At 34.9% G+C, this 115,343-nt stretch carries 105 protein-coding genes, 5 tRNA genes, 1 rRNA gene and 5 pseudogenes (2 of these 116 running past the window's edge); 47 read left to right on the forward strand and 69 right to left on the reverse strand.

Going from position 1 to position 115,343, the window contains the following annotated elements:
- The 3 genes from recF to ABWU73_RS07175 form a co-directional block, all read right to left on the reverse strand.
- A protein-coding gene (gene recF / locus ABWU73_RS07165) for a DNA replication/repair protein RecF (RefSeq protein WP_264329605.1) crosses the window boundary here: on the reverse strand, window positions 1–148 show its start. The gene continues 950 nt to the left of window position 1, outside the view; 148 of the gene's 1,098 nt are visible here — the first part of the coding sequence; the start codon lies at window positions 146–148; the stop codon falls past the left edge of the window.
- A 16-nt stretch (window positions 149–164) separates the two neighbouring features.
- Window positions 165–632, reverse strand: coding sequence for a thioredoxin-dependent thiol peroxidase (gene bcp, locus ABWU73_RS07170; protein ID WP_010963157.1), 468 nt, complete (start codon window positions 630–632; stop codon window positions 165–167).
- A gap of 189 nt (window positions 633–821) precedes the next feature.
- Window positions 822–2,249 carry a sensor histidine kinase gene (locus ABWU73_RS07175; protein WP_209473279.1) on the reverse strand — a complete coding sequence of 476 codons (1,428 nt, stop codon included), beginning with the start codon at window positions 2,247–2,249 and terminating at the stop codon, window positions 822–824.
- A 65-nt stretch (window positions 2,250–2,314) separates the two neighbouring features.
- Between ABWU73_RS07175 and ABWU73_RS07180 the strand changes: the two genes are divergently transcribed.
- The 4 genes from ABWU73_RS07180 to ABWU73_RS07195 all read left to right on the forward strand — a co-directional run bounded on the left by ABWU73_RS07180 (window position 2,315) and on the right by ABWU73_RS07195 (window position 5,344).
- On the forward strand, window positions 2,315–3,490 hold the full coding sequence (locus ABWU73_RS07180; protein WP_010963155.1) for an aspartate aminotransferase family protein: 1,176 nt from the start codon (window positions 2,315–2,317) through the stop codon (window positions 3,488–3,490).
- Window positions 3,491–3,504: 14 nt separating this feature from the next.
- The gene (gene rimM, locus ABWU73_RS07185; RefSeq protein WP_006279718.1) at window positions 3,505–4,011 is read left to right on the forward strand and encodes a ribosome maturation factor RimM; all 507 of its coding nucleotides are present in this window, start codon (window positions 3,505–3,507) and stop codon (window positions 4,009–4,011) included.
- Window positions 4,012–4,073: 62 nt separating this feature from the next.
- A complete protein-coding gene (efp, locus tag ABWU73_RS07190; protein ID WP_006279719.1) occupies window positions 4,074–4,640 on the forward strand; it encodes an elongation factor P in 567 nt (188 codons plus the stop codon).
- A gap of 8 nt (window positions 4,641–4,648) precedes the next feature.
- Window positions 4,649–5,344: an inositol monophosphatase family protein gene (locus ABWU73_RS07195; protein ID WP_006279720.1), complete on the forward strand. Its 696-nt coding sequence runs from the start codon at window positions 4,649–4,651 to the stop codon at window positions 5,342–5,344.
- 118 nt (window positions 5,345–5,462) lie between these two features.
- Here ABWU73_RS07195 and hemA read toward each other — a convergent pair whose 3' ends face one another.
- From hemA to ispH, 5 genes are all read right to left on the reverse strand, one after another.
- Window positions 5,463–6,671 (reverse strand): 5-aminolevulinate synthase, encoded by a 1,209-nt coding sequence (gene hemA, locus ABWU73_RS07200; protein WP_209473281.1) that lies wholly within the window; start codon window positions 6,669–6,671, stop codon window positions 5,463–5,465.
- 64 nt (window positions 6,672–6,735) lie between these two features.
- Complete coding sequence (locus ABWU73_RS07205) at window positions 6,736–9,501, reverse strand: hypothetical protein (protein ID WP_265017824.1); 2,766 nt, start codon at window positions 9,499–9,501, stop codon at window positions 6,736–6,738.
- 38 nt (window positions 9,502–9,539) lie between these two features.
- Window positions 9,540–11,435, reverse strand: coding sequence for a molecular chaperone HtpG (gene htpG / locus ABWU73_RS07210; protein ID WP_182309722.1), 1,896 nt, complete (start codon window positions 11,433–11,435; stop codon window positions 9,540–9,542).
- A 608-nt stretch (window positions 11,436–12,043) separates the two neighbouring features.
- Window positions 12,044–12,313 (reverse strand): hypothetical protein, encoded by a 270-nt coding sequence (locus ABWU73_RS08155; RefSeq protein ID WP_244663114.1) that lies wholly within the window; start codon window positions 12,311–12,313, stop codon window positions 12,044–12,046.
- 661 nt (window positions 12,314–12,974) lie between these two features.
- The gene (gene ispH / locus ABWU73_RS07220; protein ID WP_264329845.1) at window positions 12,975–13,904 is read right to left on the reverse strand and encodes a 4-hydroxy-3-methylbut-2-enyl diphosphate reductase; all 930 of its coding nucleotides are present in this window, start codon (window positions 13,902–13,904) and stop codon (window positions 12,975–12,977) included.
- A 2-nt stretch (window positions 13,905–13,906) separates the two neighbouring features.
- Between ispH and ABWU73_RS07225 the strand changes: the two genes are divergently transcribed.
- Window positions 13,907–15,472, forward strand: a complete 1,566-nt coding sequence (locus tag ABWU73_RS07225; protein ID WP_353285486.1) for a peptidoglycan D,D-transpeptidase FtsI family protein — start codon at window positions 13,907–13,909, stop codon at window positions 15,470–15,472.
- A 2-nt stretch (window positions 15,473–15,474) separates the two neighbouring features.
- Here ABWU73_RS07225 and ABWU73_RS07230 read toward each other — a convergent pair whose 3' ends face one another.
- On the reverse strand, window positions 15,475–15,783 hold the full coding sequence (locus tag ABWU73_RS07230; protein WP_265038612.1) for a hypothetical protein: 309 nt from the start codon (window positions 15,781–15,783) through the stop codon (window positions 15,475–15,477).
- A 175-nt stretch (window positions 15,784–15,958) separates the two neighbouring features.
- Window positions 15,959–16,666, reverse strand: coding sequence for an isoprenoid biosynthesis glyoxalase ElbB (gene elbB, locus ABWU73_RS07235; RefSeq protein WP_209473289.1), 708 nt, complete (start codon window positions 16,664–16,666; stop codon window positions 15,959–15,961).
- Window positions 16,667–16,802: 136 nt separating this feature from the next.
- Here elbB and ABWU73_RS07240 point away from each other — a divergent pair, with 136 nt between their 5' ends.
- The gene (locus ABWU73_RS07240; RefSeq protein WP_264329599.1) at window positions 16,803–17,837 is read left to right on the forward strand and encodes a hypothetical protein; all 1,035 of its coding nucleotides are present in this window, start codon (window positions 16,803–16,805) and stop codon (window positions 17,835–17,837) included.
- 44 nt (window positions 17,838–17,881) lie between these two features.
- Here the strand turns inward: ABWU73_RS07240 and ABWU73_RS07245 are convergent, their stop codons facing one another.
- The 9 genes from ABWU73_RS07245 to ABWU73_RS07285 form a co-directional block, all read right to left on the reverse strand.
- A complete protein-coding gene (locus ABWU73_RS07245) occupies window positions 17,882–18,433 on the reverse strand; it encodes a 5-formyltetrahydrofolate cyclo-ligase (RefSeq protein ID WP_264329598.1) in 552 nt (183 codons plus the stop codon).
- A complete protein-coding gene (locus ABWU73_RS07250; RefSeq protein ID WP_182309699.1) occupies window positions 18,417–19,037 on the reverse strand; it encodes an oxidoreductase in 621 nt (206 codons plus the stop codon). Before ABWU73_RS07250 ends, ABWU73_RS07245 begins: the two co-directional genes overlap by 17 nt.
- 97 nt (window positions 19,038–19,134) lie before the next feature.
- Entirely contained in the window at window positions 19,135–20,280 is a 1,146-nt protein-coding gene (locus ABWU73_RS07255; protein ID WP_264329597.1) for a SurA N-terminal domain-containing protein, read from the reverse strand.
- Window positions 20,281–20,456: 176 nt separating this feature from the next.
- A tRNA-Ser gene (locus ABWU73_RS07260) sits at window positions 20,457–20,547 on the reverse strand.
- Between the two features lie 399 nt (window positions 20,548–20,946).
- A complete protein-coding gene (ppa, locus tag ABWU73_RS07265) occupies window positions 20,947–21,453 on the reverse strand; it encodes an inorganic diphosphatase (RefSeq protein ID WP_151807542.1) in 507 nt (168 codons plus the stop codon).
- 59 nt (window positions 21,454–21,512) lie between these two features.
- Window positions 21,513–22,178, reverse strand: coding sequence for a hypothetical protein (locus ABWU73_RS07270; protein ID WP_010963139.1), 666 nt, complete (start codon window positions 22,176–22,178; stop codon window positions 21,513–21,515).
- A 1,487-nt stretch (window positions 22,179–23,665) separates the two neighbouring features.
- Window positions 23,666–24,778: a tRNA 2-thiouridine(34) synthase MnmA gene (mnmA, locus tag ABWU73_RS07275; protein WP_209473297.1), complete on the reverse strand. Its 1,113-nt coding sequence runs from the start codon at window positions 24,776–24,778 to the stop codon at window positions 23,666–23,668.
- A 202-nt stretch (window positions 24,779–24,980) separates the two neighbouring features.
- Window positions 24,981–26,057 (reverse strand): rod shape-determining protein, encoded by a 1,077-nt coding sequence (locus tag ABWU73_RS07280; RefSeq protein WP_209473299.1) that lies wholly within the window; start codon window positions 26,055–26,057, stop codon window positions 24,981–24,983.
- A gap of 23 nt (window positions 26,058–26,080) precedes the next feature.
- On the reverse strand, window positions 26,081–27,508 hold the full coding sequence (locus tag ABWU73_RS07285) for a carboxypeptidase (RefSeq protein WP_264329596.1): 1,428 nt from the start codon (window positions 27,506–27,508) through the stop codon (window positions 26,081–26,083).
- 275 nt (window positions 27,509–27,783) lie between these two features.
- Here ABWU73_RS07285 and ABWU73_RS07290 point away from each other — a divergent pair, with 275 nt between their 5' ends.
- From ABWU73_RS07290 to ABWU73_RS07305, 4 genes are all read left to right on the forward strand, one after another.
- A complete protein-coding gene (locus tag ABWU73_RS07290; RefSeq protein ID WP_010081889.1) occupies window positions 27,784–28,263 on the forward strand; it encodes an OmpA family protein in 480 nt (159 codons plus the stop codon).
- A 184-nt stretch (window positions 28,264–28,447) separates the two neighbouring features.
- Window positions 28,448–29,743 carry a tRNA lysidine(34) synthetase TilS gene (gene tilS, locus ABWU73_RS07295; RefSeq protein WP_208571594.1) on the forward strand — a complete coding sequence of 432 codons (1,296 nt, stop codon included), beginning with the start codon at window positions 28,448–28,450 and terminating at the stop codon, window positions 29,741–29,743.
- A gap of 12 nt (window positions 29,744–29,755) precedes the next feature.
- Window positions 29,756–31,597 (forward strand): ATP-dependent zinc metalloprotease FtsH, encoded by a 1,842-nt coding sequence (gene ftsH / locus ABWU73_RS07300; RefSeq protein WP_209473305.1) that lies wholly within the window; start codon window positions 29,756–29,758, stop codon window positions 31,595–31,597.
- Window positions 31,598–31,751: 154 nt separating this feature from the next.
- Complete coding sequence (locus tag ABWU73_RS07305) at window positions 31,752–32,420, forward strand: hypothetical protein (protein ID WP_010081999.1); 669 nt, start codon at window positions 31,752–31,754, stop codon at window positions 32,418–32,420.
- Here ABWU73_RS07305 and tmk read toward each other — a convergent pair.
- Window positions 32,413–33,003, reverse strand: a complete 591-nt coding sequence (tmk, locus tag ABWU73_RS07310; protein ID WP_010081998.1) for a dTMP kinase — start codon at window positions 33,001–33,003, stop codon at window positions 32,413–32,415. The genes ABWU73_RS07305 and tmk overlap by 8 nt on opposite strands.
- A 108-nt stretch (window positions 33,004–33,111) precedes the next feature.
- Between tmk and ABWU73_RS07315 the strand changes: the two genes are divergently transcribed.
- Together ABWU73_RS07315 and ABWU73_RS07320 are read left to right on the forward strand one after the other, a co-directional pair.
- Window positions 33,112–33,684 carry a thioredoxin family protein gene (locus tag ABWU73_RS07315; RefSeq protein ID WP_010081997.1) on the forward strand — a complete coding sequence of 191 codons (573 nt, stop codon included), beginning with the start codon at window positions 33,112–33,114 and terminating at the stop codon, window positions 33,682–33,684.
- Window positions 33,685–33,689: 5 nt separating this feature from the next.
- Window positions 33,690–35,408: a monovalent cation:proton antiporter-2 (CPA2) family protein gene (locus tag ABWU73_RS07320; RefSeq protein ID WP_010963130.1), complete on the forward strand. Its 1,719-nt coding sequence runs from the start codon at window positions 33,690–33,692 to the stop codon at window positions 35,406–35,408.
- Window positions 35,409–35,438: 30 nt separating this feature from the next.
- Here ABWU73_RS07320 and ABWU73_RS07325 read toward each other — a convergent pair whose 3' ends face one another.
- The 4 genes from ABWU73_RS07325 to ABWU73_RS07340 are packed head-to-tail and all read right to left on the reverse strand — an operon-like array spanning window position 35,439 to window position 37,726.
- Entirely contained in the window at window positions 35,439–36,056 is a 618-nt protein-coding gene (locus tag ABWU73_RS07325; protein WP_264329594.1) for an SURF1 family protein, read from the reverse strand.
- A gap of 1 nt (window position 36,057) precedes the next feature.
- Window positions 36,058–36,534: a bacterioferritin gene (bfr, locus tag ABWU73_RS07330; protein WP_007549093.1), complete on the reverse strand. Its 477-nt coding sequence runs from the start codon at window positions 36,532–36,534 to the stop codon at window positions 36,058–36,060.
- Between the two features lie 59 nt (window positions 36,535–36,593).
- The gene (locus ABWU73_RS07335; RefSeq protein WP_264329593.1) at window positions 36,594–37,088 is read right to left on the reverse strand and encodes an RDD family protein; all 495 of its coding nucleotides are present in this window, start codon (window positions 37,086–37,088) and stop codon (window positions 36,594–36,596) included.
- A complete protein-coding gene (locus tag ABWU73_RS07340) occupies window positions 37,088–37,726 on the reverse strand; it encodes an HAD family hydrolase (RefSeq protein WP_264329592.1) in 639 nt (212 codons plus the stop codon). Before ABWU73_RS07340 ends, ABWU73_RS07335 begins: the two co-directional genes overlap by 1 nt.
- A 167-nt stretch (window positions 37,727–37,893) precedes the next feature.
- Between ABWU73_RS07340 and ABWU73_RS07345 the strand changes: the two genes are divergently transcribed.
- The 4 genes from ABWU73_RS07345 (at window position 37,894) to ABWU73_RS07365 (ending at window position 41,119) form a co-directional block, all read left to right on the forward strand.
- Window positions 37,894–38,655: a hypothetical protein gene (locus ABWU73_RS07345; protein WP_265017821.1), complete on the forward strand. Its 762-nt coding sequence runs from the start codon at window positions 37,894–37,896 to the stop codon at window positions 38,653–38,655.
- 87 nt (window positions 38,656–38,742) lie between these two features.
- On the forward strand, window positions 38,743–38,886 hold the full coding sequence (locus ABWU73_RS07350) for a hypothetical protein (protein ID WP_153801319.1): 144 nt from the start codon (window positions 38,743–38,745) through the stop codon (window positions 38,884–38,886).
- 1,050 nt (window positions 38,887–39,936) lie between these two features.
- Window positions 39,937–40,467, forward strand: coding sequence for a phospholipase D family protein (locus ABWU73_RS07360; RefSeq protein WP_010963125.1), 531 nt, complete (start codon window positions 39,937–39,939; stop codon window positions 40,465–40,467).
- Between the two features lie 109 nt (window positions 40,468–40,576).
- The gene (locus ABWU73_RS07365; protein ID WP_006279913.1) at window positions 40,577–41,119 is read left to right on the forward strand and encodes a hypothetical protein; all 543 of its coding nucleotides are present in this window, start codon (window positions 40,577–40,579) and stop codon (window positions 41,117–41,119) included.
- 338 nt (window positions 41,120–41,457) lie between these two features.
- On the opposite strand, the gene rnc is transcribed toward ABWU73_RS07365, so the two are convergent.
- The 5 genes and pseudogenes from rnc to ABWU73_RS07395 all read right to left on the reverse strand — a co-directional run.
- Window positions 41,458–42,156 carry a ribonuclease III gene (gene rnc / locus ABWU73_RS07375; RefSeq protein ID WP_006279914.1) on the reverse strand — a complete coding sequence of 233 codons (699 nt, stop codon included), beginning with the start codon at window positions 42,154–42,156 and terminating at the stop codon, window positions 41,458–41,460.
- Between the two features lie 90 nt (window positions 42,157–42,246).
- The gene (locus tag ABWU73_RS07380) at window positions 42,247–43,314 is read right to left on the reverse strand and encodes a quinone-dependent dihydroorotate dehydrogenase (protein WP_007548704.1); all 1,068 of its coding nucleotides are present in this window, start codon (window positions 43,312–43,314) and stop codon (window positions 42,247–42,249) included.
- 121 nt (window positions 43,315–43,435) lie between these two features.
- Window positions 43,436–43,507, reverse strand: a tRNA-Cys gene (locus tag ABWU73_RS07385).
- Between the two features lie 5 nt (window positions 43,508–43,512).
- On the reverse strand, window positions 43,513–44,409 hold the full coding sequence (locus ABWU73_RS07390) for a class I fructose-bisphosphate aldolase (RefSeq protein WP_209473361.1): 897 nt from the start codon (window positions 44,407–44,409) through the stop codon (window positions 43,513–43,515).
- Between the two features lie 64 nt (window positions 44,410–44,473).
- Window positions 44,474–45,067: pseudogene (locus ABWU73_RS07395) on the reverse strand (AAA family ATPase); the annotation flags it as partial.
- A gap of 76 nt (window positions 45,068–45,143) precedes the next feature.
- On the opposite strand from ABWU73_RS07395, the gene ABWU73_RS07400 reads away from it, so the two are divergent.
- Complete coding sequence (locus tag ABWU73_RS07400; protein ID WP_264329420.1) at window positions 45,144–46,232, forward strand: IS481 family transposase; 1,089 nt, start codon at window positions 45,144–45,146, stop codon at window positions 46,230–46,232.
- Window positions 46,233–46,266: 34 nt separating this feature from the next.
- Here ABWU73_RS07400 and ABWU73_RS07405 read toward each other — a convergent pair.
- The 14 genes and pseudogenes from ABWU73_RS07405 to ABWU73_RS07470 all read right to left on the reverse strand — a co-directional run.
- A pseudogene (locus ABWU73_RS07405) lies at window positions 46,267–47,916 on the reverse strand (AAA family ATPase); the annotation flags it as partial.
- A gap of 203 nt (window positions 47,917–48,119) precedes the next feature.
- Window positions 48,120–49,346: a DEAD/DEAH box helicase gene (locus tag ABWU73_RS07410; RefSeq protein ID WP_038199603.1), complete on the reverse strand. Its 1,227-nt coding sequence runs from the start codon at window positions 49,344–49,346 to the stop codon at window positions 48,120–48,122.
- Window positions 49,347–49,381: 35 nt separating this feature from the next.
- On the reverse strand, window positions 49,382–49,633 hold the full coding sequence (locus ABWU73_RS07415) for a cold-shock protein (protein ID WP_006279919.1): 252 nt from the start codon (window positions 49,631–49,633) through the stop codon (window positions 49,382–49,384).
- Between the two features lie 174 nt (window positions 49,634–49,807).
- Complete coding sequence (locus tag ABWU73_RS07420; protein ID WP_010081974.1) at window positions 49,808–51,142, reverse strand: TldD/PmbA family protein; 1,335 nt, start codon at window positions 51,140–51,142, stop codon at window positions 49,808–49,810.
- A gap of 18 nt (window positions 51,143–51,160) precedes the next feature.
- Window positions 51,161–52,033: an ATP synthase F1 subunit gamma gene (gene atpG, locus ABWU73_RS07425; protein WP_010081973.1), complete on the reverse strand. Its 873-nt coding sequence runs from the start codon at window positions 52,031–52,033 to the stop codon at window positions 51,161–51,163.
- 198 nt (window positions 52,034–52,231) lie between these two features.
- On the reverse strand, window positions 52,232–53,452 hold the full coding sequence (locus tag ABWU73_RS07430; protein WP_007548692.1) for a hypothetical protein: 1,221 nt from the start codon (window positions 53,450–53,452) through the stop codon (window positions 52,232–52,234).
- Window positions 53,449–54,180: a hypothetical protein gene (locus ABWU73_RS07435; protein ID WP_038250643.1), complete on the reverse strand. Its 732-nt coding sequence runs from the start codon at window positions 54,178–54,180 to the stop codon at window positions 53,449–53,451. Before ABWU73_RS07435 ends, ABWU73_RS07430 begins: the two co-directional genes overlap by 4 nt.
- Window positions 54,173–55,402: a lipoprotein-releasing ABC transporter permease subunit gene (locus ABWU73_RS07440; protein ID WP_070357005.1), complete on the reverse strand. Its 1,230-nt coding sequence runs from the start codon at window positions 55,400–55,402 to the stop codon at window positions 54,173–54,175. The genes ABWU73_RS07435 and ABWU73_RS07440 overlap by 8 nt, the downstream gene beginning before the upstream one ends.
- 280 nt (window positions 55,403–55,682) lie before the next feature.
- Entirely contained in the window at window positions 55,683–56,891 is a 1,209-nt protein-coding gene (locus ABWU73_RS07445; protein ID WP_070357004.1) for a hypothetical protein, read from the reverse strand.
- Between the two features lie 128 nt (window positions 56,892–57,019).
- Complete coding sequence (locus ABWU73_RS07450) at window positions 57,020–58,312, reverse strand: sugar phosphate nucleotidyltransferase (RefSeq protein ID WP_341811053.1); 1,293 nt, start codon at window positions 58,310–58,312, stop codon at window positions 57,020–57,022.
- Between the two features lie 112 nt (window positions 58,313–58,424).
- Window positions 58,425–59,663, reverse strand: coding sequence for a hypothetical protein (locus tag ABWU73_RS07455; protein WP_010082038.1), 1,239 nt, complete (start codon window positions 59,661–59,663; stop codon window positions 58,425–58,427).
- 84 nt (window positions 59,664–59,747) lie between these two features.
- Entirely contained in the window at window positions 59,748–60,104 is a 357-nt protein-coding gene (gene sdhD, locus ABWU73_RS07460; RefSeq protein WP_010963113.1) for a succinate dehydrogenase, hydrophobic membrane anchor protein, read from the reverse strand.
- The gene (gene sdhC / locus ABWU73_RS07465) at window positions 60,101–60,478 is read right to left on the reverse strand and encodes a succinate dehydrogenase, cytochrome b556 subunit (RefSeq protein WP_010963112.1); all 378 of its coding nucleotides are present in this window, start codon (window positions 60,476–60,478) and stop codon (window positions 60,101–60,103) included. Before sdhC ends, sdhD begins: the two co-directional genes overlap by 4 nt.
- 100 nt (window positions 60,479–60,578) lie before the next feature.
- Window positions 60,579–62,083 (reverse strand): 16S ribosomal RNA (locus ABWU73_RS07470).
- 153 nt (window positions 62,084–62,236) lie between these two features.
- On the opposite strand from ABWU73_RS07470, the gene ABWU73_RS07475 reads away from it, so the two are divergent.
- Together ABWU73_RS07475 and ABWU73_RS08160 are read left to right on the forward strand one after the other, a co-directional pair.
- Complete coding sequence (locus ABWU73_RS07475; RefSeq protein WP_264329417.1) at window positions 62,237–62,851, forward strand: hypothetical protein; 615 nt, start codon at window positions 62,237–62,239, stop codon at window positions 62,849–62,851.
- 511 nt (window positions 62,852–63,362) lie between these two features.
- The gene (locus ABWU73_RS08160; protein WP_410176927.1) at window positions 63,363–63,539 is read left to right on the forward strand and encodes a hypothetical protein; all 177 of its coding nucleotides are present in this window, start codon (window positions 63,363–63,365) and stop codon (window positions 63,537–63,539) included.
- Between the two features lie 191 nt (window positions 63,540–63,730).
- Here the strand turns inward: ABWU73_RS08160 and ABWU73_RS07485 are convergent, their stop codons facing one another.
- The 3 genes from ABWU73_RS07485 to ABWU73_RS07495 all read right to left on the reverse strand — a co-directional run bounded on the left by ABWU73_RS07485 (window position 63,731) and on the right by ABWU73_RS07495 (window position 67,992).
- On the reverse strand, window positions 63,731–64,582 hold the full coding sequence (locus tag ABWU73_RS07485) for a ParB/RepB/Spo0J family partition protein (RefSeq protein ID WP_264329416.1): 852 nt from the start codon (window positions 64,580–64,582) through the stop codon (window positions 63,731–63,733).
- Complete coding sequence (locus tag ABWU73_RS07490; protein ID WP_006280226.1) at window positions 64,579–65,421, reverse strand: ParA family protein; 843 nt, start codon at window positions 65,419–65,421, stop codon at window positions 64,579–64,581. The genes ABWU73_RS07485 and ABWU73_RS07490 overlap by 4 nt, the downstream gene beginning before the upstream one ends.
- Window positions 65,422–65,511: 90 nt before the next feature.
- On the reverse strand, window positions 65,512–67,992 hold the full coding sequence (locus ABWU73_RS07495; protein ID WP_264329415.1) for an ATP-binding protein: 2,481 nt from the start codon (window positions 67,990–67,992) through the stop codon (window positions 65,512–65,514).
- A 160-nt stretch (window positions 67,993–68,152) separates the two neighbouring features.
- On the opposite strand from ABWU73_RS07495, the gene hemF reads away from it, so the two are divergent.
- From hemF to sucD, 9 genes are all read left to right on the forward strand, one after another.
- On the forward strand, window positions 68,153–68,977 hold the full coding sequence (hemF, locus tag ABWU73_RS07500) for an oxygen-dependent coproporphyrinogen oxidase (protein WP_236514518.1): 825 nt from the start codon (window positions 68,153–68,155) through the stop codon (window positions 68,975–68,977).
- A gap of 81 nt (window positions 68,978–69,058) precedes the next feature.
- Window positions 69,059–69,856, forward strand: coding sequence for a hypothetical protein (locus tag ABWU73_RS07505; RefSeq protein ID WP_244663027.1), 798 nt, complete (start codon window positions 69,059–69,061; stop codon window positions 69,854–69,856).
- A 50-nt stretch (window positions 69,857–69,906) separates the two neighbouring features.
- Window positions 69,907–70,269 carry a hypothetical protein gene (locus ABWU73_RS07510; protein WP_223823129.1) on the forward strand — a complete coding sequence of 121 codons (363 nt, stop codon included), beginning with the start codon at window positions 69,907–69,909 and terminating at the stop codon, window positions 70,267–70,269.
- 68 nt (window positions 70,270–70,337) lie between these two features.
- Window positions 70,338–70,409 (forward strand) — tRNA-Glu (locus ABWU73_RS07515).
- Window positions 70,410–70,437: 28 nt separating this feature from the next.
- The gene (locus ABWU73_RS07520) at window positions 70,438–71,124 is read left to right on the forward strand and encodes a 16S rRNA (uracil(1498)-N(3))-methyltransferase (RefSeq protein WP_006279818.1); all 687 of its coding nucleotides are present in this window, start codon (window positions 70,438–70,440) and stop codon (window positions 71,122–71,124) included.
- 218 nt (window positions 71,125–71,342) lie between these two features.
- Window positions 71,343–71,416 (forward strand) — tRNA-Pro (locus tag ABWU73_RS07525).
- A gap of 199 nt (window positions 71,417–71,615) precedes the next feature.
- Window positions 71,616–71,816, forward strand: coding sequence for a 30S ribosomal protein S21 (rpsU, locus tag ABWU73_RS07530; RefSeq protein ID WP_006279819.1), 201 nt, complete (start codon window positions 71,616–71,618; stop codon window positions 71,814–71,816).
- A 37-nt stretch (window positions 71,817–71,853) separates the two neighbouring features.
- A complete protein-coding gene (sucC, locus tag ABWU73_RS07535) occupies window positions 71,854–73,005 on the forward strand; it encodes an ADP-forming succinate--CoA ligase subunit beta (protein ID WP_006279820.1) in 1,152 nt (383 codons plus the stop codon).
- Between the two features lie 3 nt (window positions 73,006–73,008).
- A complete protein-coding gene (gene sucD / locus ABWU73_RS07540; RefSeq protein WP_010963102.1) occupies window positions 73,009–73,884 on the forward strand; it encodes a succinate--CoA ligase subunit alpha in 876 nt (291 codons plus the stop codon).
- A gap of 8 nt (window positions 73,885–73,892) precedes the next feature.
- Here sucD and dapF read toward each other — a convergent pair whose 3' ends face one another.
- Window positions 73,893–74,681, reverse strand: a complete 789-nt coding sequence (gene dapF / locus ABWU73_RS07545; RefSeq protein ID WP_264329826.1) for a diaminopimelate epimerase — start codon at window positions 74,679–74,681, stop codon at window positions 73,893–73,895.
- Complete coding sequence (locus ABWU73_RS07550) at window positions 74,662–75,249, reverse strand: nitroreductase family protein (protein WP_264329414.1); 588 nt, start codon at window positions 75,247–75,249, stop codon at window positions 74,662–74,664. Before ABWU73_RS07550 ends, dapF begins: the two co-directional genes overlap by 20 nt.
- Before the next feature lie 85 nt (window positions 75,250–75,334).
- Here ABWU73_RS07550 and ABWU73_RS07555 point away from each other — a divergent pair, with 85 nt between their 5' ends.
- The 6 genes from ABWU73_RS07555 (at window position 75,335) to petA (ending at window position 80,893) form a co-directional block, all read left to right on the forward strand.
- Window positions 75,335–75,862 (forward strand): biotin transporter BioY, encoded by a 528-nt coding sequence (locus ABWU73_RS07555; RefSeq protein WP_151807512.1) that lies wholly within the window; start codon window positions 75,335–75,337, stop codon window positions 75,860–75,862.
- Window positions 75,859–76,248, forward strand: coding sequence for a DUF1284 domain-containing protein (locus tag ABWU73_RS07560; RefSeq protein WP_151807511.1), 390 nt, complete (start codon window positions 75,859–75,861; stop codon window positions 76,246–76,248). The genes ABWU73_RS07555 and ABWU73_RS07560 overlap by 4 nt, the downstream gene beginning before the upstream one ends.
- Window positions 76,249–76,416: 168 nt before the next feature.
- Window positions 76,417–77,292 (forward strand): tetratricopeptide repeat protein, encoded by an 876-nt coding sequence (locus ABWU73_RS07565; RefSeq protein WP_264329413.1) that lies wholly within the window; start codon window positions 76,417–76,419, stop codon window positions 77,290–77,292.
- 81 nt (window positions 77,293–77,373) lie between these two features.
- Window positions 77,374–77,446: transfer RNA gene (locus ABWU73_RS07570), tRNA-Val, on the forward strand.
- Window positions 77,447–77,498: 52 nt separating this feature from the next.
- Entirely contained in the window at window positions 77,499–80,201 is a 2,703-nt protein-coding gene (gene gyrA / locus ABWU73_RS07575) for a DNA topoisomerase (ATP-hydrolyzing) subunit A (protein ID WP_264329412.1), read from the forward strand.
- A 92-nt stretch (window positions 80,202–80,293) separates the two neighbouring features.
- Entirely contained in the window at window positions 80,294–80,893 is a 600-nt protein-coding gene (gene petA, locus ABWU73_RS07580) for a ubiquinol-cytochrome c reductase iron-sulfur subunit (protein ID WP_010963095.1), read from the forward strand.
- Window positions 80,894–80,911: 18 nt separating this feature from the next.
- Here petA and priA read toward each other — a convergent pair whose 3' ends face one another.
- A complete protein-coding gene (gene priA / locus ABWU73_RS07585; protein WP_209472365.1) occupies window positions 80,912–83,254 on the reverse strand; it encodes a primosomal protein N' in 2,343 nt (780 codons plus the stop codon).
- Between the two features lie 144 nt (window positions 83,255–83,398).
- On the opposite strand from priA, the gene ABWU73_RS07590 reads away from it, so the two are divergent.
- From ABWU73_RS07590 to ABWU73_RS07610, 5 genes and pseudogenes are all read left to right on the forward strand, one after another.
- Window positions 83,399–84,823, forward strand: coding sequence for a hypothetical protein (locus ABWU73_RS07590; protein ID WP_353285487.1), 1,425 nt, complete (start codon window positions 83,399–83,401; stop codon window positions 84,821–84,823).
- 65 nt (window positions 84,824–84,888) lie between these two features.
- Window positions 84,889–86,025, forward strand: a pseudogene (locus tag ABWU73_RS07595) (IS4-like element ISWen1 family transposase); the annotation flags it as partial.
- 77 nt (window positions 86,026–86,102) lie between these two features.
- Window positions 86,103–87,191 (forward strand): IS481 family transposase, encoded by a 1,089-nt coding sequence (locus ABWU73_RS07600; RefSeq protein ID WP_264329420.1) that lies wholly within the window; start codon window positions 86,103–86,105, stop codon window positions 87,189–87,191.
- Between the two features lie 32 nt (window positions 87,192–87,223).
- A pseudogene (locus ABWU73_RS07605) lies at window positions 87,224–87,421 on the forward strand (IS4 family transposase); the annotation flags it as partial.
- A gap of 13 nt (window positions 87,422–87,434) precedes the next feature.
- A pseudogene (locus ABWU73_RS07610) lies at window positions 87,435–87,830 on the forward strand (hypothetical protein); the annotation flags it as partial.
- 72 nt (window positions 87,831–87,902) lie between these two features.
- Here ABWU73_RS07610 and thyX read toward each other — a convergent pair.
- The 3 genes from thyX to ABWU73_RS07625 all read right to left on the reverse strand — a co-directional run bounded on the left by thyX (window position 87,903) and on the right by ABWU73_RS07625 (window position 90,700).
- Window positions 87,903–88,757, reverse strand: a complete 855-nt coding sequence (gene thyX / locus ABWU73_RS07615; protein ID WP_010082033.1) for an FAD-dependent thymidylate synthase — start codon at window positions 88,755–88,757, stop codon at window positions 87,903–87,905.
- A gap of 9 nt (window positions 88,758–88,766) precedes the next feature.
- Window positions 88,767–90,044 carry a UDP-N-acetylglucosamine 1-carboxyvinyltransferase gene (gene murA, locus ABWU73_RS07620; protein ID WP_006279833.1) on the reverse strand — a complete coding sequence of 426 codons (1,278 nt, stop codon included), beginning with the start codon at window positions 90,042–90,044 and terminating at the stop codon, window positions 88,767–88,769.
- A gap of 155 nt (window positions 90,045–90,199) precedes the next feature.
- Window positions 90,200–90,700: a CPBP family intramembrane glutamic endopeptidase gene (locus ABWU73_RS07625; protein ID WP_264329410.1), complete on the reverse strand. Its 501-nt coding sequence runs from the start codon at window positions 90,698–90,700 to the stop codon at window positions 90,200–90,202.
- Window positions 90,701–90,881: 181 nt separating this feature from the next.
- Between ABWU73_RS07625 and ABWU73_RS07630 the strand changes: the two genes are divergently transcribed.
- The gene (locus ABWU73_RS07630) at window positions 90,882–91,106 is read left to right on the forward strand and encodes a hypothetical protein (protein ID WP_010082031.1); all 225 of its coding nucleotides are present in this window, start codon (window positions 90,882–90,884) and stop codon (window positions 91,104–91,106) included.
- 40 nt (window positions 91,107–91,146) lie between these two features.
- On the opposite strand, the gene ABWU73_RS07635 is transcribed toward ABWU73_RS07630, so the two are convergent.
- The 3 genes from ABWU73_RS07635 to acpP are packed head-to-tail and all read right to left on the reverse strand — an operon-like array spanning window position 91,147 to window position 92,821.
- On the reverse strand, window positions 91,147–91,272 hold the full coding sequence (locus ABWU73_RS07635; RefSeq protein WP_255322260.1) for a hypothetical protein: 126 nt from the start codon (window positions 91,270–91,272) through the stop codon (window positions 91,147–91,149).
- Window positions 91,273–91,275: 3 nt separating this feature from the next.
- Window positions 91,276–92,547, reverse strand: coding sequence for a beta-ketoacyl-ACP synthase II (fabF, locus tag ABWU73_RS07640; protein WP_265017794.1), 1,272 nt, complete (start codon window positions 92,545–92,547; stop codon window positions 91,276–91,278).
- Between the two features lie 13 nt (window positions 92,548–92,560).
- Window positions 92,561–92,821 (reverse strand): acyl carrier protein, encoded by a 261-nt coding sequence (gene acpP / locus ABWU73_RS07645; RefSeq protein WP_006279836.1) that lies wholly within the window; start codon window positions 92,819–92,821, stop codon window positions 92,561–92,563.
- A 145-nt stretch (window positions 92,822–92,966) separates the two neighbouring features.
- Here acpP and ABWU73_RS07650 point away from each other — a divergent pair, with 145 nt between their 5' ends.
- Both ABWU73_RS07650 and ABWU73_RS07655 read left to right on the forward strand, forming a co-directional pair.
- Window positions 92,967–93,974: a polyprenyl synthetase family protein gene (locus ABWU73_RS07650; protein WP_010082029.1), complete on the forward strand. Its 1,008-nt coding sequence runs from the start codon at window positions 92,967–92,969 to the stop codon at window positions 93,972–93,974.
- A complete protein-coding gene (locus ABWU73_RS07655; protein WP_010963087.1) occupies window positions 93,967–94,908 on the forward strand; it encodes an FKBP-type peptidyl-prolyl cis-trans isomerase in 942 nt (313 codons plus the stop codon). The genes ABWU73_RS07650 and ABWU73_RS07655 overlap by 8 nt, the downstream gene beginning before the upstream one ends.
- A gap of 68 nt (window positions 94,909–94,976) precedes the next feature.
- On the opposite strand, the gene hslU is transcribed toward ABWU73_RS07655, so the two are convergent.
- Together hslU and hslV are read right to left on the reverse strand one after the other, a co-directional pair.
- On the reverse strand, window positions 94,977–96,467 hold the full coding sequence (gene hslU, locus ABWU73_RS07660) for an ATP-dependent protease ATPase subunit HslU (RefSeq protein WP_006280200.1): 1,491 nt from the start codon (window positions 96,465–96,467) through the stop codon (window positions 94,977–94,979).
- 1 nt (window position 96,468) lies between these two features.
- The gene (gene hslV, locus ABWU73_RS07665; RefSeq protein WP_006280198.1) at window positions 96,469–97,023 is read right to left on the reverse strand and encodes an ATP-dependent protease subunit HslV; all 555 of its coding nucleotides are present in this window, start codon (window positions 97,021–97,023) and stop codon (window positions 96,469–96,471) included.
- Between the two features lie 115 nt (window positions 97,024–97,138).
- On the opposite strand from hslV, the gene gshA reads away from it, so the two are divergent.
- Window positions 97,139–98,299: a glutamate--cysteine ligase gene (gshA, locus tag ABWU73_RS07670; RefSeq protein WP_265017795.1), complete on the forward strand. Its 1,161-nt coding sequence runs from the start codon at window positions 97,139–97,141 to the stop codon at window positions 98,297–98,299.
- Between the two features lie 3 nt (window positions 98,300–98,302).
- Here the strand turns inward: gshA and ABWU73_RS07675 are convergent, their stop codons facing one another.
- From ABWU73_RS07675 to ABWU73_RS07685, 3 genes are all read right to left on the reverse strand, one after another.
- On the reverse strand, window positions 98,303–99,100 hold the full coding sequence (locus ABWU73_RS07675) for a hypothetical protein (RefSeq protein WP_264329874.1): 798 nt from the start codon (window positions 99,098–99,100) through the stop codon (window positions 98,303–98,305).
- Between the two features lie 78 nt (window positions 99,101–99,178).
- A complete protein-coding gene (gene hemH / locus ABWU73_RS07680) occupies window positions 99,179–100,126 on the reverse strand; it encodes a ferrochelatase (protein ID WP_265017796.1) in 948 nt (315 codons plus the stop codon).
- Window positions 100,127–100,948 (reverse strand): hypothetical protein, encoded by an 822-nt coding sequence (locus ABWU73_RS07685; RefSeq protein WP_264329873.1) that lies wholly within the window; start codon window positions 100,946–100,948, stop codon window positions 100,127–100,129.
- Window positions 100,949–101,061: 113 nt separating this feature from the next.
- Between ABWU73_RS07685 and ndk the strand changes: the two genes are divergently transcribed.
- Window positions 101,062–101,481, forward strand: a complete 420-nt coding sequence (gene ndk / locus ABWU73_RS07690) for a nucleoside-diphosphate kinase (RefSeq protein WP_264329872.1) — start codon at window positions 101,062–101,064, stop codon at window positions 101,479–101,481.
- A 599-nt stretch (window positions 101,482–102,080) separates the two neighbouring features.
- On the opposite strand, the gene ABWU73_RS07695 is transcribed toward ndk, so the two are convergent.
- The gene (locus ABWU73_RS07695) at window positions 102,081–102,191 is read right to left on the reverse strand and encodes a WPE palindromic element domain-containing protein (RefSeq protein ID WP_080717651.1); all 111 of its coding nucleotides are present in this window, start codon (window positions 102,189–102,191) and stop codon (window positions 102,081–102,083) included.
- A 396-nt stretch (window positions 102,192–102,587) separates the two neighbouring features.
- On the opposite strand from ABWU73_RS07695, the gene recR reads away from it, so the two are divergent.
- Both recR and ABWU73_RS07705 read left to right on the forward strand, forming a co-directional pair.
- A complete protein-coding gene (gene recR / locus ABWU73_RS07700; RefSeq protein ID WP_010963080.1) occupies window positions 102,588–103,193 on the forward strand; it encodes a recombination mediator RecR in 606 nt (201 codons plus the stop codon).
- Window positions 103,194–103,196: 3 nt separating this feature from the next.
- The gene (locus tag ABWU73_RS07705) at window positions 103,197–104,417 is read left to right on the forward strand and encodes a P-loop NTPase fold protein (protein WP_010082095.1); all 1,221 of its coding nucleotides are present in this window, start codon (window positions 103,197–103,199) and stop codon (window positions 104,415–104,417) included.
- Between the two features lie 45 nt (window positions 104,418–104,462).
- Here ABWU73_RS07705 and ABWU73_RS07710 read toward each other — a convergent pair whose 3' ends face one another.
- Together ABWU73_RS07710 and ABWU73_RS07715 are read right to left on the reverse strand one after the other, a co-directional pair.
- Window positions 104,463–105,287, reverse strand: a complete 825-nt coding sequence (locus ABWU73_RS07710; protein WP_007550761.1) for a hypothetical protein — start codon at window positions 105,285–105,287, stop codon at window positions 104,463–104,465.
- Window positions 105,288–105,356: 69 nt separating this feature from the next.
- Complete coding sequence (locus ABWU73_RS07715; RefSeq protein WP_010963079.1) at window positions 105,357–106,721, reverse strand: pyruvate dehydrogenase complex dihydrolipoamide acetyltransferase; 1,365 nt, start codon at window positions 106,719–106,721, stop codon at window positions 105,357–105,359.
- Window positions 106,722–106,791: 70 nt separating this feature from the next.
- On the opposite strand from ABWU73_RS07715, the gene ABWU73_RS07720 reads away from it, so the two are divergent.
- On the forward strand, window positions 106,792–107,283 hold the full coding sequence (locus tag ABWU73_RS07720) for an SH3 domain-containing protein (protein ID WP_007551030.1): 492 nt from the start codon (window positions 106,792–106,794) through the stop codon (window positions 107,281–107,283).
- Here the strand turns inward: ABWU73_RS07720 and ABWU73_RS07725 are convergent.
- The 6 genes from ABWU73_RS07725 to ABWU73_RS07750 form a co-directional block, all read right to left on the reverse strand.
- Window positions 107,280–107,774, reverse strand: a complete 495-nt coding sequence (locus ABWU73_RS07725) for a hypothetical protein (protein ID WP_264329824.1) — start codon at window positions 107,772–107,774, stop codon at window positions 107,280–107,282. The two genes, ABWU73_RS07720 and ABWU73_RS07725, sit on opposite strands and share 4 nt — an antisense overlap.
- A gap of 120 nt (window positions 107,775–107,894) precedes the next feature.
- A complete protein-coding gene (locus ABWU73_RS07730; RefSeq protein WP_265017797.1) occupies window positions 107,895–110,756 on the reverse strand; it encodes a hypothetical protein in 2,862 nt (953 codons plus the stop codon).
- Complete coding sequence (locus ABWU73_RS07735; RefSeq protein ID WP_264329822.1) at window positions 110,737–113,091, reverse strand: type VI secretion protein; 2,355 nt, start codon at window positions 113,089–113,091, stop codon at window positions 110,737–110,739. Before ABWU73_RS07735 ends, ABWU73_RS07730 begins: the two co-directional genes overlap by 20 nt.
- A 44-nt stretch (window positions 113,092–113,135) precedes the next feature.
- A complete protein-coding gene (locus ABWU73_RS07740) occupies window positions 113,136–113,510 on the reverse strand; it encodes a hypothetical protein (protein ID WP_022626145.1) in 375 nt (124 codons plus the stop codon).
- A gap of 94 nt (window positions 113,511–113,604) precedes the next feature.
- The gene (locus ABWU73_RS07745; RefSeq protein ID WP_264329821.1) at window positions 113,605–114,828 is read right to left on the reverse strand and encodes a hypothetical protein; all 1,224 of its coding nucleotides are present in this window, start codon (window positions 114,826–114,828) and stop codon (window positions 113,605–113,607) included.
- Window positions 114,829–114,950: 122 nt separating this feature from the next.
- A protein-coding gene (locus tag ABWU73_RS07750) for an NAD(P)H-dependent flavin oxidoreductase (RefSeq protein ID WP_264329820.1) crosses the window boundary here: on the reverse strand, window positions 114,951–115,343 show its end. It continues 636 nt past the right edge of the window; the window shows 393 of its 1,029 coding nt (coding positions 637–1,029); the start codon falls outside the window, past its right edge — the gene reads right to left on this strand; it ends in the stop codon at window positions 114,951–114,953.

The raw sequence follows: 115,343 nt of genomic DNA on the forward strand, positions 1-115,343 counted from the left end.
GCAACGAGATTGCTTCAAGTATATTAGTTTTACCAATACCGTTTTTGCCAGTTATTACAACTGAGCTATCATCTGAATCCAGTTCAAAGTTTGAGTGGCTACGAAAATTATGTAATTTCAGCTTTTTTATGTAGCAATGGGTAGCCATTAACCTATTCTTTAGTTTATATTCTCTTTACTTCTTCCAGAACCTCATCAACATGTCCACTAACTTTTACATTTTTCCAGATCTTCACTATTTTACCTTTTTTATCTATTAAAAAAGTAGTGCGTTCTATTCCCATATACTTTTTGCCAAACATACTTTTCTCTACCCAAACACCATATTTTCCCAACATTTCAGCATTCTCATCAGAAACTAAAGAAAACGGCAGAGAATATTTTGCTTTGAAGTTAGTGTGACACTTAACACTATCTTTTGATACACCAATTATCACTGTGTCAAGGAAAGAAAAATCATCTATTTTATCTCTAAAGCCTTTTGCCTCCATTGTACAACCCGGAGTATCGTCTTTAGGATAAAAATAAAGAACTACATTTTTTTTATCAAAAAATTCACTCAGTGATAAATTTTCACCAGAATCTGCTGGCAAGCTAAAATCGGGTGCATTATTTCCTACTGCTAATTCCATACCTTGCTCCATTAATAACACTTCCATCTATAGTAGTATATTGTAGTCAGAGTATCAAATTTTATATATAGCTAACAGATAAGATTCTTGATGGGGGCTTATTGATGAATTTCTGCCTACCTTCTCGGCTTGCCGCTTTTGATAAAGTGTGGTTTTCGTCTGATGTAAGGCCATATCAAATAGATCCTATTAAAAATCAATCGAATCTTCACATGTTTGTTCTTCATAAAAGAAGTTCAATGTTATCGTAGTACCAAGTTTTGCTTCACTTTTAATGTCAAAAGTTCCACCCATTAACTCTACTAATTTCTTGCTTAGCGGCAATCCGATGCCCGTACCTTCGTTTCTATACCCCGAATCTGCTTGGCCAAAAACAGACATAACTTTATATATGTCCTGCTGCATTATTCCTATTCCATTGTCATGAAACTCAATAGTTAATAAGTTTTTTTCTATATTTTCTTTTATCACCATTCTTATTAAACCATCTTTGGGAGTAAACTTGATTGAGTTTGATAATAAATTTATTATAACTTGTTTCATTCTCTTGGGATCTGCAATGACTAATAATTGTTTATTAGTCATCTCTTTTTTTAAATTAATCCCGGCTTCTTTTAATTTAGGTAATAGCATATTTACGCATGAATCCATTATTTTGTTCAGGTTAAACTTCACTTTTTCTACTGTTAAACTACTTGATTCAGCTTTAGAAAAATCGAGCACATCATTAATTAAGGTAAGTAAGTGTGTTCCTGCATTATATATATCGTCTGCATACTCCTTGTATTGAGAATTATCCATTGAACCTAAAGTTTTATTTTTGATCAACTCCGCAAATCCAATAATAGCATTAAGAGGTGTGCGTAATTCATGTGTAACGCTTGCAAAAAACTTTAGCTTGTTTGCATTTTCTTGCTCTAATGTTTCTTTTATCTGCTGTAATTCAATGTTAGTTTTATGTTGCTTGGCTAGCATTTGGGTATTAGAAAAGTGCAAATAGAACATTATTAATATTAAGATTATTAATAATAGGCCCAAAAATGTTAAAAACAGGCCATATGCTATAACATAAGAATTATTGTAGTTTCGAAGAATCTTCAAAAAAAACGACGGTTTAACGCTATTTTCATGGAATATAGGGAAAATAGAAGTTAATGTATTTCCTGTAGTATAAAATATTTCTTGGTTACTTAATAGTTTATCAATTTCATCGTTTGTAAGTAACTGTTCATAATCATAATCTTGAGTGTTAAAATTACTGAATATTATTCTGCCGTTTTGATCATACAGTATTAAGCTGAAATCCTTTACTTTGCTCACTGATTGTAATAATTCAGCACGTAGTTTTACTAGTTGGTTTATGTAGTCAAAATTTTTGTATTTAATGTGATGCTTTTCTATTAGTAAATAATGGTATTTTTTTATTATGCCATTTTCCAGTACGCTTTTTAAGTTTACACTTGAATCACGGTAAGAAGAAAGGAAATTACTCCTTAGTAAATGATTACAATATATCACACTGAATAAAATCATAAAGATCGATGAGAGTAATACAATAACTTTTGTGTATTTGTTTTTCTTCAACGCAGAAAACATCAATTTACCTAGCTTATACATATCCTTCTTATTGTGAAACAACGGTTTTTATGTTATTAATAATAAAATTTAGCATATAATATTTTATGACAATTTCTCCTATTTTGCCAGTTTATTCTCCTGTTAATATAAATTTTTCTCATGGCAAAGGTATCTACCTATATGATGTTGATGGTGAGCGCTACGTAGATTTTCACTCCGGAATAGCCGTTAGTAGCTTAGGTCACACTAATTCGCGATTAATTAGTGCTCTTAAATTGCAAGGAGAAAAATTATGGCATATATCAAATACCTATAATATACCTGCTGCCAATAATTTTGCAGAAAAATTAATAAACAATAGTTTCGCTGACACTGTATTTTTCTCAAATTCTGGATCAGAGGCAGTAGAATGTGGACTTAAGATTGCTAGGATCTATCAAAATGGAAAAGGCAATAAAAATCGTCACAGAATTTTAACATTTCATGGTGCATTTCATGGAAGAACCTTTTTAACTTGTGCTACAAACGATAAACAGAAATTTTCTGAATTACTAAATCCCTACATTGATTGGTGTGATAACATCGAGCCCAATATTGAGAGCGTAAAGAAAGCAATTTCAAGTGGTATAGGCGTTATATTAATAGAACCAATACAAGGGCAAGGTGGTATCAAAGTAATGAATGAAGTCTTTATGAAAGAACTAAGAAGGCTGTGTGATGAAAATGACATATTGTTATTTTTTGATTGCGTACAATGCGGTGCTGGTAGGACAGGAAAATTATTCGCATACGAACATATAGGAGTGGAACCTGATATATGTGCTCTTGCAAAGGGAATAGGCGGGGGGTTTCCGCTGGGGGCTTGTCTTGCAACTGAAAATGCTGCTAAATATATGGCGGTCGGTATGCACGGTTCCACTTTTGGTGGCAATCCGCTTGCAACCTCAGTAGGTAATGCTGTGCTCGAAGAATTGCTCAGCCCCGGCTTTTTGAAAAATGTTGAAATTAGAGGTAAATACTTAAAAAATAAACTAGAAGACTTAGCAAGTAAATTTCCAATAATAGAGGAAGTAAGAGGGAAAGGGTTAATGCTTGGAATAAAAGTGAAAGCAGACAATCAAAAGTTTGCAGAAGAGTTAAGTCATCGCGGCTTGCTTACTGTTGGGGTAACATCAGATAACGTTGTGAGAATTTTACCTCCACTCATTATCACTGAAAAAGAGATTGATGAAGGCATCGAGATTTTGACTCAATATTTATCTGAGAAATCTTCTGATTAGATACTTGCATTAATATGAACGACAATCTGGTATGCTTAGGAATTATTACCTCTCCTCACGGAATTAAAGGAGCTGTTAAAGTAAAAACCTTTACTGAAAAGCCTGAAAATATCTCCTTATATGGTAAGCTAATAAGTGGTGATGAGAATTATAAAATAGACTCAGTATCCGTCATAGGTGATAATTTAGTAATAGCTACAATAAGCGGAGTAAATTCCCGTAATGAAGCAGAGCTTTTAAGGAATAAGAAGCTATATATAGAAAGAAGCAAGTTACCAGAGCTAAATGATGAGGATGAATTTTACCAAAGTGACCTTGTAGATATGGAAGTAAGGCTGAAAAGTAATGAATTATATGGCTATGTAAAATCTGTGTATAATTTCGGCTCAGGGGATATATTAGAAATTTTAGTTATCAGCACAAAAAAACGTATTATGCTGTCTTTCACTAAAGAGATATTTCCACATATAAATATAAAGGGGAGGTATATAGTATTAAATATACCAGAATTTATTGACTAATAAAGACTTTGATATTTATATAAAGCTATTTATAATTATAAGATCAAATTGAAAATGTAATTATGGCAGAAAGAGCTAACGATATCAGACCAGGTCAGGTGTTGGAACATAACGGCGGATTATTTTTGGTTGTAGGTATTATGCATACTCAACCTGGTAAAGGTGGTGCATACATACAAGCCGAAATGAAAAACATCAAAACCGGAGCAAAACACTATGAAAGATTTCGTTCTGATGCAACAATCAGAAGGGCAATTTTAGATGAAGAGGAATATGTTTACCTTTTCACTGAAGGAAACATTGTAAATCTTATGCATCCAAGTAATTACGAGCAAATCACTATAAATTTGGACTTATTGGGAGAAAAAAAAATTTATTTACAGGATAACATGAAAATTAAAGTTGTAGCTTATCAAGACAAAATAATTTCTGCGCATGTGCCTGATTATGTTACACTTGCTGTGAAAGAAACAGAGTCTGTTATTAAAGGACAAACTGCTACTGCTTCTTATAAGCCTGCAATTTTGGAAAACGGAATGCGCGTTAACGTGCCTCAATTTATAAAAGAAGAGGATAAAATTGTAGTATATACTCCAGGTGACAGCTATTATGAAAGAGTGAAAGAGTAAAAGGAAGAATGTCCCTCTCATCACCACGAATTAATGTGATGCTTGATTCTGTGCGTAATGCTTCCAAGCAGCTTATGCGCGATTTTAATGAATTGCAAATTTCTAATGTTAAATCAGCAGACTTTATTAATAAAACTTATTCAAAATCCAAGCAAACCATATACGATTGCTTGCACGACTACAAACGAGACTATGGTTTTATTTTTGAAGATGATACTGATCAAGAAGTAAAAGATAACACTTATACCTGGTTTATTATGCCTATAGAGGGCAGGGAGAACTTTTCTAGTTGCATGGTTTATTTTGCAGTATCAGTCTGTCTCATTCATAAAAATAAAGTTGTGGCAGCTGTAATTGATGCTCCGGCTCTTAGAGAAACTTTTTGGGCAGAAGAAAAGAAAGGTGCTTTTCTTGAGGATTTTAGATCTCGTCATGTAAAAATGCGAGTGAAAAGCCGTGAAGGGGGTCTAATAGATGTAAGTGGTAATTTGTTAAATAAATTGCTGCCTGGCAATAGTAATGTACGCTCCATAGGTTCAACAATTTTAGGCTTTGCATACCTTGCGGCAGGAAGGCACAGTGGAATAATTTACTCTGGAGTTAACAAATATAAAGCCTTGCTCGGTAGACTTTTTCTGCAAGAAAGCGGTGGAAGGCTAACGGAAGACAACGGGCTAATCATTGCTGGAGATATAAAACTATAGCTAAAGTAATTTATGTTTACCTACAATTTGATAAGCGTAAAACTCGTCATTCCGCTACTTGTTAGCGGAATCCATGCTGAGATACCGCGAATAAATCGCGGTATGACGTAGGGCTGTACTAGCTATAGCATAAACAGGCTACAGAGATAGACAACTTTTCGAAAACTTTTACAAGAGATTCTGTTAAATGCTCTATCATTTCATCGGTATGATAAGGTGTAGGGGTAATACGGAAACGCTCAGTTCCTCTTGGAACTGTCGGGTAATTTATATGTTGAACATATATTCCATACTCATCAAATAATAATTTTGATGCTTTTTTGGATAACTCTGAGTTGCCAATTATTATTGGAATTATATGAGTTTCTGTTGGAATGAAGTTAATTCCTGCATTTCTCAGTGAGTTTTTTACTTTTTCAACGACTTGCTTTTGCTTTTCCCTTTCAATGTTGCTCGATTTTAGGTGCTCAACGCTTGCCTTTGCTGCCGCTGCTAAAACAGGCGACATAGCAGTGGTAAAAATAAATCCTGGAGCGGAACTTCTTATTACATCTACCAAGCTCTTTGAAGACGCTATATACCCACCCATCACTCCAAAAGCCTTTGATAGTGTACCTTGAATAACGGTTATTCTATCCATCAGACCTTCTCTTTCTGCAATTCCGCCACCATGTGAACCATACATGCCAACTGCGTGCACCTCATCCAAATAGGTAATTGCATTATGTTGATCTGCAAGATCACATATCGCTTCAAGCGGCGCTATATCGCCATCCATTGAATATACGGATTCAAGTGCTATTATTTTTGGTGTCTTTTTGTCTATAGACTTGAGTAACTGCTCTAGATGATTAACATCATTGTGTTTAAATATATGTTTTGGCCTTTTTCCTGATTTTATGCCTTCTATCATCGAAGAATGGTTCTTCTCGTCTGAAAAAATTACTACGCCCGGAATAACAGACGATAAAGTGCTAAGTGTTGTCTGGTTAGCGAGGTAGCCACAAGCAAAAGTTAAAGCAGCCTCTTTTTTATGCAAACAAGCTAAGGATTTTTCAAGTTCAACAACCTCTTTTGTTGTACCAGATATATTTCTTGTTCCTCCAGCACCAACAGATGAATTTTGGATAGCGGCAATTACACTCTCATTTTGTGACATTCCCAAATAGTTATTACTGCACCAGACTATTACTTCCCTATTTCTTTCATAGTCCATAATGTGGGGGAGCCTACCTGGTAATGACGCAAAGTGCGTAAATTCACGGTAGCGCCCCTCATCTTTTATATCTTTTATTTTATTCAAGAATATTTCTTCGTAGTTTACCAAGTCCTTATTTACCGATAATTAACATAATTATAATAAATTATTAAATGGTAAACTACTATATTTATTATACATGTACGGCAGTAGGTACTTTCCCCGTGTTGAAAGATTTTTCAACCTCGTTGTTTTCAACTTGGCTTTTAGGTGTACAGTAGTATATAATTGCAGCGGCAACCAGACAACAAGCTCCAACTGCTATTCCTGCAGCTAGCATTTCCAAATAAACTGCAATAGCTACTCCTGAAACAACTCCAGCTACTGCTAACGTCCATGTAGCTATGGTAGGCCACTTACTCTTTTGCGTATTTTGTGTTGCAGTAATAGAGGTTGATTGATTGTTTATAGCACTAGTTTTTTCTACTGCTGCAGGCTTTTCCTTACTGTTAATAACACCTCCAATTGTAGACACATTGTCAGCATTCGAAGAAACTTCACTTACCCCCAACTTCTTTTCACAACCCGTAATTTCTGGAGTTGTGGTAAGTGTACTATTGCTTCCGGTATTATTAGAACTTGTAGATTGGTCTCCTGAATTTGGCAAATCGTTGTTCAGTGAAATATTAACATTACCTTGTTTTGTATTATGGTTTTTAATTTCTTTTTTAATTTCTTCTACTTTACCCTTAAAGGGACCTTCTTTATTTTTTACATATTGTAGTACAAGAGTAGGAGAGTTACTTTTTAGAATATTTTCGAGTTCTTCTCTTGAGTTAGTACTGGTTTTGCTTATAAGTCCATCAATCTTTTTCTTAACAGGACTGGCAAGTTGCTTAACACCTTTTTTTCCGCTGCCTTTTTTGATTTCACCCTCCTCAAAATTATTAATTAAAGGCTCCTGCGTTGAAACCCCTGTGTTATTTAAGATAGCATTTTCTTCCTCCCCTGCAAGAACATTTTTTTCTGTCTGTTGACTGCCAGCACTTTTGGATTTTGGGTTTCTTTGACTGCTTGGTTGATTGTTATTCTCTTCATTTACTACAGCCGTATCGCCTTTTATAACAGGTGATACTGCATTATCACTGCTGCTTCTTTTATTAACTTGTGTATTCGCTTGTGTCTGTATATTTGCTTTACTGGAAGTATTGATTAATTTACTACTTTCTAACAAATTTCTAATTAGATATAGATGACTCAAAGTATCTCTATTTTTTTGATACTCATTACGAGTCATACTTGGAGAAAGTTCCATACTTATTTTTTCAAGCTGTTCTGCAATTACTGGTAAAGCTTTCTCAAATTCTTCCTTGCATATTGCCTGAAGAGCTGCGAATTTTAGGTCAACATGCTGACATAAGGGTACAACAACTCCATAACTAGCTTCTTTTATTGCATTTCTCAGTATATTTTGTATGGTTTGCCTGACTACTTGCTGTTTATTATTGAGTATGCTTTGATAAATTTGAACATGAGCTAGAACACTGACTATAATGTCTTGACTTTCAGTATTAGACAATGCAATCAGAATTGATTCATATATTTCATCAAACTCGTTGTTTTTAGATTTATGATCAAGATAATTAATAACATCATTGCTGCATTTAGCACATTTTTCACACAAGTGCTCGATAAATGCAATATTACCAGCATCCAATGCAGTTTTCAGAATTAAATCATAAATTTCTTTTCTGCCACGAGCTCCTATGTTTTTCAGGATTTGTTGCCCTAGTATTGTAATAACTTTATCATCTGCAAATGCTTGTTCATATACATCGTAAATGGCACGATCTGCACTATTAGTGTATCGTTTGCACAGGTATTCAATGACAGATGTGTGTTCCTGGCTTATCGCAGTTTCTAACAAGGTAGCAAAGCTCTTTTTTAATAACTCTTCTGTTGAGGCTTTTTTAGTTAGCTCATTAATATATCTTTCAAATGCATCTAGCACTATCGTGATGAATTCTTCATTTTTGATCAGAGACGCTGTTTCAAGCACACCATACAAAGGATCAGGTTTACTTGTTTTTAACACCTGTCCAAAATCTCTTAAAACGTATTCGACAAAAACTGCATTTAATAATTCTTGCTCTTTTCTTAATGCTATAACTGAGAAAAAGCCAATCTTATTGGATTGGCCAAGTTGTATGGATTGATCTTTTAATTTATCATAAATCCCATCAGTATCATGGAATCTTCCTATAAAAGCTTTAACGTATTCTTGACCACCAACAAGTACAGGTAAAAGACTTAAATTTCCTTCAGCAAAAAGAAAATCCTGATATTGCTCTACTAGCTTGTCATTAGCTGCAATTGCCAATAGTACCAATTCTTTTACTGAATAATCATACTTGAAACCCTCTTGATCAAATTTATATTGTGATAGTACATTTGAATATATATGTTGATGGTTGCTTCCGTTTTGTAACTCCAAATTAAGTTGATTTGAACAGAAATCTTTGAGATTTTCATTATCCAGCGTAATAGACCTGCCTTCATAATCTTCAATATTTTGTACAACCTTGTCTAATTCTTCACAATTATCTTCTTGTATAGCTTGATTTAAGATATTTATAATCTCAGCAAAAGTTAAGTTTTTAGGAATGATACCATATGAATCTTCATCTTTTAACTCTACAGTAAACGACCTATCACAACCATCAGGAAAGTTTGCAAGTATTGCATTCTCTAAACTTAGATCTTCAGGGGGTGTGCTACATGGAGTAGCTGGTATCTCTTGACTTTCGCTATCTAAAACTTCAAACTCTTCTTCAATACCTGAATCTTCAGAATCTGGTTTTTCAAAACCATGCCAACTTTTGATTAATCTTTCAGAATTTGATTGGCCCTGTGAAGTTGTATCTTGTGATACAAAGTCTCTAAAATTGGAACCAAACATGTTTTACCTCCTAACTAGCAGCTAAGCTAAGTATAGCATTAAACAGAAATCTTGCCAAGCAAATTATTCAGTCTCTTAGCAAAGCTGCTCGCGTCATCCATCTCTTCGCCTTCCACGATGCAAGCTTGGTAAAACAATAAGTGAACCATGTCCTCCAATGTTGGGTTTTCACCACTTTCAGCATAAGATTTCATTATACTCTTTATTACAGGATGCTTAGTGTTAATTTCAAGCACCTTTGGCGTGCGGTAATTTAGCTGCTTTTGTTCACGCAAAAAACGCTCCATGCGAAGATCCATAGCACCTTCATCAACCGCTAGGCATACGGGACTATCAGTCAATTTTTTGGAAATTTTTACGCTTTTTACTGAATCTCCAAGCACTGTGGTAAAATATTGCAATATAGTTTCCTCAGTTTTTTCTTCATTCGATTTGTTTTCTTCATTTTTCTTATCTTCTTCTGAAGAGAATTTTTCCAAATCAACATCAGCGCGAGTCACAGACTTAAACTTTTGATCTTTATATTCATGAATTACACTAGTCCAGAAATCATCCACTGGATCAACGAACAGAAGAACCTCCAGCCCTTTACTGACGAACCCCTCAAGTTGCGGACTGTTTTTCACTGAATCGAGGCTATTTCCGGTGAGATAATAGATATGTTCCTGCTCAGGCTTCATTCTGCTTATATAGTCATCAATGCTGACTAATTTCTCATCACCAGTACTATGAAATCTGCAAATTGAGAGTAGTGCTTCTCTCTCATCAGTTGGCATAGCTTCACAAAGACCTTCCTTTAAAACTGCACCAAAATTGGTCCAGAATTTTGTATATTCCTCTAAATTCTCTTTTGCTTTTTTACCGAGCTCTGATATCACACGCTTAGTGAGAGATTTTCTGATCTGCTCAACAACACGATTATTCTGCAGCGTTTCTCTGCTGATATTAAGAGGCAAGTCCGGTGAATCAACCACGCCTTTCAGAAAACGCAAGTATTGTGGTATAATCTGTACGTTATCTTCAGTGATAAATACTTTATTTACATATAACTTCACAGAGCAACGTCTATCTGGATGGAATAAATCAAAAGGTTTTATAGAAGGAACATAAAGCAAATTCGTATATTCTATTGCACCTTCATTTTTATTATGCAATATCATCCAGGGCTCCCCGCCAACGTGAGCAACACTGCGGAAAAAATCGTTGTGCTCCTCTTGAGTAACGTCATTTTTTGGCTTAGTCCAAATTGCAGCCTTACTGTTTAACTTTTCACTTTTTCCTTCTTCGTCTATAAATTCAACAGGAAAATTTATGTGATCAGAGTAAGTAGTGACAATATTTTCAACACGAAATTTATCTAAAAACTCGTTTTCTTCAGGATGCATAATGAGCGTAATTTTGGTTCCGCGAGGGACTTGATTATCTGACTTGCTGATTGAATATTCCCCATCTCCTTTGGATTGCCAGATCCAAGACTCCTCTTCTCCAGCTTTTCTCGATTCTACTATTACTTCTGATGCAACCATAAAGCTTGAGTAAAAACCAACACCAAACTTCCCAATCAGCTCCACAGTTTGGCTTGAATCCTTGCTATTCTTAATCGCATCCAAGAACTTTTGCGTACCAGAGCTTGCAATTGTACCAAGATTGTCTATTAAATCCTGTCTATTCATTCCAATGCCATTATCAGTGATATATAGCTCGTTCTTATCTTTATTGGAGCTGATAGTGATTTTTAATTCGTCACTCAAATCTAGCAAATTAGGGTTTAGTTGAGATTCATAGCGCAACTTATCACATGCATCTGATGCATTTGATATTAATTCACGCAGAAAAATGTCTTTATTGGTGTAAAGTGAATGAATCACTATATTCAGTACTTTCCCTACCTCAGCGTCAAATTTTAAATTTTCAGTTTCTTGTACATTATGCATTTTGAGCTCCATTATTTGCCTACTACCCTAATAATTTAAGTATTGAATCACGATCTTTCAAGGTCACGTACACCAAAATTAATGTGGGTGTAGTTATTATGACACCCAATTTATGGGATCTCTTGCATAACAAACTTTTGGCAGCGCATTGGATGAAACGAAAAACTTCCTTGACACCCTTCGCCAGCCCCCTTATCATGAAACTGAAGCTATTTATTTATCTTCGCAATCTCTGCAGTGGATTAATGACAAAAAAACTTAATGTATTTGGCGTAAATCATGCTTAATTTTTTGCACTATGTGCACCTCATGTCTTTATCAAATTTCTAGCTACACAAGCTGAAATACGCTATTTAAAACATCAAAAAACGCCAACTTAAAAAATGGATAGTGAATAATTAGCTACCCTAGGGTTTCTTTGCCTTTTTTTCTGTTTAGTAAATTTCTTAACGTTTATAATTTAGATTAGTTGCGGCTTAAAAGCGGCTGAGTCACGGTTATTAAGCGTTTAGAATAAAAAAACGCCATACTTGAAAGTATAATGTAAGTAACTAGCCAACCATCGGGCTTTTTTTGCCTTTTTTTTCGCTTGGTAAATTTTTTAATACTTAGATTAGTTGCAATTTAAGAGACCAGAAATGGTCAGTGCTTGGCACTGGAATAACGTCCTCCTTTGTTATCCCAGTGCCCAGACACTGGGATCCAGGAAACTTAATTGCAAGTAATGCATTGGATTTGGTGAGTATGGGTTTTATGTTATAGAATGAAACACTTTTGGTGAATTTGTAAAGAAAACTGGATCCCAGTGTTTGGGCACTGGGATGACAAGGTATAAACCTTATCGTCATGCCGCCGCGAACCGTCATACCGCGATTCATTCGCGGTATCTCAGCCGCTAACAAGAGATCCCGCTAACAAGTAGCGGGATGACGGTTGTCGTTCAGCCACAAACATTAAGAAATTTACCAAACGAAAAAAAAGGCAAAAGAAGCCCTGGGGTTATTATCCGCTTTAAAATATTGGCGTTTTTTATGTTTTAAACGCTTGACAAGCGAGATTCAGCCGCTTTTAATTGCAACTAACCTACGCTGCAAATGTTTAAGAAATTTACTAAGCAGAAAAAAAGACAAAGAATCCCCGAGTTAGCTAGTCTTTTACTATCTCTGTCGAGTATTGGCATTTTTTGATGTCTTGTAACGCTTTATAAGCGCGTTCAGCTTATTTAGATAAAAATCTAGATGTAGATGAAGTTTTGTAAAGACATACAGTATCTATATACTGCAAAAAATTGAACATAAGACGCCGATACATTAAGTAATCCTTACCTTTTAATCTGCAGATTGGCGAAAGCAAATACAATAGCTTCAGTTTCATGATAAGAGGGCTGGCGGAGTTTGTCAAGCAAGTTTTTTCGTTTCTATTCCCAATAAAAGTTTGTTATATTGTTATGCAAGAAGTCTAATGAATCGCGGTATGACGTCTTAGCTATAGATGCTGGTTTGTGTGATTTCAAGAGAAGTTTAGTAGATAAGTTGTGTTTTAAACCAGATTCGGTATTTTAAACTGAACATTTTCAATAATACCACCTGGCATAACTGAAATTTTTACACTCAGGTTTACTTTTAGGTAGTCCATTAATTCATCAACCAATATGTCAGGAGCGGAAGCACCTGCAGTGATTCCTATCTTTTCTACGCCCTGAAACCAGCTTTTATTTACACATCTGTAATTATCAATCAAGTAGGCTCTTTTTCCTCTAGCAGTGCACAGATCTAATAAGCGGTTTGAATTTGAGCTATTTTTACTTCCTACAACTAATACCATGTCTACAATTTCAGCTAGCTTTTTAACAGCATTTTGTCTGTTTTGCGTTGCATAGCATATGTCCTTTAAATCTGGACCTGTTATGCCTGGAAACCTTAATTTCAAGGCAGCAATAATGTCACGGGTATCGTCGATGCTTAACGTAGTTTGTGTAACATAAGACAAATTATCTGGATCTTTAACCTTTAAATCATATACATCCTGCAAAGTTTGCACTAAAGTGATAGGATTGTTTACTCTTCCCCTAATTCCCTTAACTTCTGGATGGTTTTCATGCCCAATGAGAATTAATTCTTTACCACTGTTTTCATACCTTTTTGCTTCTTTATGCACTTTGTTGACTAAAGGACATGTTGCATCAATCACTTGAATACCCTTTCTTTTTGCCTCATCTTCTATATTTTTTGATACTCCGTGCGCGCTGAAGATCAGTATTCCTTCATTATCTTCAATTTCCTCGATACTGCTTACAAAAACCACTCCTTGTTTCTTAAAGTCCTCTACTATATATTTATTGTGAACAATTTCGTGTAGCACATAAACTTGGCGCTCGTTTTTGTATTTTTCTAAAGTAATAGCTAATATGTCCACAGCTCTTTTTACCCCGGCACAAAAACCTCGTGGTTCAGCTAAGATGATTTCCATTTTTGTCAAATCAAGTAAATATGCAAGCATTACTTAAAAATAAGCTCCGCTCACTGTGTTTTATAGTACCATTATTTATATTTTATATAATAATTATTTTTCGCATATTCTCTTTAACATTTGATCAACCTACTACTTCAGAAAATTTTAGAAAAGATAATATAGTACATAAACAACCTGATATTTTAGATAGAAATGGAGTGGTAATAGCAACAAATGTGCCCACAACATCACTATATATAGATGCAACCAAAGTAAAGAATCCGGAAAGTATAGCAGCACAACTGTGTTCTACTTTGCATGACCTCGAATACAAGAACTTATATAGAGTACTTACTTCAGAAAAGAAATTTGCTTGGATAAAGCGGCACTTGACTCCAAAAGAATTACTAGCGATCAAAAACGCTGGTGTACCAGGAGTAAATTTTTATGACGACATAAAGCGTATATATCCTCACAGTAATTTATTTTCACACGTGCTTGGTTACACTGACATAGATGGCAATGGTATTGCAGGAGTTGAGGCGTATATAAGTAAAAACAATGAGCAAGAAAAGCCCATAATACTATCCTTAGATACACGAGTGCAAAGCATAGTGCATGAAGAGCTAACTAAAGCTGTAAGCAGATATCAGGCACTTGGCGGAGTAGGAATTGTTTTAAATGTGAGAAATAGTGAAGTCATCTCGATGGTCAGCCTACCTGATTTTAATCCCAACTTACAGAATAAGGCAGAAGACGTACAAAAGTTTAATCGCGCCAGTCTTGGGGTATATGAGATGGGGTCGGTATTAAAATACTTTACAATAGCCGCAGCGCTTGATGCGAACGCTACAAAAACTAGCGATTTATATGACGTATCAACACCAATCACCATTGGAAAGTATAAAATTCAGGATTTTCATAAATCTAAAATTCCAAAAATTACTGTGCAAGATATATTTGTAAAATCATCCAACATTGGTGCAGCAAAAATTGCAGTCAAACTAGGTATTGAAAAACAGGTAGAATACTTTAAAGCTATGAAGCTATTTTCTCCTTTGAAAATAGAAATACCAGAAAAATCCACACCGATAATCCCGGATAAATGGAGTGAAAACACTTTAATAACAGCATCTTATGGTTATGGCATAGCTGTAACTCCTATACATCTTGCACAAACTGCAGCAGCATTAATCAACAATGGGATATTTCATAACGCAACCTTGATGTTGAATAAAAGAAGTATAGGAGAGCAAATTATCTCAAGAAGAACTTCCAGGGAAATGAGAAAATTATTACGTGCAGCAGTAACAGATGGCACTGGCAGAAAAGCAAAAATAAAGGCATATTCAATAGGAGGAAAAACTGGATCGGCGGAAAAAGTTGTAGATGGTAAATATAGCAAAGATGCAAACATAGCATCATTTATAGGAGTGCTAACTATGCTTGACCCAAGGTACATAGTGCTAATTGCTATTGATGAGCCTCAAGGGATGCACCATACCGGGGGAATAATTGCTGCGCCTATAGTAAAGAACATTATAAATAGAATAGCGCCTATACTAAATGTTACACCTGAGATGTAAAATTATGATTGCTTTACTACAACTTCAAATTTATCATCACCAAAATCCTTATTAATATACCAAGAACCATCATCTTTAGTTACAAATTCAAGACCTTTAAGGTCTTTTTTTATTGTCTTTCCATTTTGACCATCAACAGCGATATTAATATCGAATGTAATAATGTCTAGATTTATCATAGCTTCTTTCCCGCTGCACGAATTTAGACTGAACTTGCCTAACATGACATCATTAAAACTCACTTCCCCTGTATAGACATCACACTGACCGTCCACACAACACGTAGTTTCAATATAGAAAAGATCTGACATACAAAATACCTTAAAAAAAAGAACTAAACATATATGGCCACTACACCACACCGCTAACAAGTAGTAAAGCGTCGATAAACCTAAGTTACTTTAGTTACGTAGCCATAATACAGCTAGAAATGTAAAATTCAACAGTTAATTGTGTGATTAATAGAGAAGTCTTATTTAGTACACCTTATAGGAATGGCTGTTTAGTTTTTTTGTTAATCTTTTTTACCATGCTGTCAATCATATGCTTTATCCCTTGATATACAGAGTATGTACTTTCGTCGCTACGCATATAAGCAGAACAGGAAAATACATTATGTTCTTCGTCTTCTATTGATAACTCTGTATCGCACTTTATGTGTTCGCCGCCAAGCTTTTCTATCAACTGTTCTTTGTCATCTCCTATAGTTACCTTAACCTTACTTTCTTCTTTACCTATCTTGCTACTTAAAATTGAAACAATGATGGCTGGAGATATGCATATCGCTCCTATTGGCTTTTTTGTAACAAAAAATTCTGAAACTAATCTTTCAAATTCAGGCATTACTGTCACCATGTCTTTACTTTCAGCTAAGTCAGATAAATTTTTCGCAACCCCGTATCCACCAGGTACAACTAGCATGTCAAAATTTTCAGCTTTGGCTTCTTTTAAGTCATATATTTCGCCTCTTGCGATTCTTGCTGCTTCCACAAGTACATTCCTTTTTTCTTTTGTTGCCTCTTTTGTTCTATGATTCATAACTTGTGTGATATTGATATCAGGTGCAAAGCATTTAACATCCACTTCCTGCTGATCAAGCACAAGCAAACTTAAAACCGCTTCTCTTACCTCTGCACCGTCAAGGTGACCACACCCTGATAAGACCACAGCAGCTTTTAATTTTTTTTCACCCATAAAGTACCTTGATTTCATATAATCTAGATATTTTAATACAAATTCTATATTTGGAAAGGGGTATGTTATATCAATTATAATATAATTAATGATTAGTATGTATAATTAGGCATATTTATAATCAACGAAGCTGAATATGGAATCTAGCAATAGTATGTTTTTTGACACTGACTATCCAGAACTAAGAAAAGCTATTTCAGATATAATAGAAAGTATTGCACAATCCTCACAAGAGGGGAAAAAAGAGTTATTTACAACCCTATCAGAACAAGTTAAAGGGATGAACCTCAAAGATTTAGGTTTAGCGATTAATGACCAAGGCTTGCAAAAGGAGGTCAACAAAGAATTATTTATAAAATTCATTGAAGAAGCGCTTGAAGGTTTAACTTCTGAAAATGTTGACTCAAAAATAATAGAAGAGGCGTTAAAATCTGTTAATCAGCAAGCAATAAGTAATGTTATAAATAATAATAAAGGTCCACTGGACAATCTAGTCAATTATTTTAAATCAGCATCTGCAAATAAAAAAATTGGAATAGCTTCTGCCGTAATGGTATTAGGAGCAGCATTTTCTCCACTTATTGTGCTTGCTACATTAATAGCACTTGTAGGTATTGGAGCACGTTATGCAGGAATAGGTATAGTAAAGGCAGGGGAAAAAATAAAAGAAGGTGCGATTGATGCAGGAAAAGCAGTGAAAAGTTTATCTAAAAATTTAGGGGATAAATTGCCTGAGGTTGGGCCAAAAAAAGATAACTTTAGTAAATTATACAACAGTTTGGCTCAAGAGATTATAGGCTATAATATGTCCGAAGAAGGTGAAAAAATAAAAAACGCCCAGAGTAAAGCAAAGGTCATAGGCATGCTTCAAAATGAAGGGCAGCGATCTGCTATACAAGAGTTAGTAAAGAATGGAACTATTCAAAATTTTTCAGAAGATGATATGAAAAAGCTTAGAGAAAAAGGTACTAGTACTTATGAAAGTGATAAGGAAGCACTTGAGGAACTTATGGAGAAATTTCAATCTAAAATTATGGCCATTGGTGAGGGTAAAATAGAGGAGGTAGAAAAAATTGTTGATGAGAAAGTTGCAGCAATGAAGCCATCTTCTCACTTAGGTATTTCAAGTGCTGCACGAGTGAGTGAAGGAGGAATCACAGGACCAAGTTGATGCATTTTTTTACGCAAAAATTACTATCAGAAAGTGGGGTTACGCTACTCCTTTTTATCCACTTTTTTGAGCAATCCACTTCTACACCTAACACACATTTCAGTGATTATAATATCCAATTTTTGATCATGTTTTTCTACAGGTAAATCTTTACAATATTGTTTCTCATAGGCTACACCTATAAATATTTTTCCAAGCGGCCGTAATTTTTTCATCATTGTGTCATACCAACCACCGCCAAAACCCAATCTATTAAAATGATCATCAAAAGCAATAACAGGAGTAATGATTGTGTCGGGAATTACATCTTCATTTGTTTCGTTCCATTCCTCAAATTTTAGTAACTTATTTTTATTAGGAATTGCTATTTTATAATCTAAATCGAGCAAACGACACATCAAAGGGACAACATCTATTTCCCCGTCCATTGGAATGTAAGCTGCTATTGTTTTGCCTTTAACGTAGCTTAAGTTCTGATTAAAGAGATTAATAAGGGAATTTGCTGCATAACTGGAATAACTTTCATCAATATCTTTTCTTATAGTTCTATATTGCTCTCTTATTTCCTTTTTGTGCTGTTTAATATCTTTGAACATGATCTATCCATTTCGCAGTAAGTTTTTCTTGTAAACTATTTTGCTTCAAACGCTCACTTAAAAAGTCAAAGTCAATAAACTCCATATCCTGGTCTTGATTACTGCAACTATAAACAAAACTCCTTTCTCCTGTTTTCGCATTTATATGCTGCTGCACACACTGAGCGCAGATTTCTTTCATCATACACTGCATAGGAGAATTAACTGATGATATTGCTATGTGGCCTGATTTTAGATATGGCTTTAAAATTGTTTTTCTAGCTTCATTCACAGCTTTCATCATTTTGTCAGAACCAATAGTGATAATTTTATCTATAACGTTCAAATTAATACCTAATCTTCCTTGTTGATAAGAGACTATTGCATCAACTATATTACCATGAAAGGATTTATCTTGATCTCTGCTTGTTTCTATCAATCCTTCTTCACATGCCCAAACTACTGCATTTGATGCACGCTCTATCAGTGCTCGTTTAAATACATCACTTAACTTCTTATAGCCAGCAAAGTACAAAACCTTGTTATTATTTTCAAGACATGCCTTCCCTATCGAAAATAACACTGCATTTCCAACTCCACCACCAATTAGCATTATATTCTTCATGTGCTATTTTAACTGCATTTGTTCAAATTTTTTGAAATTTTATAGAACAAAGTAATTTATATAGTTCTATACACAAAGACAAGAACACTCTCTGACTTCAACTATACCGATAACTGATAGCTGCATTTTTACGCATATCATCTAATAACAAGTTGCTTTGTATCATAATCTTTTGTTGGTACATTTTCTGTTTGATTGCTTCTATACCCGCTACATTACTCTTGATATCACACAACATCATCAACTTTGCAGTGCCATTTTCTCTCAATTCTACTATTTCATTCACACTTGTTTTACTAAATAAAATCTGTAAATCAGGATTTAAATCTCGCATTTTTATTTCAAATTCTTTTGCGTTTGGCAGCTTAAAATTATCTGCCAATTTATCAAAATTTAAACAACTGACCTTTTGCTCTTTAAAATTATTCAATAAACTTTCTGAACCTTCAACCACAATCTGTTTTAATTTTAAAGTGCTTTCCAGCAGTGCATGATTAAGTTGTACTTTATCTATTACTTTTATAACGGAGTAACCTTCACTGAAACTGAATGGACCTGCTATGTCGCTGGTTTCTAATCCTTCTAAAACGCTCTTGAGTTTTCCTTTTAGCTGACTTAAATTAACTGTTGCTTTACGCATCTTTATTGGAGATTCTGGGTTATTACTGTTGCGTAATTTTTTTACTAAATCTTCAGCTATACCATAAACGTCCTTGTCTTTTTGATCAGGAATTATAAACTCTTGGAACGTGATAAGATAATCCGGCTTTTCTGTTTGCCTTTTTACATCATCTACTTCTTTATCGCTTATATTAATAAATGGCACAATTCTTACTTCAATAATTTTGCTCCACAGTAACTGACATTTTATTTGTTTTCTTAAAATACCAAGATCTATATTATGCTTCTCTATGTATTGATCAACTTCATTAGCATTAAGTTTAAAACTTTGGGTTAAAAATAACATGACAGCATTATCTAACTCCTCGTTGCTCAATTTTATATTCAGCCTCTGTGCTTCATTGATAATGATAATTTCGTCTATTAGCTCCCTAAGAATTTGAGGTTTTGCTTCTTTTTGATTAACACTTTGAGTGCCAAACAATGAATTTATAAAGTTGATGCGTTTTTCGATATCTAAATTTGAAATTGGCTCGCCATTTACATCTGCAATAATTTCAATCTCGGTTGCAAGCAACCTAAGTGGCAACACTATCAACAGTAAAATTAGTATTTTATACATACAAGTAAAGTTAATAACCAATTCTATAATAAATACTGAGTCAATGCTAGCCAACTTTTTAATAGTGATCTCAGTGACAATGGAAATAAAAACCATTGCAACAAAATCAGGTACGCTGGTAAATAGGCTAAAAACATGCTAATATAGCGAATTTAAACCGTGCTAAAAACAGTATACGGAAGGAGAGGGATTCGAACCCTCGATACGACTTTTGGGTCGTATAACGGTTTAGCAAACCGCCGCCTTCAGCCGCTCGGCCACCCTTCCAAATTTAGAACCTAAAGATTATATAATACCAAGACCTCTACCGCCTGTCTAATGCTTTTAATTGCAATATTTGTATCTGTTCAGATGCATGGCTAATGCTGAAACAAAAATTCCAGTGCTCCCTTTCTTGTCATCCCAGTGCCCAGACACTGGGATCCAGGATTTTGATTAGCACTAAGTTGGTGAGCATATAAGTGTTATGTTAAAATATAACGTTTTTACGGAAAGTCTGGATCCCAGTGTCACGCACTGGAATGACATCGTTTACTATGTGCCATATTGCAATGTTCGTACAGTTGTGCGCGGTATAGATTCCGCTAACAAGTAGCGGAATGACGAATTTGTTGTTTTTCAAATTGTGGGCAAACCTAAGCCACTTTAGCTATAAATCAATAAAAACTAATTTCTGCTTTTTTCAATGATTTTCTTTGCTTCTTCCACACCAACCCATTCTCCAACTGCTACCGTTTTTCCCTTTTCCAGATCTTTATAATGAGAAAAGAAATGAGTAATTTTATCTAGTAGGCTTTTAGATAAGTCAGAATAGTCCTTTATATTGTCATAATAGCTATCAACACTGGAAACAGGCACTGCTAATATTTTCTCATCTTCTCCTTTTTCATCTTTAGTGAGTAATGCGCCTATTGGACGCACCGATATTAAAACACTAGATGCTAAGGGAAATTGAGTTAGCACCAAAACATCCACAGGATCACCATCACCTGCACAGGTATTTGGTATAAACCCATAATTGCAAGGATAAGTCATTGAGGTAGACAAAAATCTGTCAACTTGTAACAACCCAAGCTCTTTATTAAATTCATACTTTACAGGCTCAGCATTCGCACTTATTTCAATTACCACATTCACCGCATTTGGTCCTGCTGTTATTTTACTTAAATCCATAAATTACCTCTTAACTTAAGAATAAGCATTATACAATATATGCTTTTAAGTTGCTACATTTATGTAATTCTAAACTTATTTTGCACGGGCTGTCCTAAATTTTCATTCGTCATCTTATTGACTGTTGAAAGTGGTGGTTCCTGTGATAATTGAAATAAAGCATATACTATTACGATAGTAAGCACTGCAGCAATTACTAGATTAGCAAAATTATCCTGTGGTAGGACACCTTTTATTGGATTAAATAATTTTTGCTCCATAAAGAAATAATCAGCAACATATAACCCAACAGATAATACAAACATACCTAAAATAAGTTTACAGACTGTGTTTTTATGGTCTTTTTCTTTTTTCTTGCTGGTGATAGGATTTGGCCTACATTCATTCTCTTCTTGCAGCACTGAGTAGTATATATTATCAGGGCTCGTTATTAATTGTTCAAATTCATCACTATTTTGGTTTTTTAACAGTTGCTCTAGGGTGTTTTTTGTATTTATAGGATATATTAATCCATCCATTTTCAATGCTTTCTCTTGCCGATCCACATTCTCATGGTCGATTGTATATTTATCTCTACTTGATAATCCGATCATGTGTAGTTTGCCAGCTAAGAACATTATATAGCTCTCTATTAACTGATTCTCACATATCTCTAATACTTCTCTTTTTACTGTTTTGTTAGATGACGAAAGTTCTTTATAGTGACCACCCAAAGAAAAGAACAATGCTATATCTTTATCTGCTTTTATGTCATGAATGGAATAATAGCTGCTGATAACGCACTTATTTAATGCAAATTCTCTGTCATATTTGTTTAATGTATTTCCTTCACTTAGTAACTTTCTAAGACCAATGAGTACTTTATTTTCAAAATCTTCTTCTGTTTTAAATATTGGTTCTCTCTTTGGATTTGCTAAGATGTTAAGTAAATCTAATTTTCTTCCATCTACTACTTCATTTATATATTCATTTAACTCAGATCCTTTAATAACTTCATATATTTTATCTATGACATCTTTAGTATTCAGGTTATTGTTTTCACTTAGAATTTGATAAGCTTGAGCATAAATTAAAAACAGCCCTTGTAGACTAAATTTTAAGTTAAAATATTTATCTAATGGTTCCTCTTTTTTCTAATGAATTCAGACAAACCAAAATGATTTCTGTGATCCATAAAACGACCTAAGTCAGCATGTTGAAAGCTACCTAAAAAAATAAATAACGTCTCTAATAAATTACCCTTACCAACAATTTTTATTAGTTCTTCAATTTCTTTTATCATTGCTGAAACCTATAATGTTCTACTTTATAGTATAAGGGATACATGGCAAAATAGCAATAAATGTTATTAGACTTCTTGCATAACCCAAACTAAGTAGAAAAAGGTATAGCTATACCGCCGCGGCACTAACAAGAGATCCCGCTAACACGCAGCGGGATACTATCTACACCGTCATACCGCGATTCATTCGCGGTATCTCTCAACATAGATCCCGCTAACACGTAGCGGGATGACAAGGCTTATCGTCATGCCACCGCGAACCGTCATACCGCCGCAGCGCTAACAAGAGATTCCGCTAACACGCAGCGGGATGACGAGACTTATCTTTATGCCGCCGCGAACCGTCATACCGCGATTCATTCGCGGTATCTCTAGATCCCGCTGGGATGACGGTTGTCGTTTAGCTACAAACATTAAGAAATTTACCAAACAAAAAAAGGCAAAAGAAGCCCCGTGGTTGGCTAATTACTTACATTATACTTTCAAGTATGGCGTTTTTTTATTCTAAACACTTAATAACCGCGATTTAGCTGCTTTTAAGCCGCAACTAATCTAAATTATAAACGTTAAGAAATTTACTAAACAGAAAAAAAGGCAAAAGAAACCCTAGGGTAGCTAGTTATTCACTATCCATTTTTTAAGTTGGCGTTTTTTAATGTTTTAAATGCTTTATAAGCGTATTTCAGCTTGTGTAGGTAAAAACCCAGAAATTTGATAAAGACATAGAGTGCACATAGTGCAAAAAATTAAACATGAGACGCCAGATACGTGAGTTTTTTTGTCATTTAATCTGTACAGAGAAGATAAATAAATAGCTTCAGTTTCATGATAAGGGGGCTGGCGAGGTTTGTCAAGGAAGTTTTTTCGTTTCTGTTATATGGTTATGCAAGAAGTCTATTGTATGTTTACACTCTGCATTAAAGCTTTTAGTTAAGAGCATATCCATCCACCGCCGATAACTTGCTCATCTTTATACGCTACACAGGCTTGACCTGGACTGATGCCAAAGTAATCGTCGTTTAAAATGACACAGGCTTTATTTTTTTCGTCAGTTGAATGTATTGTTGCTAAACTTCCCGCATGTGATGATCTCAGCTTCACAGTTACTTCCATACCTTCCTTTGGTTGTTCTAACCAATTTAACTCCTTGATCAATATTTTTTTTTGCATTAATACGTTGATCGGACCTACTATAACCTCATTATTTTCTGTATTAATTTTTATCACATAAAGAGGTTCATTGTGTGCGATACCCAAGCCCTTTCTTTGCCCCACTGTAAAATTTACTATGCCACTGTGCTCGCCTAGCACTTTTCCATTAACATCCACTATTTTACCTTTCTGTACAGATTGTGGAGCTAATTTAGCTATTGTTTTACTATAGCTTTCGGAAACAAAGCATATATCTTGACTGTCCGGCTTTTCAGAAATTTGTAAGCTGAAATACTTTGCTAATTTTCTTATATCACTTTTATAGAACCCACCTAGTGGAAATCGCAAAAGCTTCAATTGCTCTTGAGTTGTAGCAAACAAAAAATAACTTTGATCTTTACTTTTATCAATGCTTCTGCACAACTTTACCTCACCATTTTTTTCTAACCTTCTCACGTAATGTCCTGTTACGAGCACATCCGCACCAAGATTTTTTGTAACTTGCAATAGATCACGAAATTTTACCGTTTGGTTACATCTCACGCATGGTATGGGAGTTTCCCCACGCATATAGGTACTCGCAAAATCCTCTATTACTTCCTTTTTGAATATTTCCTCATAGTTTAAAATATAGTGAGGAAAGCCAACACTTTCAGCTACACGCTTAGCGTCATAAATATCCTGTCCAGCGCAGCATGCGCCCTTTCTTGCGTTAGCATTACCGTCGGTGCCATAGAGTTGAAGAGTCACACCTACCACTTTGTACCCAAGGTTATGTAGCAGTGCTGCAGCAACGGAGCTATCAACTCCCCCGGACATTGCAACAACAGCCTTGGTCTGGTGCGGAGCTTTATCTTTTAGCAGAGGTTCTATTTCAAATTCTTTTAGCATAATCGCCTTAATTTATAAACACAAACTTGGTGTCATGCAAGTAGCTGACACTGGAATCTAGTTTCTATTACACAATTTCATCGAAACAGCATACTTGTTTATAGTCAATTTTTCTGGATCCCAGTGTTGGCTACTTGGATGACATCTTTATGCTTGAGGTAAAATTTGCTATAAAATTCGATGAACTACCTTTAAAAATAATTTAATCCTGCTTAAATAAAACATGGCCAAAATAATCCATGTTTTCAAGCACTTTTCCGCTACCCAGAGCAACACAACAAAGTGGGTCATCTGCAACACGAACTGGTAGTTTTGTTGTTTCACTGATAACTTTGCCCAAGTTACGCAATAATCCGCCGCCACCGGATAAAATTATTCCTTTATCGACTATATCAGAAGAAAGTTCAGGTGGAGTGCTCTCCAGTGCAGTCCTAATAGCAGAAATTATCTGATGTACAGGCTCTATTAAACTCTCTGCAACTTGGTATTCTGATAAAAGCATTTCTTTTGGCATGCCACTCACTAAATCCCTGCCTTTAATTATCATTCCCTCTTTGTTATTTTCACCTGGCAGACTGGCTGAACCTATGCTTTTCTTAATTTTCTCAGCGGTTGTTTCACCGATTAATAACTTATGATTTTCACGAATATATGATTTTATTGCTTCATCCATAATATCGCCACCTACTCTGGCAGAACGTGAATAAACAATTCCGCCTAAAGAAATAATTGCAACTTCAGTTGTACCGCCTCCTATATCAACAATCATAGAACCCTCAGGTTCAGTAACCGGGAGCCCAGCTCCGATTGCTGCAGCCATTGGTTCTTCAATTAAAAATACTTCATTTGCACCAGCACTTTCTGCTGCATCTTGTATAGCACGCCTTTCAACTGGCGTGGATCCAGATGGAACGCATATGATAATATTAGGTTTATTAACAGTGAATTTTGTGTTTGCACTGCGTATGAAATATTTTAGCATTTCTTCCGCACTTTTAAAATCAGCAATAACTCCATCCTTTAAGGGCCTTATCGCCTCTATTTCTCCAGGCGTTTTCCCAAGCATCATTTTAGCTTTTTTACCAAAAGCATAAGGAACGTAACTTCCTTTTTCTTTTATTCTTGCTACAACTGAAGGCTCATCAAGCACTATTCCCTGATTTTTCTGATAAACTAAAGTGTTTGCAGTACCAAGGTCTATAGCAATATCGCTAGCAAACAAACCTTTGAAAGTAAAAAGGCTATAAAACTTTCCGGTTAATTTTCGAACAAAATTCATACATAACTCAAGAAAACCATTTATTAAGACAAATTATACTTTTCAGATAAGTAGTAAGTAACACACTCAACGTCTAAACCCTTACCTGTTACTTTTTTTAGCAGTTCCAGGCCACACTTTGCACTGTATATATTTTGAGATAACCAACTGATAAGTAAACTAAAATCTCCTTTTATTATAGCACTTAATGATTCGTAATGATTCTTTTTAACGCAAGAGAAAATCTGCACAGCAGCAATTAAAGCAATAATTTTTATAGGAAAGTAGCCCATAACACCGCTTGCCCAATATTCATCTTGAAAATAAGTGTTTAGCTCATTTTCAGCTTTTACTGGAATTTTATAGTGCTTCATACCTTCCAGCCACGCATCATGCAGGTCTTTGACTTCCAATGTACCATTTATTATATCTTGTTCTAACCTAGTTCTCAACATAATATGAGCTAACAGACTAAATTCATCTGCATTTTTTAAAAAAGAAGAAAGGTTTATTTCATTGAAAATCAAGTACAAATTTTCAACACTGCTAACTTTCTCGTTAGTTTTGCCTTTTATAGCAAATTTCTCTTTTATGTGTGGTTGAATAAACTCAATAAATTCTCTGGATGTTCCAATCATCCTTTCCATGAATAACCCTTGAGTTTCATACATAACATGTCTCGTAATTGGACTACTTATAGAATTTTGCGCTAAACATTTTTGATAAATTGCATAACCACTATGCCGTAAAAGTGAAAATAAACCATAACAAAAATCAGATTCATCATAATCTATAGGGTAGTAATAAGAAGTACGAATCTCATTTAGTGCAATACCCATTTGCTGTAAACATAATGAGCCAAGTTCAATCTGTTTCTGAGTAGCAACTTTTTGTATATTAGTAACCTTATCCTTATCCTTTTTCTGCTTTTCAATTATTTTATCTACATTTTCGCTAAAAAATTTGCCTACCTTGGGGAATACTTCCCTTATATTCTTTTCTGTGATATCAGAGTCATAGTCAGCAAGCAGTGAGTCGTATTTTGAGCATTTTAATTGCTGCGATTTTATAGAAGCTACTTCGCGAATGAGTGTGATTAAATCAGTAAAACGTTCTTTTAGTTTTTCTAAGTTACTGGTTTCAGAATGAGATAGCTTCCATAAATTTTGGCATTCAACCTTAGCTTTGGATAAAGACTTTACTAAATCAATAGGAACAGCACTGTTGCTTTTATGTATTCTCTCTATTAACTTTAGCTGCTGAGTACTTGCACTTTTTTTGTTACCAAGAGCATCTGCTAATGATTCCTTTATTGCGTCATGAGAGATAATTTCATGTCTGATTTCTTCTAGAAGACTCATTTGTTCAACTTTGTCCTCTATATTCAATTGGCTTTGGTTTAGTACTTTTAGCGTATTTTCGATATTCTTTACCCTATATAATACTTCCTCTAAAAACTTATAAGATTGCATATTTGTTCATTATTTTAGAAAACATCTGTTTAATACCGTAATAGATTAATAATAAAGTTAAAAGTATATTTGCTTAAAGTACAATAAAAAATTGTACTTTTTATTCTTTTATTGGATTTTTCTATTCAGAGTCCAGCATATTATAGGAAAATTAATTGTAAGGTTGTAGAAAAAGTATTTAGTATTTTATTTCTCTTGACTATATTACAATATGGAGAGATATTAGCTACTGAAATTAAAGTTACGCACTATTTAAAATTTATGGAGGTTTAGTAATGTGGAGTAGACTGGTTATAATGTGCTGTTTTTGTTTATTACTTACTGGTGTAAGTTCTTGCCCAAAAAAAGGAGCAAATACAACAAATAAAATAAATTCTGTTGTTAAGCAGATAGGTGATAAAAGAGTTTTCTTTGGTTATGATGAATCTAGTATTGCTGAAGTAAGTGCAGATGCATTACTTGACGTAATGGAGGTGTTACAAGATAACCCTGACGCGAAGGTTACTTTAACTGGTCACACTGACAACCGTGGTTCTCATGAATATAATCTTGCGCTAGGCGCTAGAAGGGCTGATGCAGCTAAAAAATTTATGGTTAGTTGTACACCCTACATAGAAAACAGAATAAAAACTGCTTCTAAAGGTGAAACTGAGCCTTTGGTTAATGTAAAAGATGATTCTAGAAATTCTAAATATGAAAAAGAGCATGCTAAAAATCGTAGAGTGGAATTTTCATTTTCTGGAATAAAGAAATAGTTTCTTGCATTAAAACCTGGATCCCAGTGTCAAACACTGGGATGACATAAAGAAAGGGCACTGGGGTAGACAAAAAAGGACAAACTTGTCATATTTCGTTGCTTGTTAGCGGGATCTATATATACCACAAATAAGTCGCGGTATGACGTAAGAGATCTGACCTGTCTGGCCATCAAGAGACATAATGGAATTAGAGTTATTATTTCAAAATGTGGTTAATAGTTTTGCTTTCTATAACAATCAAGTTGCAGTTGCAGTATCAGGTGGTGTAGATAGTATAGTCTTACTGCACTTAATGACTAACTGGGCAAAAAAAAACAAGCTTTCACTTCCTATAGCATTAACAGTAAATCATGGATTACGTCCAGAGTCTCAAAAAGAAGCTGATTTTGTTGTAAGTTATGCAAAGGAACTTGGAGCAAAGGAATCGTTCATATTAAATTGGGAGAAGCAAAATATTAAAGGCAATATTCAGTTACAGGCACGAAAAGCACGGTATAAGTTACTAGCAGAGTGGTGTAAAAATAATAATGTTAAATATTTACTTGTTGCTCATCACAAAGATGATCAAGCAGAAACGTTCTTGTTAAGATTAGAGCGAGGTAGTGGCGTAGATGGATTATCATCAATGGACTACAAGTCTTTCCTAAATGGTATTTATATATTTAGGCCATTGTTAAATTTTAGTCGTAGTGAAATAGAAAAGTACGCTAAGCTTCATCGGTTAAAATGGATCGAAGATAGAAGCAATCATGACTTAAAATACAGACGAACTTTATACCGTAACTTACTTAAAGCAAGTGATAATCAAGAGATTTTAACAGAGCGAATATGCCTCACAGCCCTTCATATGAAAAGAGCTGCAAAAGCGTTGATGCACTACACACGCCTTGCGTTTAATGACTGCGTTAATGTGCATGATCTTGGTTATATTGAAATTAAACTAAGTGAATTTTATCAATTGCCAGAGGAAATAGCCTTGAGGCTTCTTCTTTACTCTATAATGGCAATTGCCAGTAAACATTATAAACCAAGGTACAGCAGCCTCATTGCAATATTTAATAGAATATTGCAAAAGGATAGTAATGTTAACTGTACACTTTCTGGGTGTAAAATAAGAAAGTATGGAGAAAATATCTTAATAATTAGAGAATCGTCAAGGATACAAGAAATTACCGTAAACCTACCTTTAAATGAACCTACCCAATGGGATAACAGATTTAGCTGCACAATACTCGGAAATCAAGGGTGTTCAGTTATCATCGCTCCATTAAAAAAAACACAAAAAGTTCCTGAATTTCTGAAGGATTACAACTGCTGCCCTGAAGTTTTCTACTCTTTGCCTACAGTACAAAAAGATAGCAAGGTGCTTGCTTATCCTGATGTAAATTATAACGGAAAAAATACCAATGACGATAAGGTTCAATGCATTATTAATAGCACGATAAAACAAAATTTGGTAAGCTTGATTAGTATTTAGTTAGAAATAGAAATGAAAAAATTTTTAGAAGGCTTATTGATCTGGTTAGTAATTATTGTTCTTATTTCAGTTGCTTATATTCAATTCAGCGGAAATGTAGGTAAAAGTAAAACAATTATACCTTTTTCGGAATTTTTAACTAGACTAGAAGACAATGATGTAGAAAATATTGTCATAAAAAACCAGAGCATTGAAGGCAAGTTCAGGGACGGTTCAAGTTTCAATTCAAGCGGTGTCATATATAGCGACCTAATAAAAAATTTACATGATAGAAAAGTGAGATTCTCCTTTTCAACTGGAGATTCTGCCATGAACGTAATTGGTGGATTACTTATCTCATGGGTCCCAACATTTATCTTTATTGGCTTTTTGCTATTCTTTCTTAAACAAACACAAGCGGGAGGCAACAGAACTATAAGCTTTGGCAAGTCAAGGGCTAGACTCATGACTAGTGGAAAAAAAGTAACATTTGATGATGTTGCTGGAATTGATGAAGCAAAAGAAGAGCTAGTAGAGATCGTTGATTTCCTTAAACAAAGGCAAAAATTTCAAATATTAGGTGGAAAAATACCAAAAGGGTGCCTTTTAATTGGCTCTCCTGGAACTGGTAAAACTTTACTTGCTCGTGCAATTGCAGGAGAAGCTAATGTGCCATTCTTTAGCATTTCTGGATCTGATTTTGTTGAAATGTTTGTTGGTGTTGGTGCGAGCCGTGTTCGTGATATGTTTGATCAAGGCAAGAAAAATGCTCCTTGTATAATTTTTATAGATGAGATAGATGCGGTGGGTAGACATCGTGGCATTGGTCTTGGTGGCGGCAATGATGAAAGAGAACAAACATTAAATCAGTTATTAGTTGAGATGGATGGCTTTGAGTCTAATGAAGGTGTAATAATAATTGCTGCGACTAACCGTCCGGATGTCTTAGATCCAGCACTGCTTAGACCTGGTCGTTTTGACCGACAGATTACTATTTCTTTACCCGATATAAATGGGCGTGAAAAGATATTAAATACTCATATAAAGAAAATATCAATAGCACCAGATGTAAACGTGAAAACAGTTGCAAGAGGAACACCAGGTTTTTCAGGGGCTGATCTAGCAAATTTGGTGAATGAATCTGCACTTATCGCTGCAAGAAGAAACAAGAAAATTGTTACCATGGATGATTTTGAATATGCACGTGATAAAGTAATGATGGGCGTAGAAAGACGATCCCTAATTATGACAGAAGAGGAAAAGAGACTGACTGCATACCATGAAGCTGGTCATGCGATAATTGCGGTTAATATGCCTGCTTCTGATCCTATACACAAGGCAACAATCATTCCAAGAGGTATGGCCTTAGGTTTAGTTATGAGACTACCGGAAACAGATAGAGTGTCCCACACAAGAGAAAAGCTGATAGCAGATATAACTGTTGCCATGGGTGGCAGGGCAGCAGAAGAGTTAATTTTTGGCTACGATAAAGTTACAAGTGGCGCGTCTTCTGATATACGACAAGCATCTAACATAGCACGTGCTATGGTAAAAAAATGTGGAATGAATGATGAGATAGGGCTAGTGTATCACAATCGTGAGCAGCAAGATCCACAACATCCTCATATGACATCTGAAGATACGCTAAAGCTCATAGATGAAGAAGTGAAAAAAATCATATCTTCTTGCTATGAAAAAGCAAAAGACATTTTGACCAAGCATAAGAAAGGCTTAGAGCTTATTGCTGAAAATCTACTGGAGTTTGAAACTTTAACAGGAGATGAAATAAAGGATATACTAAACGGAAAAAAAATTGTTAGAGAAGAAAATGAGAAGAATGAGAAAGTAAAAAAATCCTCTCTCTATGAGAGTTGACCTCATCTTAAAAATGCTAATCAGCTAACGCTGCAATAAAACATTCAGAATTGTAACTGTCAATATAAATTGTATTAAAATATTCATAATATTGCATTTTCATCACAATAATGCTATCATTCAGTTAGTATTAATGTTTAATGAGGTGTGAGTAATGATTGATATAGCTTCTATTGGTGTAAGTACAGTTATTGATCAGAATTATAGAAGAAAAGCACAATTATGTTTATCAGGATTATTTGTAACTGTGTCAATAGCAACTGTTACCTGGTTTATTTTCCCTGCGTCACAAAATGTATTAGCTCCGTTTTTACTTCCGGCTATGTTCTTGCTCTTCACTTTATCGATGGGTTATTACATGTTCATATTTAGTTGTGAAGAAAAATCTTTGGTAAAGAATGTTCTTGGTATGGTTGAACCGGCTGAATCGGTAAAGAGAGTGCATTGCCAAGAAAATATTAAGTCCTTATTAGCAGAAGTGAGAAGTACTACGAAAGATAGGTTTCGTAACGTGCTTGTTAATCTTTGTTTTGAAGATCGTAGTAAAGCACACAAACTTGCATTATATGTGAAAGAAATTGACGATATTGTGTCTTCAATAAAAAATAAAGACCTCTTAGACCATTTTGATCAATTTTTTACTATTACTGAAGTAAGCAATAAAAAAAATAGAAGTGAATTAATGAACCTCGCAAGGGCATATAAGATGATAAGTGAAGAAGATCCAGACAAAATACAGGATTTTTTAGCTACTCAAACAAAAAGTTATTCATATGAAATAATGTTACCTGAAATTGATAATTTTCTATCACAAGCTAGGTGATTTTATCAATAATTTCATTGTGTACGTGATTATCATTTTTTGTTTCAATTCCAGTGATAACACTGCACCTAACGGGCTCTTTTATGGCTATTTCCTGAAATCCTTTTCTGACCTTATTGTAAAAATTAACATCCATTTCTTCATATTTATTCTTGTCTTTTGCTCTATTTAACCCAACTTTAACATCAATATCTAGAATGAATGTAATATCTGGATATTTAATTTCCACTAGCTTATGTAAGTCCCTTATTAGCCCTAAGTCAACTCCAAACCCATATCCTTGATATGCAATAGTTGAATCAATAAACCGATCACAAATCACTATTTTTCCTTCTGCAAGAGCTGGTAATATTAATTTTTTCATATGTTCGCGCCTCATCGAGATAAGTAGCAAGAGTTCAGAAATAGAATCAATATTATTCGTTAACAATACTCCTCTTACCTTCTCTGCAAAGTTAGTGCCACCTGGTTCTCGAGTCAATACCACATTATTTTCGCCGCGAATTTGCTTAAAATGATTTGCAAGTAGCTTAGATTGTGTTGTTTTACCAGAGCCGTCTATTCCTTCGAAAGTTATGAACATAAGTTTTATAATTATAATACTAAAAAAGAATATGCAAACAGTATACATAGAAACCGTTTGACATTTAAATAATAAGACCGTAAATTACATGTGGTATAATAATAGTCTATGGTTGCTCTGAATACTCCTAAAGTCGATTTTAGTTTTACTGCAAAAGATTTTAATCTTTTGGGAGTAGACAATAAATATTATGCATTAAGTGACTGTTGTGGAAAAAATGGTCTTATTATAATGTTTATATGCAATCACTGTCCTTACGTTCAGTCAATTATTAGCAATCTGGTAAGCGATGTTGATCAATTGAAAAAAGATTATCAGGTAAACACCATTGCAATAATGCCAAATGATGTAAATGAATATCCAGAAGATTCCTTTGAAAATATGATTAATTTTGCCAAGGAAAATAAGTTTATATTTCCATATTTAATTGATAGTACACAGAAAATAGCTAAAGAATACGGGGCTGTTTGCACTCCTGACTTTTTCGGCTTTAATTCCAATTTAAACCTTTGCTATCGTGGACGTTTTAACGACACAAAAAAAGAAAAGGTTCAAAGCTATGAAGTAGGAAGTAGTGACTTATTTCAAGCTATGAAATTTATTGCAGAAACTGGTAATTCTCCAATTGACCAAAAATCAAGTATTGGCTGCTCAATTAAATGGTCTAATTCTACAGGTTAAATATCATGCACAGTGGCTCTCAGCATTTGTTTGATATTATAATTTTGCTTTCTGCTGCTGTGTTTATAGTCATAGCATTTTGGAAAATGAATATTAGTCCAGTGCTTGGTTACTTCGTTGCAGGTGCAGTTATTGGTTCTCACGGATTTAATCTGATACACTCAGCTGAAGCAATGGATAATCTTGCAGAATTTGGTGTAGTTTTTCTATTATTCATTATAGGCCTTGAATTGACATTTGAACGCCTGATCGCTATGCGTATTCATGTATTTGGGTTCGGTTCTCTTCAAGTTATAGTTACCATGGTAGCAATATGGTGCATCGCTCTTGCTTTCGGAGTGAATACGAATATAGCAACAGTTATTGGTGGTGGGCTTGCGCTATCCTCAACAGCAATAGTGTTGCAGGTTCTGCAAGAAAAAGGTTCTCAAGCAAGTCAGGTTGGTAGGTTGTCGATAGCAGTGCTATTAATGCAAGATTTTGCAGTGGTACCATTAATAGTATTGGTACCTTTACTTACTGGCAATTCTGAGCACAGCCTGATAAGCTCATTGGCAGGTTCATTGGTGCAAGCAGCTATTGCATTAGTGCTGATATTTATAACTGGTAGATTATTGCTTAGACCTTTATTTTCGGTTATTGCTAAAATGGAAAGTAATGAGATCTTTATATCAACAACGCTTTTAATAGTATTAGGAGCAGCATTTATTACTGAGCAATTCCATTTATCGTTAGCATTAGGTGCATTTGTTGCTGGATTGTTAGTTGCAGAAACAGAATATAGACACTCAGTAGAACACGCAGTATTGCCATTTAAAGATTTGTTTCTTGGCTTATTTTTCATGACTGTTGGTATGTCCATCAATACCGAACTTTTACTCAATAAGTTACCACTAATTACTTTATTATCGATTATCCTTATCGTTTTAAAAACATCTATCATATATATATTGTGTAGATTTTTTGGGTTTAAGAGTGCACCTGCTATACAAGCTGGGTTACTGCTTTCACAAGGCGGTGAATTTGCATTTATTTTATTTCGCTTAGCAGATGAGCTAAATGTGCTACCAAGTGAAATCGCTCAAGTACTTATGATGGTAACTACAGTAACCATGGCTTTCACTCCTCTTTTATCGGGGCTTGGAGATTGGATAGCAAACTCATTTAGCACTGAGAAAACAATATTAGATGATGAAGCTGTTGAAACAGATACACAAGATCTTTATAACCATGTGATAGTTGCTGGATTTGGTAGAGTGGGATATATGGTAACAAAAATGCTTACGGCAGAGCATTTAAGTTACGTTGTTGTAGATATTCAATCGAAAATAGTCAAAGAAGGAAAAAGTGATAGTTTTCCTATATATCTTGGAGATGTTACAAGATGTGAAATTTTAAAATCGGTAGGAATAGAAAGAGCTCAAGCTCTCGTTATTTCAATAAAGAATGAAGTTACTATAAAAAAAGTTGTTTCTTTAGTTGCAGCAAATTTTCCGCATGTAAATATTGTAATACGCTTACCAGATCTGAGTAATGTGGAGGTTTATAGAGATCTAGGAGCTAGTAAAATTATTCCTGAAACATCTGAGATAGGATTGCAGCTAGGTGGAGCTGCACTGAGCCTTAGTGGTATTAGCGAAAGTGGAGTTACGTCTTTAAAAAGTAGATTCAGAAAAGGCAATTACAGTATGTTAAAAGACCTTGGTAGTGATAAAGATGAATAACTACTTCTCTAATTTTATGTACAGAAAGCTTCAAGCTTTATTGAGGTTTTGCCTATAGTAAATTACGCACATAATCAACCAAATTAAGGAAAGTGCAAACCAAGTGATTGCATATTCCAAATGCTTCATTGGCTGTATAGCTACTTTGCTGCCAAAATTGTTCGGCCACAATACACACTTCTCTAGCTTAATACCTAACTCATTGGAAATTTCTTCTGTACTCAGGGTAAACCATGTATTCGAAGTAGTATCGTTCTTGATAAACCAATTTTTGCTTTTACTGCTATTGCAATATAAAACTCCACCTGCAGCTACTTTTTCAATTTTTGCTCTTTCCTCTTTTTTTTCTTTAACTATTCCTTTGTTCACTAGCATATAATTTCCAGTAGTAAGTAGCATAGGAGATAACACATGATATCCATATTGCCCTGCAAAAACATATAGTTCTATGTCACTTAGAATCCCATCGATCTTGACATGCCTATAGTTAAATTTTTCAAGGTCGTTATTGGGCAATAGATGAACAACTGGAAGACTCATATTTTTGATAATATTATTCTTCCAGTTCAATCTGAATACTTGCCATAATCCTAATAAAAAAAGGAGCAAGCAAGGTACAATTAAAATAAATACTATTTTTTTTAACACTCTATATTTGTGTTCTTAAATAGTTTTCAACACCCATTAGTTCAATAAGGTCAATCTGTTTCTCAATCCAATGGAAGTGCTCTTCTTCATTTTTTAACATCTCTTCTAATAACATTACACTAACAAAATCTTTTTCTTTCTCAGCGATAGAAATCGTTTCTTTGATATCCTTAATACCTTTTCCCTCTAATTTCAAATTAGCTTCTAAGATTTTCCGTATTGTGTCTTTTGTAAACTTTCCATCATGCTTTGATATTTCGTTTGTATCCTGAAAATTTGGAACTCCTTTAAATAACAAAATTCTTTCTGCCAACTTGTTTGCATGTTCAAGTTCTTCGTTAAGCTCATTTTTTACCTTTTCTGCAAGTCTATTAATTCCATTATTTTTGAGAATCGCAAAATGCAAAAGATACTGGCGTACAGAAGTCAGCTCATTGGTCAATAATTTATTCAAATGTTTTACTATCTCTTCATTCATAATCTTCCCTTAGTTCAATTCATCAGCATAATTTATATGATAACGATAGTTATAGCAACTCATTTAATAGTTCCTTTGATAACAACCGTATTAAATAGCATGTCGTGGTATGTCTGTTTCTTTTTAGAAAAACAAGCAACTAGATACCAGCAGAGAGTGAGTAGCACTATAATTACTTTCAATGCACTCAAGACATTCATTAATACTTCCTGATCTTGCAAAAATTCAGTAAGGATAACTGCTACACTGTTTAACAAAGGAAGAAAAAACTGGGAAGTGCTTCTGTCAAACGCTAAATTCAAGTCTATTTTAGAATTATCTAAATTGATAGTATATATATTCAGTAACTGTTGGCCGGGAGTTGCTTGGGCCTTTGAAGATATAAAATATGTGAAGTAACTACAATTTACACACATGTATGATAGATGTAAGATCAACGGAGAATCCTCTAATAGCAGTATAATTAATAAAGTTGGAATTAATAAAATTGCTACATCTATTAAATATGCGCAAAAGCGCCTTTGTATACTGGCAATCTCTGTAACAGCGGTCATTACCTATCTTTCAAATATTTTATTATGAAATCTGTAAGTTTATCAAAATGCTGAAAACATAACAAATCTTCGTATCCACTTATTGATTGGCCATATATAATAGGTAAACAATTGGCATTTTGTGCACACAAAATATCCGTGATGCTATCACCAACAAAAAACACATTTTCTCTATTTATAGGCAATGCACTCTCTTCTAGTGCAAATAGCAGTGGAGTTGCGGAGGGTTTATCTTCTGCAGTATCGCATGACCCAACCACTCTTTCAAAGTAGGAATCTAGTTTAAAATAGGCAACTTCTTTACGTAAATTAGTATTTTTCTTATTACTTACTATTGCTAGATAAATATTGTGGCTTTTCAGTGTCTGCAACATTTTCTCTACTCCTTGATTCAGAGCGATGTTTTGCAATAGCGCATCATCTAAATATTGTTGATATATCTGATTTGCTTTTTTCCACTGATCGCCAAACAAATTGACCATATAGCTCTTTCTCGATTCGTGGGAATTTCTATCAGCAGCTTTATTACTATACCCCATTGAGTTTATGGTATGCTTAATAGCATTAAAAATATTATCTTGAGTGTCAACTAAGGTATTATCCCAATCGAATACTACTGCTAATGAGCTATCTTTCATCTCTTATATAATTATACATTTTAACTTAATAAGTAAATAGCATTTTAATGAAAAAGATATAAATAGGACGCCCTTGATAAACACTCTTTACCACAAGTTATGTTAACTGTTTTTTATATAATTAGCTAATATACTGGTTATATGATATGTTTTAATAGGTAATAGGTATGGCCCAGACATCTCAAGAAAGTGTTGAAAAAAAGTTTAAAGACGTCTTTGAACGTTCTCCAGGTGCTTTTCCAGAAGGTACCTCATTAGAAGAGAAGGTTAATTATATCGCAAAAGGAACAGAGGCTCTAAAAGCTGTGAAAAATAAGGAGCTTGAGAACAAAATGGAGAATATTGCAAAGTTAAACAAAGAACTTGAAAAACGACAAAAACAGAACGACGAAGAAATAGATAAACTTAGACGATCAACACAGGAGTTAAGGAAAGAGTTTGGTACAAGTAAAAGAAGTAGATTAGGTGTAATACCGCAAGAAGTTAGGCAAGGCACGCAAACTACTGAAGCTTCTGTGCAAACAGCATCAGAGCACGATTCACAAACCGTTAATCCCTCAGTGAGCAAGAGTTCTGTAAAAGAGAAGCTCAACACTGAGCTGGACAAAAAAGATAATACACCTCAACCACAAGAAAATCAAAAAGAAGAAGGATTTTTGAGTCTTCTGAAGCGCTTTGTTAAGAAAATATTAGAAAAACTTTTAGGTGAAGGTGAAAAGGATGTAGAGAATGCTCGTGGCATGAAAGAAGATGCTCAAAGAGATACGTCAAATAACGAAGAGCAACAAAAGAGTAAGCAGCTTGATGAAATTTTAAAGGACAAAAGTGTAAGCGAGGGTTTGAAGCAGGCAACAAAGCTTGAGAACCCGGCAATAACGCCTGTTAATACTCCTAAAGTGAATGAAGTAAACACGGGTCGTGAAAGGTGATCCGTTTTCAAGCTTCATTATACCGCCACGAACCGTCATACCGCGATTTATTCGCGGTATCTCTAGATCCCGCTAACACGTAGCGGGATGACGGTTGTCAGGCTAGCTGTCATCCAAGTAGCTCGACTACTTGGATCCAGGAAAAAGAATGGTGTCATGAAAGTAGCTGACACTGATTCCTTTATGATGGTGTCATCCCAGTGCCCAGACACTGGGATCCAGGAAACTTAATTGCAAGTAATGCATTGGATTTGGTGAGTATGGGTTTTGCGTTATAGAATGAAGCACTTTTGGTGAATTTATAAAGAAAGCTGGATCCCAGTGTCAAGCACTGGGATGACAAGGTATAAACCTTATCGTCATGCCCGTCATACCGCGATTCATTCGCAGTATCCCTTCGCGGTATCTCTAGATCCCGCTAACACGTAGCGGGATGACGGTTGTCACTCCAGCGCCCCTATGATGTCATCCGAGTAGCCGACACTGGTTTCCATCCAAGACGGTGTCATTCCAGTGCTTGACACTGGAATCCAGACTTTAATTGTTATACTTGTAAATAATCTGGTGAAAATAAACGTTCATCTCAAAATGCAGTATTTTTGTTGAAATAGCTCAACTGGATCCCAGTGTCTGGGCACTGGGATGACACCATAGGAGGCTACTTGGATGACAAAAAAAGGAGCACTGGAATGACACCTCTCTTGGGCTCTTTTAGCTACAAACATTAAGAAATTTACCAAATGGAAAAAAAGGCAAAAGAAGCCCTGGGGTTATTATCCGCTTTAAAATATTGGCGTTTTTTATGTTTTAAACGCTTGACAAGCGAAATTCAGCTGCTTTTAATTGCAACTAACCTACGCTGCAAATGTTTAAGAAATTTACTAAGCAGAAAAAAAGACAAAGAATCCCCGAGTTAGCTAGTCTTTTACTATCTCTGTCGAGTATTGGCATTTTTTGATGTCTTGTAACGCTTTATAAGCGCGTTCAGCTTATTTAGATAAAAATCTAGATGTAGATGAAGTTTTGTAAAGACATACAGTATCTATATACTGCAAAAAATTGAACATAAGACGCCGATACATTAAGTAATCCTTACCTTTTAATCTGCAGATTGGCGAAAGCAAATACAATAGCTTCACTATCATGATAAGGGAGCTGGCGAAGGGTGTCAAGTAAGTTTTTCGTTTCTAACGGTTGTTGCCAAAAACTATACAAGAAGTCTATTGACAGGTGATTAAATTATGATGTAGCCTATCGCCGTATATCCGGGGGTGGGTTGTTGTGAGGCTTTTTCACTTTTTATTCTTATTAATGTGTTTTTCTCTGTATTACTATGCGGGTTTTATATTTTCGCCCTGCCCAAAAGCTACGGTTTGCTTTTCACCTGGAGAAGATTGTGCTGTACCGATAATCAACGTAATAGATCAGTCTAAAAAATCTATCTTAGTTCAAGAATATACATTTACTCTTGGAACAGTTGCAAAATCTTTGATTAATGCTAAAGAACGCGGTGTTGATGTTAAAGTCATCTTAGATAAATCGCAACTCTACTCAAAATATAGTGTTATAAATGAATTATTTTCAGGTGGAGTACCAATTTGGATCGATGATAAGCCAAAGATTGCTCATAATAAGATAATGATTGCTGACAATCAAAAAGTCATCACAGGGTCATTTAACCTTAGTAAGACAGCTAAAAAAGGAAATGCTGAAAATTTATTAATTATTACAGATTATCCTGAATTGATTCAGCAGTATGTGAAAAACTGGGAGGCACGAATGTCACAATCTTACAAATACGCTCCCAACTAATCGAGAGCGCTTGCTCAAAATCAGTTTTAAAAACAGCAAGGGAGAGCTTTTTTGATTGATTGGCATAATGATTATGATATAATGAACTAAAAATTTAAGGAATAAAGTAATGGATTATATAAATGATGCTGCCGGTAGCTACACTGCTATTCATGATTTTTTTCAAAACAACGGTGTTGGAGATTACAAAGTTCAATGCAATTATGGTGGGGTGCCGTATGCTACTGATGAGTACGTGCATTCTGGCGATAAATTTTGGAGTAATAATTTCATAGACTCACATTTTGGCAGGGAAATAAAAATGTATCCTCAAAGTGAACTTTTAGCTAAAGAATATGCTGGAAATACGTTGCCAGTTTCAATATCACTAGATAAGGATTTAATAAAAATGAAGGAATGTCAGAAAAAAACGAAATTTGTGGAACTAGAAAGGGAGTCAGGTGATTTAGTGCATGATAAGCAAAAGTATGTAAAGTGTTACACAACAAAGCTATCATATGATGATGTACATATTTACAATAACGATAAAGTTTCAACATTTAGCATAAAATACGACGTGCCAAATGATCCGAAATACAGTTTAAATATAACATTTACAAAGGTTAATGATAATAAACCAGGATTTTGGCAGAAATTTAAAAATATGTTTTAACGTGACCATTCACTGGTTTTTACTCAATCAACCAACAACAGTTAATATCAAATTTTTATAATTAAAAAATATGCTATTTTTTAAAACTTTCATTCTCCTTGACTCTGTCAACTTCACAAAACAACTCTTGGACCAAATGTATCTGGCATAACACCTTTTGGTAACTTGCTACTTCTTTTTTTCCGCATCTCCGACAACAGCCATTGATATTCCACTACATAAGGCTTGATTTTTGGTAAATCAACTTTTTTATGAATAATACTATGCTTCTCCTTAAATTGACCATTTACCCTAAACGCTATTAGCTTCCTTAAAATTTACATTAATGCCTATTTTGCCTAAACTGAAGCGTCTTTTCCAATTTTTTCTAGCATCAACTCAGCAGCTTTTTGTTCAGCAATCTTTTTACTAGAAGCGCATGCAGAAACTTTACCATAATCTTCTATGCAAACTGATATAGTAAATTCAGGATTGTGCGCTGGTCCAGTTTGTTTTACAAGCTCATACTCTGGTAAAGGCAATTTGTTTTTCTGAGTCCACTCTTGCAGTGAGGTTTTAGGATCTTGAGGGGGGTCAAGCATGCCTTTAGCTAGCTTTTCCCAATATTGGATAATAAATTTTTCAACATTTTCAAGCCCGCCATCAATATAAATTGCACCTATTAGTGCTTCAAGCGAGTTTTCTAAATTTTTTAAGTTACATCTCCCTCCATTGCAGCGTTCACTATTATTCATGATGATAAAGCTGCCTAATTTTATTTCTTTAGCAACATTAGCAATGGTGTTGCCACAAACTAAATCCGTCTTTCTTTTTGCCAATGCTCCTTCTTTTTCTTCAGGAAATAGTTTAAACAGTGTGGCAGATACAACCATATTCAAAACACTATCGCCCAAAAACTCTAGTCTTTCGTAGCTTACAATCTGGTTTTTGCTATTCCTTTTATTTACGCTTGGGTGAGTTAGTGCCTCTTCTAATATTGCATAATTTGTAAATTTATAATCAATGATCTTAGATATTGCATCATTCAAACTCTTCATACCAATTATTTAAAAGAAAAGCACTTTCTACCACCTTTATACCAGAGAATTAGTTTTATTTTATTAAAATAATACCACCAACTTCCAAAATTAATGTATACAACCCACCACCTCACTAATGTTACTAAATCCATCTCTCCTTATTAGTTCTGCAAGTTCTAGATTAATTTTGTTTACAACTTGAGGTCCGTGGTATATGAGAGCAGTGTACAACTGCACCAAAGAAGCTCCTGCCTTTATTTTTTTATATGCATCAGCACCACTTGAGATTCCTCCGCACCCTATCAATAATATTTTGCCCTTAGTAAATTTGTACATATCGCCCAATAACTCGGTTGAAAGTTTAAACAGCGGTTTGCCACTCAACCCACCACTCTCATTATGGTGAGAATGCAGATTATCTCTACTTACCGTAGTGTTGCTTACTGTTAATCCGTCAATCTTATATTCCAACGCAAGCTCAGCGATATTTTCTTTCGTTTGCTGATCTACATCTGGTGAGATTTTTAATATTATTGGTATGGATTTAGAATTATCAATTGATTTTCGGGTTAGAGTTACGGATTTCAACAATTCCGATAATTCTTGCTTATTGTGCAGATTGCGTAAATTAGGCGTGTTTGGGGATGAGATGTTCAGCACTATATAATTGCTCTTTCCATATACTATCTTTATTAAGTCAACATAATCGCTGATTTGGTCCTTTGATGTACTGTTTTTTCCTATGTTGATGCCAAAAATGCAGTCATCAAGCTTAGTTTCACCTATTTGTTTAAGAAAATAGTCTATTCCTTTATTGTTAAATCCCAATCTGTTAATTACCCCTTGATCTTTAATTAACCGAAAAATTCTTGGCTTTTTGTTTCCATATTGTGGATTACGAGTTACAGTACCAGTTTCAATAAACCCAAAACCAAATGAGAGCATAGGCCTTATAACTTCTGCATTCTTGTCAAAACCTGCAGCCAGACCTATGGGGCTTCTGAGCTTATTACCAAAAAAATTCACACTCAAAGATTCTGGTAGCTCTATAGGATTCTTATAAGGCATTTTCTTTAATGCCATAATTGCCAAAGAGTGAGCAACTTCGGGCGGTAGTAAAAATAGTAAATTACGTTTGTAAAACACTTTGCTTATTTTTAGTTTATTTTTTACCATGAAACGCTATAAGAGTATAACCATAACTTGAAAAGAAATTGATTTTACTATGGACAAGCTTTCTCTATAGGTTACACACTTAAAGCTACTGTTAACTTTTACAAGATATAGAGAATGAAAGAGGCCGGGACCGGAATTGAACCGGTATAAAAGGATTTGCAGTCCTCCGCATAAGCCATTCTGCCACCCAGCCGTTTTTTATGTGTAGATATCCATTATATCTTTTAGCATAGATAAAGCCTCCTCCCTTTTGCGTTGAAAAGTGTTACGTCCAATGATTGAACCATTACCGCCACCCTGCTTAATTTCTTTCGCTTCATTGTATATGTTATCTACTTCCTTCGATTCACCACCAGAAAAAACTACTATTCTTTTCCCTGCAAAACAAGACCTTTTAACATATTCAATTCTTTTAGATAATGATTCAATATTTTCTGTTTCTATTTTCTCCCTTTCCAAATATTTAGTTGGAAGTTTTACTTTTATTATATTAGCGCCAAGCAAAGCTGCTATGTGTGCAGCATAGGCAATAACATCAACTGCTGTTTCACCTTCTTTGGAAATCCCTTCACCGCGTGGATAAGACCATAGCACTACTGCAAGCCCGTAAGATTTGGCTTCAGCTATGATTCCACGGGCTTCCTCCATCATATCGAAACACTTAGCAGAACCAGGATATATAGTAAATCCGACAGCTAAGCAGCCCAAACGCAGCGCATCTTTCACAGAAGAGGTTATTGCCTGATCAGAGGTTAGATCCTTTGAATGTAAAGAGTTGGAACTATTAAGTTTCAAAATAAGTGGGAGCATTCCAGCATAAGTTGCAGCACCAGCTTCAATCATACCAAGTGGAGCAGCATATGCACTTACTCCCGAATCAACCGCAAGCTGAAAATGATAATGTGGGTCATAAGCATCAGGGTTAACTTCAAAACTTTTAATTGGACCATGCTCAAATCCTTGATCTACTGGCAGAATCACTAACTTGCCAGTGCCGCCAAGCTTTCCATGCATGAGAATACGAGTAAGATTTGCTTTTACCCCAGGGTTTTCACTTTCGTAGTAGCTTAGGACTTGTTTTACTTTATCACTTATCACTATAATTCAAATTGAATTTAAGTTATAGATTGTAACAAAGATGAAGTTCAATACAAGGATTTTAAACTATATCAAAAGCAATTTTATTTTCTACTTTATTCATATAGATTCTTAATTTCTTTCCTTTTATTAATTTACGATTCAGTATTTCTTCCGCTAAGTAACTTTTTATCTCTTTTTCAATAAGTCTCTCTATCGGACGTGCTCCCATTTCCTTACTATAACCTGTTTGTGCAAGATAAGATTTCACTTCATCTTCTACCAAGCAGTTTATGCCTTTTTGCGTCAGCTGCTTTTTCAGTTCCTGAATAAATTTATCTACAATATGCAGAATTATATCCGCATTTAAGTCAGAAAAAGAAATAATCGCATCAAGACGATTACGAAATTCAGGGCTAAAAACCTGTTCTATCGCTTTTTCACTATCACCAGTGTTAAATTTTTTATGCCCAAAGCCAACAAAACTTTTGCTGCGTTCAGCTGCTCCTGCATTAGTTGTCATAATTAAGATTATATTGGAAAAGTTAACTTTACGTCCGTAAGTGTCTGTAACGCAACCATAATCCATAATTTGTAGCAATATATTATAGATATCGCTATGAGCCTTTTCAATTTCATCAAGCAGCACAACACTATATTGATTATTAGATACAGTGTAATAGTTCAGACTTGATCTGACAGGCGAACAAAGTAAGATAAAAATATGAATAAATTTTAAAGGAGTGTCAGATATGAGTACAACACAAGAAAAAATACTAAAACCAAAGTTGGGATTGCTAGAACTTGCAAAGCAATTAGGAAATGTATCACAGGCGTGTAAGGTAATGGGATATTCAAGGGATACATTTTACCGCTTCAAAGAACTGTATGAAAAAGGAGGAGAAGAGGCTTTACACGAGATAAGCAAAAGCAAGCCATTATATGCAAATAGGGTATCGGAGGATATAGAAAAAGCAGTAATTGAAATAGCAATAGAATTTCCAGCGTATGGACAAGAAAGAGCAGCAAACGAACTGAAAAAGAGAGGAATTCTCATCTCTGCAAGTGGAATAAGATCAGTGTGGCAAAGAAACGATCTTGAGAATTTCAAAAAGAGGTTAAAGGCATTAGAAGCAAAAGTAGCTCAAGATGGCATTATCTTAACAGAAGAGCAGATAACAGCTCTAGAGAAGGCTAAGGAAGAAAAAGAGGCCCATGGAGAAATTGAAACAGAACATCCAGGATACTTGGGTAGCCAAGATAGCTATTATGTGGGTAATATCAAAGGTATTGGACGAATTTACCAACAAACCTTTGTTGATACCTACTCTAGAGTTGCTTTTGCTAAGCTTTATACAGAAAGGACTGCTATTACAGCTGCAGACCTTCTCAATGATAGGGTGATACCGTTTTTTGATGAACAGAAAGTATCATTGCTACGCATTTTGACGGATCGTGGTACAGAGTACTGTGGCAGACCTGAAAATCACGCTTACCAGCTGTATTTGGGGGTAGAAAATATTGATCATTCTCGAACCAAAGCTCGTTCTCCACAAACTAATGGCATCTGTGAAAGGTTCCACAGAACTATGCAAGATGAATGCTACAATATTATCTTCAGAAAGAAAATTTACACCTCTTTGGCAGAGCTTCAGCTAGATGTAGACCATTGGGTGCATTCTTACAATAGATCTCGACCGCATTCAGGTAAATATTGCTATGGTAAGACACCTATGCAAACCTTTTTTGATAGTATGCATATTGCTTATCAGAAAAATATTGATAGCATTAAACAGGATGCTGATTTTGGTTTTGACTTTGTCAATTCTTCTGTCAGTTAATTCACGCCTGTCAGATCAAGTCTGAACTATTACATATCGTATGAGACTCAATATATTCGGACATATCAAAGCGTATAAGATTCATGCCCATGCTTTCTGCTAATTGTTTTGCTAGCTCGGTTTTACCAACACCGGTTGGCCCTGCAAAAAGATAATTTGCTAAAGGCTTATTGTAATTTCTCAACTCAGATTTAGCAATTTTAATAGAATTAACAAGAGATTCTATTGCCTGCTCTTGGCCAAAAATCACCTTCTCTAGATTAGCTTTTAAAGACTTTACTTTCTGCAAATCATCAGATTCAGATCCGCAAGGCACATTTGTAATTCTAGTAATGGTATTCTTAATATCTCTACTATTTACAATTTTACCCCTGTTTCTTAGCAATTTACAATATGCCCCTGCCTCATCAATAACATCAACCGCTTTATCAGGTAATATTCGCCCAGTAATATACTTATGCGAAAGTTCAGCCGCAGACCTAATGGCATTCTTTGTATAATATACTCCATGATACCCTTCATAGTAGTGCTTTATACCATCTAGTATCTTTATCGTTTCGTTAACAGAAGATTCCTTAACATTAATTTTTTGAAACCTCCTCGCTAATGCTTTATCTTTTTCAAAACTATTGCTGTATTCTCTATATGTAGTTGCACCTATACAACGCAGTGTACCTCTTGCAAGCGCAGGTTTGAGTAGGTTACCTGCATCAAGAAAGCTACCACTTGTAGAACCTGCTCCAATGATAGTGTGTATTTCGTCAATAAAAAGGATAGCACCTGGTTTTGCCTCAATCGCTTTTATTATAGATTTTATTCTCTCTTCAAAATCACCTCTATAGCGTGTCCCTGCAAGGAGTGACCCTAAATCCAAAGCATAAATTATACTGGACCTGAGCGCACTTGGAACACTGTTTTCAATGATTTTGAGTACCAAACCCTCAACTATTGTGGTTTTGCCAACACCTGGATCTCCAACATATAAAGGGTTGTTTTTTCTACGCCTCAATAATATTTCTATAGTGCGATTTAATTCATAATCACGACCAATAACATAATCTATTTTTTTGCTTCTTGCATAGTCATTTAAATTTTTACAATAACTTTGTAGAATTTCCTCATCTTTTAGTAGCTCACCTTTATTTACTGTAGTAGGAGCATCATTATTTTTATCAAGTTTTACTTTATGATTAGTGGTGTATTCATCTATATCGTTAGAGTATTTCATGTTAGATATGTGGTAAATCAAATTGGAATCTTTCGCACTTTGTTTCTGCAATAGATCTTCAACGTATAAATCTTGCCCAGACAAAATTTCTACTAGAACACTTGCTCCATTTATTTCTTTTTTCCCCAAGCTATGAGCCCGTATTATTGCTCTGTGTATTATGCATTGAAACATTGAGCTAGGTTTAACTCCACTGATAATCAATTCAGAACTGCTTTGTAAAAACCCTTTTATATTATTATTATAATCATTAGCCTTAATATTGCATCTTGATAGAATGTTATCCATACTGATGATTTCATCGGCTCTGATATTACATCTTGATAAAACGTAATTTACATCCACGTCTTTAGTTAACGCCAGCAATAAATGTTCTACTTTCGCATATTTAAGATTAAAATTAGAAGCAATGAATAGTGCTCTATTCAAACTTGCCTCTAAGTTTTTGGAAATCATCTCCTATTCTCTTTAAAAGTGGGAACTCATATATAATGAATAGCACACAATTATTAAAAAAATTGAAATCCAGCAGTTCGCTGTAGCCAATTTGAATCCCACTCTGGATCTACGTCATAGCACCGCAATATCTCAGCATAGATTCCGCTAATGAGTAGCGGAATGACGAGTTTTACGCTTATCAAATTGTAGGTAAATCCTATTTAATACGCTTTTTCTAGTACTCTGCTTTTCTTCTTAAATGCATTGATCTTTTTTCTACCGTATTTAGTCTTTAACGTACTTGGCCTTTTAAAGACCTTTTTGCTGTTACGTTTTTTAAATTGCACACTACAATCAAAATTTAGCTCTCCTTCTTTGTCTGCCAGTGCAGGCAGTCTTCTCTTATCTTGAGGTGTAACAAAAGATAGCGCATACCCTTCAGCTCCAGCGCGTGCAGTTCTACCTATACGATGAATATAGTCAGCTTGCGATTGTGGTGCATCATAATTGATAACATGTTGAATGTGGGGAATATCAAGGCCGCGAGAAGCAACATCTGTTGCAACCATGATTTGATTACGGCCACGACGAAAAGAATTAATGACCCTTTCGCGCTTGTGCTGCCTTAAATCACCATGAATTGCTAAAGCGCTATAGTCATCTTTGTGCAATCTGTTAGCTAGCTGATCCGCTCCTCGCTTTGTTTTGACAAAGATAATGATTGATCCTTCGCGCTGACATAGTTGTGTAACAAGCTTTTCATATTTTTCTGATTCTGATGCATAAACAATTTCTTGCTTAATTTTTACAGAAGTTGTAACCTCACAATCAACAGAAATACGTTCTGGTCGATTAAGGTACTTCTCAGCAAGTTTTACTATATCTCCAGGAAGAGTTGCAGAAAACATAAGAGTTTGCCTTATTTTAGGCAAATGCTTCATAATTTCTTCAATCTGAACTCCAAAGCCCATATCAAACATACGATCCGTTTCATCAAGCACAAGAACGCTAACATTGCGAGTAATCAAAGTTTTACGCTCAATATGGTCTATAATACGACCAGGAGTACCTATTACAATTTGTGGTTTTTTCTGAAGCTGATTTAGCTGCCTAAAAATAGGCTCACCACCAATCAACAAAGCGACCCTTAGTGCAGAATTTTGAGATAAGAGTTTTCTTATCTCATTTGTTACCTGATGCGCAAGCTCTCTGGTTGGCACGATGACTAAAGCTGAACCAGTGTTAGGCTCATTCAGCAACTTAGCAACCAACGGAATAGCAAATGCTAAAGTTTTTCCAGTCCCCGTTTGAGCAGATCCGAGAATATCTTTACCTTGTAGCGCTAAGGGAATCGCTTGTATTTGAATCGGAGTTGGGACGAAAAGATTATTTTTATCTAGAGCTTGTCTAAGCGAAGCTGGGAGACCCATCTCATGAAAATTATTCACAATACGTTAATCCTGTTAAAAGACTTCATAATAGATTAATCTTCCAATCTTAAATTTATTGCAGATTTTTTATCTTCTCCGTTTCTACCGCGCTCCTCTTTAACCTCATAACTCACCCTTTCTCCTTTTATTCCCTTCTCTTTATTCTCTCCTTTAAGTGCCTCAGGTCTTATTCCCGAACGTTCCAATGTGCTAATATGTACAAAAACGTCACCCCCTTTACCTTCTGGCTTGATGAAACCATAGCCTTTTTCGGCATTAAACCATTTTACATTACCAAATTCCATTTAAACAACTCCTAAATTATTAACTAACATTACTAATGTGATGAAAAACTTTGAAATTACGATTGAGAATGCTTTAAGCTTAGCTATTGAAACTAAACCTTTATACTCCATAGTCTATTCTTAACATTACATGACAATAATACACAATTGTTGTACTTGATGCAAATAAATTTTTTAATCGTTAAGCGAACCTGCAACCGTCATTTCGCTAACTTTAATCGTTGGTGAATTAAATTGCCCACAAAAAGTTAGATCATCTGCAACGACTAAATTGCTAAACATATCCTTCAAATTGCTAGCAATGGTAATCTCATGTATTGGATACGTTATTTTTCCATTTTCTATAAAAAATCCGGAAGCGCCTTGGCTGTAATCGCCATTGATTAAATTGACACCAAAACCAAATAAATCAGTTACATATATTCCCTCTTTCACTTCCTGAATTAATTCTTCAAACGATACATCACCATTCTCAATGTAGAGGTTACTAGCTGCAGGAATAACTGCAGCATTACTTGCACGAGTTGCACTTCCGGTTGTTTCTGAGTCTAATTTTCTAGCCGAGTATAAGTCTAAAATCCAATTTTGTAATATTCCGTTTTTTACAAATATATTTTTCTTGCTAGTTATCCCTTCTCCATCAAATGGTCTCGATGCTATGCCTCTTGGCAACAATGGATCATCGATAATATTAATTCTATCGTTGAAAATCTGAGCGTTTAAACTACCCCTCAAGAAAGAACTGTTGCTTATAATACTGCTCCCATTTATAGCAGAAGCAAAACTTTTTACTAGCCCTTTTGCTGCTCTTTTTTCAAAAATAACTGGAAATTTACCAGTTTTCATTGTACGTGAATTCAATTGATCAACTGCTCTTTTTGCTGCTTCTTTTCCCATTAACTCTGGCAACTTTAAATCACTAAAATTACATGCTATATCATAATCGTAACCAACCTTCATTTCACTTTCTCTTCCAGCAACAACAGAGACCTGATTAGCAAAGGTTGATTTACTAAACGAGCCAATAAAACCAGAAACAGTCGATAATACTGTATTCACTAAAGCGTATGAAGAAGAGGCTCCTTCAGAATTAGTGATACTCTTATGTGCAAGGGCTGAATTTTCTGCAGCTTCAGCAATTTCTTTTAGGTTATCAACGGTTACAACATTATTATCTGAGATACTTAAATCTGCAGAAGAGATATAATTACTACCATTTACAGCAAAATTAATGCAAGGATCTTCTGGCGCATTCTTTGCCATTTCTACCACTTGGCTTACTGTATCACTCAGATTATTCAAATCGTTTGTAGAAATATACGCAGCTTTGTTTTTACCTGCTATAGCTCTGATTCCTACAGTGCAATTTTTAGATTGTGATATTTGCTCAATTTTTGATAGACGCTGAGAAACTGAAGTCTTATTAGTTTCATATATTGTAACTTCCGCATCTTGATTTTGCTTTTTTATTAGTTTAGTAATATCTGCTGCAATATTTAATATATTCATTTTCTATTCCTTAGATTTCTATAAAGATTCTGCACCACCTATAACTTCAATTAAATCAGTCGTAATCGCTGCTTGACGAGAACGATTATAAAGCAATGCTAATTTGTTCAGTATCTCTTTAGTGTTTCTGTTTGCTGATTCCATAGCAACCATTCTAGCACTATTCTCACTCGTTGCACTTTCAAGTAAAGCAGAGTAAAGAGCAATTACAACGTAATCTTGAACCAAAGATTTTAAAATAAATTCAATATTTTGTGGTTCATACTCATAGCCGTAATCTGTTGTTGGACCAGCCAGAGAGCTATCAATCAAGGATGAGTCTTTACTCCATGGTTTTATTGTTTCCAACATTGGTTTTTGCGTGAAGGTATTATAGAATTTACTATAAAAAACTTTAACTTTATCGTATTTACTTAAATCTATACCATCAACCAAAGCTTCTACGTGCTTTAACGTGATTCCCTTACTATTTTCAATTTTTAAGATACTTTTAGAGTCAAATCTATTTTTACCTACATCAAAAGCTTTTTTACCAAGAAATACAATATCTACTTTTTTGCCATTTGCGATTGACTTATTTACACGCTCTTGACTAAATTTGACAATAGAAGAGTTAAAGTTGCCGCACAAGCCACGATCAGACGCAATAATGAATACTAGGTAAGAACCGTCGTTACTGACATTTAGAATTTTTGCCAGTAATTCTTGATCAACTGATAGCATTAATGAAAAAATAATGTTATGCAGCTTAGATACATATAATTTTGAATTTAATAACTTCTTTTGGCTTTGTAACAACTTTGCTGCAGAAACCATTTGCATTATTTTCGTGGTTTTCTGTACAGACCTAATATTCTTAATTCTTAAGGATAATTCCTTTAAGCTCTTCATTTTGTATACAACCCTGATTTATTAAAATATATAACTGTTAGTGTCTAAAAGCAAGTTTTTTTGACATTAAAACCAAGTCTAGCTAAGAAACTTGCAGGTTTATTGTTTGGAGATAAGGATTATATTAAGAAAGTGCTCTAACTTCAGCAATATCAATGTGAAAGTAGCCTAATGGTAATTTCTACACTTTGTGGAATTTTATAATATATAATAAACACAATTAAAACTATTACAACTTGAACACTTATGATCCCATTGTTCTAGTTCCCTGTTACAATTTTTACATTTCCAGCCTGGATCAGGCAAAGCTTCTGAGCCCATCTTGTTTAGCCAATAAATTACCTTGTCGTGTTCTTGCAATGTAACCTTGAGTTGTATTACAATAAAGTAGATTGACATGTAATTAGCTTTTTTCATAGCAGTGTCTAAATATTGACTTGCAAGATCATATTTACCTGAACTCATTGAGGACAAAGCAAGTAAACAGTAACTAAAATAATAATCAGGGCGTAAGTTGTATAGTCTTTCAGCACCTTTACTATTTAAATTGATGTACATTTTAGCTGACTGAGGAGTAGGATTTACTGTATACTCTGCCTCTAGCACTGCAGAAGCTTTTCTGATTTTTCCAAGTTTAATATATAATTCTGCCTTTAAATAATTGATGGGCTGAAAAATTGCACTATAACGTTGTGCTCTAAATAAAGACTTTATAGCCTCCTTAAAATTTCCTTTACTTTCATATTGCTTTGCTAAAGCGCAATAAAACACTGCAAACATTTCTTTATGATCAAAGGGGAGAAAAATATTGGACTTAACTGCTTCCTTCAACCTCAAAATTGCATTAATCCAATCTTCTTTCAATATGCAATGCTCTATTTGAAAGGGAATAGATAGCATTTTATCGTTAATTGAACTAGAGCAATATTCTATAAATTTTTGAAAGACTACTTTTTCTTGTTTGAGGTGGACAATCAGCTTATTGGCTAGAAGTAGAGCTAAGTTACGATTTTTATTTGCAATATTTGTTAAACCGTTACTGAAAAAGCTGTAATTTCCCGTCTTACCTGAGTTAAAGAGCTTTATTAAAGACAACCTATCGCTCTCCTCACTCAGACTTTTAACTAGCTTTTGGGCATTCTCTATATTGTCTAAGTCTATGCTAAAGAAAGCTTCAAAGAGAAGCAATTCTTCCCTATCCCTTCTTCTATTTCTTATGTTGGCAAATGTTGATGAAATGGAGGAAAAAAAGCGTACAAGTGTAATTAATAAAAATAATAAAACTACACAAGTAAAAATAATGAAATATAGATCAATACTTATAGTGTAATTGCCTAATTCCAATTTTATTACTTCACCACTTACCTTGACCCATATACCAAATAAAAACGAAAAAGCGAAAATTATAAAATAAATCATGAGATATATTGTAATAAGTGATGATATATTGTTGAAATATTCTTAGAAGCTACAATAAAACCATTCAATTTATTCAGCCATGGCTTGAATTCTGAATGCGTTAAATTGCTTACTGTAACAGTTATATTTTGCCAATCATTATCATTTATTGACTCCTCAATTTCTGCGAATTTTACTCTTAATGGATCATTTCGGTCGTCTACCTTTATCCAGTTTGAAATGATTTTTTTAGACAATGTACTTTTGTTGTAATCGATAGTATCAATAGTTTTTTCAAAAGATAACTTCAATTCGTGTAAGGTATTTATCTCTTTCAAATTTTCTAATTCATCTACTGCATTTTCTATCTCTGGATCGTCAAGCTCTGATATCAAAGGCTTTATTGAATTTATATGGTTATCAAATTTTGCTTCTCGCAATAACGAATTCTTCATTTTAACCACAAGTAATAGCAATTTTGCAAGGTTCTTACATCTTGAGTTATTATCACCTTGCTCACATTGAGTATGCTGACTTCTCTTGAGGTCAAATATCTTTTTTTCTATTCTAGATTGATTAACTTCAAGCAACATTCTAAATTCATCCATGTTTTCCGTTAAAGCTTTCACATTGTTTTCACTCTCTTGCTGATTTATTTTTAAAAAGATTATGTTATTTATTGTGATGTAACCGGTAAATAACAATACAATTAAGAACCAACCTATGTACTTTTGCTGAGTATCATTCATAACGTAGTATCTCCGCAGGATCTTGTGCAGCTGCCTGCAACGCAGGAGCAATTGTCGCTAAAAATGATAAGAGTAACGCAAGTGCAGAAATATTTACTACGTCTTGGGGTACTAATATCACTGGCAAACTTGAAAAAAAGTATATCATAGGATCAAACAGCTTGACGTTAGTAATGTTTTCTAAAAACACTCTAATGCTTTCGATATTGAGAGAAAAAACGACACCTATAATACAGCCAAGACAAGTTCCCGTAAAACCGATTAATAGACCACAAGCGCAAAATATACGCATAATGCTTCCACTTGTTGCACCAAATGTACGCATAATTGCAATCGCGGATTTCTTTTCTTGCACTATCATCATTAAATTTGAGATAATATTAAACGCTGCTACAACTATAATCAAAGTGAGAATTAAAAACATCACATTTCTTTCAGTTTTTAAAGCACTAAAATAATGGCTTTGCTGTGATTGCCAACTTTCAGCTTCCATTCCTATTTCTTTTTCTATAGCATCTGCCAGCTTATCAGCTCTAGTAACGTCGTCTACAAGTACTTCTATATTTTTTATGCTATTTTTATAATTAAAAAAGGCTTGTGCTGATTTTAGAGGCATATATATCAAGGTATTATCATACTCAAACATACCCATATCAAATATTGCTATAACTTTATATTTTTTCATTCGCGGCATTTCACCAAGTAATGCATCAAATTCTTCAGATGATATAAACGTAATTTCGTCGCCATAGTCAATGTTCAAAACTTCTGCTAAGCGTGCTCCTATTATTATCCCTTCATCAAATTTTTTTACATCACCTATAATTACATTATTTGTAACGGCAGTACTATCAAGCAAATCTTTAGTTGACACACCTCGCACTACGCTACCTGCAATTTTACCATTTGCTACAATAATAACTTGATCATTGGTCATAGGAGTAGCTTTTAATATACCAGGAATTCTCTCAATAGATTTTGAAACTGCGTAGTAATCTGAATTTATGTTCCTATCAAAATAAACGTTAATATGGCCATCAATGCCAAGTATTGAGTCAAGCAACTTTGCTCTGAATCCGTTCATCACAGACATCACCACTATTAGTGTTGCAACTCCAAGGGCAATGCCGATAATAGAGAACAAAGTCATTATAGAGCAAAATCTGGCATTTCTTGCTCGCAAATAGCAAGCAGCCATAGTAATTTCAAAGGCAATGGACATTACAAAATATTTTGAGGTTAGACATTATATTTTTGAAACTTCGTATAATTGTAGACTTTTCTTTATTTAAAAACTAGAGATTTTTGCTTCCTTAAATTTAGCAGACTTATAGAGTATCTTTAACATTAGAATTTCAAAATCTTCCATATACATCATCCAACCTCACTATATCATTATCAGATAAATGCTCTCCTATCTGAAATTCAACTATTTCAAGTGGAGAGCTTGTGCTTTTATAACATAGAAAAAATCAAGAATATTATTGGGTTTATTCAATAAGTTATAATTCTTTCCTTCCATAATTTTCAAATTGTACAACTAGTTGCTTTACATTTACATCTGTGAGAAGAGCATTTTTGCTAACATGAGGTCTCGGATCAGATTTTGCTGATAAGGGATTCATCTGAGATATTTCATCCCTCATTGGAAATAAGCGAGATTGGGAAGCAACTTTTGGTGATGGCCTAGTTTTTTTCTCCACATCTATATTCACTTGTGCAACAGGAGGGGTCCTGCTTTCAATAGTTTGCGCATTAGGACTTTCTTTTGCTTGATTTTGTTTGAATTTTTTTCTTATCTCTTGTACTTTAATATCGATATTATAATTAATTTCTTTTTCCATAGAAGATACTACCATTTCTAGCTTTGTGCTTGATTTTTGATCAGTATGACCTAACTTTTTAAGTTTTAGTGGTAATTCAGGTTTATCTTTAGTTGATTTAGGAACAGTTCCTACTACTTTTGGTTTTTGTCTAACTTCTTGACCAGCAGTAAACATTTTTTTTGGCAATGGGGGTGCTATTGATGGTTTTGGCAATATTGGAGGTTTAGATTGTTGTTTTTGTTTAAGTTCTCTTTTTGCTTCCATATGTTCTTTAGGAACTGTTACATAAATTAGCTCTTCTCTAGGCGATTTTGAACTTTGTGAATTTTCTGTTAAAATTTTACTCTTCTTCTCTTGATAATTTGATATCTCTTTGTATCCAGGCTTTTCATCTAATGAATTTCCATGGCCTGAATCATTATAATTAACTTCTACTTGTCTATCTTCTTTTAGAAAACTGCGTTCTGGCTTTTCTGGAGCTATTGCAATATTTCCTCTTTCAACTTGCTCCAAACCTGAAATTTTACGATAAGCCTCTAGATATTCAAAGATTGTCATTGAAGTAGGAGGAGGTAATTTATCAATAAAACTACTTATATTCTTAACTGGAACATTTCTTCCCGAGATTCTATTCAATATTTCCTTTAATATCTTAAGACCTGATGGCTTTCCATTCATCGATTTTACATAATCAATTGAGTCACTACGTATAACAAACTTAGCTACATCTTCTGCCTTATCTGTAAAACGCTTTAATGCCTGAGATAAATCCCTTACCGTTTTATTATAATGTCTAATAGTTACTAACTCATCTCTTGCTTTTATAGCTTCTTTAAGGAAACCGAGATTTTCTCTATAATTGTCACTTTTAAATGGATCCTTCATATTAATTACAACTCATTATTTATTAAAATATGGGTATAGGTTTAAAATATTAAGATTTAGTAAATATTATTTTTTACATAAAGCAGCTATACCCATATTATAAATTGCCAACAAATGCATTTATGGCGTTACCATATTCTTCCATATACATCATCCAATCTCACTATATCATTATCAGATAAATGCTCTCCTATCTGAAATTCAACTATTTCAAGTGGAAAGCTTGTGCTTCTATTTTCAATCCTATGGGAAACTTCCCTTGGGATTTCTATCATATGGTCCTTTGCTATAGCATATTCTTTGTCTTCTAAACTAACATATCCAACTCCTGATAGCACTATATGGTATTCATCTCTATAGTGATGGAATTGCTTAGAAGTGCAGCTTAATGGATTGATAAAAAGATATTTTATAAGAAAATTTTCGCTCATTAAAATTATACTACAAAATCCCCATGGTTTAACTTCTTTCCTTATCACCTTTACTTTCTTAACTTTATGAATAAATGAAATTAGACTTTTGTTTGGTTGCTTACAAGCTCCACTCAATAAATTTTTATTACTTTCTGTCGTTGAAACTGGTTCTCTTTCTCTAATCACATGCTGAAATGATGCCGGTTCTTTACTAAACTTCTCACTCAATTCTAAAACTGAATTCCAAGTTCCAACATCCAACCAATCGAAATTAGCTTCTATCATTGCAACGTTTTTTGCTTTCTCCATCACCAAGTAATCAATGGATATGCCTTCAATTCCTGCAAAATCTCGTTGTTTTAAATACAGAAATCTCTCTTGCGGTGTGAAATATTTAAAACATAAATTGTAAAGATTCGGGGCAGATTTTTTAATCTCATCTATGTAGCGTTTTGCTTTAAACACAAATATTCCAGAGTTCCAATAATGATCGTTACTTAACTTACGCTCGGGCTTTTCTGTAAAATCTTTCACTATATGACATTTTTCTTTCTGATCATATACTGCATTTATATAGCCGTATTCAGAATTGAATTCATGAGGCTTAACCCCAAAAGTGACTATAGAGTTAGTTTCAGAGGCTAACTTAGACGCTTTTTGAGTAGAAGCATAAAAACTATTCAAATCACCTATAAAATGGTCTGAAGGCAGAATTAACATTGTCTCGTTTTCATTGCAGAGAAGTGCAGCAATTAATATTGCCGCTGCTGTTCCAATTTTCACTGGTTCGAAAATCACTTTATATTCTTGCAGTGCATGCAATTCCTCCATCACTAATGACTCGTACTGTATATTTGTAGCAATTATGGGCGGCATATAATCGCTTTTTAGCCTCAACAAAGTGTTGTGAAACATAGTGTTCTGACTAAATATTTTCTGAAATTGCTTTGGCTTAGATAAAGGCCAAAGTCTGCTACCACTACCACCACACAATATTACAGGGCGCATTTAGTTAAGATATTAATTAAATAATTAATATCTTATACTGAGGGCAAAATACATGCAAGTTTTTGTTGTGGAATAGTTAATAAAGAAAGTAAATGTTGATTTAAAGTAATTGCTAATGAGAGTGATCATGTGTAGCGCCTTGCCCTTGCTGTGAATTTCTTCTATTTTGTAATTCCTCAACATGACCTTTTCTTTTATCACTTAATATTTCATTACCCTTATTTTGTTCTTCCTCAGGACTCTTTAGTATTTCATTACTCTTGCTAACTTCTTTATCATCCCCTTGTTTCTTTGGCCTTCTAGCGTTAAGCTCATCCCATGTGCCCACTAGTGAATCACGATTCCCATGATCCGGCTTTAGCCTTTCTTCACCTTTAATAACATTAAAGTCACTTTTTGCTTCTTCCAAACATCCTTTCAGTTGGTGTTTCCACATGGTGTAGTAAGCATCACCATATTTTTTCTCATTTGCTACAAACAATAAAATTGGAGCCTTAAGTATGGTAGCTCCCATATCCACTAAATTTTTTACTGCCATTGCAGGAGTAAATAAAAGATAACCAAAAGACTTTGCAATTGGGTTTTGTTCGCTTATTAAATGCTCCCCTAACTTTATAGGAAGAGAAGTCAACAATTTAGTACAAACTTTAGCTAAACTTGTAGCAAAAACGATAGGAACAGATATAAGACTTTTATCTAGCTCTAGATTACCATTCTGATCTCTAATTTCTGAAAAATGGGTGCTTAGCTTCTTGTAATCACTAGTGTATAATAATTCTCCATTTCTTCCTTTTTCATCAACAACTTCCTGAACTTTACCTTCTTTATTTTTTACCTCTTTAGTTAGCACAGAAGAATTAGTTAATTCAAATGGATATTGAGGATCCTTAGTTTTTTCAGCTTCAAAAATTGGCACGTGTTTTTTCAAATCCATTCTCGAAAAGCCTAATGGCTCAAAATATGACTTATGCAACTCATTTATCGGAATTTGCTTACCCTGATTGTCTATATAATTGATAGTAAAATAAGATCTATCATTATCTTTATCTTTGGTAACTAAAGATAATCTGAAACTTGGTTGTTCTCCATTCTCATCTTTTTGACCATACAAAAGTTTATAGGTTGGATTTTTATCTTTATCTAGTATAGCATTTCCATGCATATCCCTGTTTTCTATGATTTTAGCAGACTGTACAATTTGATCATAATTTTTTGGATACTGGCATTTCCTTCCATCATACATCATTACCTTTCTAAGGTCTTCGACGTAAACTTGAGATTCAGGTGAAGTAAGCAGACCTTTTGCTTTAAGTGTAAGATCTATTGCTCCCTTTTTTAATGCTTCAAACATATTGTCAAACCAAAATCGCTATAATGCTATAGTTCAATAATAAAACTAGTACACTAATAATATATTAACACAGCACCGGTGATTTTACAAGAAAATATGCCTGTAGAAGATAAAGATTGTAAAAGCGAGGGTTATATAAGTAATGCTTGATAAGTACTTTATGCATGTAATTGTAAAAATCCTCAAAGGTACGCTGTGTATATAATCTTCGCATACTACCTGCATTCCAAGAACTGCGTGCCAAAAAATGCAAAACAACAATACAACAAAAAATAAAAGCTCTAGAGGGTGATTAATAAATTTTTCACTAAAAGACAAAGAGCTATCAGTATAAAATGTGCAAGAAAATGAATAGATAAACCAAGGAAACAGGAACAGTAAAATTACCGCAGAAACACGCTGAACCCACCAATGATGTACTGAATTTCCAGACTGACTCATATAAACATAAATAAAAAAGCCATAGTAGAAAGAAGTAGCGTTACTGTCAGCAGTATAGCACTCCTTGAAACGCCAGTAATTTCTAAATTAAGCCCAACATCCCACAATAAATGACGAATACCATTAAGAAAATGATATACAAAACTTATAAAACATAAGACATAAGCTAATTTAGCAACAGGAGTGAATAATAATGCATTTAAGTACCTTACTATAAGTAACTCAGGAAAGTAAACATGTAATATGAAATACCAAGAAAGTATCATTAATAAAAGGAATAGCAAGATACCAGTCAATCTATGCATAATAGAGAAAAAACTAGTAACTTGTACTTTATATATTTGTAAATGTGGAGAAAGAGGTCTATCACTCATAAAATTCCGTTATCGGGAAATTAAAATAAAGTAGAAGTAAAGACAGCAGTATAGCACATAACAACACCATCATTAAAAATGGTAAATTATGTGCAAAGCCTAAGGAGGTAATCCAGCTGCAGATTCCCCTACTGCTACCTTGTTACGACTTCACCCCAGTCACCGATCCCACTTTAAATAACTCCCTCCTTGCGGTTAGGTCGTTAGCTTCGAGTGAAACCAATTCCCATGGCGTGACGGGCAGTGTGTACAAGACCCGAGAACGTATTCACCGTGGCGTGCTGATCCACGATTACTAGCGATTCCAACTTCATGCATTCGAGTTGCAGAGTACAATCCGAACTGAGATGGCTTTTAAGGGATTAGCTTAGCCTCGCGACTTTGCAGCCCATTGTAGCCACCATTGTAGCACGTGTGTAGCCCACTCCATAAGGGCCATGATGACTTGACATCATCCCCACCTTCCTCCAGTTTATCACTGGCAGTTTCCTTAAAGTCCCCAGCATTACCTGATGGTAACTAAGGATGAGGGTTGCGCTCGTTGCGGGACTTAACCCAACATCTCACGACACGAGCTGACGACAGCCATGCAACACCTGTGTGAAACCCGGCCGAACCGACCCTATCCCTTCGAATAGGTATAATTTCCATGTCAAGGAGTGGTAAGGTTTTTCGCGTTGCATCGAATTAAACCACATGCTCCACCGCTTGTGCGGGTCCCCGTCAATTCCTTTGAGTTTTAATCTTGCGACCGTAGTCCCCAGGCGGAATGTTTAACGCGTTAGCTGTAATACAGAAAGTAAAACTTCCCATATTTAACATTCATCGTTTACAGCGTGGACTACCAGGGTATCTAATCCTGTTTGCTCCCCACGCCTTCGCGCCTCAGCGTCAGATTTGAACCAGATAGACGCCTTCGCCACTGGTGTTCCTCCTAATATTTACGAATTTCACCTCTACACTAGGAATTCCTCTATCCTCTTTCAATCTCTAGATTAGCAGTTTTAAAAGCAATTCCAAGGTTGAGCCTTGGGATTTCACTTTTAACTTACTAATCCGCCTACGCGCCCTTTACGCCCAATAATTCCGAATAACGCTAGCCCTCTCCGTATTACCGCGGCTGCTGGCACGGAGTTAGCCAGGACTTCTTCTGTGAGTACCGTCATTATCTTCCTCACTAAAAGAGCTTTACAACCCAAAGGCCTTCTTCACTCATGCGGCATGGCTGGATCAGGCTTTCGCCCATTGTCCAATATTCCCCACTGCTGCCTCCCGTAGGAGTCTGGACCGTATCTCAGTTCCAGTGTGGCTGATCATCCTCTCAGATCAGCTATAGATCATTGCCTTGGTAGGCTATTACTCCACCAACTAGCTAATCTAATATAGGCTCATCTAATAGCAATAAATTTTTCCCCCGTAGGGCGTATACGGTATTAGTTGCCGTTTCCAACAATTATTCCGTACTACTAGGTAGATTCCTATACATTACTCACCCGTCTGCCACTAAGTTATACCATAGCAAGCTACAATATAACTCCGTTCGACTTGCATGTGTTAGGCCTGCCGCCAGCGTTCATTCTGAGCCAGGATCAAACTCTCAAATTTAGACTTCAACCTATAAAAGGTTGAGGGTACATCGGATAAATCCGACAAAAAATAATTTAGCTTAATACTGCTGTCTTTATTTCTACTTTAGAAATATTTTAATCTCCAACTATTCAAACAACTTTAAGAATATTATTATGTGATATAATCACTATGTCAATATGTTTTTGCAAATCAAAAGCATTAATGTATAAATATATAACTATTTGGAATATTACCATGAAAAAATACATCTTTCTGCTTGCACTCGCGCCAATGTTAGTTGGCATCACATTATACTTATTGCGCAACATTGATAACACAAAACAATCTATAACTGCAGGTGACAAGTTTTACGAAGTATTATTCTTAAAAAAAGATAATAAGCCGCTGCTAGAAGAAATAGATTCAAATTGGGAGTATTTAGCAAATTTTGAACGCGCATTCAATCATATCTCAGATTCAATGCCAACAGACACAGCATCTATTTATAATGATTTGGCAGATGATAAAGATGCTCCTAATGTTTTGCGTGAGTTAGCACAATATTTAGAAGTAATGAGCTTACTTCACTCCAACGGTGAAAAAATAAATAAAGATAAAATTGATAATTTAGAATCAAGTGCAGTGTATCCTTATTCAAGCCAAGAAGCTATCGCTGTAGTAAAGATACACAATAACGACATTAAAGGTGCAACTGAAATATTGCGTTCCCTATTAAATGATAGAAAATGCCCTATCCTAATCAAAGCTAATGCACAAGAATTACTCAGGATATATGGGAGTTAACTCATTGGACTTTTTGCATAGCTTTTGGCAGCGCATCGGATGAAACGAAAAAACTTACTTGACACCCTTCGCCAGCGCCCTTATCATGATAGTGAAGCTATTGTATTTGCTTTCGCCAATCTGCAGATTAAAAGGTAAGGATTACTTAATGTATCGGCGTCTTATGTTCAATTTTTTGCAGTATATAGATACTGTATGTCTTTACAAAACTTCATCTACATCTAGATTTTTATCTAAATAAGCTGAACGCGCTTATAAAGCGTTACAAGACATCAAAAAATGCCAATACTCGACAGAGATAGTAAAAGACTAGCTAACTCGGGGGTTCTTTGTCTTTTTTTCTGCTTAGTAAACTTCTTAAACATTTGCAGCGTAAGTTAGTTGCAATTAAAAGCAGCTTAATCTTGCTTGTCAAGCGTTTAAAACATAAAAAACGCCAATATTTTAAAGCGGATAATAACCCCAGGGCTTCTTTTGCCTTTTTTTTCATTTGGTAAATTTCTTAATATTTATGGCTAAAGATTGCACGAATGTTGCAATTACAAAAACGATTTCTACTAGGGTGTCATCCCAGTGCGTGACACTGGAATCCAGCCTTTATTATGCAGCCACTTGGTTGAAATTAAGTCTTCTGGATCCCAGTGTCAGCTACTTGGATGACACCATTCTTTTTCCTGGATCCAAGTAGTCAGGGCACTGGGATGACAGCTACCCTGACAATCGTCATCCCGCTGCTTGTTAGCGGATACCGCGGCGGTATGACGTAGAAGTTATACTTTTATGCTTACCAACTTAATAAAATTCCTGGATTCCAGTGTCAGCTACTTTCATGACACCAACAGTTGATATTGGTTTGTTGCTTTGCTAGCCAACTACTAGCTATGCCTCAAGTTTCCTATTCAAAATTTTCAATATCAAATCCAATTCATTTGGATTATCATACCGTATCATAACTTTACCCTTAGAATTGTTGTCATTAATTTTGATCTTTAAACCAAGTTGAGAAGATATAGCGCCCTCTATTACTGCCATATCTTGATTTTTAGTATATTTCCGCTCTTTTTGATTATTATTTTGGTGTAAGTCTTTTATCAATTTTTCAGTTTGTCTAACACTTAAGCCCTGAGAAACTATTTTTTCTGCGATACTTTCCGCATTTTCAACATTAATCAGTGTTCTTGCATGGCCCATAGACAATTTTTTTTCGTTGATCATTGTTTTCACCCTACAGGAAAGTGACAACATCCGAATCATATTGGTTATGTGGCTGCGGCTTTTGCCTATAGCTGAGGCTAGTTCCTCATGTGTATAGGAGAACTCATCTATCAGTTTCTTATACGCTTCACCTTCTTCTATTGGATTAATATCTTGTCTTTGTATGTTTTCAATAATGGATACTTCCAAGCATTCCTTGTCGTTCAAATCTTTTATGATAACCGGTGCACTATTAAGATTTGCAATCTTGCTTGCTCGCCAACGACGTTCTCCAGCTATTATTTCGTAACCATCATCATTTGAATCTTTGCGTACCACAATGGGCTGTATAATGCCACTCTTCTTTATCGAATTTGCAAGTTCTCTTAATGACTCCTCGTCAAAATGTTTCCTCGGTTGAAATTTACTTGGGTGCAGTAATGAAATAGGCAAATACTCTTGTCGATCTTCTTTATTATCATAATTATCGCCTATGAGACCGGCAAGACCTCTGCCGAGGCGTCTATCATCCTTCATACCACGCCCTCGCTCACTAGCTTCTTCTCCTTACAACTGCTCGCGTGCTTTTTTAAAATTTCCCTTGCCAAACTTATATACGCTTGTGCACCAGGACATTTAAGATCATACACAATAGCAGGTTTTCCATGAGAAGGTGCTTCTGATAACCGTACGTTACGTGGAATAACAGTCTCATACAATGGGATGATAGTTTTGTATACTTTATCATTTAAATACTGACAAATATCGTTTTTAATCTGCTCACTAAGTTTGTTGCGCCTGTCATACATTGTTAACACTATCCCTTCTATTGCCAAAAAAGGGTTTAGGTTATTCCTTTTTATTAGCTCCACAGTTTTAACTAAATGGCTTAATCCTTCCAGAGCAAAAAATTCACACTGAAGAGGAACAATAATAGAATTAGCAGCAGTCAAAGCATTTATGGTCAGAAGCCCAAGTGATGGAGGGCAATCGATGATTATATACTCATAATTATCGCGTATCTTCTCCAATGCGCTTTTTAGTACGAATTTTCCTCGCTCAAGTTGCGATAATTCAATTTCTGCAGCTGACAAATCAACTACTGACGAAATTAGCGATAAATTCGGAATTTCCTTTATATTGAAAATTGCCGATTCTATCAATTTATTTTCGCTGCTTAGTAGTATTTTGTATATGTTTTTTTCTTCCCTACTACGGTAAGAAATCCCGAGTCCGGTGCTAGCATTTCCTTGAGGATCAAGATCTACCAATAAAGTGCTTTTTCCCACAGCAGCAAAGGCTGTCGATAAATTTATACTAGTTGTGGTTTTGCCAACTCCACCCTTTTGATTTACTATTGCAATAATCTTGCTCACGCCTTTTATCTTATGTATAAAATAATTCTATTGTATATATGCAAGAAACTTTTGCATTAGAAAATTTTTTTGTTGTTAACCACACTAAAATTAGACTGTCTTTTTTGCTTTGTGTAACACACTTTGAACCTTGTTTCCTAATTCATTCAGAGTGAATGGTTTTGGCAAAAAGTGAAAATCTTCTATATTGATGTCATCACTCTTTAAAAAAGCATCTTCTGCATACCCAGAAATAAAAATAACGTTGATATTTGGCCTATGGATCAATGCTTCTTTAACTATTTCTGGGCCGCTCACCTCTGGCATGATTACATCAGTGATTATAAGATCTATGTGTTGACTTTTTTTACTGATTATTTCTAGCGCCTCGCCGCCTATGCTTGCTTCTATTACATCAAATCCTTTTCTTTTGAGTGCTTTAGAGATGAATTCCCTTACTGAATCTTCATCTTCGATTAATAAAATTATACCATTACCTTTAATTTCACTTACTACCGGTTTTTCTGTTTCTTCACTATCTTCCTCTCTATCATTTTCATCTGATATGTAAACCATGGGCAAAAATATGCTAAATTTAGTTCCATGATTTACTTTGCTAGCAACATAGATGTATCCTTCAGTTTGTTTAATAATGCCATATACAGTAGAGAGGCCAAGACCTGTACCAGAGGTAATATCTTTGGTAGAAAAAAATGGATCAAAGATCTTTTCAGTTGTATCACTCGTCATTCCACATCCAGTATCAATTACTTCAATCACAACATAATTTCCATGTTCAATCGCTTCCTTGTCTGGAGAAAACATATCCTGAGGTGTAGAATTTAATGAGTCAATCTTTTGATTAAAGGTTCGTATAGTTAATTCTCCGCCCTTTTCCATAGCAGCACTAGCATTGACTGCTAAGTTAAGTATAACTTGCTCTAATTGCCCTTGATCAGCCCTAACAGCACCCAAGTCTCTACCATAATAAATATTAAATTTTATATTTTCACCTATTAATCTTTTTATCATTTCATAAAGATTAGCTATAGTATTATTTACATCAATAATTTTTGGCTGCAAGGTCTGTCTTCTTGAGAAAGCAAGCAATTGTCTTACTAAATTTGATCCACGCTTTGCATTTTGCTGTATCTGTATTATATCTCCAAAAGATGGGTCACCAGCTGAGTGTTGGAGTAAAAGCAAATCGCAAAATCCTATTATCCCAGTCAATATATTGTTGAAATCATGCGCAATACCACCTGCTAACTGCCCTATAGCTTGCATCTTTTGATAATGCTCAAGCTTTATCTCTAGGTTTTTGTGTTCAGTATTGTCAATAAAATAACAAAGTATGAAGATCATTTTATTATGAAGAAACTTATTGAAATATATTTTTATGTTATTACCGCCGTTGAGCTGTACATCAAAAGACGCATTATTTATTCTATTACTCGAAAAATATTCACGTATTTTCACATGATAACTATCCAATATCAACGTAAAGATTGAATTATTATCTGACCCTGCAAGCTTTATTAGTGCCGTATTTTTCTTTACAAAGTTGCCGTTTATGTCACATTGTGCAATAGCAATTGATGAATTTGCAAAACAAGGGTGTAATTGATAATCAACAATATTTGATTCGGTTGGTGTTATAAAGCCATATATATAGCTATGGTTGTATTTATCACAAAATATAGCAGTGCTCATATAAGCCTTGAATGGAATACCACTTATAGTAAAAAACAAAATTTCATTATCGGTTGTTGTATTGTTATATTTAGATTGAGATATAAAATCACTGATTGAGCTACCTTTTTCCAGTTTTTTTAGTTCAAATATGTCTAAAAATCTTTTATTTACAGATAAAATCACCCCTTTGGCATTTGCAATGTAAGTTCCTATGCTGTGTTTTTCTATTAACTCTTCATATATCTGCTCCTTGTTTATCTGTGTTGCTTTTAATACAAAATACCCATCTGGCCTTGCTATTGGCACTAATGATAAATTTAAAATCTTATTACTATTTATAGCAATTTGGGGATTATCTGGTATCGGCTCAAAGAGCAAAAGAAAGTTAGATACTCTATTCTTCTTGTTTAAGGAAATGCATACCTGTACAGAAGAGTTATTTTTTAGTGCATGATAGAGTACTTTTTTGTCTGCTTCTGAAACATCTCCTATTTCAAGAATCTTGCCTAACGTAATGTCATCATCTATATGATCTTTAAACCTTTCGTAGAACCTTGCGTCAGCATAAATAATACCTTCATCTTTATGTAAAATAAGGCAAAATTCTGTATTATGATTTAGTGCATTTGCAAATATTGCATTTTGAAATTCTATAGTATTAAGTAGGTATCTGTAGCGTTTTACATTATACATCATAAAGAGAGTTGTTAGAATGCTAACTAATAAATTAATCTCTATATTAATATGCTGACTATATATATCAAAAAAGTAGAGTATCGATATTGCTACTGGAGGTAAGAGCATAATAACTGCCATCACAACAATTGACATTCCATAATTTCTTAGTATGAAGTCAACCCTGTTCTCTTTTTTGTTATCTATGTATCTTTTATTCATTATTGTTACTTGGCATTGTTGTACATACGAAAATGTTCTATTATATTGATTTAATTATTATAGATTTATTAACGTCTTTGATAGATAATTATCATCCAAATCTAATTAAGTTCCTTAAATATCAGATATAACAATGTTAATAAGCTAGCAAGAGGATATTATGGAAAAACAAAAAACACAAGCATTTAAATGGTTCTGTGCACTAAGAGATAAGATTATAGAATCTTTCTTATTAATTGAAAAACAATCATCCGCAGAGCCAAAAATCGAAAAGAGAAAGTGGGATCGCCCAGGTGGTGGAGGTGGTGAATCTACAATTATTTTTGGTAATGTTTTTGAAAAAGTTGGAGTAAACGTTTCAAAAGTACACGGAAAATTTGCAGATTCAGCCATTAATGAAATTCCTGGTGCAAGTGAAAGTAACGGAGAGTTCTGGGCAAGCGGTATATCTTTAGTGTCTCATATGCAATCGCCCCTTATCCCTGCAGCACATATGAACACAAGGCTGATATATACTTCAAAACAATGGTTTGGTGGAGGAATGGATTTTACGCCAATATATAAAAATGAAGAAGATTGCAAGTATATCCATGAATCAATCAAAATGACATGTGATAGATTTGACACCGGATATTATCCAAAATTTAAAGAGCAATGTGACAATTATTTTTTCTTACAACACAGAAAAGAGCCACGTGGTATTGGTGGCATTTTCTATGATAATCTGAGTTCTGGCAACTGGGAAAACGATTTTGAGTTCACAAAAGCAGTAGGTGAAGCCTTTTTGGAAATTTATTCGCACGTCATACGTAAACATATGCAAAAATCTTGGACAAAAGAACAACGAGAAAATCAATTAATAAAACGTGGCAGATATGTAGAATTCAATCTGTTATACGATCGTGGCACAAGGTTTGGTTTAATGACTGACGGCAATCCAGATGCAATTATGATGTCAATGCCACCACTTGTTAAGTGGTTATAGAGAGCTGCTATTAGTAGAAAATAAATCATCATAGTTTAAAATTGTACCATGGTAGTGAGCTTTTATATAGGGGGTATAATCATGGGCATAATAGATAATTTTTTAATTAAATCTGTCAAAAACAATGACATAAAAGGTGTTAAACTGACTCTAATTCTCTATGATGCATTAAATAGTTTTAGAAAATTCTTTTCAAAGACTATGTCTCTCAAGAATACAGGATCATTTGATATAAATAATAATCAAGCTTTAAATCAGGCTTTAGGACATGCTACAGATCACAAAATAATGGAATTGCTGATTAATCGTGGAGCTGATATCCACTCAATAGATGAGAATGGAAAGAATGTTATAATTCGTGTTATTGAGAGTTTAGCAGAATCAAAAAATCTAAAATTGGATAGTGAGAAAAACTTACCAGCAGAGATAATTCTTCACCCCACAGTTTCCTTTTTACTAGGAAAAGGCGCAGAGTATTATTCTACAGATGATTTGAATGTTGAAGCTATACAACAAAAACCTCCTAGAACCTCTGAATATGAGCCAATAACTATGTACGCTGAGGTGAACAACAATGTAATACCACCTCAAAAACCTTCTAGAACTTTTGAGTATAAGCCAAAGAGCACTAATTATGATGCTTTGCCTTCAAAAGAGCCAATTTACGCTGAGGTGTATGATGCTAAGGTTAGTAACTCATTAGGGGAGAATGGTTATTTGAGTGTATCAGAAGAATCTATTTATGCTGAAATATATGATTCACATAAAAAATCCACTGAAAATTTATCATTGGAAGATAGTGGTTATTTGAGTATATCAGAAGAACCTATTTATTGCACTATAGATGATCTTTCAGAACAAAAAAGCCTACTAGCCTAAAACAGAAAGAGCCAGAACAGTCGTCAGAACCTATTTATGCTAGGGTAGATTTGTCCAAGAAAAGAGCAGAAAGAAAAGCAAAAGACATAAAAGCTAATTCTGGAACTTGCCATGGGTTAGTGCAAGATAAAGTGAATGATTGGCAAGTGAAGCTAAATGAGCTAAGTGCTAATAAGTCGATAAGTCAGCAACAGACTAATGATCAAAAAATTAAGACCAAGGCTGGCTTTAGTGTAGAAGAAATAAGGCAGAAATATGAGCGTAGAGATTCTGGCTACGATTCTGGCTATGATTCCGATACAAAAGTTGAACAACAATTAGAATTAGCTCCTAAATCTGAGATAGGTTCAGTGAGTATTGAGCATGGAGTAATAGGAGGCTGTCGATATAAGATTACTGATATATCCCTCTAACTATGTGATTCAAAATAATTGAATTGACTTTATATATGTAATCGATATAACCTAGTTAGATTCAAGTTGACTCTTTCGTCTAGTGGTTAGGACACCACCCTTTCACGGTGGTAACACGGGTTCAAATCCCGTAAGAGTCACTCAAGTAGAATATAATTAAAGTTTTGAATGGGAAAAATTAGGCTCTATGTTGAAGAAGCTTTATCACAAGGCGTGAGTTTAGCACTTAATCCACAACAAAGTCACTATATTTGCAATGTAATGCGGCTTAAGAAGTATGATAATCTCTCTCTTTTTAATGGAAAAGATGGAGAATGGTTAGGAGAAGTAGTTAATATATCGCGTAAATTGACAGAAGTTACACCCAAAGAATGCACTAAACAACAGCAATATGAGGAAAATTTATACCTGTATTGTGCCATGGTAAAAAGTGCTGCTTTGAACAACATAGTAAGACAGGCAACTGAAATGGGAGTAATCTGCATTCAATTTATTTCAACAGAACGTACAGTGGTAAAAAATATTAACCTAAGTAGAGCAAAATTACAAGCAATCGAAGCAGCGGAACAATCAGGTAGGATAAGTATACCAGAGATTTTGCCTCCTATTAACTTTTGTGAGTTACCTGATTCCCAAAGTAAAAATTTTGTTTTGTGTGATGAAACAGGTAAAGCTGACAAAGTGCTGAAAGGCAAAAAAAATGTTGCTATTATTGTTGGTCCTGAAGGTGGTTTTTCATCTTATGAACTTGATCTTGCCGATAAGTTTTGTCAAAAATTGAGTCTAGGAAAAAGAATTTTAAGGGTCGATACTGCTGTAGTTGCTGCACTCACTTTCACCAATTGGTGTAGCTAGATTTTTAAATATGGCTAAGGTTTGGGTCATAAAGAAATCTGGTTCAGCGTTGCGCGCACAAAAACCCTGTAGACTTTCTACGAAGCAGTCTGTTGTTAAAGAGGAGCTAATAAAAAACATATTCTAAGATAATATTAAATCTCATATTATATTTTTTCTAAAGTAAACAAATGAATCTTGCATTTTGCCTGAGTTATTGATACTCTGAGTAAAGAAGTCGGGGCGTAGCGCAGCCTGGTAGCGCATTTGGTTTGGGACCAAAGGGTCGGGAGTTCAAATCTCTCCGCCCCGATGTTAGTATAATTGTAAGAACGCTGTAACATAAGAGCAATCTCCATCAGTAAGCAAGTAGCTGACACTGGAATGACATTATTTACCATGTAAATTATGGCATATTACATTTTAACGCTCAAGTTTATAAAATAATTGACAATGTTAATTTTCTAATTTATAAATAGATTTTGAAATGATTACCGAAGGAGGTATAGAGTTTGATAGAAGTATCAGTCCATTATGGTGATGTAGACAGAGCTCTTCCAGTATTGAAAAAAACAATTCAAAAGGAAGGAAGAGGGTTGAAAATGAAAAAACAATATCATGAAAAAAAATCAGAAAAAAGAGCTAAAAAGAAAGCTGAAGCTAAAAAAAAGAGGTACCAACAAGAGTGCAGAAGGCAACGTTATGGTTGGTAGTTTGTACTCAAGTTAATAGTTTATCATTGGTTATTTTATGAATATTCACGAATATCAAGCGAAAGAAGTTTTGCATAAATTTAATGTCCCAGTGCCAAAAGGTTTTGTTGCTACATCTGCAGAAGAAGTAAAGACTCAAGTAAGTCAATTAAAATCTGACGTGTTTGTAGTTAAAGCTCAAATTCATGCAGGTGGTAGGGGTAAAGCCGGTGGCGTAAAGCTAGCAAAGTCAGTTGAAGAAGCTCAACAGTTTGTAAAGGACATGATTGGTATGACTTTAGTTACTCATCAAACAGGGCCAAGCGGGCAGCAAGTAAGAAAAGTGTACGTTGAAGAAGGCTCAAGCATTAAGAAAGAGTATTATTTAAGCCTGGTAATCGACCCGAAGCTCAGTAGGCCAATATTCATATTTTCCTCAGAAGGTGGAATGGACATCGAAGAAGTGGCAAAAAATTCTCCTGCAAAAATTGTGAAATTTGATATTGATCCTGCTACAAGTTTTGATAGCAGCAAGTTAAGCAGCAGTTTTCATTTGAGTCCAGAACAAATAGAAAAGATATCGAACATTGCAAAAAAAATATATGATGCGTTTATTGCAACTGATGCGAGCCAAATTGAAATTAATCCACTGGTTGAAACAAATTCTGGAGATTTTATTGCGCTCGATGCAAAAATTAATTTCGATGATAATGCTTTATATCGTCACCCAGAAATTATGGAACTTCGTGATTATGATGAGGAAGTGAAAGAAGAGATAGAGGCTTCAAAGTATGGGCTCAGTTACATCAAAATGGATGGCAGTATTGGTTGCATGGTAAATGGTGCAGGTCTTGCTATGGCAACAATGGATATAATAAAATACTACGGAGCAGAGCCTGCTAACTTTTTGGATGTTGGTGGTGGAGCGAGTAAAGAAACTGTAACTGAAGCATTTAAAATCATATTGTCTGATAGCAACGTAAAAGGAATTCTGGTTAACATATTTGGTGGTATAATGCGTTGCGATATTATCGCAAGTGGAATTGTTGCGGCTGCAAAAGAAATGAGCATTAAAGTTCCTCTAGTGGTTAGATTATCAGGTACTAATTTTGAAGAAGGAAAAAAAATTTTAGAAGAGTCAGGATTAAATATTATTGCTGCAGATGAGCTAGATGAAGCTGCGCAAAAGATAGTAAAAGAGGTAAAATAAAGCATGTCCGTTTTAGTAAACAAAGATACAAGATTAATATGCCAGGGTTTTACTGGTGCACAAGGCACATTTCATTCAGAGCAAGCAATTGATTACGGAACGAAAATGGTGGGAGGTGTAACTCCTGGAAAGGGTGGGAGCACTCACCTTAATTTACCGGTTTTTAATACTGTAGCAGAAGCCAAAGAAAAAACCGGTGCAAATGCTACAGTTATATATGTACCTGCTAAATTTGCTGCTGCTGCAATACTTGAAGCAATAGATGCAAAAATAGAATTGATAATTTGTATTACAGAGGGCATTCCTATACTTGATATGGTGAAAGTTAAGCGTGCGCTTATCGGCTCAAAAAGTCGATTGATTGGTCCCAACTGCCCGGGAATTATTACCCCTGAAGAATGCAAAATAGGAATTATGCCTGGCCATATCCATAAGCGTGGACACATAGGAATTATGTCTCGCTCCGGAACTTTAACTTACGAGGCAGTAGCACAAACAACCGCTGTTGGTCTTGGTCAATCCACGTGTATCGGAATTGGGGGGGATCCAGTTCATGGTATAACATTTGTCGACTGTATGGAGCTCTTTTTAAAAGATAACGATACTCATGGTATTGTAGTTATTGGTGAAATAGGTGGAAACGAAGAAGAAGATGTATCACATTTTGTGAAAACAGAAAAAACTAAAAAGCCAATCGTTGGTTTTGTAGCAGGCCAAACGGCACCTCCAGGAAGACGTATGGGACACGCTGGAGCAATCATCTCTTCCAGCGGTGGAAGTGCTGGTGCAAAACTAGAAGTTATGCGGAGCGCTGGAATTGCAATTGCTGAAACCCCTGCAGTAATTGGTAAGAAGGTATTGGAAGTAATGCATCACTAGAATTAGGGTCACAAAAACCCTATATCACCGGTCATGAATACGTTATTTGCCCATTCGATTAATAACTTGCCTCCTGGTAAATTTACTGAAGTCTGTTGGGCAATCAGATATCCACGTAGTGTGGATGCAACAAGTGCTGCACAGGCTGCACTACCGCATGATGCAGTAATGCCTGTACCTCTTTCCCAAACTCTTAAAGCTATTTCTCCAGACTTTTCAACTTGTGCAATACTAACATTAATTTTCCGAGGAAATAATGCGTGATTTTCTAGCTTTGGTCCTAAATTTCGCAATGGTATTTCACTTATGTTATCAACAAAAAAAACTATGTGAGGATTGCCAATATTTACTGCAACAGGATCTTTTAGCATTTCAAGCTCTATAGGTAAGTGAAGAGTGTCACACTCAGTAGACAAGGGAATTTCATGCCATTTTAGCAAAGGTTTACCCATGTTAACCTTTATGGATTTATCACCCACTTTAAAACACTCTAAAATGCGTTTGCTTGTTAGCTCAATAATGGAGTATTCAGCACCTTTTTCTGACATTATCAAATATCCAACACAGCGTGCTGCGTTTCCGCACATTTCAGCTCGACTGCCATCAGCATTATAGATATGCATAAAACAGTCTGCAGCATTAGACATTGTTATAATTATCACTTGATCACAACTGCTTTGATCAGCAATTTGTCTATGGTTCCAGTCTAAATTGTTTGTTGAACGTGAGTCTATGATAACGAAGTTGTTACCAGTGCCGTGCATTTTGATAAAATTTTCAGGACCTTGGCCACTCATCATAAAAAAACATTTCTTCTATTGGTCTCCTTTTTTTCTTACTTGTTTCAGCGCCCTCTTCTTCGTAACCAACCGCTATCACTGACATTACGTTAAAGTCATTGGGTATATTGAACTCTTTCACTATTTTATCTCTATCAAATCCACCCATTTGATGGGCCATTAAGTTCATAACTGCAGCTTGTAACATAAGTCCATAATTCGCTGCACCAGTATCGTGATTAGCCCAAAAATTTTCACCTTTATCAGATTTGCGGAAATTCTTAGCGCTTAAAGATATGATTAACACTTGTGCATCTTTTGCCCACTTTTGATTAGATTCATCAAGGCAATTTAGCAGCTTTTCCCATGCGCTTTGATTGTTCTGTTTGTTGCATATTACGTATCTCCAGGGTTCATCACCAAAACATGAGGGAGTCAGCCTTACAGCTTCCATTAAAATATCCATGTCTTCCTGAGATATTGCTCTTGTAGGATCGTATGAACGTCCGCTGTGTCTTGCTTTCATCAACGATAATAGATCTTGTTTACTCATCATTTTTAATTTAATAGTGCATAAATAATTCATTGTAGCACAATATAAGCAAAATTTAAATTGCAAAACCTCTCATACACATATATTACATTTAATAAGTTATTTTTATTGGGAAGGTATGTTTATAACACAATCTAGCAGCAGATCAACACTGGCTGAAATATTGTCTTGCGTTTTACTTTTATTCTTGATGGCTCAAATAAGTATACCATTGCAGCCTGTGCCTATCACATTGCAAACTTTAGGAGTAATGCTTATTGGGCTTAAATTTAACCGCAGAACAGCATTCTATTCTGTGCTTACATATCTATCACTTGGTGCAGCAGGATTGCCTGTTCTTGCAAATTTTTCTGGTGGTTATCACGCTCTCCTTGGACCAACAGGTGGATATTTAATTGGCTGTTTAGCTGCTGTTATGGTAATGAGCAAAGTAAATGAATTACTGAACTCTAAGTATAAATCATTTGTATGTAATTCTTTAAGTTGTCTGGCTGGTACAGTTGTAATCTTTATTTGTGGTGTTAGTTGGCTTGCTGTTTACTTGGGTCTGGAACAAGCAATAATGGTGGGTGTTTTACCATTTATCCTTCCTGGTTTGATAAAAATTTTTCTACTTGTAGCAGCTTTGCAATATTTGAAAAAATGATAAAATTCCGCCCTCATCATTTCATGTGCACCCTCGCGTTTCGGGGATATGGGTATTCTCAGGGTTTTGTAGAAAATTATAGGAAGATAGCAAGTGAAGTGGTTAGTACTCAAATCGAAGTAGTTGGCAATCTTGATAGTATTTGTAGTGCTTGCCCAAACCAGACTAAACAAGGTAAATGCACCGAACAAGCTAAAGTTTTAGAGCTAGATAGAAGGCATATGGAAATTTTAGGAATTAAAATTGGCGAGACTTTGACCTGGAGTGAAGCGGTAGAAAAGATTAGAGAGAAAATGTCTTTAAAGAAATTCGAGTACGCATGCGAGGGGTGCAACTGGCAGCCATATGGAATATGTAAAAATGCCCTTTTAAATCTACAAAGGTAGTTGACAAAATGTTAAGATAAATTGAAGCATTTTTGTGGAAATAAAGCGAAATATGGAAGACAAAAGATAAATGCATTCTGAAAGGCTACACAGCATGTTCGTCCCGCTAATTAATAATATCTTTATTATTGTATGAGATAGGTAATTTAGCATTTATGAATTTGTAATGTGTTGCATATAGCTCAAAGAAATAAGGTTTACTGGTTACACGCTGCAGCCAATGCCACAACACTAGGACCTATGTTTATCTGCATGTTAATTTGCGTTGTGATTTTATGGAGGTCTTCTGTTACCTATGCTAGTGAAAATTTGGAGATACAGAAGGCCTTTGATAGTGTTGTCAAGCATATAAAAGCTGATAAAAAATATAAAGATCTTGATGTTATTGAGAGAAAAAGTGACAAATTTAATATCAAAATTTCGCAGAATTCTGGCAAGAGTTTTGACATATACTCTACTTTAAAAAAAGCAAAAGATTCCTTTGAGTCAGGAGATAATGAAACAGCTATTTCTCTCCTTAATCAGATTACCGCAAAGTTTCCTTATCATAAAAATGCTTTAATTGGATTGGGGAACATTTATTACGCTAATAAAGAATACAAAAAAGCTGTAGAGATTTACACAAGACTGTTAAAAGAACACCCTAGTAACCCTTACATATTAAAAAATTTTCTGACGATAATCTCACAATATGATCCTGATCTGGCGTTGAGTGAAATGTTAAAATTGTATGATATACATAAAAATTATGCTCCTTTATTAGCAAATTTAGGTCTGATCTATATGAAAAAGGAGGATTATGTAAAAGGTAAAGAGTATATGATAACTGCTATTTCCCTCGATGAAAACAATATTTTTTATACTTATAATTTAGCTGTTATTCTAGATAAACTTTCAGATTTTAAAAATGCTACAATATTCTACTTAAAATTGTTGAACATGGCTACAACTTCGAAAGATGTGAGTGAAAAAATACCTTTATACAAAGTGACAGCAAGACTAAAATTTATAAAACTTCACAGCACGCACCCAAAGATTTCATAAAAGCTTATAGCTTACCTAAAGCTAATTTATCGCTATTTTTGTTTACAATAATAATATTGAGCTATAGAATTAGATCTAAAGGGGCAATTAGCTCAGCTGGTAGAGCATCTCGTTTACACCGAGGAGGTCGGCAGTTCAAGTCTGTCATTGCCCATTTGCTTAACTGAATGTTAGTATTATTAATTACTTCAATCAAAATATAGAAAATGCAGGATAATATAGTACCAATCTCAATAGTAAAAGAGCTGGAAGATTCTTATCTCTCCTACGCAATGAGCGTTATCATAAGCCGGGCTATACCTGACGTGCGGGATGGATTTAAACCTGTTCACAGGCGCATATTATATGCAATGTCAAGAGCTGGATTCGATGCCGGTAAGCCATATAAAAAAGCAGCTCGTATAGTTGGGGATGTAATGGGGAAATATCACCCACATGGTGATGCAGCTATTTACGATTCCTTGGTTAGAATGGCCCAAGATTTCTCTCTTCTTTTACCACTTGTTGATGGGCAAGGTAACTTTGGTTCGATAGATGGAGATCCACCAGCTTCAATGCGATACACAGAAGCAAGACTTCAAAAAGTGTCGCACTTTTTACTGAATGATATTGATGAAGATACAGTTAATTTTAGGCCAAACTACGATGGAAATGAAACAGAACCAGTTGTGCTGCCTGCAGAGTTTCCGAATCTATTGGTAAACGGTGCAAGTGGTGTTGCAGTTGGTATGGCAACCAATATTCCTTCTCATAATCTTGGAGAAATAATAGATGCTTGTATATTATATGTAAATAATCCTGAAGTTACTTTGGATGAGTTACTTGAAGTGATGCCAGGGCCGGATTTTCCAACTGGGGGAACAATTCTTGGAAGGTCTGGAATAAGATCAGCATTTGCAACTGGTCGTGGATCAATTGTTGTGCAAGGCAAGACTCATATAGAAGATCTGCCACAAGATAGGCAAGCAATAGTGATTGATGAAATACCTTACCAGGTAAATAAAGTAAAATTAATTGAGAAGATAGGTGAGCTTGTAAAAGAAAAAAGAATTGATGGTATAACAGAAATTAGGGATGAGTCCGATAAGTCTGGTATTAGAGTAGTAATTGACCTCAAAAGAAATGCTGAAGCAAGTTTTATACTTAATCAAATATTGGGGCTAACTCCACTAAGAAGTAGTTTTAGTGTTAACACTTTAGTGCTCAATAACAACAGGCCTGCTTTGATGTCATTGAAAGAAATCATAACTGCTTTTGTTGATTTTAGAAAAGAAGTATTAATCAGGAGAACAGAATTTCGTCTAAGAAAAACGAGGGAAAAAGCTCATATATATATAGGGCTCTACATTGCGGTCCTCAGCATAGATGAAGTGATAAAAATCATCCGCGGTGCAAAAGATCCTGCGGAAGCAAGTAGAGAACTTTTAAATAAAGAATGGAAAACTTCGAATGAAATCAATACTATTATCGAGTTGATTTCAGATAGCGCAAGTTTTTTGAAAGATGGAGTGTATAGATTAACTGAGCTACAAATTAAAGCTATCCTTGATATGAAACTGCAGCGTTTAACAGGCCTTGAAAAAGACAAATTAGAAGCTGAGCTAAGTTCAATGATCAACCTGATAAAAGAATATATCGCTTTTCTTGGCTCAGGAGAGAAGTTGATGAAAGAAATAAAAAACAATCTACAAGAAATAAAGAACAGATTTGCTGTGCCGCGAAAAACTTCAATAGAAGAGTCAGACGCGGACATTGAAGCTGAAGATCTAATTCCACAAGAGGATATGGTGATAACCGTAACTATGAATGGTTATATCAAGCGTGTAAAACTTTCTCACTACAGAACTCAGCGTCGTGGTGGAAAAGGAAAGCTAGGACAGGGATTAAAAGAAGAGGATGTAATCACAGAATTATTTGTTGGAAATACCCATACTAGCTTTTTATTCTTTTCTAACATTGGTCGAGTTTATAGATTAAAAGTTTATAAGTTACCTCTTGCAGAGCCAACCGCACGTGGAAGAGCACTTGTTAACATATTTCCGCTTAGCGATGGTGAAACTATAACTAATATCATGCCATTGCCAAGTGAAAATGACGAAAATCAAAACATAGTTTTTGCTACTGCCTATGGAAACATAAGGCGTAACTCCTTAGCGGACTTTCACTATATTCCAAGCAATGGAAAAATAGCAATAAAGCTCGATGAAGGAGACAAATTAATATCGGTTAAAGTATGCAATGCAATTGATCATGTTTTTCTTTCAACAAGATTCGGCAAAAGTATCAGATTTGTTGTAAGTGATGTGCGTCAATTTAAAAGTCGCAATTCAGATGGCGTAAGAGGTATCAAACTTGCAAAGAATGACAGCGTGATATCCATGACCATATTAAATGGGATAGGTGTAGCAACAGAAACAAAAGAACTTTACTTAAAAGTTCCACTTGCAAAAAGACTGGGAACTGCAATTAATAACTCCATTGATTCTAAATTGGAAAAGACTTTGAATGATTTAGGAATAGATAACGAATTATTCTTAAAACTTGCAGTGAATGAGGAGTTTATATTAACTATTACTGAAAATGGCTTTGGTAAAAGAACTTCTGCGTATGAGTATAGAGTAACTAACAGGGGTGGTGTTGGTATCACCAATATTCTTACTACTAGCAGAAACGGTAATGTTGTTGCTAGTTTTCCAGTTGAGCAGGGTGATAATATAATGCTTATTACAGATAAAGGAAAGTTAATTCGCATTTCGGTCAATGAGATTAGAATTGCAGGACGCAGCACTCAAGGAGTCACTCTGTTTAAAACAGAAAGTAGAGAAAAAGTGGTGTCAGTAGCGAAAATTGAAGATCCTGATTCCACTGAAGATAGTATTTTTGAAGTTGAAAACTCTATCGCTTCTTAACCGTAGTATAGGTTAAACAAAAAGCGCAAGTTTTTGTTGATTAATACGCAGTATTTAAATTAAAATATATACTTATGGCTAAGTAAAGATCAATGGACAAAAAATTAACTAAAAATAAAAAACCACTGGCAGACAAAGAGGATAAAAAAACACCTCCTGTTAAAGATCTTACTAAAAATAAGAGTAGGAGAGATTTTATAACATTAACTACATGCGCTATGGCAGGTATAGGAGCTGCAAGCGGACTTTGGCCACTGGTTAAATCTATGAATCCTTCTGCTGAAGTTCTAGCAACTTCCACAGTGGAGGTGAATTTGTCTGGAATTCAGGAAGGACACGGAGTAAAAGTAAAGTGGCAAGGTAAACCAGTATTCATTCGTAGACGCACAAAGCAAGAAATTGAGGCTGCAAGAGCTGTGAATGTGAAGAGCTTGAGGGATCCTCAATTAGATGAGCAGAGAGTATACGAAGGAAAAGACGAATGGTTAATTATGCTTGGAATATGTACACATCTTGGGTGTGTACCGGTTGACCACGCTACAAGAGATGGTAATGGTTGGTTCTGTCCTTGCCACGGTTCATATTATGATACATCAGGTCGAGTAATTGGGGGTCCTGCACCGAAAAATATGGCTGTACCTGATTATTTTTTTCCCAGTGAGAATGTTGTGGTAATTGGCAAGAAGGCTTAACGAATATAAATAAACTCGTTAAAAAAAACTCACAGGATCAACATCTATTATCACTGCAATACTCGAATTCAAGTTACAATTTTTAATCCAATATTTCAGCTTTTTTTGTATGGATAGACTATGCTTATTGTGTATTTTTAATAATACCCTATACCGATACTTATTATTTAAAAAATTTATCGCTGCTGGTGATGGGCCAAGAATTTCAAATTCCTTTTTGTCTACACCTACATTTTTTTCCTGGATACAAATAGTTGAGCTACTTGAATGACAGAGAAGAGATTTTACTATTTCATTCGCTGCTTTTTGTGTTGCAATCTGATTCTTACCACAGATTATAAGCGCTATTAATCTGCTAAATGGTGGCATTTTGGCTTCGCGTCTTGACTTAAGTTCGATTTCATAAAATGAGTCTCTTTTTTGATGCAGCAATGCTTTTATTATTGAACTTTCAGGATTATTGGTTTGCACTATTACCATTCCTTTTTCATTAAACCTTCCTGATCTGCCTGCAACTTGGTGCAATAATTGATACGTCTTTTCCGCTGCTCTCAAATCAGAATTTTCGAGACTCAAATCTGCATTCATTACTCCAACCAAAGTTAATTTGGGAAAATTGTGCCCTTTAGCAATTATTTGTGTGCCGATTATAATGTTCACCTCTTCTTTCAATATCAAGTCAATTACGTTACTAACCGACTTCTGATCGCTGCTTATCATCGCAGTTTTTGCGTTTGGTATTAATTTCACCATTTCTTCAAGCAACCTTTCAATTCCTATGCCGTAGAGGGACAATGGCTGTTCACTTTGGCAATTAGAGCATTTTTCTGGAAGTTTCAATTGATAAGAGCAGTGGTGGCACAAAAGAGCATTTTTTTTCTTGTGATATGTAAGCCAAACAGCACAATTTAAGCAGGAAATTTTATATCCACACTTTTTACAAATTGCCAGTTGTGCATACCCTCTGCGGTTTAGAAAAAGCATAACCTGCTGTTTTTTCTCTATGGTTTGTTTGATGCTTTCAAAAAGCTCAGAGGAGATCCATTGCTTGTTGTTCCTCATATCTACTACTTTAATGAGTGGCAATTCTGCACCACCAAATCGTTTAGTTAGCTTTACATGATTGTAATTCCCGTTTTTAACATGATGAATCGTTTCAAGCAGTGGAGTAGCTGATGATAAAATAATCGGAATATTTTCAAATTTGGCTAAGATTATCGCCATATCTCGAGCATTATATATAATTCCCTGTTCTTGTTTAAAAGATGAGTCGTGCTCTTCATCAACGATAATCAATTTTAGGTTTTTATAAGGCAAAAAAAGCGCTGACCGTGCACCAATAATTATCTGCGCATTTCCATTTGCTATATTGAGCCAATTATTCCGGCGAGTTTTTGGAGTGAGCCCTGAGTGCCATTCAACTAAGTTTTTTGATATCTGACCGCGAACACGATTTACCAATTGTGAAGTTAAAACAATTTCAGGTAGGAGGATTAAAATTTGTGTATTACCTTCTCCTGATGTCATTTCAACATATTCTGGTGTCATACTAGTACGTGGCAAAGACGGTATGCTAAATGTTACAGTGGGTTTTGCCTTGAGTATAAAGGTGTCATTCCAGTGCTTGACACTGGAATCCAGGAATTTTGATTGTAAATTAGGTATTGGTTTTAAGTTAAAATAAACATTTGTAATGAGGTTATATGAAAAACTGGATCCCAGTGTCAGGCTACTCGGATGACACCCTCTTGGTAGACCCAAATCACAATGTTCGTACAGTTGTGTCTCTGGGCACTGGGATGGTAAAGTCTGAGCAGCATTTGGAACGGCAGTGTAATTCTTAATCAATTGTGCAATCACAGAGAGATAAACTTCCGTTTTTCCAGATCCTGTCTCACCGTCAAGCAAAGTCACTGAATACTCGTTCAAATTGCTGATTATTTTATCACTAGCTATCTGCTGTTCAGGGCTTAATTGGCAACTTATTTCACTTGTTTCCTGCTTTTGTTCAACACAAACCAATTTATCTATGTGATTTACTTTTAACACTCCTCCCATTATCACTTTGGCAAGCATACCAATAGGTATTAAATTGTATTGTGCAACCCACTCTGCAAATGCAATCAATTTTGGTCTAATATTTGGTAAATCGATTTTTTGCTCAATAAATTTTAATTCTCGGTTACTTTTATCACTGTATTTCCAAACTATTCCGATTAAGCGTTTTTTGCCAAATGGCACCACTACGTAATCTCCAAGTAAAATCTCAGTATTTTCCTCAATTGCGTATGAAAATAACTGATCAATTGGAAGTGGTAGTAATACGTCAACTGTTTTTGCCATAGTGATTGAGTTTAACATTGTTTTAAAGAGCTTGTAACTTTATTAAGCTTGGCAATATAGATGAATCGGTACAGAGAAAATCTTAACGTTTAACACATTTTTCATAGTACAGACCGTATGATTGATAAATAAAATGATTTATAGAATTTGTGGAGGCTACCAATGGTCAACGACAAGATTACTTTGAACTTTGAAATAGAAAAAGGCGAACCTATAGATCGATACTACTTTTCTGCACATATAAAGCTTACAGATGAAAGCAAAAATCTTTTGTGCGAGAAGCTTGGCAGTACAATTCAATTCGATAATCTAGATGATCACTTCAATCTTAACCATGAGAATTTTTATATCTACTACAACAAATATAGTGAGCACAATGGTAGAAGTGAGCTACACGTTAGGGATGATAACGGTAAATATTTAACCTCCAATCTTCCACTTAATTACTATGGATTCTCAATGGAACTATCACCTGACGGAGCGTCAATTGCAGATTATGGTTTTTATCCTCTGTATGCAATCTATAACCCAAATCACTATGATAAAGCAAAGGAAAAAGTATTTGATGATCACGGTGAATTGTCACCAATTGCATCAAATGTGTTAGATAATTTTTTAAGCAACACAAATAGCTTAACCACACAAGATATATTACAAAATGTATTCTCACAACTGCAGAAGAAAGCTGATGAAGAAGCAGAAAGATTGGCAAGAGAGAGAGAAGCAGAAAGACAAAGGGAGGAAGAGTTAAATGAAAAGAACGAGGAGTTAAAAGAACTTGTAGAAAAGGATGAGATTAAAATATTCAAAGTGGTAAAAGGTAATGATTTAGGTAATGGGCATTCAGCAGTAGTTTTACAACTTGATGGGGAAGAAGGTGACAAGATACCTCTCGACTCTAGTAAATACTACATAGCAGAGTATAGACACCACCCAGAATGGGAAGGCGATGAATATTTAAATTTTGTTAGCCCTGATAGTGATATGCTGGTTAATTATGAAAACTTATTTTTTGTGCTCAATCAAAGCTCCTACTCAGACTTTGAAAGTGGGTTTTATTCAGAAAACAGAACCGATCCCCATAATTATGCTAAATATTCAAAGGAACCATATTTGAGTGGTGACCAGCTATCTGAAAAATTATCTAATGAATTGGAGGAAGATAGCAATCAGATAGGTACTGAATTTACAATTGATGATGAGCAAGTAGACGAAGAAGTTGTGGTAGAGAGTGAAGCCAAGTCTGGGGAGAAAGGAACGGTTGGTGAGGATAACGCAAAAAATACTATACAGGAAGAAGAATCTAACTATATAGATCAAATGCAAGCGGATGATAGCAGCAGTTATAAACCAGCTTTGCAAAGCAATCGTGATGATTATGCTGATACGAAAAAAGCTCTGCAGGAAAAATTGCATGGAGATGAAATACACAAGCAAAGTAATGAGAAAGCTCAAAAAGATATAGAAGTAAAAAAAGTAACTGTGGAAACTGACAGTAGCAGTAATAAGACTGAAAAACAAACAAAACCAACAGAAGATGAACAAGAAACTGTTATGGCAAGCATACGCGTCAAGTTAAGGAAATAAAGGTATGAAAGAGATAGAATAATAAGGTATAAGTTCTCCCAGATATACTTTTAGTGAGAGAACCAATGAATAAAATAACTTGCTTATCAAAAAAGCTCAAAGAATTTTTTAATGAAAAAGCAGAGAAAATCTCAATTACAACAAGGTTTATAAAAAGAAAGAGAAAGCTAAAAGGTTCATCATTCGTAAAAGCCATGGTCTTGGGTAATATAGGAGTTGATAATTGTAGCGTAGAAACAATGTGTCAATTACTAAACGAGGACTCGATAGATATAACAAAACAAGGTTTGGATTTTAGATTTACTGAAGAAGCAGTGGAATTTATGAAAAGGATGTATAATGAATCTGTGATTCTCTTTAAAAATATCTTGCAAGTTGATTGCAAAATCTTACAGCAATTTAATAGTGTTAAATTATTGGACAGTAGCTATATTACTCTACCTAACAGTATGGAAGAGATGTATAAAGGTTATGGTACTAGCTACAGTGGCTATGAAAGCAATACTAAGTCTGGAATAAAGTTACAATTAGTTTTCGACTACATGAATCAGATAATAGACCAACTTAATTTAACGGAGGGGGTAAGATCAGACCAGGGATATAGGAAACATTTAAGTAATATATTAAGCAATGATTTGCTAATATCTGATCTCGGTTATTTTGTGCCAAGTTCTTTTAAACAAATCAATGAAATAGGAGCTTATTTCATAAGTCGTTATAAATCCGATACCAACATATATGATGTAGAAACAAATCAAAAAATGGAGTTATTAGAATGTTTAGAGGATAAGTTATTTTTAGAAAACGAGGTATTGTTAGGAAAAGAAGCAAAAATTAGAGTAAGAATTATATGTCAGAAACTAACTGAAGAACAGTCTATGGCCAGAAGAAGGAAAGCTAATAGATTAGCAAGATCGCAGGGATATACATCCTCTAAAAGAAATCAAAAATTGTTGAACTGGTCAATATTTATAACTAATGTTCCAGAAAATAAAATTAGTGCTGAGCAAGTATTAACGATTTACAGAGTAAGGTGGCAAATTGAGTTATTATTTAAATTGTATAAAAGCCATATCAGGCTTGATAAGCTAAAAGGAAAGCCATGCAGAGTATTATGTGAACTATATGCTAAATTGTGCGCAATTCTTATATTTCACGGCATAGTTGGTTGCACAGAAGTGAAAAAGAATACAGAACTTAGCTGTAATAGTTCAGACTTGATCTGACAGGCGAACAAAGTAAGATAAAAATATGAATAAATTTTAAAGGAGTGTCAGATATGAGTACAACACAAGAAAAAATACTAAAACCAAAGTTGGGATTGCTAGAACTTGCAAAGCAATTAGGAAATGTATCACAGGCGTGTAAGGTAATGGGATATTCAAGGGATACATTTTACCGCTTCAAAGAACTGTATGAAAAAGGAGGAGAAGAGGCTTTACACGAGATAAGCAAAAGCAAGCCATTATATGCAAATAGGGTATCGGAGGATATAGAAAAAGCAGTAATTGAAATAGCAATAGAATTTCCAGCGTATGGACAAGAAAGAGCAGCAAACGAACTGAAAAAGAGAGGAATTCTCATCTCTGCAAGTGGAATAAGATCAGTGTGGCAAAGAAACGATCTTGAGAATTTCAAAAAGAGGTTAAAGGCATTAGAAGCAAAAGTAGCTCAAGATGGCATTATCTTAACAGAAGAGCAGATAACAGCTCTAGAGAAGGCTAAGGAAGAAAAAGAGGCCCATGGAGAAATTGAAACAGAACATCCAGGATACTTGGGTAGCCAAGATAGCTATTATGTGGGTAATATCAAAGGTATTGGACGAATTTACCAACAAACCTTTGTTGATACCTACTCTAGAGTTGCTTTTGCTAAGCTTTATACAGAAAGGACTGCTATTACAGCTGCAGACCTTCTCAATGATAGGGTGATACCGTTTTTTGATGAACAGAAAGTATCATTGCTACGCATTTTGACGGATCGTGGTACAGAGTACTGTGGCAGACCTGAAAATCACGCTTACCAGCTGTATTTGGGGGTAGAAAATATTGATCATTCTCGAACCAAAGCTCGTTCTCCACAAACTAATGGCATCTGTGAAAGGTTCCACAGAACTATGCAAGATGAATGCTACAATATTATCTTCAGAAAGAAAATTTACACCTCTTTGGCAGAGCTTCAGCTAGATGTAGACCATTGGGTGCATTCTTACAATAGATCTCGACCGCATTCAGGTAAATATTGCTATGGTAAGACACCTATGCAAACCTTTTTTGATAGTATGCATATTGCTTATCAGAAAAATATTGATAGCATTAAACAGGATGCTGATTTTGGTTTTGACTTTGTCAATTCTTCTGTCAGTTAATTCACGCCTGTCAGATCAAGTCTGAACTATTACAACTTAGCTTAACAAAGGCATTTATTGAGCTAAAAAGGCGGGTTAGAGAGTTATTTTTAGTATTAACCAAAATTAATAGTTTAAAAGCATTTCTTAAAAAACTCACTATAACTTGGTCGCGATTTTCATTAAAAGACAAACGTAGAAGGGCTAGAGTATCCACTTTAACCTCTCTAAATTTGCTCACAATCTCTTAACTTGACGCGTATGGTTATGGCAAGTGTGATAGAAAATATGGATAAAAATTCTGATATTGAAGCAGAAACTTCTAACAGTGTTGCAAATTCACAACATCCCTTAAAAATAAAGACAGGAAGTCCTCTTGAAGTGGGAAAGTATAAGGTGGAGCTGCAAGTGACATATGATGATGTAAAGAATTTTTATGATACCGTACGTGGTAAATATCATGCTGGCGATGGATATAACTACGAACAAGTAATGGTTTTATATAATGAAATTGTTAGGCCCGCTCACAATCATCATTACGAGCTGTTTACTCTTGATGAAGCACATGTTGCTAATGATCACCTGTTTATCAAGGGTCAGGATTTTGGAACTCTAAATGATTTTAATGAGATGTTCTATAAAAGTGATGAGTTAATGTGATGTAAAAAGCAAGATTCAATCTGGTGAACGAGAGTTAACTGACAGAGGAGATTGACACGTATGCCTTTATCTTTAAGATTGTTTATCAAGTATAGACATCAGCTCGCCCCATTCTCTTTTACCAATATTACTTTCTTCTCTAGTAACGTTTTCCCCTTTAATTAATTTGCGAATTATTTCTAGACCAGTTCTTGAAATACAGGCTGATTCTAGGCAATATTCAACAAAGGCATTGTAGGCCAGTGGAACCCATTTTTTTATTATATCCAGCATAACTTCTGCATAAACTCTGATTTCATATTGGGCATGCTTATCAGCTCTAAGCTTCAAAAAATGAAGGAGATTATGCAGATCTATTTTCCAATAAAATTGCGTGTAGTAATTAAGCATTAGGTTAGTTCTGGCAATTTCTCTTGCAAGCCCCTGCTCAATAAATTTTTCATAATGAGAATATACTAAATTAGAGTCATTTATTAGAGAATCTATTATTTCCTTTGAGGTATCTGGATCAAAAGCTTCCCCGCTACCTTGTTTATTATTGTCAGATTGTTTTGCAACTTGTTCTGGTTTAGGTGTATAAAATTCATTATCAAGTATTGAATACCTTGCTGAATATTCATTCACATTTGCAGTTCTATGCCTTATCCATTGCCTTGCAACAAAAATTGGAAGTTTCACGTGAAACTTAATTTCACACATTTCAAATGGAGTTGTATGATGATGTCTCATTAAATACTTTATAAGTGCTTCATCCTGACTTATCTGTTTTGTTCCCTTGCCATAAGAAACACGAGCAGCTTGAACTATAGCGCTATCAGAGCCCATATAATCCACTACTCGAATAAATCCATGGTCTAATACCTTATGTTCTTCATATAAGATTGCATCTATTTCTTTTACTATAGTTCGTTTGGTTGCTTCATTCATAAAATATCCTCAAGACGAAATGGAGATATCAGCTCCACATGAATTGAGTTTTTCATGCATTGCTTCATATCCTCTCCATAAATGATGTGAATTGTTTATTATAGTTTCTCCACCGGCTACCAAAGAAGCAAGCACCAAAGCTGCTGTTGATCTTAAGTCAGTAGCATATAGATTAGCTCCAGATAAGCTTTTTATTCCACTTATAGTAGCTTTGCTTTTCTCGATGCTGATATTAGCACCTAACTTTCTCAATTCATCTGCATGTGTAAATCTGTTTTCAAAAATGTTCTCTTCAATTACTGATATCCCATCAGCGATGCACATTGCAGACATCAGTTGTGGTTGCATATCACTGGGAAAATTGGGATATGGATCTGTCGCAACGTTAGCAGACTTAATAGAGCCATTTTTTCTGGAAATAACAATGCCTCCATCATACAGTTCAACCATAGCTCCTATAGTCTCCAACTCATTTGTAATACACCTTATATCAGATAGATTTATTCCTTCCAACTCCAACTTACCACCGGTTATTATAGCAGCTAGTGCATAGGTGCCTGCTTCTATGCGATCTGGTATTATTTTATGAACACATCCATTTAGTGCTTCAACTCCTGTTATTATGACCTTTGTATTATCAATTTCAATATCAGCACCCATTTTCTTCAGAAAATCTATTAAATCAAGAACTTCCGGCTCAGTTGCAGCATTGTTTATTGTTGTCACTCCTTCTGCAAATGTTGCTGCCATTATTACATTTTCTGTTGCGCCAACACTTATTTTCTCAAATGTGATTTCTTTTCCTTGTAGCTTTCCTTTCACTGTTGCAATTATATTATAGCCGTCAATTTCAATTTTAGCTCCCATTTCTTCTAATGCTTTAATATGCATATCAACGGGACGCTTTCCAATGTTGCATCCACCAGGAAATGCTGTTCTCGCTTTGCCAAATCTGCTAAGCATTGGACCCAATATTAGAAAAGAAGTTCTTAGCTTACTTGCGGTTTTATATGGCATCACGTGATTGTTGATATTGCTGCAGTCAATTTTCAAAGTATGGTTCGCTTTATAATTTTTATTGTGCATAAAGTTCACTTCTGCTCCAAGACTTTCAAGCAACTTAGACATTAGATGCACATCAATTAAATCAGGTACATTATGCAAAATTACCGGGGAGCTACTTAATAGACTTGCTGCCATTATTGGTAAAACAGCATTTTTTGAGCCATTAATCTTGATTTTTCCGACCAAAGGTTTGTAGTTATTTCTTATTAATATCTTGTGCATTTAATTAGATATAAAGTATAATTCATTAGTTTATTGAAGTCTTACTAAGTATAATAGATTGACCGTAAAAGGCAAAATTTGCTTTTTCTTCCTCATCATCCCAGTGTCATGCTACCTGCATGACACCTGATGCGAATTGCCCCCGAAATTTTATACTATGAATTACTCAAATGACGCTCTCGAGCTTTATCAAACCAAATAACACCAATTGCAACAATGAAATAACCAGCTGCTCCTAATGTAAGGCGAATTACTGCATCGAAAGTTGACAGAGGAGGAGACGGCATTAGAATGCTCAAAACACTATACACAAGATTATTTGTTGCATGAGCAATAGTTACTGGCCAAATCGAGTTGTCTTTTTCAAACAACCAGGTAAACATTATAGACATTGCACAAATATAAAGGGTATAAGCACAAATAGTCGGGAATGTAAAGCCATCCTTCCACAAAGCTGAGCCAGCAACCACATAAGTTGGTATGTGCCATACTGACCAAATAATACCGACAATAATTGCTCTGATATAAAAATTTGATATTTTGCTTTTAAGATTTTTCAAAAGATAGCCACGCCAACCGATCTCTTCACCAAGAGACATAATGATCCACATCACAAAGGTTGATAATAAAACAAATAACATCACTAATGGACTCAAAACTGCACTCAAATCCTTTACACGGTCTAACGTAAAAGACTCTCGGAAAAATGAAAAACCGCAGTAAATTGACAAAAGACCATTGGAAATTAGCATACTTACCAGAATAAGTATAAACCCTAATAGACAGTTTTTTGGCGAACTAAGTTTAAAAAGATCCCTTACCTTCTGTTTATTATAAATGGTTAGCAAAATTGCAACTGAAGCCGGAACAAATGTTGTTAATAATGTTATGTCTTTGAAAGGTAAGCACCAAGCTATAATGCACGTCAAAAAATATGTAATTACAACAAATAATGTACAATTAATAGTGGTTAAATTCATGCATACGCCCATCAATTCCTTTTCTGCATTATTGATCTTTATTCATAAATTGTCAATAAAATACTTCTTCAGGGATGAATAGAATATTTTTTCTTTTTGAATTGCTATTGATAGTTTAATTTTTATATGTATTCCCTTTCACAACCGTTTGTCATCCCAGTGTCACGTGCTGGGATGACAGTAGGAGAGCTGCTTGCATGACAAGAGGAGGGTACTGGAATGACAAGAGGAAGACACTGGGGTGACATCAACTAAACTTGTCCAAATATGAGCGATGCATTAGTGCCACCAAAACCAAACGAATTAGAAAGTGCATATTGAATTTTATGCTCCTGAGCTTTAAACGGTACAAAATTTAAATCACATCCTTCTGAAGGCTTGTGTAAATTTAAGGTTGGCGGAATAATTCCATTATTTAACGCAAGAATACTGAATATTGCTTCAACGCTCCCTGCAGCACCAAGTAAATGTCCTATAGAAGATTTAGTTGAAGAAACAGGTATTTTATAAACGTAGTCACCGAATAACTGTTTCATTGCTATTACTTCAATTTTATCTCCAAGTGGCGTTGAAGTTCCATGTGCATTGATATACCCTACTTGATTGGGATTAATTTGTGCGCTCTTTAAAGCAAGCTGCATTGCCTTAAATGCGCCTCTTCCTTCTGGATGTGGTGCTGTAATGTGGTGCGCATCTCCTGTGAGTCCGTACCCAACCAGTTCAGCATGTATTTTTGCCCCCCTTTTTTTCGCATGTTCGTATTCCTCCAGCACCAATATACCTGCTCCTTCACCCATAACAAAACCATCGCGTTCTTCATCCCATGGCCTTGAAGCTTCTTCCGGTTTATCGTTAAATTTAGTTGATAACGCCTTCATAGATGCAAAACCTGCAATTCCAACGCTACACAGTGCACTTTCTGCTCCACCTGCAATCATAACATCCGCTTCACCAAGTTTTATAGTTCTTGCTGAGTTTATGATTGCATGCGCACCTGTTGCACATGCGGTTACTGCTGAATCGTTTGGACCTGTAAATTCGTATTTAATAGAAATATGGCCAGATATCAAATTTATTAGACTTGCAGGGACAAAAAATGGACTGACACGTCTGGGCCCTTTTTCCTGCATGGTAATAACATTTTCCTGAATTGACGGAAGACCACCTATACCAGAGCCAATAGTCACACCAACACGTTCCCGATTGATATTTTGGCTTTCCAAAATTAATGAATCATCTACTGCCTGAATAGCTGCTGCAATACCGTAATGGATAAAACGATCTGTCCTTTTTGAGTCTTTCTCAGAAATATAATCTAGTGGATTGAAATGGTGCTCAATGTTGTCTGATTGCAACGGCACCTGCCCTGCAATTTTGCAAGCAAGATCAGAAGAGTCAAATCTATCCGTATTGATTGCTTTTATGCCAGACTCACTTTTTATTAGCCTTGACCAAGTGTTGTCAACATCTGCCGCTAGTGGAGTGATTAAACCAACACCAGTGACTACTACTCTTCTGCTCATTTAACACTAACTATTAGCCTTTTTTATTATTAATGTACTCAACTATTTGCTCCATAGTTTCCATTTTTTGTGCGTCTTCATCTGGAATTTCTATTCCAAACTCTTCTTCTGCTGCCATGATGATTTCAACTGCATCTAAGCTGTCTGTACCATGCTCGGAAAGCTTTGAAGAGCTGTTGAATTTCTCTACATCCTTACTAATATGCTCTAGTATAATCTTTTTCACTTTTTCTTCTATGTCTTCTCTAGTGCTCTTTGCTAGTTCGCTATTCACATTTCTTACCAAAAAAATAACCTATTCTTTGATGTTATAAAAAATTTTTATGTTTGCAATATCTTTTATAACTGGTAAACTACAGTAAAGTTTTCTACTGCCCTAGCTGGCTAGCGTTACGTGCTAAACAATTAACAATTCAAAAATGCTAGACGAAACAACAAAAAATTTGCTTATTGTAGAAGTAAATAAACTCTTACCCGAAAATAGCGAGAATAAGCTTATATCAGCTATGCGTTATATACTCCTTGCTCCTGCAAAACATATACGCTCCTTTTTAGTCGTAGCTTCATCGCGAGTGTTTAACGCGGAAGCTAAAAAAGTAATATCAGTTGCTGCAGCAATTGAATTTGTTCATGCTTACTCTCTAATTCACGATGATTTACCGTGCATGGACAACAGTGATACTCGCAGAAGCCAGCTAAGCTGCCATAAAAAATTTGATGAAGCAACAGCAGTGCTTGCCGGAGATGCACTACTTACTCTGGCTTTTGAGGTATTATCTTCGTTAAATGAGAAACGCTGTGAGATCATAAAAGTTCTTTCTCAGGCAATAGGAATTAGGGGAATGGTGGGAGGACAGGCTTTAGATATTAACAGTGAGCATATAGATTTTAGCCCCCAACCCTCTGTCATTCAAGTAGCGGACACTGGGATCCAGAAGGCTTTGCCTACAAGCATTTCGTGCAAAAAGCCATGCGATAGTGGAGCTGAACATGAAATGGATTCCAGTGTCAGCTACTTGCATGATACCCTTTCTACCTTAAAACTACAACATTCGTACGGCTGTATGTATGACGCTGGAATGACGTCGGGCCAAGCTGATAAAATAAAAGAAATTCATTTGATGAAAACCGCAAAACTATTTGCAGCTTCATGTGAAATAGGTGCTATAATAGGGGGTGCTACAGACAAGCAACGTAAAGCGTTATATAACTATGGAATAAATCTAGGGCTTATCTTTCAAGCTAAGGATGATATTGAAGACTACGAACAAGATAAAACAAATAATCTTATGTCTGTGCTTGGTAAAAGTGAAGTAGAGGACTATATAGACGGCCTCTTTAAACAAGGCTTGGATAATTTGAGTGCGCTTTCAGGGGATACTAATTATTTATATGATTTATTGAATCAAGTAAAGAAAGATGGTTAGAAAAATTATATTACAAATGCTTATTTCCGTAGTAATGATTCTCACTTTAACTTCTGCTTTTGTGTTTACTATTGTCTATATAAACAAAGGTAAACCGGAAAAAAAGGACAAGCTTTATGAGATAAATGCCACGCATGGTGGTTTGATACAGACGATAGCACATTACCTAGTGAAGCCAATACTTGAATCAGCACTTGACCGCTATATTGAAAAGCATGGGCTGACAGAATATTTAGAAGAAATAACGCAGCAAAAGGAAGAAGATTCAATAAATTTTTATGAAATTACTGAAGGCAGTGGCAGCAAGGCTTTTTGTGGCCTGGAAGTCCTATTGCAAATATATAAAATTTCTAATAATAACTCAGCAACACTCCCTAGCAAAGTTTCTGATGTTACTTTGAAAATAGGTCAAGATGACCTAAAAGAAGTGAGTTTAGGGGTAATAGGTATGAAAGAAGGCGGAGAGCGTGTAGTTACTATTGCCAATGAGAACAAAATGAATTTTAATTCTTATTACGTCAAACTGATCGAAGTAAAGGATAAATATCCCGACTCAGTAAATAATCTGATGGTTTTTAATGACTTAATTAACAAGACTGGAAAACAAGTAAGGTGCGGTGATGAGATATCGGTTAAATATAGCGTAAAGGAGCATAATGGGGAATATATAGTCAAAGATCAAACAGTGCAATTTAGGGTTGGCGATAAAAAAATACCACTTGCTATAGAGCTTGGAGTTGTGGGAATGAGAGCTGGTAATAAAAGAACTATTCTTTCTCCGCCTGACCTTTTGACTATTACTGACGATATGTTAATAAAAGACATAGATTATGATGAAGAAAATATCTCAATAATTGACTTAAGCTTAGATGTTAAGCAAGAGGTCGCAGCACACCATTCTACTGTTGAAAAACAGCCTAAAGAATATAGCTGAAATTTTAGGTCTACTGGCTAATCTTCTGAACACTCTCTATACTACTTAAAGTAGGCTTTTCGTTTTTCCTAAAGTATAAACTTAGATAAATCAAGCTGCTTCGAAATTGACTCAAGTTTATCTTTTACATACTTGCTGTCTATAATGAATTTTTCGCTATTTTTCTCAGAAGCAATGAAACTTATTTCATCTAAAAGCTTCTCCATGACAGTGTGAAGCCTTCTTGCGCCTATATTTTCCACTTGCCTATTAACTGTAAACGCTATTTCAGCTATGGTTTTTATACCATCATCAGTGAACTCAAGTGTCACATTTTCTGTTTTCATTAAAGCTATGTACTGCTTTAACAAACTAGATTCTGGTTCCTTTAATATTCTTATTAAATCCTCTTGAGTAAGTGCCTTAAGTTCTACCCTGATCGGTAATCTGCCCTGCAATTCCGGTAAGAGGTCAGATGGTTTAGACTGATGAAAAGCACCAGATGCAATAAATAATATATAGTCTGTTTTTACATGGCCATACTTAGTTGTAACAGTTGTTCCTTCAAGTAATGGTAACAGATCGCGTTGCACTCCTTCTCTGTTTACTTCACCTTTTACTTCTGTACGCGCTGCAATTTTGTCTATTTCATCCAAAAATACTATACCGTCATTACTAACAAGATCAATGGCTTCTTTGATTATCTTATCTTCATCCATTAGCCTTTCACTTTCTTCATTAATTAATATTTCACGCGCTTCTTTTACCTTCACCGTAATAGTTTTTGTTTTTTTGCTCCCGTTAAACATCTTGCCCATTATTTCTGTTACATTCATCACACCAACTTGCCCACCTGGCATGCCTGGTATATCGAAAGTAGGTAACATACTCTTGCTCTCTCTGACGTTAATAGAAACTTCTCCGTCCTCAAACTCTTTATTCCTCAACCTTTCTCTAAAAATTTTTTTACTCTCTTCGGTTGCATTTTCGCCTACCATAGAGTTTACTATTGTTTTCTCAGCTAAAATTAAAGCCTTTTTAGCTAAGGCTTTACGGGCTTTCTCTTTAACTAAAACTATTGCTGCATCAACTAAATCGCGTATTATCGAATCAACGTCACGTCCAACGTACCCTATTTCAGTAAACTTCGTTGCCTCAATTTTTATGAACGGTGCACCGGCAAGTTTTGCTAAGCGACGAGCTATTTCAGTTTTACCAACCCCTGTATGACCGATCATCAATATATTCTTAGGTATGATTTCATCACGCAATGGAAATGGAACCTGATTGCGACGCCAACGATTTCTGAGCGCAATAGCAACAGCACGCTTTGCATCATCCTGTCCGATTATGAATCTGTCCAATTCTTTAACTATCTTCTGTGGTGGCAGGTCATCTAACAAAACTTGAGTGCTGTCATTAACTTGAACATCGCTGTCATTTGAATCAAAACCACTCTTAGTATCTTTATAGAGGTTATCTTTTTCATCGTAGGTGTCACTACTACAAGACCGCCCTTCTGAAAGGGTTATGGGCTGATTGGAAAAATTGGTGCATAAAGTTTTTTGCTTGGAAGACATATCACTCCTCTATCTTTTCAATAACTACATTATGATTTGTATAAACACATATATCGCCAGCTATCTTCATAGCCTTTTTCGCAATTTCCTCTATTGATATTCCTTTAATGTCAATTAAAGCTCTTGCTGCAGATAGAGCAAAATTTCCCCCAGAGCCAATAGCTGCGACTCCATCTTCAGGTTCAAGAACATCACCTGTTCCCGTAATTACTAATGAAATAGATTTATCTGCAACGATCATCATAGCTTCTAATTTCCTCAGATATTTATCCATTCTCCAGTCTTTTGCAAGTTCAACACATGCTCTCATTAATTGCCCTGGGTGCTTGTCAAGTTTAGATTCTAATCTTTCAAAAAGAGTAAATGCGTCGGCTGTTGCCCCGGCAAATCCAGCAATTACGGAATCACCAGAAAGACGCCTAACTTTTTTTGCTCCAGATTTTATAACAGTGTGGCCCAGTGAAACTTGTCCGTCACCTATTACTACTACACTTTTATCTTTTCTAATTGATAATATAGTAGTGCCATACATTTTATTGTTATCGTGTTGAATCATTTTTCTATCACTTTAAATAAGAATCTCATTATACTTTAATCTTTAGTCAAATTTACTAAATATGTTCAACTATAGCTTATAATATAATACCTTCCTTATAACATTTAAAGTGCAGATGCAAAACATAATTCACCCAGATTTGGAAAAAAGTATAAATAATTGGTTCGAAGCAAAATTTAATGGCCTTACATCGCCATTTTATAGCTCTATAGATCTTAGAAACTCTGGCTATAAAATCGTTCCAGTAGACGCTAATTTATTTCCTGCGGGGTTCAATAACTTAAGTGAAGAATCAAGAACGATGGCAGCAAGATTGATAAAAAGCTATTTTAAAAGACATCAATACAAAAAGGTTCTTATAATACCGGAAAATTATACACGCAATAAAATGTATATAGAAAACGTATTTGTTATAGAGAAAATACTACAACTCGCAGGTTTTGAGACTAGAATTGGCCTTTTATATAATGAAGTATACAATTTAATAGAACAGTATGAAACTGTTGTGAAAGAAAACTCTCTGCTAAAGACAACTTCAGGATTTGTGCCTGATGTTATTATACTGAACCGTGATATGACGAGCCACATTCCAGACACGCTAAAAGACGTAAAGCAAGATATAGTACCAAGCCCACTATACGGTTGGCATAGCAGGCAGAAATTTAAGTATTTTGAAATCTATCAAGAATTAGCGTTCGAGTTTTGTAGCGAATTTAAAATGGACCCATGGCTTATTTCTGTGCTTACAGAGAGCTGTGATGGAGTTGATTTTGATGATGATTTGTCACTAGGAGCAGTAGCAACTAAAGTTGACCAAATATTATCTCTAGTGCAAAAAAAATATGAGGAATATGAAATAAAAACACAACCTTACGTTTTTATCAAAGCAAGCAATGGCACATATGGGATGGGCATTATAACAGCAACAAGTGGAGAGGAAATATTAAACCTCAATAAAAAAAAGCGTCATAAAATGAAAAAGATAAAAGAAGGAATAGCAATCAATAGCGTTATTATACAAGAAGGTGTACCAACCATTGACATGTTTAAAAGCAGTTCTGCAGAACCGCTAATATACTATATAGGAGATACTTCAACATGTTACTTATACCGATGTAATAGCAGAAAAGATGTATATTCTAGCTTGAATGCCACTGACTGTGAGTTTCATGATGTTAGCCAGGTTGTAGAAGGTAAAATTCTATCACTTTGGAGTATTGTTAGCAAATTAGCAGTACTAGCGTTGGCAGTAGAAATAAAATCTTTTCATCCCTAATTCTTATACCTCTACAGTGCTGTCATTAGAATGACCGTTTATATTATGAACATCATCAAGTTCAGTGGAAGGATCATCATTGACAGGTTGATTAAACAACTTATCAAGTTGAACTGCAAGAAATACTGCACTATATATTATGCTGACTGTTACGCTTAAGTTGAAATTATAGATTATACCACTACCCAAGTTTATTGGTATAGTTGGAGTTTCTATCCTTCTTAATATGAAGTTTAATAAACCTAACGACAAAGTTAATGTGCTGATAATAAGGTCCTTCTTACACTTAGCAGACTTTTCAGGATCCTTATTATCCAGATATTTCTTGCATGTATAATAATAGCTTATAGGTTCTGAAATGAACAAAAATAGGATCGTTGATGTTGAACTAATATAACTTGTTACATCTGCATTACCTCTAGCCAAAAAATGGATGACTTTCAACATCATCAATGCTTCTATGGTGCTGCTTGCAAGGTTAGCCGATTTACCCAAAATTTTTGCTAATTCTTTTTTACCCTTAGGGCCTTTATAATCTTTTACCAAATCCCGTAAGATAAATGCAGAATGGGCAATGTATAGGGTAGATGTCGGAAATTTCACCCATCGGGCAACATTCTTTATAAAGGAGATATTGGATCTATTATTGTCAATGAACTCGCAGCAAAATTGCAGTGAAATCTTACACAATAGGGCTGTTAAACCTGTTGTGATGCAGATTACCTTTCTGATATCATGATTATAAGCATCATGTACCTTTTGTGCGGGCGTGTTAGATTTCTTTTTTAGCTTGTTTAGCATAAAATAGTTAATAAAATAATAACTTTCTGTTATTCTATCACATAAAATCCTAAAAGAAAAGCCCTATGAATCAGGACTTTAAGGGAGATTTATGCACAAATCGGCTAAGCATCTTATAAACAAGGGATCGGTACTGAGAGTTGGCACACGAAAGTAATATCCATCCTTGATAATTGCTTTATATTCTATATCAAGTTCAACTAGAGTTTCTGAATGCTCAGAAACAAAAGATATAGGTGATAGAACTACAGGTACACCATCAGCTTTTGCGCGTAATAGCTCACTTTCAGTGCTTGGCTCTAGCCATTTTACAGGACCAATCTTACTCTGATAACATATTGACCAATCTAAGTTATTGATAGCTAACTTTTCTACTATTAACTCTACGCTTCTTTCTACCTGTGAAGCGTAAGGGTCGCCCTTTTTAATGATACTAAGAGGTAAGCTATGGGCTGAAAATAGGACTCTTGGTTTACCGATTTTGCTAGCCAATTTATAGTACTTAGCTATCAGATTAGCGTGAGCTTCAATAAAATCTTGGTTATCATAATAACGGTGAATCATTTTTGTATTGCATTTTAGGCCATACCGTTTAGCATTTTTTTGCCAATTCTCGATGGATGACAGAGTTGTGGTAGTTGAATATTGTGGATACAGTGGCAACAGAATTACTTCGTCAGGATCAAATTGTTTTACACTTTTAACAACTTCGTCGGCAAAAGGGTGCCAGTAGCGCATGCAGATGAATACCTTGTATACATGGTTTCTATCTTCATTTAATTTTAGTTCTAAAGCATTAACTTGTGCTTTCGTATTATCCAAAATCGGCGATTTGCCTCCGATTTGCTCATATATTTCTCGTGCAGTATTTTCTCGTTTCGCAGATATAAACTTTGCTAAAAGAAACCGAAAGGGATTCGGTAGATTGATTATTCTCCTGTCATAAAAAAGGTTGAATAAAAAAGGACGAACCGCATTCAATGAATTAGGTCCGCCAAGGTTAAATAAGATAACTGCCTTTTTCACCTACGCACTACTACAACAAGTTACTTTTGGGGTGCCTATAAAATTAGCTACACACTCATCAAATTTAGTTATGGGCACTAAATTTCTTACACTTGCATACAATAAATGACCTGATCTCTGCAGGTTACTCTTGGTAGATGTGAAGCTCCAATCGAAAAATGTATCGACAAAAAGACTTGGTACCGTTTCAAGAAGTTCAACAGCAGCTAAAGATAGCATTATACAACTTTGCAGGACATTCAGAAGAACCTTGAGGGGAAAAAGTAAAACTTTAACGAAAAGAGAGGTGCTATTTGTTTCATCCAGTAGTCGCCCTGAGTTAGGCAAATTATACTCGGTGTGTTTTCTATTTTGATCAAAGATAGGAAATTTTATAGTATCTTTCTTAAATTCCGCGTCTATTTCTTTTCTACTATGGTTAGTGATTTTTTCCATTAACTTCTCACGCAGATGAAAAGTTCTGACAATAAAACATGTGGCAATCATTAAGGAAGCACATAAAAGTGCGCATTGCATGAGGCTCATACTGCCTAGCATAGCTGGCAGTGCAAAACAAACAAGCGGTGCTATGATTGTCATTTCAAGAAATGGAATAGTGTTTCTTTTCATTGCAAAAGCAGCACCTTTTTTTAATTCTGTATTATGATGTAAGCTATATTCCAAAAAGCTTAAAAAGGCCAAATTAAAAGTTAAAAATCCTTTTGTTCCACAAAAAAGTGATGACTTAAAGTTACTTACTAATTTTTTAGTAGTAGATTTAGCTTGTTTTTTAGTGGTAGGCTCAGCTTGTTTAGTAGTGTTATTTTTACAACATTCACCCATACAATACCTCCTTGATGGTTTATTCTTAACTATAAATAAAAAACTGCTTTTATCAAATCAAAATTTACAATAAAATAAATCTATAAATATACTATTTTATATAAGGAAATAATATGGCAATTGAGAGAACACTTTCGATATTAAAACCTGATGCAGTAAAAAATAATATTACAGGCAATATAAATTCCTACATCGAACAATCTGGGCTGAAAATCACAGCACAAAAAATGATGTTACTAACAAAAAAACAAGCAGAGCTGTTTTATGAAATTCATAAAGATAGGCCTTTTTTTGGGGAATTAGTAGAGTTTATGACCTCTGGTTCTGTGGTAGTTCAAGTTTTAGTTGGTGAAAATGCAGTAAGTAAATACAGACAAATCATGGGAGCTACCAATCCAAAGCAGGCAGATAAAGGCACAATCAGGGGTGCTTTTGCTGATGATATTAGTGAAAATAGAGTCCACGGCTCGGATAGTCTAGAAAATGCTCGTAAGGAGATAGCTTTCTTTTTTGCTGAATGTGAGTTGGTATAGTTAACTCAGATTGGCGTCATCCAAGTAGCTGACAACATAGAAACGAAAAAACTTGCTTGACACCCTCCGCCAGCCCCCTTATCATGAAACTGAAGCTATTGTATTTGCTTTCGCCAATCTGCAGATTAAAAGGTAAGGATTACTTAATGTATCGGCGTCTTATGTTCAATTTTTTGCAGTATATAGATACTGTATGTCTTTACAAAACTTCATCTACATCTAGGTTTTTATCTAAATAAGCTGAACGCGCTTATAAAGCGTTACAAGACATCAAAAAATGCCAATACTCGACAGAGATAGTAAAAGACTAGCTAACTCGGGGATTCTTTGTCTTTTTTTCTGCTTAGTAAATTTCTTAAACATTTGCAGCGTAAGTTAGTTGCAATTAAAAGCGGCTGAATCTCGCTTGTCAAGCGTTTAAAACATAAAAAACGCCAATATTTTAAAGCGGATAATAACCCCAGGGCTTCTTTTGCCTTTTTTTTCATTTGGTAAATTTCTTAATATTTATAGCTAAAGTAATTTAAAAGTCCGTGAAGGGTGTCATGCCAGTGCTTGACACTGGCATCCAGTTTTCCATATAATCTCATCAAAAATGTTTATTTTCTAGCTACTTTTATACTTATCAACCCAGTATGCTTACTTACAATTAAAATTTCTGGATCCCAGTGTCTGGGCACTGGGATGACAGCTAGCCTGACAACCGTCATCCCGCTACTTGTTAGCGGGATCTAGAGATACCGAGAATGAATCGCGGTATGACGTAGGACTGCTGTCATTCCAGTCTGGAATCTAGTTCTTATTGTACATTTACTTGGTAGAGTTAAATTTCCTGGATCCAAGTAGTTGGCTGCTCGTATGACAGGAGAAGGTACTGCCGTCATAAAGGAACCAGTGTCAGCTACTTGGATGATACCTTTTTTCTACTTAGTTTGGGTTATGCAAGAAGTCTATTATAATCAGGCTTTAAGTGTGCGGAAGTAATTTTTTTCGTTAAAGTAAAAAATTTTTTCTATAGCTGATCAAAGTGGGATCAAGAGAAACTTACCACTTTCTTTACAAAGGGTTTGATGTTACCATTTGACTGCCTATTCTGAATTTATTGAATGAACGTTAACATAAAAAATCTAGTTCATGCTTTCTCTAAATTGCCAAGTTTAGGGCCATCATCATCACGCAGGTTAGTTATACATTTACTCCAAAACAAAGAAAAAGTTATGCTACCACTTGCATCTTTGATTAAAGAGCTAGCAGATCTTATAATAGAGTGTGAAGTTTGCGGAAATCTAGATACTAAGTCACCTTGTTCTATTTGTACTAACCCAAAACGTGACACTAAGTTACTGTGTGTAGTAGAAGAATTAGGTGATCTATGGGCGTTTGAAAAAGGAAATATATATTCAGGTTTATACCATGTTTTGGGTGGCAGATTGTCTGCAATAAATGGCATAGGTCCAAAAGAACTCAACCTTGACACTATTCTGAAAAGAGTGACAGAGTCTAAAATTGAAGAGATAATTATCGCAATTAATCCGACATTAGAGGGCCAAGTTACTGCACAATATATAATTGAATTGCTAAAAAATTTGGATGTGAAAATATCACGCCTTGCTTGCGGCATACCAATGGGCGGAGAAATTGACTATCTTGATGAAGGAACGCTGAGGATAGCACTTACTTCAAGACAAGAATATGAGTTAAATATAAAATAAGACATGTGCTTAAAAAAACTTATATCGCTAATAACATTCAAAAAGAAAAAAATAGTGCCACCACTTAAAGTGGTGGCTTGGGAAAATAACCACCTAAACTATAAGCAATTTTCAGGTAAATTCAACACTATAATTAAAACAATTGATCAGTCTTTTACAATAATATCTTTGGAAGGATATGATGGATGGGGCAAGACGTTTTTTTTGAAAGAATGGGTAAAAGAGTTAAAACAGCAAAATGAAATTGCAGCTTATTATAGTGCATGGGATATCAATGCATTGGACCAACCACTGCCTTCTTTTTTAAATTTCCTATTTGAAGATTTATTTGTATCGTATAAAGTAAAAAGAAGTGTTATACAACAGTTCAAGAACATAAACCAAGAGCTATTTTCTCTAAACACACTAGGAAAGCTGATCAGTAAATCTCCACTTGCTATGCTTTCAGTATTTCTTGATGCTGCAAAAGAGGCTGATAAAAAAGACATAGGTTTTGTCTTGAGTGAATTAAGTCTTCTCCAAAGAAGAAAAGAGAGTACTAGAGATTTTAAAACACAGTTAGCGGATGTGGTTAATAAAATCAGAAAAGACAAAAACATTTATATAATGGTGGATAATCTTGATGTGTGCCGTCCTAAATTCGTTGTCGATTTTTTGGAATCTATAAAGTATATGCTTGATGTGGAGGGGCTGGTTTTCATTATTTCTGTAAGTAAAGATAAGAGTAATGTACAAAGAGCAATCAGCACAATACTTGGACCAAATTTTGACCTAAAATCTTTTACTGATCTCTCTTTACATTTGCCAAAACAACCGATAGAAAAATTTACAAAAGAACTATTTGAAAATATTAAATTACCGAAAAAGTCAAAAAATTTGATTGTAGATAGTTTTATATTTTATGCAGAAAGCCTGTCACTATCGTTAAAAACAATAGAATACTGCGTAAAAAAAATAAAGCTGTGTCTTCTGAATCACACAAGAGAAGAATTACCTGATCCGAATTTGTTTTCATTTTTGGTAATACTGCAATCGATAAATATTGATATATATGAGGAATTAGGTTTTTCATATCAAAGAGCATTGGAAAAAATTGAAAATGAATATAAATCTTTAGTTCTAAATGGTCAAGAAGAATGGGAAAAACTTAAAACCTCTCTAGAAACTGCTTTTGCAGAGAGGGAGTCAAAAATTAACAAAGCTATAAAGGATATACTATTTTGAAAAGATACCCTACCTTTACATATACAAAGATAGGGTAACATTTGATTAACGCCCTTTTACTATGTCATTACCTTGTTCAAACTTTCTGATTAATTCGCTTACATTGACATTAGATAATTTTTTACCTGCAGATTTGTCATTATGTGAAGCATCAGGTTTACGAAGGTCTTCCTTACTGTTACTCCTAGTAATATTACATCTAACAATGTTTGAATTATTAGACTTATCGCTTACATCTGAAATATTGCTTTTTTCACTACATGAAGACGAATTACTCGACATATTGCCTAAGCTAAAGAGCTTTTTACCTTGATAGATTGGATTCCAATCAAGTGGATTATAAGTTTTTTTGCTAGTCTCAACCTTTTGGTTATTTTGCTGTTTAGGAGAAAAACCAAGTTTTTCTCTTTCTTTCTTGCTTAGCGTTTTGAGAAATTTTACGGTTTCTAATTCATCAGTTGCTTGTACTTTATGTAAATCAAAGCTTTTTTGATGGTTATCCTGCTTAACATTTTCCATCATTTTATCTTTTATTGTTCTATCCTCATCATCAGAAGTGCTGCTACTAATATCACTGATACCACTATCCCCTGAATTGCGGCGTTGTTTGTTAGGAGTGCTATGAATGTTGTCTTCCATGAGTTTTTGCATTGTTGGGCCAAATGTTCTTCCAAGATTGCTACTCACTGTTTTATTACTATCATTTGCTTGAGAATGAGGTACATTTCGCTCAAAAATTGCTTTTATTCCAGCAAATTTAGCTTGGGAAGATTTCGGAGGAACAGGTGGGGCAACCATGCCTTTTGAGTTAATCTTTCCTTCATTTTGAGGAAAAATTTTTGGATTATTTTTTTCTACTGTAGTATTCATTTTTTTACCTCTAAACCTATTAACTAATAAAAGTATAAACTTAGAGGTATTAATTTTGTAATAACAATGCTAATAGATTACCGCAGTTTCAATAAGCATCACCAGAGGATTCTCTATATAATGCTTAAAGGCATTTAAAAACTTTGCTCCGAGTGCCCCATCAACTGCTCTATGGTCAACAGAGAGCGTTACTGTCATTATTTCTGCTATTTCTATTTTCTCATTCATAACAATTGGTTGTTTTTTAGATGCACCAACTGCCATAATGCAAGATTGCGGCGGATTGATTATAGCACTGAAGGCTTTTATACCAAACATCCCTAAGTTGGAGATAGTAAACCCTCCTCCTTGAAACTCTTCAGGTTTCAATTTTCCAGATCTTGCTCTGCTTACTAAATCTTTCACTTCTTTTGATATAGATAAAATACCCTTTTTATCAGCATTTTTTACTATAGGAGTAATTAGCCCATCTTCAAGTGCCACAGCGATTGAAATATCTATATTTGAATATCTCAGTATTTTATTATCTATCCACGAAGAATTTATATCAGGAAATTTTTTCATGCTGAAAGCTGCAGCTTTTATGATTAGATCATTAATTGTTACTTTATTGTTTTCATCTGCTGAGTTAATCTCGTTTTTTAACGATATTAACTTATCAACCTGGCAGTCTACAGTTAAATAAAAATGTGGAACATTCTGTTTTGATTCAGTCAGGCGCTGTGCTATCACTTGGCGCATGTTGCTTACTTCAACTATGGTATCTTTCTCAGGACTTTCAGTATGTATACCACTGCCTAAAAACTCCAACACATCAGCCTTAATTATGCGACCATATGGTCCTGTACCTTTTAATTGCTGCACATTAACCCCTTCATTTTGAGCTATTTTCTTAGCTAATGGGCTTATTTTTGTTCTACCTTCTGCATAACCCTCTGTCATCTGAGTAGCTGACACTGGGATCCATTCTTCTTTTCTAGATCCCAGTGTCAAGCACTGGGATGACATTGAGGGGTTGGATTCCAGCGTCACGCGCTGGAATGACACCGAAGAATGACTTATTGGCTTTCCGTTTAAATCTTGGTGTTCTGATTTTTGATTATCAACAGCACTTTTTGTCACTTCCTTTTTAACTGCACTATTGATGGAAGTTGAAGTATAGTTGTTAAGTGCACTTTCATCTTCTCCTTCTTCCAGCATTAAAGCTATTGGTTGATTTACAGGCACGCCACTTGTTCCTTCTGTTACTAAAATTTTTGCTAAAACTCCTTCATCTATAGATTCAAACTCCATTATGGCTTTATCAGTCTCTATCTCAGCAATTACGTCGCCTACTTCAACTTTGTCTTGTTCTTTTTTATGCCACTTTACAATTTTTCCTCCAGCTTTGCTCATTGTTGGTGAAAGAGCAGGCATTAATATTTCTATAGGCATTGATTTTGCATTTAAAGATCTATTCAATTTTTAATTTACTCTTTATCTTATGTCAACCTAATCGTGAATTATGATGAATAAGTCTGTTACACTATCCCTCACGTTATCCCAGTGCGTGACACTGGGATCTTGGTTCAGTACTATTATCCTATTGTTTTTATTATTTAGCCATAGCTTGTTTGCTAACAACTTTGTTTCAACCAAATCAAATAAGATCAACATGAGAACGGGGCCAGGGTTTCACTATCCTGTAAAATGGATATACACTTGCAAAAATCTGCCCCTGAAAGTGATAGAAGAGTTTGAGAGTTGGAAAAAGGTCTGCGATATAGATGAAGACTGCGGATGGATAAAAGGCAATCTTCTTAGTGATAAGCGCTACGCGATTGTAAAAGAAGATACTTATGGATATCAAAAACAGAGTGTAGACAGCAAGATTACTATGAAAATAGACAAGTTTGTTGTGATGAAGATAGAAAAATGCAACGAAGAATGGTGCTTTCTTTCCACCCCAAAACGCAAAGCATGGGTACAAAAAAAACATATATATGGGGTTGATTAGGTTGACAAAAGATCTGAATTAACACTAGTTTCTAGGCCTTCTGTAGCATGCTCTTCATGTGAAGCAGAGGATGCACTGACTTCTTCATGCTCTGGAGACTGTACAGGGCTATCACAGAAACTCCTTAACATCTCCTCAGCGGATGAATCTAAAATTTGTACAATAGACTTTTCACTTTGTTCTCTTAGCGATTGATCCACTCTAGAAATCAACTCAGAAAACTCGCTACCTGATTTTTCAGCTTCACTTTTTATTTTACTTTCTATGCTTGCAATATTACCTTGGTCAATTTCTTCTTTTGTTATGTTGAATGACTTTGCAACATCTTGATATCCAATCTTGCAATTTCCACAACCAATTATGCAAAAAGTAATAGAATCAGATATTTCGCTTGCAGCCCAATTATGTATAGTGTAAGCCAAATAATTGTCATGGTATTTAATGCTAAATTGTTGTTCTATTAACTCAGAAATTTTATTCTTTAGAGACATAAAGCACCCTCCTACATTCGTTATACCTTTTTGTTAAGATACAGCAATTACACCATTTACTACATGCTTTACTTTAATTAATTATTAAAACAAGAGCATCATTTCCAGAGCTATATCTTTTTACCTTGATAATTCTTTTTTGACTTCCTCTTTAATTATCCCACTTATATTCACGTTAAGATCCCCTACCCAAAAATCAGTCATAGTTTCAAGATCGTATAGATCCTCTATTACTTTTTTAATAGCAGCATTTATTTCTTCTTCGTCAAATTCCTTTATAATAGGTCTAATCTTCACATACCCTGGAGAGCCTTTACCATAAATTCCTTTGCTTTTATTAATGCAGCCACCTGCACCAGATCTACTGCTTCTCAAACCACTTCCACACTCTACTGTTTCATACTTGATTTCACCATTTTCTATATATGCTATTTGATTGTCTTGTGTAGACTTCAGTTTATCTGCCTTTACAATTTTCTCCTCTAGCTTTAAATCTTGCTTATGAATTACTGTTTCCTCATAACCCTTACCACCGTATGTTCTATACTCACCTCCACCTGCAACAGTAATCAGTTGCTGGCAATGTTGCTTCTGCGAATTGCACATTTCTATGAAAACAGGTCCCCCGTCCTTATCTGAGAAGTTACTTTCCTGGTTACCCCCTCCCTCTGTGACTTGCACCTTAATTATAGGATAATTAGGATCGATTTTCAGTTTAGCTTTAATATAATCTCCTGGCATCCCTACTCTGCTTTCAGTAGAATGGCATTTTTGATTGTCACAGCCACTACCTTGTATATGACCTGCTTCACCACTTCCCCACGCTTCTATTTTAATACGATCAAATTTTATTGATAAGTCATCTGTATAAACATCTTTATTTTTATGATCATAGGATTTTTCATTATTTTTTTCAAGATCTGGTTTCTTATTTTTCAGATGTTCCTTGATTATCTCTTTTAATTTTTCTTTTAATTTCTTTTTGAGACCTTCTAAATCGAACCTACACAATTTATCAGCGTAAAAAACCTCTGTTCTGTTTGCTTTAATCAGTTGATCTTTTAATTGTGTACACTTTCGTACTTCATTTTTTTCATCTCTTAATACTTTACCATCCTTATCTTTACAATCCACTTCCTCATACCTTAAGTAGAATGGCTTATCATCTTCATTTTTATTCAAATATTGTTTTGAACGGCTACACTTTCCATCAAAGCAGATGCAACCATCATCACCTTGCTCACATCCTTCTTTATGCTCTACATCCGTCAATTTGTATACTACTTTCAGTCCTTCACCAGATTTTAATTTTTCGTCTATTTTGCTATCTTTCTTCACACAATAACTGCATTCTTCCTTCTTCTGCTCATTTTCATCAGGGAAGAAAACATACTCTTGCTTATTAAATATTATTTTATCCAACCTCTCTTGAGTTTCTTTCAAAGGGTAAACTATTTCCTTGCTTGGAAGATAATAGAACTGATTTGATTCCTTGGAGTAAACAGCATTGTATTTAGTATATCTTGTTCCCATTAATTTTAGTGGTATTATTTTATTTTCTCTTTTAAGAACAAACTCCTCTGGTTCTGGCTGCCATCCAGAAAGACAAAGCATTTTACTGTTAGAATTTCCTTTATACTTTACTTCTATTTCCGGCTGCCCAGAGTTATTAAATTCACATTGAATAGATTTGTCTTTTAACTTTTTCTCAAAATCATTAAAATTATAAAAACTTCCGCCTTTAGAACATTTAATTTGCACATCAGGAACATAGCCATATTCTTTCAGAACTTTAAATTGTTGCGGATTACTTTCTAATATACCTTCTATAATATTATCAATATTACTATCAGTTGTTTTTGCTACTATTGCTGGTTTTACTACTTTTAAAGATAGGGGGCCAATGTTTATAGGATGGTTGAGGTCAGTATTAACATTAAAAGTACAGGAACCATTACTATAGGTTCCATGTGCTTTAGCACAAGTGCTCTCACTCATCTTCATTTCTACTTTCAATGTATTTGCATTTACTATCTCCACTATCTCAGGTTCTGGAGCAGGTGGTGCAGGAAAACAGCGGATGAACTGTGGATTGTTTTCATCTATACTTTGAGTTCCAAGGTATTCAGCGCAGAGCTTATCTTTTTCTCTATAAGTTTTGAAGTAGTACGTGATGCCATCTTTGTCTAAAATAGAGCGCCACTCAGCTTTATTTTCTCCATACCCTTTAGGGAAATCTAATTTTTCTCCAATCTCTCCGTCTCTTCCTTTCAGATCACCAATGATTACCTTAACCTTAGGATTAAAGTAATCATTGTCTTTATCTGTTATAGGAACAATTCTAACTTGTGGAAGCGACATTGCAAGTTGTTCACAAAATGGAGGGGGGCCAGGTGCAAGTGGAACAGGAGCACATTTTACTGCCGTTTGGTAGCAGGTATCACAGACTTTTTCCATCTCCCCAGGACGGAAAATATTCTCACCCGAAAATACTCTAGAACCCCATGAAGAAATTCCTGACATACAAGCCCCTTTTTGACTGCAAGCACATATTTTAAGAGAGTTAGCGAATCTTCTTTTTTCCTCATCAGTAACACCGTCTGCCCATTCCCATTTAAGACCCCGAGCAATTTCTCCTCCAGCTTTTGTTTTATCTCCTTCCCAGTCGATAAAAGCTGCAGCAGAAACTCCAGCTCCTGTACCTTGCGTTCCATATATCTGGCGGCAGGATTCCCCACTTTGTAAGTCATAACAATAACTTTGTCCATCATAAGCACATACTCTAATTTTGGGATTAAAGTAACCATCAACTCCTTGATCTTTTATTGCTTGCACCTTAATTTCCTTTACCCAATCTCCACCAACTATTGCTTCCCACCAAGTATTACTTTCTACAAATGTTGGACAATCAGCATATCCTTGATACGAAAGACCAAGTATCAAAAAAAATATCAATAAGAAATTAAGCCTTACACTTCTCATAAAATACCGGTAACCACTCATTAACTTCTTCTCCTTTTTCTTTTATTGCCTCATACATATACTTTATAGTCTCTTTGTTAGCTGAAAGTACATGTATTTCTTGCATATCCTTCAAATCCAGATTTAAGGTTACTAATCCTTTGTACTGTTTTATCAAAAATAAACCTTCCTGTGTTGGCGTCTGCAGAATTATATTCAGCTCCTCTTTCGATAGAGAAAATGCCTTCATGTATAATCTATTTGCATTGACGTTCGGCATCAAGATTCTTGTATCAACATGTTTATCTAAATATTGAGTAAATTTGCTAGCAAATGCGAGATTTAAATTCTCAGTACTTAGGATTACTACAACATTTAGTTCCGTCATTCTTTGCATCCAGTTATCAAACTCTTTCTCTGTAGGAAAAATATTACTTATCTCCCATGCTTCATCCAAAACAAGTATTGCAGGCGAGCCATCACATTTTGCCTCAAAAGAATATAAAAAATAGTAAAGTATCACGGACATACATTCCTTTTGTTTTGTAAGGTTTGCGGTGTTGAGAGATATAATTTTTGTTTCCCAGTCAATATCTGATTCATCACCATCTTGAAATAAGTAAGCAAAGTCACCATCGTCACACCATCTACTTATCTTACCCCCAAGGAGCAAGAGCACCTCAGAAATTTGTGAAATAGAACGTGATTCATTGGGTATAGCAAATATAGAATCCACAATTTTTCTTATCTTTTCTTCTACGTCCACCAAGCTCGTATCGGCTACCATTCTTCTGATCAGTTCAACCAACATATTGCGATTGGAAGCACTATCTTCAATGTTTAGTGGATTAAATTTTAGGCTTTTGTCCTTATATTTTGGATCGATTATGTAATATTTACCACTCACTGCTTTAGTAAAAATTATTGATTTTCCAGTGTTATCCAATATGACAATTCTTGGGTTAAACTTTCTTGATTCTGATAATAGAAAATTAATGAGTGAAGTTCTGCCTGAATTTGGAGCTCCGAGTATCGTAGTATGGCCATTATTTCTTTTTCCATGAAAATTAAAGAAGTAAGGATTTCCTTTTTTTGAGAAAAAAATCATTACCGCTTCTTTCCACCTTCTTCCTTTTAATGTACCTGACGTAAAATCGTGCAGCATAGCAAAGCTGCAAGCGTATTTTGTTAAGATATTTTTCGGTTGCGTAATAAAAGCAAAATTGCCTGGAAGTTGTGCCCAAAAATGACTTTCCATATGTAAATCAGTTCTAAACATCATGAAGCCAACTAATGACATTATAGAAGATAAATCACTAATACTTTCAGCTAACTTATTCCTATCATCTGCAAATATTGTAAAAATAATTTTCTGTTGGCAGAAGTCTATACTAGAGGTCTTTTCAAGCTCTATTATTTCTTCAATTCCTGAGCTTTTAAGTAAGGTATTATCCTCACTAATTTGCAGCATGTTGATTTGTTTTTTAAATTCTTTTATTGCTTTGTTATTACTAGTAAATATCATTATTTCTGTAATGATAAATTCAGATTCAAGCTGCAAGCATCTATCTATATTACCTAAAGAGATTTCCCGGTATTCTTTTATGCTGAAAATAGAGCCAAATTTCTGTTGATTTTCAAATATTGTTTGAAACGTATTGAAACCAAAAGCTATTTTAAAATTTCTAATATATTGCGACAGGTCCCTTTCATGTATTGGATAATCTTTGTGCGTTAATGTAACAATATAGTGGAGAAATTCTATCATTTCAGAATATATTTTACCTTCACTAAACCTTAGACTCAGTTTTTTAGCTCCAAAAGGTCCTAAATCATCTTGAATTACGTCAGTTATCTTTTGCAACTCCTGATGGCTTTCTTGTAAAGACAACTTATGCTTATTCTTTATTCTATTGAAAAAAAACGAATTATTAGTATGCTTGCCAAAATCGCTAAACAATATTACAATGTATAGTTCATTTATATACTGTAATTTACTATCAGTTAGTTTATTAAACCACGTTGAATGTAGGTTGTCAGAGAAGTCTTCAGTTTTATTCCATTTCAAGCTCAGTTTATTGCGCTTTCTAACGGTATGAATCCAAACGGTAAAACACAGGCTATTAATATTTTTTGATATGCTTTTTCTAATTTCAGTTCTGAGGTCGCTGTAGTTATCAACAGAAGAATAATCTTCTAACTTGATTATTTTTAACAATTCTCCCTGTTTTGTTAGTATGGTTTCTTCATCGTAATGACAAGCATAAGGAACAAAATCTAAATCAATGCTTTCTAGTAATGCTAAGTTGTTCTTTTTTTTAAGCTTAGAGTTAACTGTTGGTACTTTTAACTGCATATGCGTATTCAATAAAGATAATTAAAAAAGATAAAAATACTATCTTAATTTTTATCTTTTTTTTCGCTATCGGATTGTAATTTTATATCTTTTGCAAAGTTAAATTTTTCTTTTAAGTAGTCTGTTGCCTTTTCTGTACTACCGAACATCAGGACCAGTACACCAAACATTATCATAAAAAAGATTAGACCTCTGAACACTACTGCAAGTATCACTGCAGCTATACACAACCCTATGATTGTTGAAGGACTCATATTTTCTACAGTATCTTTAACTGAAAATGAAGAAATAAAATTTTTTACCGTTTCTTGTATACCCTTTAATTCATCACTCGCCGAACTTGCTTCGCTAGAATATGATGCAAAAATGAAACTTAATAAGGCTATAAAAACCAAAACTTTATTCAATTGAATGCGCATCAACTAAACACCTTTTAAACATTCCTCAAATATAACAACTTTTATATCAATAGGCAAGAACTGAATTCACTTATCCACTACAAGTAACACATATTTAATTTTTACCGCTGCGAACATGCTGTAAGCTCTTATCATCAACAAGAGGACTCACATTAATGGATGTTAATTTACTTGATAGGAAGTTTGAATGCAATTCAGCTACTGCTGCTATAGCAAGCACTGCAACCATAGCAAGTAGTCCTGCTCCTATCAATCCTGATGTCATTGCTCCTGCAACAATGCACCCTATTGTGGAGAGAGCACAACCTGCTACAAGTGCAACGTGAAGATTTCTGTTATTGGGTTGGTTTTTAAGTAGGATATCTTTCTTAACTTGATCTGGATTTGCTTGACCATCTGAGTTTTCATTTTCTTGCATTTTTGGCTCTTTTTTTACAGTCTGCTCTGGCTGCACTTGAGTCTCGTTTTCTTTTGGGGATTCCAAATTTGATTCTAATAACTCAGTTTTTTCTCCACCCTCTGGTTGTAAGCCATTATCTCCTTCAACAGAGCTCAATGTTGAGTTTAAACTTTCCTCAGATGAAGTGCTTGTTACTAAAGTTAAACTGCTCCTTCTGCTACTTACTGGTGATTTCAAACTTTCTTTACTCGTTCTAGGTGAGTCTATTCCACTATCTGAGTCATTGCCACTACTGAGTTTAGAAGTTTTCTTCTCCTCTATTTCTTTCACAACCTTGCTATATTTTTCAAACACTTCCTCTGCAACATCTGAATTACTAAGTATTTTATTATCACCACTTTTTTTCTCAGCTACATTCAAGGGTGTTTCTTGTGTGTTGTTTTGCTCTTCAATATGTTTTAGCTGCATTTGATCTTCAATATTTTCTTCAACAGCATTTGGTATTGAGCTTACACTGCTGCTCCTGTTAGTAATATCCAAAATTGTTTTTACTATTTTTCCTCTTATTGTTTGTGGTCTTTGTGATTGTTCTCTTTCATTGTTAAATACTGTAGGTACAGCTAGTTCTTCTGATTTTATTACTTCATCTTTCAATGCAGGAAGAAAGTTTTCGATATAATACTTATAATGTTTTTGATATTCCTCTTGTTTTTCTGGTGATTTTTCTAATTGTTCTCTCAGCGATTTTTCTAATTCAGTTAATACCTCAGGACTAGCTCCTTCCTTGAACAACTCTATGCATTTTTTGATAGTTCCATCTCCCTTTTGTGGGCTTCCATATTTATGATTTTCTTTTGTTACCTTTTTGTATATAGTGTCGTGCAATTGTTGGTTAATATCTTTTTTAGAACTTAGCATAGACTCCTCCATACATAACAAAATGTATAGATACCTCTTTAGCGTTAATTTTACATTAAAACTGGGCAATTATGCCATATTATAAATAATTGCGGCAACTTGCTTATTGGAAGGTCGCTTAACTATTTGCTTTCTGGGCTTTCTACTTCTACAGATTTGCTATTAATATGATTCTTTGCTTGTTGAACTAACATATCCACTACTTCTTTTACAGGCTTTTCCTTATCAACCATGCCAACACTTTGGCCAGCCATTAAAGATCCCGTTTCAACATCTCCATCAATTACTGCTCTTCTTAAAGCTCCAGCCCAGAATTTTTCTATTTCAAGCTGCCCATCTTCTTTTGAGATCTGTCCCTTTTGGTATTCATCAATAACTTCTTTTTGACGCTTCATAAAGTCATCGCTTGCTTTGTTGGCTATAGCTCTTACTGGAATTACAGGAAAATCAGCACTTATCTGTACAGAAGGTATTGCATTACGTGCGGCCGATTTAATAAACACTTCCTTAAAATT

Origin of the sequence: Wolbachia endosymbiont (group A) of Andrena helvola, from assembly GCF_964028415.1 — a bacterium.
Classification (GTDB): domain Bacteria; phylum Pseudomonadota; class Alphaproteobacteria; order Rickettsiales; family Anaplasmataceae; genus Wolbachia; species Wolbachia pipientis.

Excerpts from the sequence above, each read along its gene's own strand:
- ABWU73_RS07655 (WP_010963087.1), top strand. The coding sequence starts at position 93,967 with ATGGTTAGAAAAATTATATTACAAATGCTTATTTCCGTAGTAATGATT.
- gyrA (WP_264329412.1), top strand. The coding sequence starts at position 77,499 with ATGCAGGATAATATAGTACCAATCTCAATAGTAAAAGAGCTGGAAGAT.
- gshA (WP_265017795.1), top strand. The coding sequence starts at position 97,139 with ATGCAAAACATAATTCACCCAGATTTGGAAAAAAGTATAAATAATTGG.
- thyX (WP_010082033.1), bottom strand. The coding sequence starts at position 88,757 with ATGAATGAAGCAACCAAACGAACTATAGTAAAAGAAATAGATGCAATC.
- efp (WP_006279719.1), top strand. The coding sequence starts at position 4,074 with ATGGCAGAAAGAGCTAACGATATCAGACCAGGTCAGGTGTTGGAACAT.
- ABWU73_RS07635 (WP_255322260.1), bottom strand. The coding sequence starts at position 91,272 with ATGTCACCCCAGTGTCTTCCTCTTGTCATTCCAGTACCCTCCTCTTGT.
- ABWU73_RS08160 (WP_410176927.1), top strand. The coding sequence starts at position 63,363 with ATGGCTAAAGATTGCACGAATGTTGCAATTACAAAAACGATTTCTACT.
- ABWU73_RS07495 (WP_264329415.1), bottom strand. The coding sequence starts at position 67,992 with ATGAATAAAAGATACATAGATAACAAAAAAGAGAACAGGGTTGACTTC.
- tmk (WP_010081998.1), bottom strand. The coding sequence starts at position 33,003 with ATGTTCATAACTTTCGAAGGAATAGACGGCTCTGGTAAAACAACACAA.
- sucC (WP_006279820.1), top strand. The coding sequence starts at position 71,854 with ATGAATATTCACGAATATCAAGCGAAAGAAGTTTTGCATAAATTTAAT.
- ABWU73_RS07345 (WP_265017821.1), top strand. The coding sequence starts at position 37,894 with ATGGCCCAGACATCTCAAGAAAGTGTTGAAAAAAAGTTTAAAGACGTC.
- ABWU73_RS07450 (WP_341811053.1), bottom strand. The coding sequence starts at position 58,312 with ATGCGCCCTGTAATATTGTGTGGTGGTAGTGGTAGCAGACTTTGGCCT.
- ABWU73_RS07505 (WP_244663027.1), top strand. The coding sequence starts at position 69,059 with ATGGGCATAATAGATAATTTTTTAATTAAATCTGTCAAAAACAATGAC.
- ABWU73_RS07305 (WP_010081999.1), top strand. The coding sequence starts at position 31,752 with ATGATTGATATAGCTTCTATTGGTGTAAGTACAGTTATTGATCAGAAT.
- ABWU73_RS07705 (WP_010082095.1), top strand. The coding sequence starts at position 103,197 with ATGTGCTTAAAAAAACTTATATCGCTAATAACATTCAAAAAGAAAAAA.
- ABWU73_RS07740 (WP_022626145.1), bottom strand. The coding sequence starts at position 113,510 with ATGCGCATTCAATTGAATAAAGTTTTGGTTTTTATAGCCTTATTAAGT.
- elbB (WP_209473289.1), bottom strand. The coding sequence starts at position 16,666 with ATGGGTGAAAAAAAATTAAAAGCTGCTGTGGTCTTATCAGGGTGTGGT.
- rimM (WP_006279718.1), top strand. The coding sequence starts at position 3,505 with ATGAACGACAATCTGGTATGCTTAGGAATTATTACCTCTCCTCACGGA.
- ABWU73_RS07720 (WP_007551030.1), top strand. The coding sequence starts at position 106,792 with ATGATGAATAAGTCTGTTACACTATCCCTCACGTTATCCCAGTGCGTG.
- ABWU73_RS07560 (WP_151807511.1), top strand. The coding sequence starts at position 75,859 with ATGATAAAATTCCGCCCTCATCATTTCATGTGCACCCTCGCGTTTCGG.
- hslU (WP_006280200.1), bottom strand. The coding sequence starts at position 96,467 with ATGTCTTCCAAGCAAAAAACTTTATGCACCAATTTTTCCAATCAGCCC.
- ABWU73_RS07550 (WP_264329414.1), bottom strand. The coding sequence starts at position 75,249 with ATGAATTATTTATGCACTATTAAATTAAAAATGATGAGTAAACAAGAT.
- mnmA (WP_209473297.1), bottom strand. The coding sequence starts at position 24,778 with ATGCTAAAAGAATTTGAAATAGAACCTCTGCTAAAAGATAAAGCTCCG.
- ABWU73_RS07290 (WP_010081889.1), top strand. The coding sequence starts at position 27,784 with ATGTGGAGTAGACTGGTTATAATGTGCTGTTTTTGTTTATTACTTACT.
- rnc (WP_006279914.1), bottom strand. The coding sequence starts at position 42,156 with ATGAAGAGTTTGAATGATGCAATATCTAAGATCATTGATTATAAATTT.
- hslV (WP_006280198.1), bottom strand. The coding sequence starts at position 97,023 with ATGATTCAACACGATAACAATAAAATGTATGGCACTACTATATTATCA.
- atpG (WP_010081973.1), bottom strand. The coding sequence starts at position 52,033 with ATGAAGAGCTTAAAGGAATTATCCTTAAGAATTAAGAATATTAGGTCT.
- recR (WP_010963080.1), top strand. The coding sequence starts at position 102,588 with ATGAACGTTAACATAAAAAATCTAGTTCATGCTTTCTCTAAATTGCCA.
- tilS (WP_208571594.1), top strand. The coding sequence starts at position 28,448 with ATGGAATTAGAGTTATTATTTCAAAATGTGGTTAATAGTTTTGCTTTC.
- fabF (WP_265017794.1), bottom strand. The coding sequence starts at position 92,547 with ATGAGCAGAAGAGTAGTAGTCACTGGTGTTGGTTTAATCACTCCACTA.
- ABWU73_RS07520 (WP_006279818.1), top strand. The coding sequence starts at position 70,438 with ATGGGAAAAATTAGGCTCTATGTTGAAGAAGCTTTATCACAAGGCGTG.
- ABWU73_RS07600 (WP_264329420.1), top strand. The coding sequence starts at position 86,103 with ATGAGTACAACACAAGAAAAAATACTAAAACCAAAGTTGGGATTGCTA.
- ftsH (WP_209473305.1), top strand. The coding sequence starts at position 29,756 with ATGAAAAAATTTTTAGAAGGCTTATTGATCTGGTTAGTAATTATTGTT.
- ABWU73_RS07445 (WP_070357004.1), bottom strand. The coding sequence starts at position 56,891 with ATGAAGGATCCATTTAAAAGTGACAATTATAGAGAAAATCTCGGTTTC.
- ABWU73_RS07250 (WP_182309699.1), bottom strand. The coding sequence starts at position 19,037 with ATGAAGAATATAATGCTAATTGGTGGTGGAGTTGGAAATGCAGTGTTA.
- petA (WP_010963095.1), top strand. The coding sequence starts at position 80,294 with ATGGACAAAAAATTAACTAAAAATAAAAAACCACTGGCAGACAAAGAG.
- sucD (WP_010963102.1), top strand. The coding sequence starts at position 73,009 with ATGTCCGTTTTAGTAAACAAAGATACAAGATTAATATGCCAGGGTTTT.
- htpG (WP_182309722.1), bottom strand. The coding sequence starts at position 11,435 with ATGCATAATGTACAAGAAACTGAAAATTTAAAATTTGACGCTGAGGTA.
- ABWU73_RS07195 (WP_006279720.1), top strand. The coding sequence starts at position 4,649 with ATGTCCCTCTCATCACCACGAATTAATGTGATGCTTGATTCTGTGCGT.
- ABWU73_RS07650 (WP_010082029.1), top strand. The coding sequence starts at position 92,967 with ATGCTAGACGAAACAACAAAAAATTTGCTTATTGTAGAAGTAAATAAA.
- ABWU73_RS07475 (WP_264329417.1), top strand. The coding sequence starts at position 62,237 with ATGTCAATATGTTTTTGCAAATCAAAAGCATTAATGTATAAATATATA.
- ABWU73_RS07485 (WP_264329416.1), bottom strand. The coding sequence starts at position 64,582 with ATGAAGGATGATAGACGCCTCGGCAGAGGTCTTGCCGGTCTCATAGGC.
- ABWU73_RS07430 (WP_007548692.1), bottom strand. The coding sequence starts at position 53,452 with ATGATTTATTTTATAATTTTCGCTTTTTCGTTTTTATTTGGTATATGG.
- ABWU73_RS07240 (WP_264329599.1), top strand. The coding sequence starts at position 16,803 with ATGGAATCTAGCAATAGTATGTTTTTTGACACTGACTATCCAGAACTA.
- ABWU73_RS07745 (WP_264329821.1), bottom strand. The coding sequence starts at position 114,828 with ATGCTAAGTTCTAAAAAAGATATTAACCAACAATTGCACGACACTATA.
- ABWU73_RS07280 (WP_209473299.1), bottom strand. The coding sequence starts at position 26,057 with ATGAATTTTGTTCGAAAATTAACCGGAAAGTTTTATAGCCTTTTTACT.
- bfr (WP_007549093.1), bottom strand. The coding sequence starts at position 36,534 with ATGAATGAAGAGATAGTAAAACATTTGAATAAATTATTGACCAATGAG.
- ABWU73_RS07715 (WP_010963079.1), bottom strand. The coding sequence starts at position 106,721 with ATGCCTATAGAAATATTAATGCCTGCTCTTTCACCAACAATGAGCAAA.
- ABWU73_RS07350 (WP_153801319.1), top strand. The coding sequence starts at position 38,743 with ATGACGGTTGTCAGGCTAGCTGTCATCCAAGTAGCTCGACTACTTGGA.
- priA (WP_209472365.1), bottom strand. The coding sequence starts at position 83,254 with ATGTTAAACTCAATCACTATGGCAAAAACAGTTGACGTATTACTACCA.
- ABWU73_RS07420 (WP_010081974.1), bottom strand. The coding sequence starts at position 51,142 with ATGAATATATTAAATATTGCAGCAGATATTACTAAACTAATAAAAAAG.
- ndk (WP_264329872.1), top strand. The coding sequence starts at position 101,062 with ATGGCAATTGAGAGAACACTTTCGATATTAAAACCTGATGCAGTAAAA.
- ABWU73_RS07630 (WP_010082031.1), top strand. The coding sequence starts at position 90,882 with ATGGTTAGCAAAATTGCAACTGAAGCCGGAACAAATGTTGTTAATAAT.
- ABWU73_RS07335 (WP_264329593.1), bottom strand. The coding sequence starts at position 37,088 with ATGACCGCTGTTACAGAGATTGCCAGTATACAAAGGCGCTTTTGCGCA.
- sdhC (WP_010963112.1), bottom strand. The coding sequence starts at position 60,478 with ATGAGTGATAGACCTCTTTCTCCACATTTACAAATATATAAAGTACAA.
- murA (WP_006279833.1), bottom strand. The coding sequence starts at position 90,044 with ATGCACAAGATATTAATAAGAAATAACTACAAACCTTTGGTCGGAAAA.
- ABWU73_RS07440 (WP_070357005.1), bottom strand. The coding sequence starts at position 55,402 with ATGTCCATTGCCTTTGAAATTACTATGGCTGCTTGCTATTTGCGAGCA.
- ABWU73_RS07230 (WP_265038612.1), bottom strand. The coding sequence starts at position 15,783 with ATGTCAGATCTTTTCTATATTGAAACTACGTGTTGTGTGGACGGTCAG.
- ABWU73_RS07315 (WP_010081997.1), top strand. The coding sequence starts at position 33,112 with ATGGTTGCTCTGAATACTCCTAAAGTCGATTTTAGTTTTACTGCAAAA.
- ABWU73_RS07695 (WP_080717651.1), bottom strand. The coding sequence starts at position 102,191 with ATGACGGTTGTCAGGCTAGCTGTCATCCCAGTGCCCAGACACTGGGAT.
- ABWU73_RS07435 (WP_038250643.1), bottom strand. The coding sequence starts at position 54,180 with ATGAATGATACTCAGCAAAAGTACATAGGTTGGTTCTTAATTGTATTG.
- ABWU73_RS07685 (WP_264329873.1), bottom strand. The coding sequence starts at position 100,948 with ATGGGTGAATGTTGTAAAAATAACACTACTAAACAAGCTGAGCCTACC.
- ABWU73_RS07455 (WP_010082038.1), bottom strand. The coding sequence starts at position 59,663 with ATGTTTGAAGCATTAAAAAAGGGAGCAATAGATCTTACACTTAAAGCA.
- sdhD (WP_010963113.1), bottom strand. The coding sequence starts at position 60,104 with ATGAGTCAGTCTGGAAATTCAGTACATCATTGGTGGGTTCAGCGTGTT.
- ABWU73_RS07730 (WP_265017797.1), bottom strand. The coding sequence starts at position 110,756 with ATGAGAAGTGTAAGGCTTAATTTCTTATTGATATTTTTTTTGATACTT.
- ABWU73_RS07710 (WP_007550761.1), bottom strand. The coding sequence starts at position 105,287 with ATGAATACTACAGTAGAAAAAAATAATCCAAAAATTTTTCCTCAAAAT.
- ppa (WP_151807542.1), bottom strand. The coding sequence starts at position 21,453 with ATGGATTTAAGTAAAATAACAGCAGGACCAAATGCGGTGAATGTGGTA.
- dapF (WP_264329826.1), bottom strand. The coding sequence starts at position 74,681 with ATGAGTGGCCAAGGTCCTGAAAATTTTATCAAAATGCACGGCACTGGT.
- ABWU73_RS07555 (WP_151807512.1), top strand. The coding sequence starts at position 75,335 with ATGTTTATAACACAATCTAGCAGCAGATCAACACTGGCTGAAATATTG.
- bcp (WP_010963157.1), bottom strand. The coding sequence starts at position 632 with ATGGAATTAGCAGTAGGAAATAATGCACCCGATTTTAGCTTGCCAGCA.
- ABWU73_RS07245 (WP_264329598.1), bottom strand. The coding sequence starts at position 18,433 with ATGTTCAAAGATATTAAACAGCACAAAAAGGAAATAAGAGAGCAATAT.
- ABWU73_RS07340 (WP_264329592.1), bottom strand. The coding sequence starts at position 37,726 with ATGAAAGATAGCTCATTAGCAGTAGTATTCGATTGGGATAATACCTTA.
- ABWU73_RS07725 (WP_264329824.1), bottom strand. The coding sequence starts at position 107,774 with ATGTCTCTAAAGAATAAAATTTCTGAGTTAATAGAACAACAATTTAGC.
- ABWU73_RS07590 (WP_353285487.1), top strand. The coding sequence starts at position 83,399 with ATGGTCAACGACAAGATTACTTTGAACTTTGAAATAGAAAAAGGCGAA.
- hemF (WP_236514518.1), top strand. The coding sequence starts at position 68,153 with ATGGAAAAACAAAAAACACAAGCATTTAAATGGTTCTGTGCACTAAGA.
- ABWU73_RS07735 (WP_264329822.1), bottom strand. The coding sequence starts at position 113,091 with ATGCAGTTAAAAGTACCAACAGTTAACTCTAAGCTTAAAAAAAAGAAC.
- ABWU73_RS08155 (WP_244663114.1), bottom strand. The coding sequence starts at position 12,313 with ATGAATCGCGGTATGACGGTTCGCGGCGGCATGACGATAAGGTTTATA.
- ispH (WP_264329845.1), bottom strand. The coding sequence starts at position 13,904 with ATGGAAATCATCTTAGCTGAACCACGAGGTTTTTGTGCCGGGGTAAAA.
- ABWU73_RS07675 (WP_264329874.1), bottom strand. The coding sequence starts at position 99,100 with ATGCTAAACAAGCTAAAAAAGAAATCTAACACGCCCGCACAAAAGGTA.
- ABWU73_RS07380 (WP_007548704.1), bottom strand. The coding sequence starts at position 43,314 with ATGGTAAAAAATAAACTAAAAATAAGCAAAGTGTTTTACAAACGTAAT.
- ABWU73_RS07400 (WP_264329420.1), top strand. The coding sequence starts at position 45,144 with ATGAGTACAACACAAGAAAAAATACTAAAACCAAAGTTGGGATTGCTA.
- ABWU73_RS07415 (WP_006279919.1), bottom strand. The coding sequence starts at position 49,633 with ATGGAATTTGGTAATGTAAAATGGTTTAATGCCGAAAAAGGCTATGGT.
- ABWU73_RS07320 (WP_010963130.1), top strand. The coding sequence starts at position 33,690 with ATGCACAGTGGCTCTCAGCATTTGTTTGATATTATAATTTTGCTTTCT.
- ABWU73_RS07175 (WP_209473279.1), bottom strand. The coding sequence starts at position 2,249 with ATGTATAAGCTAGGTAAATTGATGTTTTCTGCGTTGAAGAAAAACAAA.
- ABWU73_RS07285 (WP_264329596.1), bottom strand. The coding sequence starts at position 27,508 with ATGCAATCTTATAAGTTTTTAGAGGAAGTATTATATAGGGTAAAGAAT.
- ABWU73_RS07365 (WP_006279913.1), top strand. The coding sequence starts at position 40,577 with ATGGATTATATAAATGATGCTGCCGGTAGCTACACTGCTATTCATGAT.
- ABWU73_RS07180 (WP_010963155.1), top strand. The coding sequence starts at position 2,315 with ATGACAATTTCTCCTATTTTGCCAGTTTATTCTCCTGTTAATATAAAT.
- ABWU73_RS07205 (WP_265017824.1), bottom strand. The coding sequence starts at position 9,501 with ATGTTTGGTTCCAATTTTAGAGACTTTGTATCACAAGATACAACTTCA.
- ABWU73_RS07255 (WP_264329597.1), bottom strand. The coding sequence starts at position 20,280 with ATGTATAAAATACTAATTTTACTGTTGATAGTGTTGCCACTTAGGTTG.